The sequence below is a fragment of the Pseudomonas sp. NPDC087185 genome (assembly GCF_044744955.1).
In the GTDB taxonomy this organism is placed as follows: Bacteria; Pseudomonadota; Gammaproteobacteria; order Pseudomonadales; family Pseudomonadaceae; genus Aquipseudomonas.
This window is the reverse complement of sequence record NZ_JBIUZK010000009.1, coordinates 26,522-136,375: the sequence shown is the minus strand read 5'-3', so window position 1 is coordinate 136,375 and position 109,854 is coordinate 26,522. Positions and strand designations below refer to the sequence as shown.

At 63.5% G+C, this 109,854-nt stretch carries 117 protein-coding genes, 1 tRNA gene and 1 riboswitch (1 of these 119 running past the window's edge); of the genes, 50 read left to right on the top strand and 68 right to left on the bottom strand.

What is annotated here, in order from left to right:
- From ACIPIJ_RS25920 to ACIPIJ_RS25905, 4 genes are all read left to right on the top strand, one after another.
- Positions 1–258 carry the final stretch of a hydroxymethylpyrimidine/phosphomethylpyrimidine kinase gene (locus ACIPIJ_RS25920; protein ID WP_401082309.1) on the top strand. It extends 540 nt beyond the left edge of the window, so 258 of the gene's 798 nt are visible here — the last part of the coding sequence; its start codon lies beyond the left edge, outside the window; the stop codon is at positions 256–258.
- A gap of 14 nt (positions 259–272) precedes the next feature.
- On the top strand, positions 273–896 hold the full coding sequence (thiE, locus tag ACIPIJ_RS25915; RefSeq protein ID WP_401082307.1) for a thiamine phosphate synthase: 624 nt from the start codon (positions 273–275) through the stop codon (positions 894–896).
- A gap of 17 nt (positions 897–913) precedes the next feature.
- Positions 914–2,197, top strand: coding sequence for a glutamate-1-semialdehyde 2,1-aminomutase (gene hemL, locus ACIPIJ_RS25910; RefSeq protein WP_401082304.1), 1,284 nt, complete (start codon positions 914–916; stop codon positions 2,195–2,197).
- A gap of 195 nt (positions 2,198–2,392) precedes the next feature.
- The gene (locus ACIPIJ_RS25905; RefSeq protein WP_401082302.1) at positions 2,393–2,938 is read left to right on the top strand and encodes a tetratricopeptide repeat protein; all 546 of its coding nucleotides are present in this window, start codon (positions 2,393–2,395) and stop codon (positions 2,936–2,938) included.
- On the opposite strand, the gene ACIPIJ_RS25900 is transcribed toward ACIPIJ_RS25905, so the two are convergent.
- A complete protein-coding gene (locus ACIPIJ_RS25900) occupies positions 2,939–3,265 on the bottom strand; it encodes a DUF1820 family protein (protein WP_401082299.1) in 327 nt (108 codons plus the stop codon).
- Between the two features lie 168 nt (positions 3,266–3,433).
- Here ACIPIJ_RS25900 and ACIPIJ_RS25895 point away from each other — a divergent pair, with 168 nt between their 5' ends.
- From ACIPIJ_RS25895 to lnt, 4 genes are read left to right on the top strand one after another with little or no spacing between them, the layout of a single operon-like run.
- On the top strand, positions 3,434–4,432 hold the full coding sequence (locus ACIPIJ_RS25895) for a PhoH family protein (protein WP_401082296.1): 999 nt from the start codon (positions 3,434–3,436) through the stop codon (positions 4,430–4,432).
- Entirely contained in the window at positions 4,425–4,898 is a 474-nt protein-coding gene (ybeY, locus tag ACIPIJ_RS25890) for an rRNA maturation RNase YbeY (RefSeq protein WP_401082293.1), read from the top strand. The genes ACIPIJ_RS25895 and ybeY overlap by 8 nt, the downstream gene beginning before the upstream one ends.
- Positions 4,899–4,923: 25 nt before the next feature.
- Complete coding sequence (locus ACIPIJ_RS25885) at positions 4,924–5,763, top strand: HlyC/CorC family transporter (RefSeq protein WP_401082290.1); 840 nt, start codon at positions 4,924–4,926, stop codon at positions 5,761–5,763.
- Between the two features lie 8 nt (positions 5,764–5,771).
- The gene (lnt, locus tag ACIPIJ_RS25880) at positions 5,772–7,289 is read left to right on the top strand and encodes an apolipoprotein N-acyltransferase (RefSeq protein WP_401082287.1); all 1,518 of its coding nucleotides are present in this window, start codon (positions 5,772–5,774) and stop codon (positions 7,287–7,289) included.
- A gap of 114 nt (positions 7,290–7,403) precedes the next feature.
- Here lnt and ACIPIJ_RS25875 read toward each other — a convergent pair whose 3' ends face one another.
- Together ACIPIJ_RS25875 and ACIPIJ_RS25870 are read right to left on the bottom strand one after the other, a co-directional pair.
- Positions 7,404–8,165, bottom strand: coding sequence for a YdcF family protein (locus tag ACIPIJ_RS25875; protein WP_401082284.1), 762 nt, complete (start codon positions 8,163–8,165; stop codon positions 7,404–7,406).
- A 135-nt stretch (positions 8,166–8,300) separates the two neighbouring features.
- Positions 8,301–8,615, bottom strand: coding sequence for a hypothetical protein (locus tag ACIPIJ_RS25870; RefSeq protein WP_401082281.1), 315 nt, complete (start codon positions 8,613–8,615; stop codon positions 8,301–8,303).
- Positions 8,616–8,842: 227 nt separating this feature from the next.
- On the opposite strand from ACIPIJ_RS25870, the gene leuS reads away from it, so the two are divergent.
- The 5 genes from leuS (at position 8,843) to ACIPIJ_RS25845 (ending at position 14,824) form a co-directional block, all read left to right on the top strand.
- A complete protein-coding gene (leuS, locus tag ACIPIJ_RS25865) occupies positions 8,843–11,449 on the top strand; it encodes a leucine--tRNA ligase (RefSeq protein WP_401082278.1) in 2,607 nt (868 codons plus the stop codon).
- A gap of 61 nt (positions 11,450–11,510) precedes the next feature.
- On the top strand, positions 11,511–12,116 hold the full coding sequence (gene lptE, locus ACIPIJ_RS25860; RefSeq protein WP_401082275.1) for an LPS assembly lipoprotein LptE: 606 nt from the start codon (positions 11,511–11,513) through the stop codon (positions 12,114–12,116).
- Between the two features lie 37 nt (positions 12,117–12,153).
- Positions 12,154–13,191, top strand: coding sequence for a DNA polymerase III subunit delta (gene holA, locus ACIPIJ_RS25855; protein ID WP_401082272.1), 1,038 nt, complete (start codon positions 12,154–12,156; stop codon positions 13,189–13,191).
- A gap of 91 nt (positions 13,192–13,282) precedes the next feature.
- Positions 13,283–13,447 (top strand): alternative ribosome rescue factor ArfA, encoded by a 165-nt coding sequence (gene arfA / locus ACIPIJ_RS25850; RefSeq protein ID WP_016501800.1) that lies wholly within the window; start codon positions 13,283–13,285, stop codon positions 13,445–13,447.
- Positions 13,448–13,507: 60 nt separating this feature from the next.
- Positions 13,508–14,824, top strand: coding sequence for a lytic murein transglycosylase (locus ACIPIJ_RS25845; RefSeq protein WP_401082268.1), 1,317 nt, complete (start codon positions 13,508–13,510; stop codon positions 14,822–14,824).
- Between the two features lie 33 nt (positions 14,825–14,857).
- Here ACIPIJ_RS25845 and ACIPIJ_RS25840 read toward each other — a convergent pair whose 3' ends face one another.
- The 13 genes from ACIPIJ_RS25840 to ACIPIJ_RS25780 all read right to left on the bottom strand — a co-directional run bounded on the left by ACIPIJ_RS25840 (position 14,858) and on the right by ACIPIJ_RS25780 (position 27,252).
- Positions 14,858–15,796: an LD-carboxypeptidase gene (locus tag ACIPIJ_RS25840; RefSeq protein ID WP_401082265.1), complete on the bottom strand. Its 939-nt coding sequence runs from the start codon at positions 15,794–15,796 to the stop codon at positions 14,858–14,860.
- Positions 15,797–15,929: 133 nt separating this feature from the next.
- On the bottom strand, positions 15,930–16,946 hold the full coding sequence (gene lipA, locus ACIPIJ_RS25835; protein ID WP_401082262.1) for a lipoyl synthase: 1,017 nt from the start codon (positions 16,944–16,946) through the stop codon (positions 15,930–15,932).
- A gap of 2 nt (positions 16,947–16,948) precedes the next feature.
- On the bottom strand, positions 16,949–17,596 hold the full coding sequence (gene lipB, locus ACIPIJ_RS25830) for a lipoyl(octanoyl) transferase LipB (RefSeq protein WP_401082259.1): 648 nt from the start codon (positions 17,594–17,596) through the stop codon (positions 16,949–16,951).
- Positions 17,596–17,871: a DUF493 domain-containing protein gene (locus tag ACIPIJ_RS25825; RefSeq protein ID WP_009685832.1), complete on the bottom strand. Its 276-nt coding sequence runs from the start codon at positions 17,869–17,871 to the stop codon at positions 17,596–17,598. Before ACIPIJ_RS25825 ends, lipB begins: the two co-directional genes overlap by 1 nt.
- Before the next feature lie 75 nt (positions 17,872–17,946).
- Positions 17,947–19,107, bottom strand: a complete 1,161-nt coding sequence (locus ACIPIJ_RS25820) for a D-alanyl-D-alanine carboxypeptidase family protein (protein ID WP_401082255.1) — start codon at positions 19,105–19,107, stop codon at positions 17,947–17,949.
- Positions 19,108–19,288: 181 nt separating this feature from the next.
- Complete coding sequence (locus ACIPIJ_RS25815; protein WP_401082252.1) at positions 19,289–20,290, bottom strand: septal ring lytic transglycosylase RlpA family protein; 1,002 nt, start codon at positions 20,288–20,290, stop codon at positions 19,289–19,291.
- Positions 20,290–21,300 (bottom strand): lytic murein transglycosylase B, encoded by a 1,011-nt coding sequence (gene mltB, locus ACIPIJ_RS25810; protein ID WP_401082249.1) that lies wholly within the window; start codon positions 21,298–21,300, stop codon positions 20,290–20,292. The genes ACIPIJ_RS25815 and mltB overlap by 1 nt, the downstream gene beginning before the upstream one ends.
- Positions 21,301–21,317: 17 nt before the next feature.
- On the bottom strand, positions 21,318–22,421 hold the full coding sequence (rodA, locus tag ACIPIJ_RS25805; RefSeq protein WP_258657774.1) for a rod shape-determining protein RodA: 1,104 nt from the start codon (positions 22,419–22,421) through the stop codon (positions 21,318–21,320).
- A 38-nt stretch (positions 22,422–22,459) separates the two neighbouring features.
- Positions 22,460–24,349 carry a penicillin-binding protein 2 gene (gene mrdA / locus ACIPIJ_RS25800; protein ID WP_401082246.1) on the bottom strand — a complete coding sequence of 630 codons (1,890 nt, stop codon included), beginning with the start codon at positions 24,347–24,349 and terminating at the stop codon, positions 22,460–22,462.
- A gap of 16 nt (positions 24,350–24,365) precedes the next feature.
- Positions 24,366–24,833 carry a 23S rRNA (pseudouridine(1915)-N(3))-methyltransferase RlmH gene (gene rlmH, locus ACIPIJ_RS25795; RefSeq protein ID WP_008090421.1) on the bottom strand — a complete coding sequence of 156 codons (468 nt, stop codon included), beginning with the start codon at positions 24,831–24,833 and terminating at the stop codon, positions 24,366–24,368.
- Positions 24,834–24,842: 9 nt separating this feature from the next.
- Positions 24,843–25,274, bottom strand: a complete 432-nt coding sequence (gene rsfS, locus ACIPIJ_RS25790) for a ribosome silencing factor (protein ID WP_401082243.1) — start codon at positions 25,272–25,274, stop codon at positions 24,843–24,845.
- A 45-nt stretch (positions 25,275–25,319) separates the two neighbouring features.
- The gene (nadD, locus tag ACIPIJ_RS25785) at positions 25,320–25,979 is read right to left on the bottom strand and encodes a nicotinate-nucleotide adenylyltransferase (protein ID WP_401082240.1); all 660 of its coding nucleotides are present in this window, start codon (positions 25,977–25,979) and stop codon (positions 25,320–25,322) included.
- Between the two features lies 1 nt (position 25,980).
- The gene (locus ACIPIJ_RS25780) at positions 25,981–27,252 is read right to left on the bottom strand and encodes a glutamate-5-semialdehyde dehydrogenase (RefSeq protein WP_401082237.1); all 1,272 of its coding nucleotides are present in this window, start codon (positions 27,250–27,252) and stop codon (positions 25,981–25,983) included.
- Positions 27,253–27,456: 204 nt separating this feature from the next.
- Here ACIPIJ_RS25780 and ACIPIJ_RS25775 point away from each other — a divergent pair, with 204 nt between their 5' ends.
- Positions 27,457–28,149: a DNA-3-methyladenine glycosylase gene (locus ACIPIJ_RS25775; RefSeq protein WP_401082234.1), complete on the top strand. Its 693-nt coding sequence runs from the start codon at positions 27,457–27,459 to the stop codon at positions 28,147–28,149.
- A 2-nt stretch (positions 28,150–28,151) separates the two neighbouring features.
- Positions 28,152–29,468, top strand: coding sequence for a bifunctional DedA family/phosphatase PAP2 family protein (locus ACIPIJ_RS25770; RefSeq protein WP_401082231.1), 1,317 nt, complete (start codon positions 28,152–28,154; stop codon positions 29,466–29,468).
- Between the two features lie 54 nt (positions 29,469–29,522).
- On the opposite strand, the gene ACIPIJ_RS25765 is transcribed toward ACIPIJ_RS25770, so the two are convergent.
- The 3 genes from ACIPIJ_RS25765 to ACIPIJ_RS25755 are packed head-to-tail and all read right to left on the bottom strand — an operon-like array spanning position 29,523 to position 31,198.
- The gene (locus ACIPIJ_RS25765; RefSeq protein WP_401082228.1) at positions 29,523–30,113 is read right to left on the bottom strand and encodes an LON peptidase substrate-binding domain-containing protein; all 591 of its coding nucleotides are present in this window, start codon (positions 30,111–30,113) and stop codon (positions 29,523–29,525) included.
- A 9-nt stretch (positions 30,114–30,122) separates the two neighbouring features.
- A complete protein-coding gene (locus tag ACIPIJ_RS25760) occupies positions 30,123–30,839 on the bottom strand; it encodes an LrgB family protein (RefSeq protein ID WP_401082225.1) in 717 nt (238 codons plus the stop codon).
- Positions 30,836–31,198, bottom strand: a complete 363-nt coding sequence (locus tag ACIPIJ_RS25755; protein WP_401082222.1) for a CidA/LrgA family protein — start codon at positions 31,196–31,198, stop codon at positions 30,836–30,838. The genes ACIPIJ_RS25760 and ACIPIJ_RS25755 overlap by 4 nt, the downstream gene beginning before the upstream one ends.
- Before the next feature lie 146 nt (positions 31,199–31,344).
- Here ACIPIJ_RS25755 and ACIPIJ_RS25750 point away from each other — a divergent pair, with 146 nt between their 5' ends.
- From ACIPIJ_RS25750 to ACIPIJ_RS25740, 3 genes are all read left to right on the top strand, one after another.
- On the top strand, positions 31,345–31,800 hold the full coding sequence (locus tag ACIPIJ_RS25750) for a MaoC family dehydratase (RefSeq protein WP_401082219.1): 456 nt from the start codon (positions 31,345–31,347) through the stop codon (positions 31,798–31,800).
- Positions 31,801–31,894: 94 nt separating this feature from the next.
- Entirely contained in the window at positions 31,895–33,628 is a 1,734-nt protein-coding gene (locus ACIPIJ_RS25745; RefSeq protein WP_401082216.1) for a C13 family peptidase, read from the top strand.
- Between the two features lie 27 nt (positions 33,629–33,655).
- Positions 33,656–34,300: an oxidoreductase gene (locus tag ACIPIJ_RS25740; protein WP_401082213.1), complete on the top strand. Its 645-nt coding sequence runs from the start codon at positions 33,656–33,658 to the stop codon at positions 34,298–34,300.
- Between the two features lie 35 nt (positions 34,301–34,335).
- On the opposite strand, the gene ACIPIJ_RS25735 is transcribed toward ACIPIJ_RS25740, so the two are convergent.
- The 4 genes from ACIPIJ_RS25735 to ACIPIJ_RS25720 all read right to left on the bottom strand — a co-directional run bounded on the left by ACIPIJ_RS25735 (position 34,336) and on the right by ACIPIJ_RS25720 (position 38,659).
- Positions 34,336–34,623, bottom strand: a complete 288-nt coding sequence (locus tag ACIPIJ_RS25735; protein ID WP_401082210.1) for a YceK/YidQ family lipoprotein — start codon at positions 34,621–34,623, stop codon at positions 34,336–34,338.
- The gene (gene ubiX, locus ACIPIJ_RS25730) at positions 34,620–35,249 is read right to left on the bottom strand and encodes a flavin prenyltransferase UbiX (protein ID WP_401082207.1); all 630 of its coding nucleotides are present in this window, start codon (positions 35,247–35,249) and stop codon (positions 34,620–34,622) included. Before ubiX ends, ACIPIJ_RS25735 begins: the two co-directional genes overlap by 4 nt.
- Positions 35,246–36,595 carry a UDP-N-acetylmuramate:L-alanyl-gamma-D-glutamyl-meso-diaminopimelate ligase gene (gene mpl, locus ACIPIJ_RS25725; RefSeq protein WP_401082204.1) on the bottom strand — a complete coding sequence of 450 codons (1,350 nt, stop codon included), beginning with the start codon at positions 36,593–36,595 and terminating at the stop codon, positions 35,246–35,248. Before mpl ends, ubiX begins: the two co-directional genes overlap by 4 nt.
- Positions 36,596–36,661: 66 nt before the next feature.
- On the bottom strand, positions 36,662–38,659 hold the full coding sequence (locus tag ACIPIJ_RS25720) for a sigma-54-dependent Fis family transcriptional regulator (RefSeq protein WP_401082201.1): 1,998 nt from the start codon (positions 38,657–38,659) through the stop codon (positions 36,662–36,664).
- A gap of 256 nt (positions 38,660–38,915) precedes the next feature.
- On the opposite strand from ACIPIJ_RS25720, the gene ACIPIJ_RS25715 reads away from it, so the two are divergent.
- The 9 genes from ACIPIJ_RS25715 to ACIPIJ_RS25675 all read left to right on the top strand — a co-directional run bounded on the left by ACIPIJ_RS25715 (position 38,916) and on the right by ACIPIJ_RS25675 (position 47,976).
- The gene (locus ACIPIJ_RS25715; protein WP_401082198.1) at positions 38,916–40,436 is read left to right on the top strand and encodes an aldehyde dehydrogenase family protein; all 1,521 of its coding nucleotides are present in this window, start codon (positions 38,916–38,918) and stop codon (positions 40,434–40,436) included.
- A 112-nt stretch (positions 40,437–40,548) separates the two neighbouring features.
- Positions 40,549–41,997, top strand: a complete 1,449-nt coding sequence (gene eat, locus ACIPIJ_RS25710) for an ethanolamine permease (protein WP_401082195.1) — start codon at positions 40,549–40,551, stop codon at positions 41,995–41,997.
- A gap of 49 nt (positions 41,998–42,046) precedes the next feature.
- Entirely contained in the window at positions 42,047–43,441 is a 1,395-nt protein-coding gene (locus tag ACIPIJ_RS25705) for an ethanolamine ammonia-lyase subunit EutB (RefSeq protein ID WP_401082192.1), read from the top strand.
- A gap of 8 nt (positions 43,442–43,449) precedes the next feature.
- Positions 43,450–44,268: an ethanolamine ammonia-lyase subunit EutC gene (gene eutC / locus ACIPIJ_RS25700; protein WP_401082189.1), complete on the top strand. Its 819-nt coding sequence runs from the start codon at positions 43,450–43,452 to the stop codon at positions 44,266–44,268.
- A gap of 109 nt (positions 44,269–44,377) precedes the next feature.
- Entirely contained in the window at positions 44,378–44,836 is a 459-nt protein-coding gene (locus tag ACIPIJ_RS25695) for a GNAT family N-acetyltransferase (RefSeq protein WP_401082186.1), read from the top strand.
- 174 nt (positions 44,837–45,010) lie between these two features.
- Positions 45,011–45,658, top strand: coding sequence for a DedA family protein (locus tag ACIPIJ_RS25690; RefSeq protein WP_033703417.1), 648 nt, complete (start codon positions 45,011–45,013; stop codon positions 45,656–45,658).
- 8 nt (positions 45,659–45,666) lie between these two features.
- Complete coding sequence (locus tag ACIPIJ_RS25685; RefSeq protein WP_401082182.1) at positions 45,667–46,482, top strand: zinc-dependent peptidase; 816 nt, start codon at positions 45,667–45,669, stop codon at positions 46,480–46,482.
- Between the two features lie 92 nt (positions 46,483–46,574).
- Positions 46,575–47,102 (top strand): inorganic diphosphatase, encoded by a 528-nt coding sequence (gene ppa, locus ACIPIJ_RS25680; RefSeq protein ID WP_016497835.1) that lies wholly within the window; start codon positions 46,575–46,577, stop codon positions 47,100–47,102.
- A gap of 172 nt (positions 47,103–47,274) precedes the next feature.
- Entirely contained in the window at positions 47,275–47,976 is a 702-nt protein-coding gene (locus tag ACIPIJ_RS25675; protein ID WP_401082179.1) for a helix-turn-helix transcriptional regulator, read from the top strand.
- 343 nt (positions 47,977–48,319) lie between these two features.
- On the opposite strand, the gene ACIPIJ_RS25670 is transcribed toward ACIPIJ_RS25675, so the two are convergent.
- Positions 48,320–50,494, bottom strand: coding sequence for a TonB-dependent siderophore receptor (locus ACIPIJ_RS25670; RefSeq protein WP_401082176.1), 2,175 nt, complete (start codon positions 50,492–50,494; stop codon positions 48,320–48,322).
- A gap of 193 nt (positions 50,495–50,687) precedes the next feature.
- On the opposite strand from ACIPIJ_RS25670, the gene ACIPIJ_RS25665 reads away from it, so the two are divergent.
- From ACIPIJ_RS25665 to ACIPIJ_RS25655, 3 genes are all read left to right on the top strand, one after another.
- Positions 50,688–51,380 carry a response regulator transcription factor gene (locus ACIPIJ_RS25665; protein WP_401082173.1) on the top strand — a complete coding sequence of 231 codons (693 nt, stop codon included), beginning with the start codon at positions 50,688–50,690 and terminating at the stop codon, positions 51,378–51,380.
- Positions 51,380–52,726 carry a histidine kinase sensor domain-containing protein gene (locus ACIPIJ_RS25660; RefSeq protein WP_401082170.1) on the top strand — a complete coding sequence of 449 codons (1,347 nt, stop codon included), beginning with the start codon at positions 51,380–51,382 and terminating at the stop codon, positions 52,724–52,726. The genes ACIPIJ_RS25665 and ACIPIJ_RS25660 overlap by 1 nt, the downstream gene beginning before the upstream one ends.
- Positions 52,727–52,808: 82 nt before the next feature.
- Positions 52,809–53,696, top strand: a complete 888-nt coding sequence (locus ACIPIJ_RS25655) for an alpha/beta hydrolase (RefSeq protein WP_401082167.1) — start codon at positions 52,809–52,811, stop codon at positions 53,694–53,696.
- A 4-nt stretch (positions 53,697–53,700) separates the two neighbouring features.
- Here ACIPIJ_RS25655 and ACIPIJ_RS25650 read toward each other — a convergent pair whose 3' ends face one another.
- Positions 53,701–54,687: a zeta toxin family protein gene (locus tag ACIPIJ_RS25650; RefSeq protein WP_401082164.1), complete on the bottom strand. Its 987-nt coding sequence runs from the start codon at positions 54,685–54,687 to the stop codon at positions 53,701–53,703.
- 139 nt (positions 54,688–54,826) lie between these two features.
- A riboswitch (FMN riboswitch) is annotated at positions 54,827–54,968 on the top strand.
- 80 nt (positions 54,969–55,048) lie between these two features.
- On the opposite strand from ACIPIJ_RS25650, the gene ribB reads away from it, so the two are divergent.
- From ribB to ACIPIJ_RS25625, 5 genes are all read left to right on the top strand, one after another.
- Complete coding sequence (ribB, locus tag ACIPIJ_RS25645; RefSeq protein WP_401082161.1) at positions 55,049–55,699, top strand: 3,4-dihydroxy-2-butanone-4-phosphate synthase; 651 nt, start codon at positions 55,049–55,051, stop codon at positions 55,697–55,699.
- Positions 55,700–55,846: 147 nt separating this feature from the next.
- Positions 55,847–56,089: an exodeoxyribonuclease VII small subunit gene (locus ACIPIJ_RS25640; protein WP_401082158.1), complete on the top strand. Its 243-nt coding sequence runs from the start codon at positions 55,847–55,849 to the stop codon at positions 56,087–56,089.
- A complete protein-coding gene (gene ispA, locus ACIPIJ_RS25635) occupies positions 56,086–56,973 on the top strand; it encodes a (2E,6E)-farnesyl diphosphate synthase (protein ID WP_401082155.1) in 888 nt (295 codons plus the stop codon). The genes ACIPIJ_RS25640 and ispA overlap by 4 nt, the downstream gene beginning before the upstream one ends.
- 101 nt (positions 56,974–57,074) lie before the next feature.
- Entirely contained in the window at positions 57,075–58,970 is a 1,896-nt protein-coding gene (gene dxs / locus ACIPIJ_RS25630) for a 1-deoxy-D-xylulose-5-phosphate synthase (RefSeq protein WP_401082152.1), read from the top strand.
- Positions 58,971–59,074: 104 nt separating this feature from the next.
- The gene (locus tag ACIPIJ_RS25625; RefSeq protein ID WP_401082149.1) at positions 59,075–60,952 is read left to right on the top strand and encodes a TonB-dependent receptor domain-containing protein; all 1,878 of its coding nucleotides are present in this window, start codon (positions 59,075–59,077) and stop codon (positions 60,950–60,952) included.
- On the opposite strand, the gene ACIPIJ_RS25620 is transcribed toward ACIPIJ_RS25625, so the two are convergent.
- The 12 genes from ACIPIJ_RS25620 to nrdR all read right to left on the bottom strand — a co-directional run bounded on the left by ACIPIJ_RS25620 (position 60,930) and on the right by nrdR (position 69,615).
- A complete protein-coding gene (locus ACIPIJ_RS25620; RefSeq protein WP_401082146.1) occupies positions 60,930–61,742 on the bottom strand; it encodes a cobalamin-binding protein in 813 nt (270 codons plus the stop codon). The genes ACIPIJ_RS25625 and ACIPIJ_RS25620 overlap by 23 nt on opposite strands.
- Positions 61,742–62,161 (bottom strand): MFS transporter, encoded by a 420-nt coding sequence (locus ACIPIJ_RS25615; RefSeq protein WP_401082143.1) that lies wholly within the window; start codon positions 62,159–62,161, stop codon positions 61,742–61,744. The genes ACIPIJ_RS25620 and ACIPIJ_RS25615 overlap by 1 nt, the downstream gene beginning before the upstream one ends.
- Positions 62,158–62,775, bottom strand: a complete 618-nt coding sequence (ribA, locus tag ACIPIJ_RS25610; protein ID WP_401082140.1) for a GTP cyclohydrolase II — start codon at positions 62,773–62,775, stop codon at positions 62,158–62,160. The genes ACIPIJ_RS25615 and ribA overlap by 4 nt, the downstream gene beginning before the upstream one ends.
- 121 nt (positions 62,776–62,896) lie before the next feature.
- Positions 62,897–63,640 carry a substrate-binding periplasmic protein gene (locus ACIPIJ_RS25605; protein ID WP_401082137.1) on the bottom strand — a complete coding sequence of 248 codons (744 nt, stop codon included), beginning with the start codon at positions 63,638–63,640 and terminating at the stop codon, positions 62,897–62,899.
- Between the two features lie 16 nt (positions 63,641–63,656).
- A complete protein-coding gene (locus ACIPIJ_RS25600) occupies positions 63,657–64,160 on the bottom strand; it encodes a phosphatidylglycerophosphatase A (protein WP_313714135.1) in 504 nt (167 codons plus the stop codon).
- On the bottom strand, positions 64,157–65,116 hold the full coding sequence (gene thiL / locus ACIPIJ_RS25595; RefSeq protein WP_401082134.1) for a thiamine-phosphate kinase: 960 nt from the start codon (positions 65,114–65,116) through the stop codon (positions 64,157–64,159). Before thiL ends, ACIPIJ_RS25600 begins: the two co-directional genes overlap by 4 nt.
- Before the next feature lie 18 nt (positions 65,117–65,134).
- On the bottom strand, positions 65,135–65,635 hold the full coding sequence (nusB, locus tag ACIPIJ_RS25590; protein ID WP_401082131.1) for a transcription antitermination factor NusB: 501 nt from the start codon (positions 65,633–65,635) through the stop codon (positions 65,135–65,137).
- Entirely contained in the window at positions 65,632–66,108 is a 477-nt protein-coding gene (gene ribE, locus ACIPIJ_RS25585) for a 6,7-dimethyl-8-ribityllumazine synthase (protein WP_008092356.1), read from the bottom strand. The genes nusB and ribE overlap by 4 nt, the downstream gene beginning before the upstream one ends.
- 91 nt (positions 66,109–66,199) lie before the next feature.
- Positions 66,200–67,291: a bifunctional 3,4-dihydroxy-2-butanone-4-phosphate synthase/GTP cyclohydrolase II gene (gene ribBA, locus ACIPIJ_RS25580; RefSeq protein WP_401082128.1), complete on the bottom strand. Its 1,092-nt coding sequence runs from the start codon at positions 67,289–67,291 to the stop codon at positions 66,200–66,202.
- Positions 67,292–67,309: 18 nt separating this feature from the next.
- Positions 67,310–67,975, bottom strand: a complete 666-nt coding sequence (locus ACIPIJ_RS25575) for a riboflavin synthase (RefSeq protein ID WP_008092354.1) — start codon at positions 67,973–67,975, stop codon at positions 67,310–67,312.
- Positions 67,976–68,017: 42 nt separating this feature from the next.
- The gene (ribD, locus tag ACIPIJ_RS25570) at positions 68,018–69,148 is read right to left on the bottom strand and encodes a bifunctional diaminohydroxyphosphoribosylaminopyrimidine deaminase/5-amino-6-(5-phosphoribosylamino)uracil reductase RibD (RefSeq protein ID WP_401082125.1); all 1,131 of its coding nucleotides are present in this window, start codon (positions 69,146–69,148) and stop codon (positions 68,018–68,020) included.
- A gap of 2 nt (positions 69,149–69,150) precedes the next feature.
- Positions 69,151–69,615 carry a transcriptional regulator NrdR gene (nrdR, locus tag ACIPIJ_RS25565; protein ID WP_016393425.1) on the bottom strand — a complete coding sequence of 155 codons (465 nt, stop codon included), beginning with the start codon at positions 69,613–69,615 and terminating at the stop codon, positions 69,151–69,153.
- A gap of 105 nt (positions 69,616–69,720) precedes the next feature.
- Here nrdR and ACIPIJ_RS25560 point away from each other — a divergent pair, with 105 nt between their 5' ends.
- From ACIPIJ_RS25560 to trxA, 3 genes are read left to right on the top strand one after another with little or no spacing between them, the layout of a single operon-like run.
- Positions 69,721–70,173: a YbaY family lipoprotein gene (locus tag ACIPIJ_RS25560; protein ID WP_401082122.1), complete on the top strand. Its 453-nt coding sequence runs from the start codon at positions 69,721–69,723 to the stop codon at positions 70,171–70,173.
- The gene (locus ACIPIJ_RS25555; protein WP_401082119.1) at positions 70,174–70,833 is read left to right on the top strand and encodes a class I SAM-dependent methyltransferase; all 660 of its coding nucleotides are present in this window, start codon (positions 70,174–70,176) and stop codon (positions 70,831–70,833) included.
- A 31-nt stretch (positions 70,834–70,864) separates the two neighbouring features.
- Positions 70,865–71,749 (top strand): thioredoxin, encoded by an 885-nt coding sequence (gene trxA, locus ACIPIJ_RS25550; RefSeq protein ID WP_401082116.1) that lies wholly within the window; start codon positions 70,865–70,867, stop codon positions 71,747–71,749.
- A gap of 73 nt (positions 71,750–71,822) precedes the next feature.
- Here the strand turns inward: trxA and ACIPIJ_RS25545 are convergent, their stop codons facing one another.
- Positions 71,823–72,167, bottom strand: coding sequence for a hypothetical protein (locus tag ACIPIJ_RS25545; RefSeq protein WP_401082113.1), 345 nt, complete (start codon positions 72,165–72,167; stop codon positions 71,823–71,825).
- A 133-nt stretch (positions 72,168–72,300) separates the two neighbouring features.
- On the opposite strand from ACIPIJ_RS25545, the gene ACIPIJ_RS25540 reads away from it, so the two are divergent.
- From ACIPIJ_RS25540 to ACIPIJ_RS25520, 5 genes are all read left to right on the top strand, one after another.
- Positions 72,301–72,867: a DUF2796 domain-containing protein gene (locus ACIPIJ_RS25540; RefSeq protein ID WP_401082111.1), complete on the top strand. Its 567-nt coding sequence runs from the start codon at positions 72,301–72,303 to the stop codon at positions 72,865–72,867.
- Positions 72,868–73,578 (top strand): ATP-binding cassette domain-containing protein, encoded by a 711-nt coding sequence (locus tag ACIPIJ_RS25535; RefSeq protein WP_401082108.1) that lies wholly within the window; start codon positions 72,868–72,870, stop codon positions 73,576–73,578.
- Positions 73,578–74,843 carry an ABC transporter permease gene (locus ACIPIJ_RS25530; RefSeq protein WP_401082105.1) on the top strand — a complete coding sequence of 422 codons (1,266 nt, stop codon included), beginning with the start codon at positions 73,578–73,580 and terminating at the stop codon, positions 74,841–74,843. Before ACIPIJ_RS25535 ends, ACIPIJ_RS25530 begins: the two co-directional genes overlap by 1 nt.
- 9 nt (positions 74,844–74,852) lie before the next feature.
- Positions 74,853–75,380 carry a DUF3299 domain-containing protein gene (locus ACIPIJ_RS25525; protein ID WP_401082102.1) on the top strand — a complete coding sequence of 176 codons (528 nt, stop codon included), beginning with the start codon at positions 74,853–74,855 and terminating at the stop codon, positions 75,378–75,380.
- Positions 75,381–75,489: 109 nt separating this feature from the next.
- Positions 75,490–76,173, top strand: a complete 684-nt coding sequence (locus ACIPIJ_RS25520; RefSeq protein WP_401082099.1) for an OmpW family protein — start codon at positions 75,490–75,492, stop codon at positions 76,171–76,173.
- Here ACIPIJ_RS25520 and ACIPIJ_RS25515 read toward each other — a convergent pair.
- Positions 76,161–77,366 (bottom strand): MFS transporter, encoded by a 1,206-nt coding sequence (locus tag ACIPIJ_RS25515; RefSeq protein WP_401082096.1) that lies wholly within the window; start codon positions 77,364–77,366, stop codon positions 76,161–76,163. The genes ACIPIJ_RS25520 and ACIPIJ_RS25515 overlap by 13 nt on opposite strands.
- A gap of 105 nt (positions 77,367–77,471) precedes the next feature.
- Here ACIPIJ_RS25515 and ACIPIJ_RS25510 point away from each other — a divergent pair, with 105 nt between their 5' ends.
- A complete protein-coding gene (locus ACIPIJ_RS25510; protein ID WP_401082093.1) occupies positions 77,472–77,915 on the top strand; it encodes a winged helix-turn-helix transcriptional regulator in 444 nt (147 codons plus the stop codon).
- A 42-nt stretch (positions 77,916–77,957) separates the two neighbouring features.
- Here the strand turns inward: ACIPIJ_RS25510 and ACIPIJ_RS25505 are convergent, their stop codons facing one another.
- The 3 genes from ACIPIJ_RS25505 to ACIPIJ_RS25495 form a co-directional block, all read right to left on the bottom strand.
- Positions 77,958–78,890: an NAD-dependent epimerase/dehydratase family protein gene (locus tag ACIPIJ_RS25505; RefSeq protein WP_401082090.1), complete on the bottom strand. Its 933-nt coding sequence runs from the start codon at positions 78,888–78,890 to the stop codon at positions 77,958–77,960.
- Complete coding sequence (locus ACIPIJ_RS25500; protein ID WP_401082599.1) at positions 78,883–79,767, bottom strand: sugar nucleotide-binding protein; 885 nt, start codon at positions 79,765–79,767, stop codon at positions 78,883–78,885. Before ACIPIJ_RS25500 ends, ACIPIJ_RS25505 begins: the two co-directional genes overlap by 8 nt.
- A 215-nt stretch (positions 79,768–79,982) precedes the next feature.
- Positions 79,983–80,792: a helix-turn-helix domain-containing protein gene (locus tag ACIPIJ_RS25495; RefSeq protein WP_401082087.1), complete on the bottom strand. Its 810-nt coding sequence runs from the start codon at positions 80,790–80,792 to the stop codon at positions 79,983–79,985.
- Positions 80,793–80,970: 178 nt separating this feature from the next.
- Here ACIPIJ_RS25495 and ACIPIJ_RS25490 point away from each other — a divergent pair, with 178 nt between their 5' ends.
- Both ACIPIJ_RS25490 and ACIPIJ_RS25485 read left to right on the top strand, forming a co-directional pair.
- Positions 80,971–82,413 carry an alanine/glycine:cation symporter family protein gene (locus ACIPIJ_RS25490; protein ID WP_401082084.1) on the top strand — a complete coding sequence of 481 codons (1,443 nt, stop codon included), beginning with the start codon at positions 80,971–80,973 and terminating at the stop codon, positions 82,411–82,413.
- Positions 82,414–82,485: 72 nt separating this feature from the next.
- Positions 82,486–83,475, top strand: coding sequence for an asparaginase (locus ACIPIJ_RS25485; RefSeq protein ID WP_401082081.1), 990 nt, complete (start codon positions 82,486–82,488; stop codon positions 83,473–83,475).
- Between the two features lie 43 nt (positions 83,476–83,518).
- Here ACIPIJ_RS25485 and ACIPIJ_RS25480 read toward each other — a convergent pair.
- From ACIPIJ_RS25480 to fdnG, 7 genes are all read right to left on the bottom strand, one after another.
- Positions 83,519–83,614: transfer RNA gene (locus tag ACIPIJ_RS25480), tRNA-Sec, on the bottom strand.
- 6 nt (positions 83,615–83,620) lie between these two features.
- Complete coding sequence (gene selB, locus ACIPIJ_RS25475; protein ID WP_401082596.1) at positions 83,621–85,543, bottom strand: selenocysteine-specific translation elongation factor; 1,923 nt, start codon at positions 85,541–85,543, stop codon at positions 83,621–83,623.
- On the bottom strand, positions 85,540–86,967 hold the full coding sequence (gene selA / locus ACIPIJ_RS25470) for an L-seryl-tRNA(Sec) selenium transferase (RefSeq protein ID WP_401082078.1): 1,428 nt from the start codon (positions 86,965–86,967) through the stop codon (positions 85,540–85,542). Before selA ends, selB begins: the two co-directional genes overlap by 4 nt.
- A gap of 147 nt (positions 86,968–87,114) precedes the next feature.
- The gene (fdhE, locus tag ACIPIJ_RS25465; RefSeq protein WP_401082075.1) at positions 87,115–88,041 is read right to left on the bottom strand and encodes a formate dehydrogenase accessory protein FdhE; all 927 of its coding nucleotides are present in this window, start codon (positions 88,039–88,041) and stop codon (positions 87,115–87,117) included.
- Between the two features lie 4 nt (positions 88,042–88,045).
- Entirely contained in the window at positions 88,046–88,702 is a 657-nt protein-coding gene (locus ACIPIJ_RS25460; protein WP_401082072.1) for a formate dehydrogenase subunit gamma, read from the bottom strand.
- On the bottom strand, positions 88,699–89,649 hold the full coding sequence (fdxH, locus tag ACIPIJ_RS25455) for a formate dehydrogenase subunit beta (RefSeq protein WP_401082069.1): 951 nt from the start codon (positions 89,647–89,649) through the stop codon (positions 88,699–88,701). The genes ACIPIJ_RS25460 and fdxH overlap by 4 nt, the downstream gene beginning before the upstream one ends.
- Positions 89,649–92,717, bottom strand: a complete 3,069-nt coding sequence (fdnG, locus tag ACIPIJ_RS25450) for a formate dehydrogenase-N subunit alpha (RefSeq protein WP_401082066.1) — start codon at positions 92,715–92,717, stop codon at positions 89,649–89,651. Before fdnG ends, fdxH begins: the two co-directional genes overlap by 1 nt.
- Before the next feature lie 630 nt (positions 92,718–93,347).
- Here fdnG and ACIPIJ_RS25445 point away from each other — a divergent pair.
- From ACIPIJ_RS25445 to ACIPIJ_RS25435, 3 genes are all read left to right on the top strand, one after another.
- Complete coding sequence (locus ACIPIJ_RS25445; RefSeq protein WP_401082063.1) at positions 93,348–93,617, top strand: hypothetical protein; 270 nt, start codon at positions 93,348–93,350, stop codon at positions 93,615–93,617.
- Positions 93,618–93,621: 4 nt separating this feature from the next.
- Positions 93,622–93,894 (top strand): DUF3077 domain-containing protein, encoded by a 273-nt coding sequence (locus ACIPIJ_RS25440; RefSeq protein ID WP_401082060.1) that lies wholly within the window; start codon positions 93,622–93,624, stop codon positions 93,892–93,894.
- A 143-nt stretch (positions 93,895–94,037) separates the two neighbouring features.
- Positions 94,038–94,526, top strand: a complete 489-nt coding sequence (locus ACIPIJ_RS25435; RefSeq protein ID WP_401082057.1) for a heme-binding protein — start codon at positions 94,038–94,040, stop codon at positions 94,524–94,526.
- Positions 94,527–94,596: 70 nt separating this feature from the next.
- Here the strand turns inward: ACIPIJ_RS25435 and ssb are convergent, their stop codons facing one another.
- Together ssb and ACIPIJ_RS25425 are read right to left on the bottom strand one after the other, a co-directional pair.
- Positions 94,597–95,151, bottom strand: a complete 555-nt coding sequence (gene ssb, locus ACIPIJ_RS25430; protein ID WP_387530035.1) for a single-stranded DNA-binding protein — start codon at positions 95,149–95,151, stop codon at positions 94,597–94,599.
- Positions 95,152–95,160: 9 nt separating this feature from the next.
- Positions 95,161–96,555 (bottom strand): MFS transporter, encoded by a 1,395-nt coding sequence (locus ACIPIJ_RS25425; protein ID WP_401082054.1) that lies wholly within the window; start codon positions 96,553–96,555, stop codon positions 95,161–95,163.
- Positions 96,556–96,684: 129 nt separating this feature from the next.
- Here ACIPIJ_RS25425 and uvrA point away from each other — a divergent pair, with 129 nt between their 5' ends.
- Positions 96,685–99,519: an excinuclease ABC subunit UvrA gene (uvrA, locus tag ACIPIJ_RS25420; protein WP_401082051.1), complete on the top strand. Its 2,835-nt coding sequence runs from the start codon at positions 96,685–96,687 to the stop codon at positions 99,517–99,519.
- A 69-nt stretch (positions 99,520–99,588) separates the two neighbouring features.
- Here uvrA and bfr read toward each other — a convergent pair whose 3' ends face one another.
- The 17 genes from bfr to rplE all read right to left on the bottom strand — a co-directional run bounded on the left by bfr (position 99,589) and on the right by rplE (position 109,781).
- Complete coding sequence (gene bfr / locus ACIPIJ_RS25415) at positions 99,589–100,053, bottom strand: bacterioferritin (protein WP_012316512.1); 465 nt, start codon at positions 100,051–100,053, stop codon at positions 99,589–99,591.
- 165 nt (positions 100,054–100,218) lie between these two features.
- Positions 100,219–101,658, bottom strand: coding sequence for a catalase (locus tag ACIPIJ_RS25410; RefSeq protein WP_401082047.1), 1,440 nt, complete (start codon positions 101,656–101,658; stop codon positions 100,219–100,221).
- Positions 101,659–101,830: 172 nt separating this feature from the next.
- Positions 101,831–102,217 carry a 50S ribosomal protein L17 gene (gene rplQ, locus ACIPIJ_RS25405; RefSeq protein ID WP_003255451.1) on the bottom strand — a complete coding sequence of 129 codons (387 nt, stop codon included), beginning with the start codon at positions 102,215–102,217 and terminating at the stop codon, positions 101,831–101,833.
- A gap of 42 nt (positions 102,218–102,259) precedes the next feature.
- The gene (locus ACIPIJ_RS25400; protein ID WP_003255452.1) at positions 102,260–103,261 is read right to left on the bottom strand and encodes a DNA-directed RNA polymerase subunit alpha; all 1,002 of its coding nucleotides are present in this window, start codon (positions 103,259–103,261) and stop codon (positions 102,260–102,262) included.
- Positions 103,262–103,283: 22 nt separating this feature from the next.
- Positions 103,284–103,904, bottom strand: coding sequence for a 30S ribosomal protein S4 (gene rpsD / locus ACIPIJ_RS25395; protein WP_079226347.1), 621 nt, complete (start codon positions 103,902–103,904; stop codon positions 103,284–103,286).
- Between the two features lie 15 nt (positions 103,905–103,919).
- Complete coding sequence (gene rpsK / locus ACIPIJ_RS25390; RefSeq protein ID WP_003255454.1) at positions 103,920–104,309, bottom strand: 30S ribosomal protein S11; 390 nt, start codon at positions 104,307–104,309, stop codon at positions 103,920–103,922.
- A gap of 18 nt (positions 104,310–104,327) precedes the next feature.
- Entirely contained in the window at positions 104,328–104,684 is a 357-nt protein-coding gene (rpsM, locus tag ACIPIJ_RS25385) for a 30S ribosomal protein S13 (RefSeq protein WP_003255457.1), read from the bottom strand.
- A gap of 131 nt (positions 104,685–104,815) precedes the next feature.
- Positions 104,816–104,932, bottom strand: coding sequence for a 50S ribosomal protein L36 (gene rpmJ, locus ACIPIJ_RS25380; RefSeq protein ID WP_046788135.1), 117 nt, complete (start codon positions 104,930–104,932; stop codon positions 104,816–104,818).
- A 28-nt stretch (positions 104,933–104,960) separates the two neighbouring features.
- On the bottom strand, positions 104,961–106,292 hold the full coding sequence (gene secY / locus ACIPIJ_RS25375) for a preprotein translocase subunit SecY (RefSeq protein ID WP_003255459.1): 1,332 nt from the start codon (positions 106,290–106,292) through the stop codon (positions 104,961–104,963).
- Positions 106,293–106,727 carry a 50S ribosomal protein L15 gene (rplO, locus tag ACIPIJ_RS25370; protein ID WP_003255461.1) on the bottom strand — a complete coding sequence of 145 codons (435 nt, stop codon included), beginning with the start codon at positions 106,725–106,727 and terminating at the stop codon, positions 106,293–106,295.
- A gap of 3 nt (positions 106,728–106,730) precedes the next feature.
- On the bottom strand, positions 106,731–106,907 hold the full coding sequence (gene rpmD, locus ACIPIJ_RS25365; protein WP_008089798.1) for a 50S ribosomal protein L30: 177 nt from the start codon (positions 106,905–106,907) through the stop codon (positions 106,731–106,733).
- A 2-nt stretch (positions 106,908–106,909) separates the two neighbouring features.
- Complete coding sequence (gene rpsE / locus ACIPIJ_RS25360) at positions 106,910–107,410, bottom strand: 30S ribosomal protein S5 (RefSeq protein ID WP_003255465.1); 501 nt, start codon at positions 107,408–107,410, stop codon at positions 106,910–106,912.
- A 3-nt stretch (positions 107,411–107,413) separates the two neighbouring features.
- Positions 107,414–107,764, bottom strand: a complete 351-nt coding sequence (gene rplR, locus ACIPIJ_RS25355) for a 50S ribosomal protein L18 (protein ID WP_008089801.1) — start codon at positions 107,762–107,764, stop codon at positions 107,414–107,416.
- Positions 107,765–107,774: 10 nt separating this feature from the next.
- A complete protein-coding gene (rplF, locus tag ACIPIJ_RS25350; RefSeq protein WP_009681972.1) occupies positions 107,775–108,308 on the bottom strand; it encodes a 50S ribosomal protein L6 in 534 nt (177 codons plus the stop codon).
- 12 nt (positions 108,309–108,320) lie between these two features.
- On the bottom strand, positions 108,321–108,713 hold the full coding sequence (gene rpsH, locus ACIPIJ_RS25345; RefSeq protein WP_008089805.1) for a 30S ribosomal protein S8: 393 nt from the start codon (positions 108,711–108,713) through the stop codon (positions 108,321–108,323).
- 209 nt (positions 108,714–108,922) lie between these two features.
- Positions 108,923–109,228 (bottom strand): 30S ribosomal protein S14, encoded by a 306-nt coding sequence (gene rpsN, locus ACIPIJ_RS25340; RefSeq protein WP_008089807.1) that lies wholly within the window; start codon positions 109,226–109,228, stop codon positions 108,923–108,925.
- A gap of 13 nt (positions 109,229–109,241) precedes the next feature.
- Entirely contained in the window at positions 109,242–109,781 is a 540-nt protein-coding gene (gene rplE / locus ACIPIJ_RS25335; protein ID WP_012316517.1) for a 50S ribosomal protein L5, read from the bottom strand.
- Positions 109,782–109,854 lie beyond the last annotated feature (73 nt).

Sequence of the window (109,854 nt, the reverse complement as noted above, 5' to 3'; positions counted from 1 at the left end):
GAAGACGAAATCCACAACCGCCTGTACAGCCGCGACGGCCAGCGCCACACCTGGACCTGCCAGCGCCTGCCGGGCAGCTACCACGGCTCGGGCTGCACCTTGGCCAGCACCCTCGCCGGCCGCCTGGCCCTGGGCGAAGCACTGCAAAGCGCCGTGCGCAGCGCACTCGACTACACCTGGCGCACCCTGCGTGACGCCGAGCAGTTGGGCAAGGGCCAGTTCGTCCCGCGCCGCCTGCCCCTGGACTTCTGCTCCTGATACGAGGCTTTCCGATGACGCTACGTGGCCTGTATGCAATCACCGACAGCCAGCTGCTTGCCGGCCGTTTCCTTTCCCATGTCGAGGCAGCACTGGAAGGCGGCGTGCGCCTGCTGCAGTACCGCGACAAGAGTGACGATGCCGCCCGTCGCCTGCGCGAAGCCGAAGCACTGATGAAGCTCTGCGAGCGCTATGGCACCCAGCTGCTGATCAACGACGATGCCGAACTGGCGGCGCGCCTGGGCGTCGGTGTGCACCTGGGGCAGACCGACGGCCCGTTGACCCCGGCCCGCGCCTTGCTGGGCCGCCAGGCCATCATCGGCTCCACTTGCCACGCCAGCCTCGAACTGGCCGCGCAGGCCGCCAGCGAGGGCGCCAGTTATGTCGCCTTTGGCCGCTTCTTCAATTCCGTGACCAAGCCCGGTGCGCCCGCCGCCAACGTTGAGTTGCTGCAGCAGGCCCGCGCCAAGGTCAAGCTGCCGATCGCCGTGATCGGCGGCATCACCCTCGACAACGCCGCCCCGCTGGTCGCCCACGGTGCCGACCTGCTGGCGGTGATCCATGGCTTGTTCGGTGCCGACAGCGCGCAGGAAGTCACCCGCCGCGCCCGCGCCTTCAACGCCCTGTTCGCTTCCTGATTTCGAGAGAAGATCCCATGTCCCGTTCCGAATCCCTATTCGCCCAAGCCCAGAAGCACATCCCCGGCGGCGTCAACTCGCCGGTCCGCGCCTTCAAGAGCGTCGGCGGCACCCCGTTGTTCTTCAAGCATGCCGAAGGCGCTTATGTCGTCGACGAAGACGACAAACGCTACGTTGATTACGTGGGCTCGTGGGGCCCGATGATTCTCGGCCACGGCCACCCCGAGGTGCTCGACGCGGTACGCAACCAGTTGCAGCACGGCCTGTCCTACGGCGCACCGACCGCCATGGAAACCGAGATGGCCGACCTGGTCTGCTCGCTGGTGCCGTCGATGGAGATGGTGCGCATGGTCAGCTCCGGCACCGAAGCCACCATGAGCGCAATCCGCCTGGCCCGTGGCTACACCGGCCGCGACGCCATCATCAAGTTCGAAGGCTGCTACCACGGGCACTCCGACAGCCTGCTGGTCAAGGCCGGCTCCGGCCTGCTGACCCAGGGCGTGCCGAGCTCGGCGGGCGTACCGGCGGACTTCGCCAAACACACCTTGACCCTGCCGTTCAACGACATCGCCGCCGTCGAGAAGACCTTGGCCGAAGTCGGCCAGACCGTGGCTTGCATCATCGTCGAGCCGGTGGCCGGCAACATGAACTGCGTACCGCCCGCCCCTGGCTTCCTCGAAGGCCTGCGCGAGCAGTGTGACAAGCACGGCGTGGTGCTGATCTTCGACGAAGTGATGACCGGTTTCCGTGTCTCGCTCGGCGGCGCCCAGGGCCACTACGGCATCACCCCGGACCTGTCGACCTTCGGCAAGATCGTCGGCGGCGGCATGCCGGTGGGCTGCTTCGGCGGCAAGCGCGAGATCATGGGCTGCATCGCCCCACTGGGTCCGGTGTACCAGGCGGGCACGCTGTCGGGCAACCCGCTGGCCATGGCCGCTGGCCTGACCACCTTGAAGCTGATCAGCCGCCCGGGCTTCCATGACGAACTGACCGCCTACACCAGCCGCATGCTCGACGGCCTGCAGCAACTGGCCGATGCCGCTGGTGTGCCGTTCGTCACCACCCAGGCAGGTGCCATGTTCGGCCTGTACTTCAGCGGTGCCGACGACATCGTCACCTTCGATGACGTGATGGCCAGCGATGCGGACCGCTTCAAGCGCTTCTTCCACCTGATGCTCGAAGGCGGCGTGTACCTGGCGCCAAGCGCGTTCGAGGCAGGCTTCACCTCCATCGCGCACGGTGATAAAGAGTTGCAGATCACCCTGGATGCGGCTGAGCGGGCGTTTGCCAAGCTGAAGTAAGCGATAAGCGGTGCCGGCCTCATCGTGGATTCATCCGCGATGAGGCCGGCACAAGCCATAAAAGCCCTTCCTGCATCAGCAAGTTTCACCACCCGCGCAGAAATTCGAGTAAAACTTTGTAAGGTTGGCGCTGCTTATCCCATAATGTGCCACCAGAGACCTTGGCCGTAGCTTTGCAGAGGTATGTCGATCCCCATGAACCGCACCGGCCGCGCCCTGACCCTGGGCTGCCTGTTGCTTCTTCAGCCCCTGCTGGCACTGGCGGAGGGCGGTAACTCGTTGCTCATTCCGGCAACGGGGCGCTGCACGCTCAATGTCCAGCCAGAAGACCAGGTCAACGCCCTTAAGGCTTGCGAGCAGACGGCGGCGACCGGGGACGCCCAGGCGCAGTACGAACTGGGTGAGTACTACTACACGCAAACGCCCAAAGACCTAAAAAAGGCCGTGGACTGGTTCGGCAAAGCCTCGCTGCAAGGCCATGCCGACGCCCAGTACCGCCTCGGTGCCATGTTCTTCCATGGCGAAGGCGTCAAGGCCAACAATGTGCAGGCTTATATCCTGCTGAAGATGGCCGCGGTCAACGGCGCCGAAGATGCGCTGGACATGGCCGACGAAGTGACCGAGCAGATGCCCCGCGACGAACTGGAGCACGCCACCCAGGTGCTTGGCCAGATCTTCCGCAAGTACCTGCTGGAGCTGCAGAACGCCGAAGGGCGTACGCCGTTCTCGCCACTGCCCTGATCACTTCTCCGGCATCGGCATGGGGAATGGCATCACATTGCCGCTAGCCCTGGCCTCGCTGATCTTCGCCGTACCCAGGCGCTCCACCTCATCGATACGCACGATCGAGTGCATCGGCACGAAGCTGCGGATTACCCCTTCGAACTGATTCTTGAGCTTCTCTTCGCTCGGGTCGACGACGATCTGGGCGCGCTCACCGAAGACGAATTCCTCGATTTCCAGAAAACCCCACAGGTCGCTCTGGTAGATCTGCTTGGCATACATCTCGAAGACCTGCCCCTGGTTGAGGAAGATCACTTTATAGATGGCGGGTTCGCGTTTGCTCATGTTGGGTGGGATAACACATGCGTAAGAAAAGGCGCGCATCATAACAGTGCCTACGAAGAGCCTGGCAATGGCACTGCATACCCTTGATCGTTTCAGTGCTTTCGCCCCTGCCCTTCAAGGGTTATTCTTGACTTCACCCTTATTGCCGTCGAGCGGCTTAAAACGACCTTGAACGCACCCATACAACCTCATCGTTTCATCCTCGAACCTTTCGAGGCCCACCGCTTCGCCAACCTGTGCGGCCAGTTCGACGAGCACCTGCGCCTGATCGAACAACGCCTGGCCATCGAGATCCGCAACCGCGGCAATCAATTCGAGCTGATCGGCGAACCCAAGACCACTTCCGCTGCCGAGCAACTGCTGCGCCGCCTCTACCGCGAGGCCAAGGCGACCGAGCTGTCGCCGGAGACCGTGCACCTGTACTTGCAGGAGTCGGCCGTCGAGAACATCGACAACCCTGCCGTCAACGAGGTCAGCGTCTCGCTGCGCACGCGCAAGGGCAACATCCGCCCGCGCGGTGTCAACCAGCAGCGCTACGTCAAGGAAATCCTGGCCAACGACATCAACTTCGGCGTCGGCCCGGCCGGTACTGGCAAGACTTACCTGGCCGTGGCCTGCGCCGTGGATGCCCTGGAACGCGAGCAAGTGCGGCGCATCCTGCTGGTGCGCCCGGCGGTCGAGGCCGGCGAAAAGCTCGGCTTCCTGCCCGGTGACCTGGCCCAGAAGATCGACCCGTACCTGCGCCCGTTGTACGACGCGCTGTACGAAATGCTCGGCTTCGAGCACGTGGCCAAGCTGATCGAGCGCCAGGTGATCGAAATCGCCCCGCTGGCCTACATGCGTGGCCGCACCTTGAACAACAGCTTCATCATCCTCGACGAGAGCCAGAACACCACGCTCGAACAGATGAAGATGTTCCTTACCCGCATCGGCTTCGGCTCCACCGCGGTGATCACCGGTGACATCACCCAGGTCGACCTGCCACGTGGCACCAAGTCGGGTCTGGCCCATGTGATCGAAGTGCTCAAGGACGTCCCGGGTATCAGCTTCACCCACTTCCAACCCAAAGATGTGGTTCGTCACCCACTGGTGCAGCGTATCGTCGAAGCCTATGACCGCTTCGAAGCCCGTCAAGCCAAGCCCGAGGCCAGCAACAAAGATGCTTGAACTTGACCTGCAACGGGCCACGGACGCCGCCGCCCCTGACGATGCCGCCTTCCGTCGCTGGTGCGAACTGGCGTTGCGCCAGCGCACGGCCGATTCGGAAATGACCATACGCCTGGTCGACGAAGCCGAAGGCCGCGAGCTGAACCACACCTACCGGCACAAGGACTACGCGACCAATGTGCTGTCGTTCCCGGCCGACGTGCCGGACGAGTTGCTGGACATTCCACTGCTCGGTGACCTGGTGATCTGCATCCCCGTGGTTGAACGCGAAGCCGCCGAACAAGGCAAAGCGCTTGAGGCACACTGGGCGCACCTGGTCATTCACGGCTGCCTGCACCTGCTCGGCTACGACCACATCGAAGACAATGAGGCCGAGGAAATGGAAGCGCTGGAACGGGAATTGCTGGCAGAACTGGGTCACCCTGACCCGTACGCCGACGATGAAAACGAATCCATCACACACTGATACTGCAAGGATCACGAGAACCGCCATGAGCGAAGATCGATCGAGCAACGGGCAAAAGTCCTGGCTGGGTAAACTGACCCAGGCTTTTGCCCATGAGCCGAAAAACCGCCAGGAGCTCCTCGAGCTGCTTCGCGAAGCCCATCAGAACAAGCTGCTCGACAGCGAAGCGCTGACCATCGTCGAAGGTGCTATCCAGGTCGCCGACCTGCAGGTACGTGACATCATGGTGCCGCGCTCGCAGATGATCAGCATCAAGGCTACCCAGTCGCCTCGCGAGTTCCTGCCGGCGATCATCGACGCCGCGCATTCGCGCTACCCGGTGATCGGCGAAAGCCATGACGATGTGCTCGGGATCCTGCTGGCCAAGGACCTGCTGCCGCTGATCCTCAAGGAGAACGGCGACAGCTTCAACATCAAGGACCTGCTGCGCCCGGCCACCTTCGTGCCGGAGTCCAAGCGCCTGAACGTGCTGTTGCGCGAGTTCCGCGCCAACCACAACCACATGGCCATCGTGATCGACGAATACGGCGGTGTGGCGGGCCTGGTGACCATCGAGGACGTGCTCGAACAGATCGTCGGTGACATCGAGGACGAGCATGACGTCGAGGAAGACAGCTACATCAAGCCACTGCCCAGCGGCGATTTCCTGGTCAAGGCGCTGACACCGATCGACAACTTTAACGAGTTCTTCGACAGCGAATTCTCAGATGATGAGTTCGACACGGTAGGCGGGCTGGTGATGAGCGCCTTCGGCCACCTGCCCAAGCGCAACGAGACCACCGAGATCGGCGCCTACAAGTTCCGTATTCTCAACGCCGATAGCCGGCGGATACACTTGCTGCGCCTGACCCCGATCACCCGTTAAGGACAAACATGCGTTGGATCACCCGCCCCGGCTGGCCCGGTAACCTGCTGGCCTTGGCGGCCGGCGCCTCGACCCTTCTGGCCCTGGCGCCATTCGACATCTGGCCGCTGGCCTTGCTGTCGATCGCCGTGCTCTACCTCGGCCTGCGCGAGCTCACTCCGCGCCAGGCCATGTGGCGCGGCTGGTGCTTCGGCTTCGGCCTGTACGGCGCCGGGACCTGGTGGATCTACGTCAGCATGAACACCTACGGTGGCGCTTCGCCGCTGCTGGCAATCGTGTTGCTGGTGGCGTTCTTCGCCGCGCTGGCCTGGTTCTTCGCCTTGCCCACCTGGCTGTGGGCACGCTGGCTGCGGCGCAACGAAGCGCCACTGGCCGATGCCCTGTGCTTTGCCGCCCTGTGGCTGCTGCAAGAAGCCTTCCGCGGCTGGTTCCTGACCGGCTTCCCTTGGCTATACGCCGGTTACAGCCAACTGGACGGCCCGCTGGCCGGCCTGGCGCCGCTGGGCGGCGTGTGGCTTATCTCCTTTGCCCTGGCGCTGAGCGCCGCGCTGCTGTGCAACCTGCACCGCCTGCGCGCGCGCCCGTCGTTCCTCGCCGTGGGCGCCCTGCTGCTGCTCGCCCCGTGGGTCATCGGCCTGGCGCTTAAAGGCCACGCCTGGACCAAGCCGGCGGGCGACCCGCTCAAGGTCGCGGCCCTGCAGGGCAATGTCGAGCAGGAGCTGAAATGGGACCCAGCGCACATCGATGCGCAACTGGCGCTGTACCGCGACATGAGTTTCAGCTCCAAACCGGTGGACTTGCTGATCTGGCCAGAAACAGCCGTACCGATCCTCAAGGACCAGGCCCAAGGCTACATCGACGTGATGGGCCGCTTTGCCGCGGACCGTCATTCGGCGCTGATCACCGGCGTACCGGTGCGCGAGGTGGTGCATCACCAGCGTCGCTACTACAACGGCGTGACCGTCACCGGTGAAGGCGATGGCACGTACCTTAAGCAGAAGTTGGTGCCCTTCGGCGAATACGTGCCGCTGCAGGACATGCTGCGGGGCCTGATCGAGTTCTTCAACCTGCCGATGTCGGACTTCGCCCGCGGCCCTGAAGACCAGCCACTGCTGCAGGCCAAGGGTTACCAGATTGCCCCGTACATCTGCTACGAGGTGGTCTACCCGGAATTCGCGGCAGGCCTGGCGGCGCGCAGCGACCTGCTGTTGACGATCAGCAACGACACCTGGTTCGGCACCTCGATCGGCCCGCTGCAACACCTGCAGATGGCACAGATGCGGGCGCTTGAAGCCGGGCGCTGGATGATCCGGGCCACCAACAACGGCGTGACCGCGTTGATCGACCCGTTTGGCCGGATTACTGCCGAGGTGCCTCAGTTCCAGCGTGCGGTGCTGTATGGCGAGGTGGTGCCGATGCAGCAGCTGACGCCGTACCTTCAGTGGCGTTCGTGGCCGCTGGCGATTGTCTGCGTGTTGCTGCTGGCGTGGGCGCTGGCGGCTGGGCGTATTGCCAAGACTGTATAGACCTCTTCGCGTGCAAGCCCGCCCCCCATAGCTACCCCACTGCCTTCAAGATCACTGGGGTAGCTATGGGGGGCGGGCTTGCACGCGAAAGGGCCGGCACAGGCAGTGCAAAGCTCAATAGAACAACCGATACCCCAGCAACCCCACCGCTTCATTCAGCAACTGCCCGCTTTGCCACATCGCCCGGCTTTCCGGCAGCAACCCGGCAAACGGCCGGGCATGGTCACGCCCGAGGAACCCCATCGGCGCCGGCACCACCTCGAAGCCGGCCTGCTCGAAGCTCCAGCGCGAGCGCTGCATGTGCCAGGCCTGGGTCACCACCACCACACGGCGAATGCCCAACGGCTGCAGCACCCGGGCCGTGAGCTGGGCATTTTCCCAGGTAGTGCGGCTGGCCTCCTCCTTCCATTTCACGTCGACGGCAAAATCCTCTCGCAGCCGATCCGCCATCAACCGCGCCTCGCTCGGCGGCGTACCGTAGTGCAGGCCGCCGCTGGTCAACACCGGCAGGCCCGAGGCCTTCGCCAGCCGCGCGGCAAAGCGCATGCGCTCCAGCGCCGTGGCGGCGGGTTGGTCTGCCCCGCCCCAGGCAGGGTCACCGCGCTCACGCCCCGCGCCGAGCACGACAATGGCATCTGCCCTGCTCGCCAGGCTCGCCCATTCGCTGACGGCCAACGGCGGCTCGGTCTCCAGCAGCCGTGCGCCGTGCTGCACCACCAGCGGCAGGCTCATCAGCCACAAGCCGCCCAGCCCCAGTACGAAACACAGCGCCGCCAGCCGGGGGCGTCGGGCGCGCAGCCACCAGGCCGCAAGCAACAGCAGAAACAGGACGCCTGGCGGCATCAACCATTGTTTGATGAAGAATCGAAACGGCATCGGCCCACACTCCTTGGCAGGCATGCAGCCTAAGAGGATCGGCGCCGGTCAACAAGTGCGCAGCCGACGCCGATCATGAGAAGTGTGTGTTTGAAGAACCGGCGCGCGATAGCCTGCGCCTGGCGTCCTGAACGGCTAGCGATGCGGCAGCGTCCTGGATCTCACCGTCGTGGCGGGGCGTTTCTTGTCCTTGAGCCAGATGATCTTGGCCGATGTCGGTTCCGCTTGTGGGTATGTACCGGCACTGGCATTGCGGCGTTCCGGGAGGGACTCCAGGTAGGCCTTGATCACTTCGAACTCTGCATGGCTCAAGCCACGCAACTCCAGCTCGGCTGGCATCTCGTCGCGCAATCGTACCGATGTTCTGGCGACTTCCAGTGCCAGGCCAAGACGGTCGATCAGGCGTTCGTAAAGCTCCGGTTTGCTTGCGGGTAGCTGCGTCTCTCCCATCCGTTCACCTCATTGAAGATAAAGAATATCTCCCCCCACACCTGAGCTTAGCGGCGCTATGAAAAGCAGCTGGATGCAGCGACCAGCGGCCATTCTCAATCAGGGTTTCCCACGATGCGCGGCGCTGCTGTATGCTTAGGCGTTCACCCTCATGACACCGGAGTGCCGGACGCAGCGAGGTTCCGCTGCCTGGAACAAGGTCTCTTCTCTCTCAGCCAAAAGTAGCCATGCACGAACAATACACGCCCCGTGATATCGAAGCCGCCGCCCAGAATTTCTGGGACGAGCAACAATCGTTCGCTGTTACCGAACAGCCAGGCAAAGATACCTACTATTGCCTATCGATGTTCCCGTACCCGAGCGGCAAGCTACACATGGGCCACGTTCGCAACTACACCATCGGCGACGTGATTGCCCGCTACCAGCGCATGCTGGGCAAGAATGTCCTGCAGCCGATGGGCTGGGACGCCTTCGGCATGCCCGCGGAAAACGCGGCGATGAAAAACAACGTCGCCCCGGCCAAGTGGACATACGAAAACATCGACTACATGAAGACCCAGCTCAAGAGCCTGGGCCTGGCCATCGACTGGGCGCGTGAAGTCACCACCTGCAAGCCGGACTACTACCGCTGGGAACAGTGGCTGTTCACCCGCCTGTTCGAAAAAGGCATCATCTACCGCAAGAACGGTACCGTGAACTGGGACCCGGCCGACCAGACCGTGCTCGCCAACGAGCAGGTCATCGACGGCCGTGGCTGGCGTTCGGGCGCGCTGATCGAGAAGCGCGAAATCCCGATGTACTACTTCCGCATCACCGATTACGCCGACGAGCTGCTGGAAAGCCTCGACGAGCTGCCGGGCTGGCCTGAGCAGGTCAAGACCATGCAGCGCAACTGGATCGGCAAGTCGCGCGGCATGGAAGTGCAGTTCCCGTTCGATCAGGCCAGCATCGGCCACGAAGGCACCCTGAAAGTCTTCACCACCCGCCCGGACACCCTGATGGGCGCGACCTACGTCGCCGTCGCCGCCGAACACCCGCTGGCCACCCAGGCTGCCCAGGGCAACCCGGCGCTGCAGGCGTTCATCGACGAGTGCAAGAGCGGCAGCGTCGCCGAAGCCGACATGGCCACCCAGGAAAAGAAGGGCATGGCCACTTCCCTGCTGGTCGAGCACCCGCTGACCGGCGAGAAGCTGCCGGTATGGGTCGCCAACTATGTGCTGATGCACTACGGCGACGGCGCCGTGATGGCTGTGCCGGCCCATGACGAGCGCGACTTCGAGTTCGCCCACAAGTACAACCTGCCGGTCAAGGCCGTGGTGCGCACCAGCGCGGGCGATGACGTCGGCAGCGAGTGGCAGGCCGCCTACGGCGAGCATGGCCAACTGATCAACTCCGGCGAGTTCGACGGCCTGGACTTCGCCGGCGCCTTCGACGCCATCGAAGCCGCGCTGCTGCGCAAGGAGCTGGGCAAGTCGCGTACCCAGTTCCGCCTGCGCGACTGGGGCATCAGCCGCCAGCGCTATTGGGGCTGCCCGATCCCGATCATCCACTGCCCGTCCTGCGGCGACGTACCGGTGCCGGAAGACCAGCTGCCGGTCACCCTACCCGAGAACGTGGTACCGGACGGTGCCGGCTCGCCACTGGCGCGCATGCCCGAGTTCTATGAATGCACCTGCCCTAAATGCGGCACCGCGGCCAAGCGCGAAACCGACACCATGGACACCTTCGTCGAGTCGTCCTGGTACTTCGCCCGCTACGCTTCGCCGAACTACGACAAAGGCCTGGTCGACCCGAAAGCGGCCAACCACTGGTTGCCGGTCGATCAGTACATCGGCGGTATCGAACATGCGATCCTGCACCTGCTGTACGCGCGCTTCTTCCACAAGCTGATGCGTGACGAAGGCCTGGTCACCTCCAACGAGCCGTTCAAGAACCTGCTGACCCAAGGCATGGTGGTCGCCGAGACCTACTACCGCGTTGCCAGCAATGGCGGCAAGGACTGGTTCAACCCTGCTGACGTCGAAATCGAACGTGATGCCAAGGCCAAGATCATTGGCGCGCGCCTGAAGACCGACGGCCTGCCGGTGGAAATCGGCGGCACCGAGAAGATGTCCAAGTCGAAGAACAACGGCGTCGACCCGCAGTCGATGATCGAAGCCTACGGTGCCGACACCTGCCGCCTGTTCATGATGTTCGCCTCGCCGCCTGACATGAGCCTGGAGTGGTCCGACTCCGGCGTCGAAGGTGCAAGCCGCTTCCTGCGACGCGTCTGGCGCCTGGCCCAGGCCCACGTCAGCCAAGGCCTGCCGGGCAAGCTGGACACCGCCGCGCTGAGCGACGAACAGAAGGTCATCCGCCGCGCGATCCATGCTGCGATCAAGCAGGCCAGCACCGATGTCGGCCAGCACCACAAGTTCAACACCGCCATCGCCCAGGTGATGACCGTGATGAACGTGCTGGAAAAGGCCCCGCAGGCCACCGCGCAAGACCGTGCCCTGCTGCAGGAAGGCCTGGAAGCCGTGACCCTGCTGCTGGCGCCGATCACCCCGCACATCAGCCACGAGCTGTGGCAGCAGCTGGGCCACGCCGGGTCGGTGATCGATGCCGCCTGGCCGAGCGTCGACGAGCAAGCGCTGGTGCAGGACACCATTACCCTGGTGGTCCAGGTCAACGGTAAACTGCGCGGCCAGGTCGAGATGCCTGCCGCTGCCAGCCGCGAGGAAGTCGAAGCCGCCGCCCGCAGCAACGAGAATGTCCTGCGCTTCATCGATGGCCTGACTATCCGCAAGGTCATCGTGGTACCGGGCAAACTGGTCAACATCGTCGCCAACTGATGGCAACGCCCACCCGCTGCCAGTGCGGGTGGGCGGTATCGGCCCACAAGGGAGCAACAACATGATCAAACGCAATCTGCTGGTAATGGGCCTGGCTGTCATGCTCAGCGCCTGCGGTTTCCAGCTGCGCGGCACCGGCACCAACGCGCTGAGCGTCAAGGAAATGGACGTCGGCGCACGCAACGCCTACGGCCAGACCGTGGTCCAACTGCGCCAGGCACTCGAGCGCAGCGGCGTCAACGTGCACACCGGCGCGCCTTACCGCCTGGAGCTGACCAACGAGCAGGAAAACCAGCGCTCGGCCAGCTACAGCGGCGGCAGCCGTACCGCCGAATACGAACTCACCACCACCCTCAACTACAGCATCCTGGGCCTGAACAACCTGGAGCTGCTGAGCGACAAGGTTGAAGTGCGCAAGATCTACGTGCGCGACGGTGGCAACATCACCGGCTCCGACCAGGAAGCCACGCAGGCCCGCGTGGAAATGCGCCGCGAACTGGTGCAGTCGATGATGGCCCGCCTGCAGAACCTGACCCCGTCTCAGCTCGATGAGCTGCAGCGCAAGGCTGACGAACGCGCCAAAGCCGAAGCCGACGCGCTGGAAGCCGCGCGCCGTCAGCAGGCGGAAACGCCGCAGCAGTCGCCGCTGGAAGTTCCGGGCAACTGAGCCCGTGCGGGGCACTTCGGTGCCCCGCGTGTTTCCGATGAAACTCGCCCCCGCCCAACTCAACAAGCACCTGCAAGGCGCCTTGGCCCCGGTCTACGTGGTCAGCGGCGACGACCCGCTGCTGTGCCAGGAAGCCGCCGACGCCATTCGTACCACGGCGCGCCAGCAAGGCTTCGACGAGCGCCAGGTGTTCAGCGCTGACGCCAACTTCGACTGGGGTACCCTGCTCCAGGCCGGTGCCAGCCTGTCACTGTTCGCCCAGCGCCGCCTGCTTGAACTGCGCCTACCTTCCGGCAAGCCCGGTGACAAAGGCGCTGCCGCCCTGATGGAATACTGCGCCAACCCCGCCGAAGACACCCTGCTGCTGATCAGCCTGCCCAAGCTCGACGGCAGCGCGCAAAAGACCAAGTGGGGCAAAGCGCTGATCGAAGGCGCCCATTGCCAGTTCATCCAGATCTGGCCGGTGGATGCCCAGCAGTTGCCGCAATGGATCAACCAGCGTTTGTCGCAGGCGGGGCTTTCGGCCCAGCGCGATGCAGTCGACCTGATCGCCGCACGGGTCGAGGGCAACCTGCTCGCGGCCGCGCAGGAAATCGAAAAGCTCAAGCTGCTGGCCGAAGGTAACCAGGTTACCGTCGAAACGGTGCAATCGGCCGTTGCCGACAGCGCGCGATTCGATGTCTTCGGCCTGGTCGATGCCATCCTCAATGGCGAAGCCGCGCATGCCCTGCGTATGCTCGAAGGTCTGCGTGGCGAAGGTGTGGAACCACCAGTGATTCTCTGGGCCCTGGCCCGGGAGCTGCGCCTGCTGGCCGGCCTGGCGCAGCAGTTCAGCCAGGGTGTGCCGCTGGACAAGGCATTCAGCCAGGCTCGCCCACCGGTGTGGGACAAACGTCGGCCGCTGGTCAGTAAAGCCCTGCAGCGCCTCTCCGCGCAGCGCTGGGCGCAGCTGCTGCAGGATGCGCAGCGTATCGATGCACAGATCAAGGGCCAGGCCGAGGGTTCGCCGTGGACCGGGCTGTCGCGATTGTCGCTGCTGATGGCTGGGCAGCGGCTGGCGCTGCCTCCCGAGTAGGCCGTCAGGGCGATACACACAATCAATTGGCCCTGCCCGTCCTGCAGGCCTACAGTCCGCCCCGCAATCCATACCCAGCGGGAACCTCGCCATGAGCAAAAAGCCGAAAAAGCACGGCCCCAACAAGGCCAAATCGATTGTCGCCCAGCCACTGTTCCGCTGCCGCCAGGAACAACCGGACAAGGGCAAAGGCAGCTACCGCCGCGAAGCCTTCCAATCGAGAGATTGGGAGGCTTCTTACTTTTTGGCCGCATGAAAGCATCGAAAGCGCAGGCATGGTATGGTCGGCACCTGACCTGAAATTCTGGATCTGTGCATGCTCTTCAGTCTTCTCCCCCGTTGGAAATCCCGCCAGCTGATCGCGGCCTCCAGCTTCATCCTGCTCGTCGCCTGCGCGGAAAAACCCACCGCCGCCGACGCCCTGCCGCTGGCCCCCGCCCAGCCCGCGCCGGTAGTGACCCTGCCCAGCGCCACGCCCGACGTCAGTACTGAAATCCAGCCGCTGCAGACCTTCGCCCAGTGGCAGGCCGGTTTCCGTGAGCAAGCGCTGCAAGCCGGCATTTCGGCCAGTACCTTCGACCGTGCGTTCCTCGGCGTCACGCCGGACATGGACGTGATCAAGGCCGACCGCAGCCAGCCTGAGTTCACCCGCCCGGTGTGGGAATACCTTGAAGGCGCGCTGTCGCCCCTGCGCGTGCGCAACGGCAAGAAACTGCTCGAGCAGAATGCAGAACTGCTGACCCGTCTGGAGCAACGCTATGGCGTTGACCGCCAGGTGCTGGTCTCGGTCTGGGGCATGGAAAGCAACTTCGGCCAGTTTCAGGGCAGCAAGTCGGTGATTCGCTCACTGGCCACGCTGGCCTACGAAGGCCGCCGACCGCAGTTCGCCCAGGACCAGTTGATCGCCGCCCTGCAGATCATCCAGCACGGCGATATCCAGCCTGAAGCCATGCGTGGCTCGTGGGCCGGCGCCATGGGCCAGACCCAGTTCATCCCCACCACCTATAACACCCACGCGGTGGATTTCGACGGCGATGGCCGTCGCGACATCTGGAACAGCACCCCAGATGCCCTGGCATCAACGGCGCACTACCTGCAGAGCTCCGGCTGGAAGCGCGGCCAGCCCTGGGGCTTCGAGGTGCAGGTGCCGGCAGGCTTCGACTACTGGCTGGCTGATGGCGCGCAGCGCAAGCCTGTCAGTGAATGGCTGCAGATGGGCGTGAAGCTGCCGGCCGGTACGCAGTTGCCCCCGAACAGCAACCCGCTGTCCGCGGCCCTGTTGCTGCCAGCCGGCGCCCGCGGCCCGGCATTCCTGGTGCTGGACAACTTCCGCGCCATCCTCAAATACAACAACTCGTCGTCGTATGCTCTGGCCGTGAGCTTGCTCGGTGACCGTTTCTCGGGTTGGGGTTTCATTGCCGGTAGCTGGCCGAAGGAAGACCTGCCTCTGAGCCGCAGCGAGCGCATGGAGCTGCAGAACCTGCTCAATGCCAGCGGCCATGAAGCGGGTAACCCGGACGGCATCATCGGGGCCAATACCCGCAAGGCGATTCGCAATGCCCAGCAAGGGCTAGGATGGCCGGCGGATGGCTACCCGACGCACAAGCTGCTCGATAGCCTGCGCCAGCGTTGAGCGCTTTTGGGCCGCTGTGCGGCCCACGTAACCTCAAGCCCTGAACAGGGTCTGGTCCAGCACCAGCGCCTTGCTCTCGCTGTCCAGCGTCACCCTGGCCCCCAGCGGCAAACACACATTCGGATCACAATGCCCACTGCGCCACCCGGCCAGCACGGGCACACCCAACGGCCCGAAGATGTCCTGCAACAGAGGTGTCAAAGCCGCCACGGTGATCCCGGCAAAATCGCCCACCAGCACACCCTCCACCCCTTCCAGCTTGCCTGCCAGGCGCAACTGGGTCAGCAGCCGGTCCACCCGATAAAGCGGCTCGTTGACGTCCTCGATGAACAGGATGCAGCCACGCGTATCGATCTCCGCAAGCGTTCCCAGGGTTGCTCCCAGCATGGACAGGTTGCCGCCCAGCAAACGCCCACGAGCCACACCAGGCAAAACGGAAGTCAACGCGAACTCGGCCGGGTGAACGATCACATCGCCCTCCCTTATCACTCCACTCAACTGTGCCACCAACGATGTCTCGGTGGGTGCCAGCTTGGCGCCCAGCAAGTCCGCATTGAGCATCGCTCCGTGGAACGTGATCAACCCGGTACGCCGGTTGATGGCCGTGTGCAGCGCGGTGATATCGCTGTAGCCGATCAGCGGCTTGGGATTGCACCGGATCAGCTCGAAATCGAGCTGGTCGAGCAGGCGCATGCTGCCGTAGCCACCGCGCATGCACAGGATCGCGTCGATCGCCGGGTCAGCGAAGGCATCGTGCAGATCCTGCAACCGTTGCTGATCGGAGCCTGCCAGGTAACCCTGAGCCTGCTCCACGCCCGGATAGATACGGCAGCGATAGCCACGCTCGGCGAACCACTGGCTGGCCTTTTGTGCATCCAGCCGTGCCGGCCCGGCCGGGGCCACGATGGCAAAGCAGGCGTCGCCTGGCAGCGCAACCGGTAAGCGTGATTCGATGCGTTCAGAGCAATTCATCGTGCAACTCCTTGCAGGTACAGGGCCGCCCAGTCTGAATGTGCAAGACGTTCCAACACAGCGGGAAAAGGCCCAAACAAAAATGCCGATGCCGCCTTTCGGCGCGCATCGGCATGTGCAGCTCACAGCAGGATCAGAGCTTGATCTTGGCTTCGTGAGCCTGCTGGTCGGCATGGTAAGACGAGCGCACCAGCGGGCCGGATGCGACGTTCTTGAAGCCCATCTTGTAGCCTTCTTCGGCGAACCAGGCGAAGGTGTCCGGGTGCACGAAACGCTGCACCGGCAAGTGGCTGCGCGACGGCTGCAGGTACTGGCCGAGGGTGAGCATGTCGATGTCATGCTCGCGCATGCGGTGCATCACCTCGATCACTTCCTCGTCGGTTTCGCCCAGGCCGAGCATCAGGCCCGACTTGGTTGGCACGTGCGGCACCAGCTGCTTGAACTTCTGCAGCAGGTCCAGCGACCAGTCGTAGTCAGACCCCGGACGCGCGGCCTTGTACAGACGCGGTACGGTCTCGAGGTTGTGGTTGAAGACATCCGGCGGCTCTTGTGCGGTGATCGCCAGGGCCACGTCCATACGGCCGCGGTAGTCCGGCACCAGGGTTTCCAGCTGCACACCCGGCGACAGCGCACGAATTTCGCGGATGCAGTCGGCAAAGTGCTGGGCACCACCGTCACGTAGGTCGTCACGGTCCACCGAGGTGATCACCACGTACTTCAGGCGCAGGTCGGCAATGGCCACGGCCAGGTTCTTTGGCTCGTCCACGTCCAGCGCCTTCGGCCGGCCGTGGCCGACGTCGCAGAACGGGCAGCGACGGGTGCAGATGTCGCCCATGATCATGAAGGTCGCGGTGCCACCGGAGAAGCACTCGCCCAGGTTCGGGCAGGACGCTTCTTCGCACACGCTGTGCAGCTTGTGCTTGCGCAGCAGTTGCTTGATGCGGTCTACCTCGGGCGAAACCGGGATGCGCACGCGGATCCAGTCAGGCTTTTTCGGCAGTTCGTCGGTGGGGATGATTTTTACCGGGATGCGCGCGACCTTGTCGGCGCCACGCAGTTTTACCCCAGCTTCCACCTTCTTCGGCGCGGAGCGCGGGGTGACATCCTGGGTGGCTATCAGGTTCGGCACGGCTTCTTGCACAGTTGTCATATTCAGTCGATTCCGCCCGTCAGGGTCGTCTGCTCAGCATAGTCGAGGTGCTTGACCAGCTGTCCGCGCAGCCTTGTCCTGACCTCGTCGAGTTCGATCGGGCCTGCGAGGTCACGCAGCTGGGTCATGGCCAGCCCCGCATACCCGCAGGGGTTGATTCGGCGGAATGGCGCAAGGTCCATGTCCACGTTCAGAGCAAGGCCGTGGAAGGAACGGCCGTTGCGGATTCGCAGGCCGAGGGAGGCGATTTTCGCTCCATCGACGTAGACACCCGGCGCATCGGGTTTGGCCGCAGCAGTGACGCCGTAGCTGGCAAGCAGCTCGATCAGCGTTTGCTCGATGCGGCTGACCAGTTCACGCACGCCAAAGCCCAGGCGGCGCACGTCCAGCAGCAGGTAGGCCACCAGTTGCCCAGGGCCATGGTACGTCACTTGGCCGCCGCGGTCAGTCTGCACCACCGGAATGTCGCCCGGCACCAGCAGGTGCTCGGCCTTGCCGGCTTGGCCCTGGGTGAAGACCGCGGGGTGCTCGACCAGCCAGATTTCGTCCTGGCTGTCGGGGCTGCGCTGCTCGGTGAAACGACGCATGGCTTGCAGCACCGGTTCATAGGGCTGCAGACCTAGATCGCGCACACCGAGACAAAGCGACATCACAGCACCATTTTCACGATGCCGGTCGCGCGCAGGGCGCTATTGATGTCGTGCAGCTGGTTCTCGCTTTCGGCAACGATGTGCAACTGCACCGTGGTGTACTTGCCTTCCTTGCTCTGGCGCTCGGCCAGGGTGGAAAGGTCGACCTTGGCGTGCTTGCTGAGGATCTCGATCACCGTGTCCTTGAAACCGACAACGGTATCGCCGATGACCTTGATCGGGTAATCGGCGCAGGGGAATTCGATTTTGTGCGACTTGACGTCAGGTTCGCTCATGGCGGAAACGGCCTCGTAAGCCGTGGCAACAACAACGCCCCCGCACGATCGGCGGGGGCGTGGCAGGTCACGTTATCAGTTGAACAACCCGTAGAAGAATAGACGGATGCTATCCCACATACGACGGATGAAACCACCTTCCTCGACGCCATCGAGGGCGATCAGGTCGGCGCTGTGAACCACGTTTTCGTCCAGTTTGACTTCCACTTTGCCGATCACGTCACCTTTGGCGATCGGTGCGGTGAGCTGCGGGTTCATGGTCATCGAAGCCTGCAGGCGCTTCAATTGGCCTTTAGGCATAGTCATGGTCAGGTCGTCGGCCAGGCCAGCCTTGACGATGCTGGTGGCGCCTTTCCAGACCGGCGCCTGAGCCAGCTCGGTGCCCTTCTGGTAGAAGGTCTGGGTTTCGAAGAAGCGGAAGCCGTAGGTCAGCAGCTTCTGGGTTTCGGCGGCGCGCGATTGTTCGCTGTTGGTGCCGAACACCACGGCGATCAGGCGCTGGCCGTCACGTACGGCCGAAGCCACCATGCAGTAGCCGGCTTCGTCGGTGTGGCCGGTTTTCAGGCCATCGACGGTCTTGTCACGCCACAGCAGCAGGTTGCGGTTCGGCTGCTTGATGTTGTTCCAAAAGAACTCTTTCTGCGAGTAGATCGCGTAGTGCGCCGGGTCGACGTTGATGATCGCGCGTGCCAGCGTGGCCATGTCGTGCGCCGAGGAGTAGTGCTCCGGGTTCGGCAGGCCAGTCGGGTTCATGAAGTGGCTGTTGGTCATGCCCAGGTCGGCCGCCGTCTTGTTCATCATGTCGGCAAAGGCGTCTTCGCTGCCGGCGATGTGCTCGGACAGGGCGACCGAGGCATCGTTGCCCGACTGGATGATGATGCCGTGCAGCAGGTCGCTGACGGTGACCTGGCTGCCGACCTTGATGAACATGCGCGAACCGCCGGTACGCCAGGCGTTTTCGCTGACGGTGACCGGGTCGTTCTCGCCGATCTGGCCACGGCGAATGTCCAGGGTGGCAATGTAGGCGGTCATCAGCTTGGTCAGGCTGGCTGGCGGCAGGCGCTCGTCACCGTTGTTCTCGACCAGCACGTTGCCGCTGGACGCGTCCATGAGTACATAGGACTTGGCTGCCAGTTGCGGTGGTGCCGGCATCATCTGCTCTGCCGCGAAGGCGACAGGCGTGATCAGCAGCAGTACGGGCAGGCAAAGTCGTTTGGCAAGGTTGGTGATGTTCATCCGTCTCTCGAAAATCGCTAATGGTCTGAGATGTTCCCTGGGCCACATCGTGTGCCCAGCGCCAGTCAGTCTAGTTTTTGCGGCCTTGGGCCGGGCCCGCAAAGTGCGGCTTTATGTCGCTGCGGGCAAAAGCGGACATTGTACATGCCCGCGCCAGGCAATTCATGACAAAACCGACAGGTCAGTCAGCTGTGACCAGCTTGGCCTGGCCAAGGTTCGCCAGGCGAATGCTGTCCTGCGCCTGCTGGATCTCGCCCTGGCTGTTGATCGGCCCCAGGCGCACACGGTGCAGGGTCTGCTGGTTGCGCACGATGGAGCTGATGAACACCGGTGCACTGACCATGGTGCTCAGCTTTGAACGCAGCAGCTCGGCGGCGTCCGGGTTGGCGAACGCGCCCACCTGCAGGAAGCTGCCACCGTTACCGGCCGGCACATTGTTACCGCCCACCTGCACCGGCACCACCGGCGCCGCGTGTTGCTGCGGCGGCGGCGTCCATTGCTCGACGCGGCCGGTGTTGGCGGCAATCGCCTGGGTCTGGGTGGACTGCGGCTCCTTGAGCATCATCGGTGGCTGCTGGCCCTTCTGCGCCCACCATTGCTGCGGGTCGATACCTTCGACACGCACGTGCGCGGTGCCGATCTCGGCGTAGCCGAGTTTTTTCGCTGCGGCGTAGGACAAGTCGATGATGCGGTCGGAATAGAACGGGCCACGGTCATTGACCCGCAAAATCACGCTGCGCCCGTTGGCCAGGTTGGTGACCTTCACGTAGGCCGGCAGCGGCAGGGTCTTGTGCGCCGCGCTCATGCCATACAGGTCGTACAGCTCGCCATTGGCGGTGTTCTGCCCATGGAATTTTGTGCCGTACCACGAAGCCGTGCCCTCGGCGCGGTAGCTGCGTGAGTCCTGCATCGGGTAGTAAGTCTTGCCCAGCACCGTGTACGGGTTGGCCTTGTAGTTGCCGGTGTGCACGGTCGGCGTGGCGTCGGGGATCTTGTTCACATCCACGTCCCACCACGGCGCGCCGTCCTTGTGCGCACGGTTGATGTCCAGGCCGGGCTGTGTGCGCACGGTGTTGCCGCTTTGCGACGTGGTCGGGCGGCTGGAAGAGCAACTGACCAGCAGCATGCCGACGGTCATGCAGGTCAGCAGCTTGAAGGTATTGGCAGAGATGATTGCGCGCATTACTTGACGCCCCGTGCTTGGACCAGCTGTTGCGCAAGCTGATGCACCGCCATGGCATACATCACGCTGCGGTTGTAGCGAGTGATCGCGTAGAAGTTCTTCTGGCCCATCCAGTACTCGGGGCCGTTGTCACCTTCCAGGCGGAAGGCAGTAACCGGCAGATCATCGCGCAGCGCATCATGGCTCGACCAGCCCAGCGCTCGCAACTCCCCGACCGTCTTCACCGGCTCGATACCGGTGGTCAGGCCCTCATCGACGCGTGCACCACTGACCTGGGCACGGCTGACCACGGCCTGGCCGGCCACCCAGCCATGGCGCTGGAAGTAGCTGGCGACACTGCCGATGGCATCGTCGGGGTTGTTCCAGATATTGATGTGGCCGTCGTTGTCGAAGTCCACCGCGTAATTGCGAAAGCTGCTCGGCATGAACTGCGGCAGGCCCATGGCACCGGCATAGGAGCCCTTGAGGGTCAGCGGGTCGAGCTGCTCATCACGCGCCAGCAGCAGGTACTCGCGCAGCTCCTTGCGGAAGAATTCGGCACGCGGTGGGTAATCGAAGCCCAGGGTCGACAGCGCATCGATCACCCGGTAGTTGCCGGTGTTGCGGCCAAAGAAGGTCTCCACGCCGATGATCGCGACGATGTACTGCGCCGGCACCCCATACGCCTGCTCGGCGCGGGCCAGCACCGCTTCGTGCTGGCGCCAGAAGTCCACACCACGGGCGATACGCGCGTCGGTGATGAACATCGGGCGGTATTCCTTCCACGGTTTGACCCGTTCGGCCGGACGCGAGATGGCGTCGAGGATCGATTGCTTGCGCTGTACCTCACGGAACACGCCCATCAACTGCTCGCTGGCGAAGCCGTAGTCGCGGCTCATCTCGCCGACGAACGCGGCCACCTGGGGCGAGCCGTCGTAATCACCGGCGTGAGCCTGCTGGACAGCGCCGAACAGGCCCACCGCACCGATCCACGGCGCACAACGGGCAGCCCAGTTACGCACTGCTTGCATGAAATTCTTCACCTTATTCAAACCTGTGCGATCCATTTGCGGTGCGTGTGGATCGACATCAGAACGCCAAACGCTGACAGCAGCGTCACCAACGAAGTTCCGCCATAGCTAATGAAGGGCAGCGGCACGCCCACCACGGGCAGAAGGCCGCTGACCATACCGATATTGACGAACACATATACAAAGAAAGTCATGGTCAGGCTGCCCGCCAGCAGCTTGCCGAACAGGGTCTGCGCCTGCGCGGTAATCATCAGGCCGCGGCCGATCAGCAGCAGGTAGACGATCAGCAGCAGGCAGATGCCGACCAGGCCGAACTCCTCGCCAAGCACGGCGATGATGAAGTCGGTGTGGCTTTCGGGAAGGAAGTCCAGGTGCGACTGGGTGCCGAGCAGCCAGCCCTTGCCAAACACCCCGCCGGAGCCGATCGCCGCCTTGGACTGGATGATGTTCCAGCCGGTACCCAGCGGGTCGCTTTCCGGGTCGAGAAAGGTCAGAACGCGCTGCTTCTGGTAGTCGTGCATCACGAAGAACCACATCGCCACCGCCACCGGCACCGCCGCCGTCAGCACGCTGAGGATCCAGCGCCAGCGCAGCCCGCCCATGAACAGCACGAAGGCGCCGGAGGCCAGAATCAGCAGCGCCGTACCCAGGTCCGGCTGGCGCACGATGAGGATGAACGGCACGCCGATCAGCACCAGGCTGATCGCCACGTGCTTCAGGTGCGGCGGCAAGGTGCGCTTGGACAGGTACCAGGCGATGGTCGCCGGCATGATGATCTTCATGAATTCCGAGGGCTGGAAGCGAATCACCCCGGGGATATTGATCCAGCGTGTGGCGCCCATGGCGTTGTGGCCCATGACGTCCACCACGACCAGCAGCAATACCCCGGTGAGATACGCAAGGGGCACCCAACGGGCCATGAAGCGCGGTTCTAGCTGGGCGATGACGAACATCGACACCAAGCCGATACCGAACGAGGTGGCCTGCTTGAGCAGCAGGTCCCAGTTCTTGCCGCTGGCCGAATAGAGCACGAACAGGCTGCCGGCCGCGAGGGTCAGCAGGATGATCAGCAAGGGGCCGTCGATGTGGATGCGCTGCAGGAAGCTGGCGCGTCGACGCATCACGTCCTCGCTGGAGAGCATGCGATCGAAATTGTTCATCACGGGGCCGTTTCCTCGGCGACGGTGGCAGGAGCGAACTCGGACTTCAGCCGGCCGTGCTCATCGAGCAGCCAGGCGTCCATGATCTGCCGCACTACGGGCGCGGCGACGCCAGAGCCGGACTCGCCGTTCTCGACCATCACCGAAACGACGATCTTCGGATCGTCGGCCGGCGCGAAGGCGACGAACAACGCGTGGTCGCGGTGGCGCTCCTGAAGTTTGTTGCGGTCGTATTTTTCGCCTTGCTTGATCGCCACCACCTGGGCGGTACCGCTCTTGCCGGCGATGCGGTACTGCGCGCCGGCCGCGGCCTTGCGCGCAGTACCCCGGGCGTTGTGCATCACCTGCTCCATGCCGTGGGTGACCTTGGCCCAATCCGCCTTGTCACGCAGGACGATGTTCTCCATCGGGTTCGGGTCCACCGGCGGCTGGCCTTCGATGGTCTTGGCCAGGTGCGGGCGGTTCCACACGCCTTTGTTGGCAATCAGCGCGGTGGCCTGGGCCAGCTGCAGCGGCGTGGCCTGCATATACCCCTGGCCGATACCGAGAATCAGCGTTTCGCCGGGGAACCAGGCCTGACGGCGGGTGGCGCGTTTCCATTCGCGCGACGGCATCAGCCCGGCCGACTCTTCAAACATATCGAGGGCGACCTTCTGGCCGATGCCGAACTTGTTCATGTAGCTGGACAGCCGATCGATGCCCATCTTGTGGGCAAGATCGTAGAAATAGGTGTCATTGGAACGCATGATCGCGGTATCCAGGTCGACCCAGCCATCGCCGCTGCGGTTCCAGTTACGGTATTTGTGGTCGTAGTTGGGCAACTGGTAATAGCCCGGGTCGAACACCCGGCTGCCAGCATTGACCACGCCACTGTCCAGGCCCGCAATGGCCACGGCCGGCTTGATGGTCGAGCCCGGCGGGTACAGCCCGCGCAGCACACGGTTGAACAACGGCCGGTCGATCGAGTCGCGCAGCTCGGCATAGGCCTTGAAGCTGATACCGGTGACGAACAGGTTGGGGTCGAAGCTCGGCTGGCTGACCATCGCCAGCACCTCGCCAGTACGCGGGTCAAGCGCAACCACTGCGCCTCGTCGGCCACCGAGGGCGGCCTCGGCAGCTTCCTGCAGCTTGATGTCCAGGCTCAGCACAATGTCCTTGCCAGGCTTCGGGTCGGTGCGCTTGAGCACCCGCAACACACGGCCGCGGGCGTTGGTCTCGACTTCCTCGTAGCCGACCTGGCCGTGCAGGTCGTCTTCGTAGAAGCGCTCGATGCCGGTCTTGCCGATGTGGTGGGTGCCGCTGTAGTTCACCGGGTCGAGTGTTTTCAGCTCTTTTTCGTTGATCCGCCCGACATAGCCGACCGAATGGGCGAAATGCGCACCCTGCGGGTAATGCCGAACCAACTGGGCAACCACTTCCACGCCGGGCAGGCGGAACTGGTTGACCGCCACGCGGGCGATCTGCTCCTCGTTCAGCTCGAACAGGATCGGTACCGGCTCGAACGGCCGTCGCCCCTGACGCATTCGCTTTTCGAAGAGCGCGCGATCGTCCGCCGTAAGCTCCAGCACTTCGACGATATTATCCAGCACTTCCTGCCAGTTACCCGCGCGTTCACGGGTCATCGACAGGCTGAAGCTGGGCCGGTTATCGGCGATGATCACCCCGTTACGGTCGAAGATCAGCCCGCGCGTCGGCGGGATCGGCTGCACGTGCACCCGGTTGTTCTCCGACAGCGTCGAGTGATAGTCGTACTGGATGATCTGCAGGTAGTACAGCCGCGCGATCAGTACGCAAATAAGCAGCATGATCGCCACCGCGCCGACCACGACGCGGTTACGCACCAGGCGGGCGTCTTTCTCGTGGTCCTTGAGACGGATCGGCTGCGACATCGGACTGCTTACAGGCTCATTTGTGGTAAGGGTGCCCGGACAATACGGTCCAGGCGCGGTAGATCTGCTCGCCGATGAGTATCCTTACCAACGGGTGCGGCAACGTCAGCGGCGACAGCGACCAGCGTTGCTCGGCGCGCGCACAGACCTCAGGCGCCAGCCCTTCCGGGCCGCCCACCATCAAATTGACCGTGCGCGAATCCAGCCGCCAGCGGTCCAGCTCGGTCGCCAGCTGCTCGGTACTCCAGGGCTTGCCATGGACCTCGAGGGTGACGATGCGTTCCCCAGGCTGAACCTTGCTCAGCATGGCCTCACCCTCCTGACGGATCAGGCGGGCGACGTCGGCATTCTTGCCACGGGTGTTCAGCGGGATTTCCACCAGCTCCAGCGACAGCTCCTGGGGCAGGCGCTTGGCATACTCATGCCAGCCTTCCTCGACCCACTTGGGCATGCGCGAGCCGACCGCGATGAGGCGCAGACGCACGACGCTTCCTTATTCCCGGTCTTTGAGCTTGTCGGTGAAGTAGTCGCTGGCGTTTTCCGGGCTGTGGTGCTTGGCATCGGCGGCACGGCTCTGCTCGGCTCCCAGCCACAGGCGCTCCAGGTCGTAGAACTGGCGGGCAGCGGCGGTCATCATGTGCACGATGACGTCGTTCAGGTCCAGCAGCACCCAGTCGCTGTCGCCCTTGCCTTCTTCACCCAGTGGCTGCGCGCCTTCTTTCTTGACCGCTTCACGGACCTTTTCCAGCATCGCGTTGATCTGGCGGTTGGAGGTACCGGTGGCAATGATCATGTAGTCGGTGAGGCTGTGCTTCTCGCGCACGTCGATGACCTGGATGTCCTGGGCCTTGACGTCTTCCAGCGCGCTGATGGTCAGCTTGACCAGTGCTTCGCCATTGATGCCGTTGGTTTTCTGCTTGCTCATATAAAACTCGTTCAACTCGTTGGATGAGGCGCCCGCAGGGCACCGTCAGTTAGGCACGCGATACAGTTCGTGCGCCTCGATGTAGGCCAGTACGGCGTCCGGCACCAGGAACCTCACCGACCTGCCGCTGGCCAGCAGCTGTCGGATCTGTGTAGCCGACACCGCAAGCGGCGTCTGCCAGACGAACGAAATATTACCCGCCGGGCCGGACATGGCGGTGGGATCGCTCTCGGAGCGCGCAGCCAATAGGTTGCGCAGCTCGTCAGGGGGTTCAACGTCGGCATCCGGGCGTTGCAGCACCAGGATGTGACAGTGTTGCAGCAGTTCTTCCCAGCGGTGCCAGGTTGGCAGGCCGCAGAAGGCATCCCAGCCCAGCACCAGGAACAGCTGGTCGTTGGCGCCCAACTCAGCGCGGACCGACTCCAGCGTGTCGAGGGTGTACGACGGCTTGTCTCGCGCCAGCTCCCGCGCATCCACGCTCAGGCGCTCGACGCCCTGCACGGCTTCACGCACCATGGCCAGACGATCTTCAGCCGCCACCTGCGGGGTATCGCGGTGAGGCGGGCGGGCATTGGGCAGCAGGCGCAGCTCGTCGAGCGCCATGAACTCGGCCACTTCCAGCGCACTGCGCAGGTGGCCGATGTGCACGGGGTCGAAAGTACCGCCAAGAATGCCGATGCGCCGGACTGCCTGGGCATTGCTCAACTCAGCAGGACTCCTGGCCGCGCAGTTGGCCGTCGCCGATCACCACGTACTTTTCGCAGGTCAGGCCTTCCAGTCCGACCGGGCCGCGGGCATGCAGCTTGTCGGTGGAAATGCCGATTTCCGCGCCCAGGCCGTATTCGAAGCCGTCGGCGAAGCAGGTCGGGGTGTTGAGCATCACCGAAGCCGAGTCGACTTCAGCCATGAACTGGCGGGCCTGGCCCTGGTGTTCGGTGATGATCGAATCGGTGTGGTGCGAGCCATAGTGGTTGATGTGCTCGATGGCCTGGTCTAGGCCGTCGACCACGCGAATCGACAGGATGGCGTCGAGGTATTCGGTGTGCCAGTCGTCTTCGGTGGCGGGTTTAGCATCGATCAGCGCTCGGGTACGCTCGCAACCGCGCAGTTCGACGGCTTTTTCCTGGAAGCGACGGGCCATTTCCGGCAAGAAGCTGTCGGCCACGCGTTGGTCGACCAGCAGGGTTTCCATGGCGCCGCAGATGCCATAACGGTAGGTCTTGGCATTGAAGGCCACGCGCCAGGCCTTGTCCAGGTCGGCGTGCTCGGCAACGTAGACGTGGCAGATACCGTCCAGGTGCTTGATCACCGGCACCCGGGCATCGCGGCTGATGCGTTCGATCAGGCCACGGCCACCGCGCGGGACGATGACATCGACGAACTCGGGCATGCTGATCAGCGCACCGACCGCTTCACGGTCAGTGGTCTCGACCACTTGCACCACGGCGGCCGGCAGGCCGGCCTCGGCCAGGCCACGCTGGATGCAGGTGGCAATCGCGCGGTTGGAGTGGATGGCCTCCGAGCCGCCACGCAGGATGGTGGCGTTGCCCGACTTCAGGCACAGGCTGGCAGCATCGATGGTCACGTTCGGGCGCGACTCGTAGATGATCCCGATCACCCCCAGGGGTACGCGCATCTTGCCCACCTGAATGCCCGATGGGCGGTAGCTCATGTCGCGGATGGCGCCGACCGGGTCTGGCAGGCTGGCCACCTGGCGCAGGCCGGTGATCATGCCGTCGATGCGTGCCGGGGTCAGGGCCAGGCGGTCGAGCAGTGCCGGCTCCAGGCCATTGGCCCGGCCGGCGGCTAGGTCCAGTTCGTTGGCTGCGGTAAGCTCGGCACGCGCGGCGTCTAGCGCATTGGCGGCGGCTTGCAGGGCGCGGTTCTTCTGCGCCGTGCTGGCACGCGCGATCACCCGGGAAGCCTGGCGAGCGGCGCGACCCAAGCGGGTCATATAGTCAAGAACGGACTCAGTCATGGGTTCGGTGTCTTGGCGAAGGGGAAATCGGCTGATTATAACTGTCGCGCAGGTATACGCCCAGCGGTGGCTGGCGGATGGTTCAAATTGGTCGACTGGAACTGTAGGAAAGATGTAACCGCGCTTATCGAACGGGCTCGGTTCAGCCTCGATTAAGCCATTCATTGCTATCATCCGCGCCTAGACCACGACGAACCGCCAAGCATGCCAGACAATGCCCCCTGCCCGGCCCGCGCCCTGCCAGACAGCTTCTTCGACCGTGACGCACAGACCCTGGCCAAGGCTTTGCTGGGCAAGGTCATCCGCCATCGCCACGGCAACCTGTGGCTGGCCGCGCGGATCATCGAGACCGAGGCCTACTACCTGACCGACAAGGGCAGCCATGCCTCGCTCGGCTATACCGAGAAGCGCAAGGCACTGTTCCTGGATGGCGGGCACATCTACATGTATTACGCCCGCGGTGGCGATTCGCTGAACTTCAGCGCCCACGGCCCAGGCAATGCCGTATTGATAAAGTCTGCCTACCCCTGGGTCGATGCCATCTCCGACGCCAACAGCCTGGCGCAGATGCAACTCAACAACCCCGACGCCAGTGGCAAGCTGCGCCCCGCCGAACGCTTGTGCGCCGGGCAGACCCTGCTGTGCCGGGCCATGAGCCTGAAAGTGGCGCAGTGGGACGCCCAGCGCTTCGACCCCGACCGCCTGTATGTCGAAGATTGCGCCATCGCCGTGCCTCGCATCGTTCAGGCCGCCCGCCTGGGCATCCCCCATGGCCGTGACGAACACCTGCCCTACCGCTTCGTCGACGCCGAATACGCCCGCTTCTGTACCCGGAACCCGCTGCGCCGGGGGCAAGTCGAAGGGCAAGACTTCTCAATCATTGAACAAGGAAGCTGAACATGGGCCAATGGCTCGACAGCCTGACCGGCTGGCTCAGCGCCAACCCGCAGTGGCTTGGTGTGGCAATTTTCCTGGTGGCCTGCATCGAGTGCTTGGCCATCGCTGGCATCATCGTACCGGGCACCGTCTTGCTGTTCGCGGTGGCGGTGCTGGCCGGCAGCGGCGCCTTCACCCTGGGTGAAACCTTGCTGCTGGGGTTCCTGGGCGGCCTGCTCGGCGATGCCCTGTCGTACACAATCGGCAAATACTTCCACCAGAACATCCGCCGCCTGCCGCTGTTGCGCCATCACCCGGAATGGATCGGCAGCGCCGAAACCTACTTCCAGCGCTACGGCATCGCCAGCCTGCTGGTCGGCCGTTTCATCGGCCCGCTGCGGCCGATGCTGCCGATGGTCGCGGGCATGTTCGACATGCCGCTGCCGCGCTTCATCGCGGTCAGCCTGCTGGCCGGCGCCGGCTGGTCGGTCGCTTACCTGTTGCCCGGCTGGGCCACCGGGGCGGCCATGCGCCTGCCGTTGCCGGAAGGGTTCTGGCTGGACGCCGGCATCATCGCCGGCACCCTGGCGGTGCTGATCGGCCTGAGCCTGAACAGCAGCATCCGTGATCAGCGCCACGGCACACGCCTGATCGCCGGCCTGAGTTTCCTGGCACTGGCTGGGGTGTTTCTGGGCTGGCCGTATCTTCACGAGTTCGACCAGGGCGTGATGACCCTGGTGCAGGAACATCGCAGCCAGGCCATCGACGGCACCGTGGTGCTGGTGACCCGCCTGGGCGATTTCCGCACGCAGTTCTTCCTCGGCGGGTTGCTTACTGGCCTGCTGTTGCTTGCCCGTCAATGGCGGCACGCCCTGTTCGCAGGCGGCGCACTGATGGGCACGGCGATTGCCAACGGATCGTTGAAGTGGCTGTTCGCCCGGGCGCGGCCGGAAGTGCTGACCGACCCGCTGACCAGCTATAGCATGCCCAGCGGGCACAGTTCGGCGTCGTTTGCGTTCTTTCTGGTGATGGCGGTGCTGGCGGGGCGCGGGCAACCGCCGCGCATGCGCCTTACGTGGATACTGCTGGGCTGCATTCCGGCGCTGGCGATCGCCTTGTCGCGGGTTTACCTGGGCGCGCACTGGCCGACCGACATTCTGGCCGGGGCGCTACTGGCCTGCTGCGTGTGCGCGCTCAGCCTGACACTGGTGCAGTATCGCCAGCCGCTCAATGCCTTGCCGCAGCGGGTGTGGTGGCTGGTGGTGCCGGCATGCGTTGCGCTACTGGCGTTTTTTGCCCTGCATGCGCTGCCGCATGCACTGGAGCGTTACCAGTATTGATGCAGCCTGAATTGGCCTCTTCGCGGGCTTGCCCGCGAAGAGGCCGGTAGCCAATCAGGCAAACAGTTCGCCCTGAATCCGCTCCAGCAGCTTCTGGATTTCTGCCAGCCGCTCCGACGGCGAGTCGATCGCCAGCAGGTCAAGCTTGTCCTCCTCCATGAACGGCAGCAGATAGGCCAACTGGTTGGCCAACGCCTGGCGCCCATCGACATCCCGGGGCATATCCAGCGCCTCGACCATCGGGTGTTCGCCCAACGCTACCAGCAATGCCAGCAGATCATCATCCTGATCGCTCAGCGGGCTGTCCGCCTGCTCCGGTAACCAGTGCACCTCGCCCAGCAGCAACTGGTCCTTCTGCACTTCAGTCTGGCTCAGCTCAAAGCGCCGCGCGCCTTCCACGCGGATGCCCAACAAGCCATTGTCCTGCTGGACGAAATCACGGATCAGCGCCTCGCAACCGATCGACGCGACCACCGGCGGCGCCTTGCCGACCTGCTCGCCTTCGACGATGCACACCACGCCAAAGCCGGTGCCCTGCTTCATGCAGCGGCCGATCATGTCCAGGTAGCGCGCCTCGAATATCTGCAAATCCAGCAGGCAACCGGGAAACAGCACGGTATTGAGGGGAAACAGCGGTAGCGTCATCACAACTCCTCAAGCCACCAGGCTGACCGCCAACGGCAGGAACACCGCCGTGGCCACCCCCATCAGGCTCATCGCCAGCGCGGCAAACGCGCCGCACTCGTCACTTTCCTGCAGGGCCACCGAAGTGCCCACGGCATGCGCCGTCACGCCCAACGACATGCCGCGCGCTTCAGGGCTGTGCACACCAAAACGGCTCAACAGCGCCGGCCCGAAAATCGCACCGATCACCCCGGTGATCAGCACGAACACCGCCGCCAGCGCTGCCACACCACCTATCTGCTCGGCCACCAGCATGGCGATCGGTGAGGTCACCGACTTGGGCGCCATGGTCATCAGGATCATATGTTCGGCGCCAAACCACCAGCCCAACAACAGGCAGCAGAGCGTGGCGAACAGGCCTCCGACTACCAGCGTAGTAAATGTCGGCCAGAACAGCTGACGGATACGCCGCAGGTTGAGGTAGAGCGGCACGGCCAGGGCCACCGTGGCGGGGCCCAGGAGAATGTTCATGATCTCGGTGCTCTTGCGGTACTCACGGTAGTCGATACCACCGAGCAGCAGCACACCGATCACCAGCACCATCGACACCAGCACCGGCTGCAGGAAGATCCAGCGGGTTTTCTCGTAGGCTGCCAGCACCACCTGGTAGGCCCCCAGGGTAATGCCGATGCCAAACAGCGGATGGTGGACCACGGCATCGAGCGCGCCTTGCCAGTCGAGCATCATGACTGCTGCTCCCGCTTGCCCTGGCGGTGCATGAGTTTCTGCATCAGCACACCGACGAACACCAGGGTGAGCAGGCAGGAAATCAGCAGCGCGCCGGCGATGGCCCAGAAGTCTGCGGCGATATCCTTGGCATACACCATCACCCCCACCGCGGGCGGCACCAACAGCAGTGGCAGGTAGCGCAACAGGCTGCTGGCCGCCTCGTTCAGCGGTTTGCCCACTTCACCGCGGGCCATGAGGAAGCACAATAAAAGCAATAGGCCGATGATCGGCCCAGGCAGAATCGGCACACACAGGTGATTGATCGCCGTACCCAGCAGCTGAAACAGTACCAGCCAGGTCAAACCACGCAACAGCATAAGGATCTCCTTCGGGCATGCTGGCCATTATAAGCACGCCTCAGGCTATAAGCGGGTATTCGGCCGAATGCTGGCAACTTGACTGCTGCGGTGCTCCCGTGATGACCTTGCACACTCGTACCAAATGACAACCTTGGAGAGTCGCGATGCCCTATGTACCGGTTACCGAGCTTGCGCAGTACGTTGGAAAGGAACTGGGACGTTCCGACTGGCTGAAGATCGATCAGCAACGCATCAACCTGTTCGCCGAGGCCACCGGCGATTTCCAGTTCATCCATGTCGACCCGGAAAAGGCCGCAAAAACGCCATTTGGCAGCACCATCGCCCATGGTTTCCTGACCTTGTCGCTGATCCCCAAGCTGATGGAAGACATCCTGGTATTGCCCGAAGGCTTGAAGATGGTGGTCAATTACGGGCTGGACAGTGTGCGCTTCATTCAACCAGTGAAGGTCGACAGCAAGGTCCGGCTGAAAGTGGACCTGGGCGAGGTGACCGAGAAGAAGCCTGGGCAGTGGCTACTGAAGGCTACCGTGACCCTGGAGATCGAGGGCGAGGAAAAACCTGCCTACATCGCCGAACCGCTTTCGCTCTGCTTCGTCTGATTGTGTTCGGGGCCGCCGCGCGGCCCCCTGCCATGGCTGTCTCATCAGCCCCATTGTGCGGCATACTCGGCAGACTTATTGCCCGGATTCCGCTATGCGTCCTCTGCTGCCCCTCGCCCTGACCCTGATGCTCGCCGCCTGTGGCGATGGCGAAGCACTGTCGCCACCGGACGCGCGCCTGCCCGACGGCGGCCGTTACCGGGGCCAGGTGGTCGATGGCCTGCTGCAGGGCGAGGGACGCATCGATTACCCCAACGGCAGCTGGTACGCCGGCGGCTTCAAGGACGGCCAGTGGCACGGCCAGGGCGAGTGGCACGGCAGCAACGGCGAGGTCTATCGCGGCCAGTTCGCCGCCGGCCTGTTCCAGGGCCTGGGCGACCTGACCACCCCCGGCAGCCATTATGCCGGCACCTTCAGCCACGGCCGCCGCGACGGCGAAGGCACGCTCAAGCAAGCCGACCAGACCTATCGCGGCCAGTTCAAGGACGACCAGTACGAAGGCGCGGGCGAGCTGGAGCTGGCTGACGGCAGCCGTTACCAAGGCCTGTTCGCCAAGGGCAAACCCAACGGTGCCGGCGTGCGCAGCGATGCCAGCGGCAACCAGTTCAGCGGCCGCTTCATCGACGGCCTGCTGCAGGGCAGCGGCACCTACGACAGCGTCGATGGCGAGCAGTACATCGGCGAATTCAAGGACAACCACCTGGAAGGCCGTGGCCGCTACGAAAACGCCGACGGCGATGTGTGGATCGGTGAATTCAAGGACGGCTCGCTGCTCGGCGAAGGCGAGCTGCTGGGCAGCGACGGCAGCCATTACAAGGGCCACTTCGTCGACTGGCGCCTGTCTGGCCAGGGCAGCCTGCAACTGCCCGATGGCAGCAAGTACGTCGGCGGTTTCGAAAACGATGCGTACCATGGCCAGGGCAAGCTGACCTTGGCCAGTGGCAAGGTCGAAAGCGGTTTCTGGGTCAACGGCGTGCGTGTGCGCGACCACAAGGGGACGCTGCTGCCCGACCCACTGGAGCTGGCCCTGCTCAACCAGGGCAGGCTGCTGGAGGAGACGCTGGCCCGCGTGCCACGCTCTGCACCGCCCATTCAACTGTACAGCCTGGTGGTGGCCGGGGACGGCCAGCAAAGCGTGTTCCTGCGCGAAGCCGACTATGTCAGCAACATGCTCAAGGTGCGCTTCGGCGCACGCGGCCAGGTCACCCTGGTCAACCACCGCGACCAGATGACCACCCGGCCCATGGCCACTCGCGAAAGCCTCACCCGCGCCGCGCGCACCCTGGCCGAGCGCAGCGGCCCGGAAGACCTGGTGTTCATCTACCTGACCAGCCACGGTAGCCAGGACCACCAACTGGTGTTCGACCAGCCGCGCCTGCAGCTGGCCGACCTCTCCGCCGACGAGTTGGCCAGCGCACTGGCGCCACTCAAGAATCGCGACAAGGTCATTGTCATCTCCGCCTGCTATTCCGGTGGCTACATCGCCCCGCTGAAGGACGAGCGCACCGTGATCATGACTGCCGCGCGCGCTGACCGAGTCTCCTTCGGCTGCTCGGAAGAGGCCGATTTCACCTACTTTGGCGAGGCCCTGTTCGCCCAGGCCCTGAACCAGACCGATGACCTGAAACAGGCGTTTGAACTGGCGAGCGCGAGCGTTGCCGAACGGGAAGGAAGAGAAGGTTTCGAAGCCTCCGAGCCACAACTGTGGGCACCGCCCGCGGTACTGGCACACTGGCAGCGCCTGCGCCAGCAGCAGGCCGAGGAAGCCTTACGGAATGCCGCACAGGCGACCGCGGGTGAACAGGAAAAAACGCCCGCCAGCCACTAAGCTTGTGTGTAACACAGGAGAGACATCATGTACTTGACGCCTCAGCATGTCCTGCTTGCCGGAGCCACGGGCCTGACGGGTGAACACCTGCTGGACCGCCTGCTCAACGAGCCCACCATCAGCCGTGTACTGGCGCCGACTCGTCGGCCGCTGGCCGAACATCCGCACCTGGAAAACCCGGTCGGCGACCCTGCTGTATTCCTTGCGCAACTGGCCGGGCGGGTCGATATCGCCTACTGCTGCCTCGGTACCACCTTGAAGCAGGCCGGCTCCGAACAGGCATTTCGCGCCGTCGACCTGGACATGGTGGTGGCCTTCAGCAAGCGCGCCCGGGAGATGGGTGCGCGCCACCTGCTGGTGGTGAGTGCAATCGGTGCCGACCCCAAATCGACGATCTTCTACAACCGGGTCAAGGGCGAGATGGAAGAAGCGCTGAAGGCGCAGGACTGGCCGCAGCTCACCATCGCAAGGCCTTCACTGTTGATCGGTGAGCGCATTCAACCGCGGCTGGGTGAGCGGCTGGCTTCGCCGTTTGCCCGGCTGATGCCGGGCAAGTACCGCGGCATCGAGGCGTGCACGCTGGCACGGGCGCTGTGGCGGCTGGCGCTGGAGGAAGAGGACGGGATTCGGGTGGTCGAGTCGGACGAGCTGCGTAGACTAGGCAAGAAGTGAAGGCCCTTTCGCGGGACAAGCCCGCGAAGAGGCCCTTACAACCCGCCGGTGGCCTGAAAGCCAACCCCGGCTGCGGTCAACAACGACAGCGGCAGGAACAAGGTATCGAGCAGCATGCTCCCCGGCAGGTCCAAGCGCGGGTACGCCGGGGCATCAGCACCGAAATGGTCCTTCGGGCAACACCCGCCATTGATCACATATAAATCCAGCCGGGTGCCGGCATACACCACTGGCGCGCCTGGCTTGTTGGCATCCAGCGTGCGCACCGTGGCACAGCCGCTGAGCGTCAGCACCGCCAGCAAGCTGACCAGACTGCGCTTCAATCATCCCCCCCTTGATGATGCTCGCCCCAACGCGGCAGCATGTCTTGCGGGATGTTCAGCAGATTGAGAATGCGTGCCACGACGAAATCGACCAGGTCGTCGATGGTCTGCGGCTGGTGATAGAAGCCGGGCGCGGCCGGCAGCATCACCGCGCCCATCTGCGAGAGCTTGAGCATGTTCTCCAGGTGAATGGTCGACAGCGGTGCCTCGCGCGGCACCAGGATCAGCTGGCGACGCTCCTTGAGGGTGACGTCGGCCGCACGCTCGATCAGGTTGTTGCAGGCACCGCTGGCAATGGCCGACAAAGTGCCCGTGGAACAGGGCACCACCACCATTGCCGCCGGGGCGCCGGAACCCGAGGCCACCGGCGACATCCAGTCCTCTTTGCCGTACACGCGGATCTGCCCGTCGGCAGCACCGGTGTACTCGGTCAGAAACGCCTGCATCGCCTGCGGCTTGGCCGGCAGCACCACGTCGGTCTCGGTCGCCATCACCAGCTGCGCGGCCTTGGAGATGAGAAAGTGCACCTCGCGGTCTTCGCGCACCAAGCAGTCGAGTAACCGCAGGCCATACTGCGCGCCGGAGGCGCCGGTCATGGCCAGGGTAATGCGTTCCGGCCCGCTCACTTCAAGGCCTCGGCCAGCTTGCCGTGCAGGCCGCCGAAGCCGCCGTTGCTCATGATCACGACGTGGGTGCCGGGCCGCGCCTGGCCCTTGACCCGCTCGATGATCGCCTCAAGGCTGTCGGCGACCACGCTCGGCACCTTGCACTGGGCGGCGGTGGCGGCCAGGTCCCAGCCCAGGTTGGCCGGTGCGTACCAGATCACCTGGTCGGCGTCGTTGACGCTTTCCGGCAGGCCATCCCGGTGCGCGCCTAGCTTCATGGAGTTGGAGCGCGGCTCGATGATGGCGATCACCGGCGCCTCGCCCACCCGCTTGCGCAGGCCATCGAGGGTGGTGGCGATGGCGGTCGGGTGGTGCGCGAAGTCATCGTAGAGGGTCACGCCATGCACTTCGGCGACCAATTCCATCCGTCGCTTGACGCTCTTGAAGGCGCTCAGGCCTTCGACAGCCATGGCCGGCACCACGCCCACATGGCGGGCAGCAGCCAAGGTGGCCAGGGCGTTGGCAACGTTGTGCTGACCGGTCAGGGCCCAGTCCACCACACCTTGCACTTCACCCTCGAACAACACTTCGAAGCGCGAGCCATCGGGGCTGAGCAGGCGTGCCTGCCACTGGCCGCCCACACCGGTGGTCTGTACCGGCGTCCAGCAACCCATGCCGATCACCCGCTCCAGCGCCAGTTCGGTGGTCGGGTGGATCACCAGGCCTTCGCTGGGGATGGTGCGCACCAGGTGGTGGAACTGCCGTTCGATGGACGCCAGATCCGGGAAGATGTCCGCATGATCGAACTCAAGGTTGTTGAGGATGGCGGTGCGCGGGTGGTAGTGCACGAATTTTGAGCGCTTGTCGAAGAAGGCGCTGTCGTATTCGTCGGCCTCGACCACGAAGAATGGCGTACCGCCCAGGCGCGCCGACACCGAGAAGTTCTGCGGCACGCCACCGATCAGGAAGCCCGGGCTCATGCCCGCGTGCTCCAGCACCCAGGCCAGCATGCTGCTGGTGGTGGTCTTGCCGTGGGTGCCGGCTACGGCCAGTACCCACCGGCCTTGCAGCACGTGGTCGGCCAGCCACTGTGGGCCGGACACATACGGCAGGCCCTTGTTCAGCACATATTCCACCGCCGGGTTCCCCCGCGACATGGCGTTGCCGATCACCACCAGGTCGGGTGCCGGGTCCAGCTGGGCCGGGTCGTAGCCTTGGGTCAGCTCGATGCCCTGGGCTTCGAGCTGGGTGCTCATCGGCGGGTAGACGTTGGCGTCCGAGCCGGTGACACGGTGGCCGAGCTCTTTGGCCAGCACCGCCAGCGAGCCCATGAAAGTGCCGCAAATACCGAGAATATGAATATGCATGATCGACCTCGCAAAACGTCGAGGCAGGGTAGCCCAAGGCTCGGGAAATCGCACCCGCTGTTTCGCTCAGACGCCCCTGGCGATGCCGTGTTTGCGCAGTTTTCGATACAAGGTATTGCGGCTGATGCCCAAGCGCTCGGCGACCCGGGTCAGGTGCCAGCGGTTTGCCTCCAGTACGGACAACAGGGCCTGGCCCTCCGCCTCCTCTAAGACTGCCGACCTCGTCGCGGGTGAGCCGGCATCCAAGTTTCTGTGGGGGCGGGCTTGCCCGCCAACGAGCGCTAAGCCCTCGCCCTGTAGCGCCTGGCCGGACGCCTTCGCGGGCAAGCCCGCTCCCACAGCATTGACAGCGTTGCGCACGATTGCGGGTAGATCTGCAAACGTGACACGACAACCCTCACACAGCGCCACCAGCGTACGCAGCACATTGCGCAGCTGCCGCACATTGCCCGGCCAGGCAAAATCCAGCAGCGCCTGGCGTGCACGCGGTTCCAGTTCGATCACCTGGCCCTGCGCCTCCTGGCGCAGCACGAAGTCCAGCAACTGCGCCTTGTCACTGCGCTCCCGCACCGCCGGCAAGGCGATCTCCAGGCCATTGAGCCGGTAATACAAATCCTCGCGGAAACCGCCCTGCTCTACCCGCTCCAGCAAATCCCGGTGGGTAGCACTGACGATGCGCACATCCACCGCCTGTGGCTCACCGCCAATCGGCACCACCTGGCGCTCTTCCAGCACCCGCAGCAGGCGGGTCTGCAGCGCCAGCGGCATGTCGCCGATCTCGTCCAGCAACAGTGTGCCGCCATCGGCCTGCAGCAGCTTGCCGCGCATGCCTTCCTTGCGCGCGCCGGTAAAGCTGCCGCCGCGGTAACCGAACAGCTCGCTCTCGATCAGGCTTTCGGGGATCGACGCGCAGTTGACCGCCACGAACGGCTTGCCGCGTCGCTGGCTGGCCTGGTGCACCGCCTGGGCGAAGGCTTCCTTGCCGCAGCCGGTCTCGCCACTGAGCAGCAGCGGCACATCACGCTCGAACACCCGTACGGCACGGTTGAAGTCGCTTTGCAGCGCCGGGTCCAACAGGCAGATGCTGGGCGCCGCCGCTTGCCTGGCCTGCGGCAAACTGGCCGGCACTGCCCACACCGGCGCCCTCGCCTGACCCCGCAGGCTGGCGAACACCTGGCGGCCATCACGGGTATACAACGGCCATGCCGGGCTGCCGTTGGGCATGGCGCGGCTGAACAGTTCGTCATGGTTGCAGGCAAAGAACATCTCCAGCGGCTTGCCCAGCACGCCGCCACGGATCGCCCCCAGCAAGTTGAGGGCACTCTGGTTGGCGGCGCAAATCCGGCCATCGCCATCGAAGGCCAGCAACCCTTCGCTGAACAACCCCACCGATTCGGCCTGGATATGGAAGCGCAACAGCCATTGCTGTTCGAAGTGGCGCAGGAAATAACAGCTCTCGATCATCTTGGCCGACAGGTTGACCAACGCCATGGTGTGAAATTGGCTCTGGCGCGACACATCCGGCCGCGCCGAGGACACGTCGAGCACTGCCAGCAGTTCGCCATGCGGGTCGAACACCGGGCTGGCCGAGCACGTCAGCCCGGTATGGCGACCGCGAAAATGTTCGTTCTGGTGGATGGTCAGGGCCTGGCGTTCGACCAGGCAGGTGCCGATGCCGTTGGTGCCCTCGCGGGCCTCACTCCAGTCCGCGCCCAACCACAGCCCGGCGCGTTCGAAAATGCGCCGCTCGCTGGGCGCGGTTACGCAGTTGAGGATCACCCCGCGCGCGTCAGTCAGCAGCACGGCATGGCCGGCACCGGAAAGCTGCTGATGCAGGCTGTTCATTTCGTTGTCGGCGATTTGCAGCACCTGGCGAAGACGCTCGCGGCTTTCCTGCAGGCGGCCATGTTCAAGCACCACCGGCGCTGCGACCACCGACGGGTCGAGGTGATAGTCCTCCAGGCATCGCAGCCAGGAGCGGGCAATGGACGGGTCGCTGCCGGCTTCGCCGTGGGCCACGTCATGCACCTGCCGGGCATGGCGGCTGAGGTCGTTGCTCTGCATGGGTTGTTGTTCTCCGCAGATGGAACGTCTTGCCAGCATCCTCCTCCCGCCCAGGCTTTGCAATGCACCGTCATGCAACGTGTCGCAAACGGTACAAAGTGTCACCCAAGGCGTACCGTCACTGGCACAGCACTGCATCCAAGCCACCCAAAAACCATTCTAACCCGTTGATTTATATAGGCCAGACCACGCTGGCCCGCCCCTTGCTCTACGCTTCTCAACTCCTCAACAAACACAATTAACCAGGAGACACACCATGCGTTATGCACATCCCGGTACCGAGGGCGCGAAGGTTTCCTTCAAGAGCCGCTACGGCAACTACATCGGTGGTGAGTTCGTAGCTCCGGTCAAGGGGCAGTACTTCGAAAATACCTCCCCGGTGAATGGCAAACTGATCGCAGAATTCCCCCGTTCCACTGCCGAAGACATCGACAAGGCGCTCGACGCCGCCCACGCCGCCGCCGACGCCTGGGGCCGCACGTCAGTGCAGGACCGCTCCAACGTGCTGCTGAAGATTGCCGACCGTATCGAGCAGAACCTCGAAGTCCTGGCCATCACCGAAACCTGGGACAACGGCAAGCCGGTGCGTGAAACCCTCAACGCCGACATCCCGCTGGCAGTCGACCACTTCCGCTACTTCGCAGGCTGCATCCGCGCCCAGGAAGGCGGCGCCGCGGAAATCAACGAAGGCACCGTCGCTTATCACATCCATGAGCCATTGGGCGTGGTCGGGCAGATCATCCCGTGGAACTTCCCGATCTTGATGGCCGCGTGGAAGCTCGCCCCGGCCCTGGCCGCCGGCAACTGCGTAGTGCTCAAGCCGGCCGAGCAAACGCCGCTGGGCATCAGCGTACTGGTCGAATTGATCGGCGACCTGCTGCCGCCAGGCGTGCTTAACGTGGTGCAAGGCTATGGCCGCGAGGCCGGTGAAGCGCTGGCCACCAGCAAGCGCATCGCCAAGATCGCCTTCACCGGTTCCACCCCGGTCGGCTCGCACATCATGAAATGCGCCGCCGAGAACATCATCCCATCCACCGTCGAACTGGGCGGCAAGTCGCCGAACGTGTACTTCGAAGACATCATGCAGGCCGAGCCGAGCTTCATCGAGAAGGCCGCCGAAGGCATGGTGCTGGCGTTCTTCAACCAGGGCGAAGTGTGCACCTGCCCGTCGCGGGCGTTGGTGCAAGAGTCGATCTACCCGCAGTTCATGGAAGTGGTGATGAAGAAGGTGCTGCAGATCAAGCGCGGCGACCCGCTCGACACCGACACCATGGTCGGCGCCCAGGCCTCGCAGCAGCAGTTCGAGAAAATCCTCTCGTACCTGCAGATTGCCCAGGACGAAGGCGCCGAACTGCTGACCGGCGGCAAGGTCGAGAAGCTGGAAGGGTCGCTGGCCACCGGTTACTACATCCAGCCCACCCTGCTCAAGGGCAACAACAAGATGCGCGTGTTCCAGGAAGAAATCTTCGGCCCGGTGGTCAGCGTGACCACCTTCAAGGACGAAGCCGAAGCCCTGGCCATTGCCAACGACACCGAGTTCGGCCTCGGCGCCGGCGTGTGGACCCGCGACATCAACCGCGCCTACCGCATGGGGCGCGGCATCAAGGCAGGCCGCGTGTGGACCAACTGCTACCACCTGTACCCGGCGCACGCCGCGTTCGGCGGGTACAAGAAGTCCGGCGTTGGCCGTGAAACCCACAAGATGATGCTCGACCATTACCAGCAGACCAAGAACCTGCTGGTGAGCTACGACATCAACCCACTGGGCTTCTTCTAAGCCCATCAGCAGAGCGGTTCGCGTGCACGAACCGCTCTGGCTCGCTTCCTGCAGTACCCATCACCATCGGCCGGAAGCCTTCCGGCCACCAAGAAAAAGAACAGGTGAATCTATGCCAAGCGATCAATCCGCCGGCACGCCGGCAGGTGCTTCCGTCGACTTTGAAAAGGTCGGCTCGGACTATTTCCAGCAACGTGAACTGAAAAAAGGAGCCGCCGGCTGGGTGCTGCTGGTGGGCCTCGGTGTGGCCTACGTGATTTCCGGCGACTACGCTGGCTGGAACTTCGGGCTGGCCCAGGGCGGCTGGGGCGGGATGTTCCTCGCCACCTTGCTGATGGCCACCATGTACCTGTGCATGTGCTTCTCGCTGGCCGAGCTGTCCTCGATGATCCCTACAGCTGGCGGCGGCTATGGCTTCGCCCGCAGCGCCTTCGGCCCCTGGGGCGGCTTCCTCACCGGCACGGCGATCCTCATCGAATACGCCATCGCCCCGGCGGCCATCGCGGTGTTCATCGGCGCCTATTGCCAGTCGTTGTTCGGCATTGGCGGCTGGATGATCTACCTGGCGTTCTACATCGTCTTCATCGGCATCCACATCTTCGGTGTCGGTGAAGCGCTGAAGCTGATGTTCATCATCACCGCCATCGCCGCCATCGCCCTGGCGGTGTTTCTGGTGAGCATGGTGCCCCATTTTGATGCAGCGAACCTGTTTGACATCGCCCAGACCGACGCGGTTGGCGCCAGCAGCTTCCTGCCGTTCGGCTACGTAGGCGTGTGGGCGGCCATCCCCTACGCGATCTGGTTCTTCCTGGCCGTCGAAGGCGTGCCACTGGCGGCCGAAGAAACCAAGAACCCGAAACGCGACCTGCCCCGCGGCCTGATCGGCGCCATGCTGGTGCTGCTGGCCTTTGCCTTGCTGATTCTGGTGGTCGGCCCCGGCGGCGCTGGCTCGGAAGCCCTCAAAGCCTCCGGCAACCCGCTGGTCGAGGCGCTGTCCAAGGCATACGGCGGCTCGACCTGGATGGGCGGTTTCGTCAACCTGGTTGGCCTGGCTGGCCTGATCGCCAGCTTTTTCTCGATCATCTATGCCTATTCCCGGCAGATCTTCGCGCTTTCCCGCGCTGGCTACCTGCCGCGCAAGCTCTCTGAAACCAACAAGAGCAAGGCCCCGGTGCTAGCCCTGATCATTCCCGGCATCATCGGCTTCGCCCTGTCACTGACTGGCCAGGGCGACCTGCTGATCCTGGTCGCGGTGTTCGGTGCGACGTTGTCGTACGTGCTGATGATGGCTGCGCACATCACCCTGCGCATCCGCCGGCCAAAAATGGAACGCCCTTACCGCACACCTGGCGGCATCTTCACCTCGGGCCTGGCCCTGGTACTGGCCTGCATCGCCGTGGTCGCAGGCTTTTTGGTGGACCCTCGGGTGGTGATTGGCGCCGCCGTGATCTATGCCGTATTAATTGCCTACTTTGCGTTCTACAGCCGCCACCATTTGGTGGCGGGCACACCGGAAGAGGAATTCGCCGCGATTCAGAAGGCCGAAGAGGCCTTGCACTGATTGCCGACACCCGCCGCGGGCTGGCCCCGCGGCGCTCTGGAGATTCTGTATGGCAAGTTTCGTACACACGGTAGGCCACCTGGTCTACCGCTTCGACAGCCTCAAGGACGTGATGGCCAAGGCCAGCCCTGCACGCTCGGGGGATTACCTGGCCGGCGTGGCTGCCGCCAACGACGGCGAACGCGTCGCCGCACAAATGGCCTTGGCCAATATCCCGCTCAGCCACTTTCTCACCGAAGCGCTGATCCCGTACGAGCAGGATGAAGTCACCCGGCTGATCATCGACACCCACGACGCCCAGGCCTTTGCCCCGGTCAGCCACCTGACCGTGGGTGGCCTGCGTGACTGGCTGCTCAGCGACGACGCCAACGAGGACAGCCTGCGCGCCCTGGCCCCGGGCCTGACCCCGGAAATGGCCGCCGCCGTGTCGAAGATCATGCGCGTGCAGGACCTGGTGCTGGTGGCGCAGAAGATCCGCGTGGTCACCCGTTTTCGCGGCACCATGGGTTTACGGGGGCGCCTGTCGACCCGCCTGCAGCCCAATCACCCCACCGACGAGCCGGCCGGGATCGCCGCCAGCATCCTCGACGGCCTGCTGTACGGCAACGGCGACGCCATGATCGGCATCAACCCGGCCACTGACAGCATCGCCTCGATCTGCGCCCTGCTGGAAATGCTCGACGCCATCATTCAGCGCTACGACATCCCCACCCAGGCCTGCGTGCTGACCCATGTCACCACCTCGATCGAAGCGATCAACCGCGGCGTGCCGCTGGACCTGGTGTTCCAGTCGATTGCCGGCACCGAAGCGGCCAACGCCGGTTTTGGTATCAACCTCAATGTGCTGCAGGAAGGCTACGAGGCCGGCCTCTCGCTCAAGCGCGGCACCCTCGGGCAAAACCTGATGTATTTCGAAACCGGCCAGGGCAGCGCCTTGTCGGCCAACGCCCACCATGGCGTCGACCAGCAAACTTGCGAAACCCGCGCCTACGCCGTGGCCCGGCATTTCAAACCGTTTCTGGTCAACACCGTGGTCGGTTTCATCGGCCCCGAGTACCTGTACAACGGCAAGCAGATCATCCGCGCCGGCCTTGAAGACCATTTCTGCGGCAAGCTGCTCGGCGTGCCGATGGGTTGCGACATCTGCTACACCAACCACGCCGAGGCCGACCAGGACGACATGGACACCCTGCTGACGCTGCTGGGCGTGGCCGGGATCAACTTCATCATGGGCATCCCCGGCTCCGACGACATCATGCTCAACTACCAGACCACCTCATTCCACGACGCGCTGTATGCGCGCCAGACCCTGGGCCTGAAGCCCGGGCCAGAGTTCGAGGCCTGGCTGCAGCGCACCGGCATCTTCACCCAGGCCGATGGCCGCGTACGCTTCGGCGACAACCTGCCGCCGGCGTTCCGCCAGGCGTTGGCACAGCTGGCATAGAGGTGATCATGGACCATCGCACCCCCACCCCCGAAAACCCCTGGCTGGCCTTGCGCAACCTGACCCCGGCACGCATCGCCCTGGGCCGCAGCGGCATCAGCCTGCCGACCGGCGCGCAGCTGGACTTCCAGTTCGCCCACGCCCAGGCCCGTGATGCCGTGCACCTGGCCTTCGATCACCACACCCTGGCGGAGCAGCTCAAGGACCGCGGGCGCGACAGCCTGGTGCTGCACAGCGCCGCGAGCGACCGCCACCAGTACCTACAGCGCCCCGATCTGGGCCGACGCCTGAGTGATGACTCGGCCGAACAGCTGCGCCAGCACGCCCAGGCCAACCCCGGCGGCGTCGACCTGGCCATTGTGGTCGCCGACGGCCTCTCCGCCCTGGCCGTGCATCGCCATACCCTGCCGTTCCTGGCCCGTTTCGAGGAACAGGCCGCTGCCGATGGCTGGACTAGCGCCCCCGTGGTGCTGGTGGAGCAAGGCCGCGTGGCTGTGGCGGATGAAGTCGGCCAACTGCTCGGCGCACGCATGACCGTCATGCTGATAGGCGAGCGTCCCGGCCTGAGCTCACCTGACAGCTTGGGCCTGTACTTCACCTATGCGCCGAAGGTCGGCCTGACCGACGCCTACCGCAACTGCATCTCCAACGTTCGCCTGGAGGGCTTGAGCTACGGCATGGCGGCCCATCGCCTGCTGTACCTGATGCGTGAGGCCTGCCGTCGACAGTTGTCGGGCGTAAACCTGAAGGATGAAGCGCAGGTCCATACCCTCGAAAGTGATAACCCCCCCGCTCAGAAGGGCAACTTCCTGCTCGGCGAAGGGTAAACAACCTGTCATGGAAGGCGGATTGCGCTCCTGGCCTGCATTGGGGCAGCATGCGTTTGAAAGCTGCAGGCATTCCGCTGTTTCCCCAAATGGACTCTGAGGGCCGCACATGCGCATCATCAAGGCAACCCTGGAACACCTCGACCTGCTCACTCCGCTGTTCGTCCGATACCGTGAGTTCTATGGGCAGCTGCCCTATCCGGACAGCTCGCGCAAATTCCTCGAAACACGTCTCAAGCGTGACGAATCGGTCATCTACCTGGCCTTGCCGGATGACGACGACACCAAGCTGCTGGGCTTCTGCCAGCTGTACCCGAGCTTCTCATCGCTGTCGCTGAAGCGGGTGTGGATTCTCAACGATATCTACGTGGCCGAAGATTCGCGGCGCATGCTGGTCGCGGACCACCTGATGCGCGAGGCCAAGAAGATGGCCAAGGACACCCAGGCGGTGCGCATGCGGGTATCGACCAGCGCCGACAATGAGGCAGCGCGCAAGACGTATGAGTCCATCGGCTTTCGCAAGGATACCGAGTTCGAGAACTACATCCTGCCGATCAGCCAGGACTGATCAGTACTGGCCCATCCTCGGCTTGCCGGCGATGGGCCAGTAACCCCCCGCTACAAACTCCCCGGGCATGATTCCTACATAGCCGTATAATGCTCCCTCCTGACATGTGTGAAAATTTACCCTCCCGCAAGTCCGCGCGCCCGTAGCTGCGGGTCAAGAACACAGGTGCTGTACATGGATTTCAACCCGCTGGACCTTATCCTGCATCTCGATGCCTACCTCGACCTGCTGGTCACCAACTACGGCCCGTGGATCTACGCCATCCTGTTCACCGTGATTTTCTGCGAAACGGGCCTGGTGGTCATGCCGTTCCTGCCGGGCGATTCGCTGCTGTTCATCGCTGGTGCCGTGGCCGCCGGTGGTGGCATGGACCCGGTGCTGCTGGCAGGCCTGCTGATGGCTGCGGCAATCCTGGGCGACAGCACCAACTACGTGATTGGGCGAACGGCGGGCGAACGGTTGTTCAACAACCCCAATTCGAAAATCTTCCGTCGCGACTACCTGCAGCGCACCCACGAATTCTATGAGCGCCACGGCGGCAAGACCGTGACCCTGGCGCGCTTCCTGCCGATCCTGCGCACCTTTGCACCCTTCGTCGCGGGTATCGCCCACATGCACTACCCGCGCTTCCTGGGCTTCAGCGTGGCAGGTTCGCTGCTGTGGGTCGGCGGCCTGGTGACCCTCGGCTACTTCTTCGGCAACGTGCCATTCATCAAGCAGCACCTGTCGTTGATGGTGGTCGGCATCATCTTCCTGTCGCTGGTACCGATGGTGCTCGGCCTGCTGCGCGGGCGCCTGGGCCGCACAGCCAAGGCACACTGACAGCCAGCATGTGGTCTTTCAGCGCCTGGCGGCGCAAGCGCACCCTGGCGCGCTACCCGGTCGACCCGCAGCAATGGCAGGCGGTCCGCGAACGCCTGCCGATGCTCGACGGCATCAGCGACGACGAGGACCTCTGGCTGCGCGACGCCTGCATCCTGTTCCTGCTCGACAAACACCTGACCACCCTGCCTGGGGTCGAGCTGGATGATGAGCAGCGCCTGTTCCTCGCCGCCCAGGCCCAGCTGCCGCTGCTGCACCTGGGCGAGCTCAACTGGTACCAGGGCTTCCACGAGATCATCCTCTACCCCGACGACTTCAAGAGCCCCCAGCGCCACCGTGACGCCAGTGGTGTGGAGCATGTGTGGGATGCCGAACACAGCGGTGAGGCGTGGCAGCAAGGCCCGGTGATCATGGCCTGGGCCGGGGTGCTGGCCAGCGGCGGCTGGGAGGCCTACAACCTGGTGATCCACGAACTGGCGCACAAGCTCGACATGCTCAATGGCGATGCCAATGGCTTGCCGCCGCTGCACAGCGGCATGCACGTGCAAGCCTGGGCCACGGCCATGCAGCAGGCCTATGACGACCTCAACCGCCAGCTCGACGCCGACCCCGACGCCGAGACGGCCATCGACCCTTACGCGGCCGAAAACCCGGCAGAATTCTTCGCCGTCAGCAGCGAGTACTTTTTCAGCGCCCCCGACCTACTGCAGCAGGCTTATCCACAGGTGTACCAGCAGCTGTCGCTGTTCTACCGCCAGGACCCGCTCGCACGCCTGTCACGGCTGCAGGCCGAACACCCGGACTACCGCGAAAGCCACGCCTGATGCGCCCGCGCATCAGGTGGGGCGTGGCATGCATGGGCAGAATGTGCCTATAATCGCCGCCACTTTTTGACCAAACACGGGGGCACTGCCCAATGAGCTACAGCAAGATTCCAGCTGGCAAAGACCTGCCAAACGACATCTACGTCGCCATCGAGATCCCGGCCAACCACGCGCCGATCAAGTACGAAATCGACAAGGACAGCGACACCCTGTTCGTCGACCGTTTCATGGCTACCCCGATGTTCTACCCGGCCAACTACGGTTTCATCCCGAACACCCTGGCCGATGACGGTGATCCGCTGGACGTGCTGGTCGTCACCCCGTACCCGGTCGCCCCAGGCTCGGTCATCCGCGCCCGCCCGGTCGGCATCCTGAACATGACCGACGACGGCGGCGGCGACGCCAAGGTCATCGCGGTTCCGCACGACAAGCTGTCGCAGCTGTACGTTGACGTGAAGGAATACACCGACCTGCCAGCCCTGCTGATCCAGCAGATCGAGCACTTCTTCGCGAACTACAAAGACCTCGAGAAGGGCAAGTGGGTCAAGATCGAAGGCTGGGACGGCGCCGACGCTGCCCGCGCCGCGATCACCAAATCGGTCGCTGCCTACAAGGGCTGATACCGGTTGCACAAAGCCCCGCCTCGGCGGGGCTTTTTTGTGGGCGCGCCGCAAGCAGTAAGAATTCCTACGCTGTCCTAATCCTGCGCCCTACAACCAAGCCGTTTTCACACACATTGCGTCAACACCCGGTTCATATCCCGGCTGGCACACCGCCGCTACACTCGGCCGCATGAACACATCCGGTGACCGCCTCAAGGCCCTCCTCCACGAGTGTGGCCTGACCCCTTCCGACTTCGCCGCCCAGCGCCGTGTCACGCCCCAGCACGTCAACAACTGGTTCAAGCGCGGCATCCCCCTGGCGCGCCTCGACGAACTGGCCGACCTGTTCTGCGTGCACCGTCGCTGGCTACGCAGTGGCGAAGGCCCCAAACATCCCAGTTCGATCCTGCGCCACTTCGCTGTACAGCCAACGCCGAATGATTCGCCGACATCGCTGTCGACCCCCGCTACCCAGCTTCTGCAGGTGCCTTATCACGAAGTGCGTCACGGCCAGCTCGTCGCGCTCGACGACCATTGCCTGCAGCTCCCTGCAAAAGCGCTGCAGGCACTGGGCATTGCGCCCGCCAACGCGGTCTGCGTGGCCATGCCCACCCGCAACATGGCGCCGTGGATGCCGCGTGACGCAGTCCTGGCCATCGACCTCAGCCAGACCCAGGTCATCGACGGGGAAACGTATGCCTTGCTGCACAATGGCACCCTCAGGGTGAATTGCCTGAGCCTTGGCCACAACGACACCCTGTGCCTGCACAACCATGACCGGCACAGCTACACCGTGGAACGCTTCACCGCCGCCCAGCGCCAGGCCCAGCGGCTGCAGATCCTCGGCTGGGTGTTCCACTGGTCGCATTTCCGCCAGCAACGCCTCGACTGAAACACTCTGTGCCATTTTTTGCTGGGCATCCTGTGCAGGCCCTTGTATGCTACGCGGCACATTCAGCCCCGACCGGCGCAAGCCGCGTTCCAGAGGGCTCGGCAGCGTTCCACACGAGCGTTCGCCATCTCTTTCAGGCCCTTGCTGGCCACACAGTTAAGGCGGTTGCGGCTTACCATAAATTAGCCGGAACCGTCCCCGAGAAGCCGGCCACAAGCCGGCTTTTTAATGCCTGCCTGGTACGCCATTTTCAGCGCCCATGAAATCGGAGCGCCGCCCGCGCGATGCATCGCGGGCGGCGCTCGATCTGCGTACTGTCAGAAAACCCGAGCCCTAGCCAGGGCTAGAAGTCGTACCGCGCCCCCACCATCATGCTCCGCGACGGCCCATAGAAGTTGAACGTCGAGGTCGACCCCACCCGAGACAGGTAGTCCCCGTCGAACAGGTTGTTGACGTTCAAGGTTGCCGTCAGCTTCGAGGTCACCGGGTACGAGAGCATCGCATCCACCGTGGCATAGCCCGGTGCGTCGATGCGCACGCCGCCGTTCTCGGAGTAGAAGTTGCTCATCGCCGAGACGCCACCGCCGATGGCCAGCCCGGTCAGCGGACCTTGGCTGATGGTGTATTTGCTCCACAGCGAGGCCTGGTTGCGCGGCATGATGAAGAAGGTGGTTTCGGCGTCACCGTCGACCGTTTCGGTTTCCATCCAGGTGTAGCCCGCCAGCAGCTCCCAGTTTGCCGTCAGCTTGCCGCTGACTTCCACTTCGGCACCCTTGACGCGGGTCTTGCCGGAGGCGACGGAGAAACCGGTATCCACGCCATCGGCATCGTATTCGGTGCTGGCGCGGTTCTTGTCGGTCAGGCGGAAAACCGAGAGGCGGGTGTTGAGATCGCCGCCGAAGTAGCTGCTCTTGAGGCCGAACTCATACTGCTCGCCTTCACGCGGCTTGAGCACCCGGCCATTGCCGTCGGTGTCTGACTGCGGCTTGAACACCTGCGAATAGCTGGCGTACAGCGCATGGTTGTCGGTCAGGTCGTAGACCAGCCCACCGTAGGGCGTGAAGCGGCCATCGACACGCTTGTTGTCGTCGACCGTCGAGCCGCTGCTCAGGGTCGTGGTGTAGAAATCACCGCGGTACCAGCTGAAGCGGCCACCGGCGATCAGCGCCAGGCGCTCGACCGGGCGGAAGGTGACTTTGGAGTACAGGCCGTATTCCTCTTCCTGCATGCCGGTTTCGGTGCTGTAGTTCGGCGACGGCTTGGCGAACCGGGTCGGCGAGTAGCTGTTGACGTTGATCGCCCCCAGGTTCGTGGTGCCGTTGAGGTATTCGGTGTCGTAGTTCTTGTAGTCGGTGCCGACCACGAATTCGCTGACCTGGCCGAACGTTTCGAACGGCTGGCTGTAGCTGGCATCCAGCGAATAGGTGTCCTGGGTGAAGTCACGGGCGCTGGCGCGCTCGGAGTTGGCCCCGGTGGTGGCGTTGGTCGCGGTGAAGGCATACAGGTAGTTGGTGTCGCGGTGCGAGCCACGGGCGGCGATACGGCCATAACCGCCGTTGTCGAAACGGTGGGTCAATTCGGCCACCAGGTCAGTGGTCTTGCCGTCGAAGGCGTTCCAGTCGGCGCCGAGGAAGCGGGAATGGCTGAAGTCGGGTACGTCGCCCGACAGCGTGGCCGGGTAGCCGTTGTGCGGGGTGATGTTCTTCACTTCGTGGATCAGCCCGAACGACAGCTGGGTGTCGTCATCCAGGTCGATGTCCAGCGCGCCGTAATAGCTGTTGCTGGTATTGGCGTTGTAGTCGACTTCACCATTGGTGTCGTCACGCGACGCGATGAAACGCCCGCGCACCTTGCCCGCCTCATCCAGTGGGCCGCTCAGGTCGATTTCTTCGTGGTTTGTGTCCCAGGTGCCATAGCCGGCTTCGACGTGGCCCTGGAACTCGGCGGTCGGACGCTTGCGCACCATGTTGACGATGCCGCCCAACTCGCTGGTGCTGCTGAACAACCCCGCCGGGCCGCGCATGATCTCGACGCGGTCGAAGGCCGCCAGCGAAGGCACGGTGCCAAAGATGCTGGCCATGGGCGCCGGCAGGCCGTCGATGTTGAATTCACTGTACTCGTAGCCACGGGCATAAATCGACGAGCGGCCGCTGTCGTTGGTCAGGGTACGCAGGCCGGCGGTGTACTTGGCCAGGTCATCCAGGTGAACGAACTGGCGGTCCTTGACGTAGTCCTGGGTATAAACGGTGATGGATTGCGGGATGTCCTTGAGCGCTGCGGGGGTCTTGGTGCCCACGGTCGCAGCGTCGACGCTGTAACCACCGGTGTCTTGCGAAGGCAACATGTCGTACAGGCGGTTGCCTTCGATGGTCAGTGCTGGCAAGTCGAGCGAGCTGTCGGCAGCCGTCTCATTCGCCACCGTTTCGGCCAATGCCGACAACGAAAACGGCGCCAACAACCCCAGTACCAGCCATCCCCGAACCCGTCGCGGGCTCCCCACACCTTTGAAACCGCTCATGACACACCCTTCGTCCAAATGATATTTAATCGCAAACGAAACACATTGCTTTTTGCGAACGATACCGGACGAAAACAGGGGGTGCAGCAGGATTAACCTTCTTAACACATGCGGCCGGCACGGCACGATTGCCCTCCACCCGCCCGCAATGGGATGATCAGCAACTGATACGAATTCTTATTCAAGAATCCCCATGCCCACCTCACTCCTGCTTGTCGAAGATGACCCACGCCTGCGTGAGGACCTTCAGCGCCACTTCCTCAACCGCAGCTTCCGGGTCAATGCCTGCGCCAGCGGCACCCAGGCGTTGAACGCGGTGCAGCATGATCGCTTCGATCTGGTGCTGCTGGACATCATGCTGCCGGGCCTCGATGGCCTCAGCCTGCTCGACGAACTGCGTTGCCAGCAGGCAGTGCCGGTTATGCTGATGTCTGCCCTGGGCGCCGAGCAGGATCGCATCAGTGGCTTTACCCGCGGGGCGGACGATTACCTGCCCAAACCCTTCAGCCTGGCTGAACTGGACGCACGGGTCGATGCACTGCTGCGCCGGGTGGCCTTTGACCGCGGCGTTGTACGGCAGGGCGAATCAACCCAGGTGATGCTTGATCAGGGCTGCCAGGATGTCGTCCACCACGGCAAGGCTGCTGGGCTCACAGCCTCCGAATTTCGCCTGTTGGCCACGCTCAGCGCCCACCCTGGCGAGGCCTTGAGCAAAGCATTCCTTTACCAGACCGTATTACACCGGGCTTACACCCGCCTGGACCGCGGCCTCGATGTGCATGTGTGCAACCTGCGCCGCAAGCTGGCCGATATCGGCGCCCAGCATGTGCAGATCCAGGCGGTGCGCGGCCAGGGGTACATCCTGGTCGACAGGGAGCATGCCTGATGCGCCGACACCCCCTGCTGTGGAAGCTGGCGGCACTGCAGGTAAGCTTCTGCCTGCTGCTGACCTGGCTGATCTGGACCTGGGGCTTGTCGGTTGAGCGCAGCACCTATTTTCTGTCCCAGGCCGACCAGGCGTATCTAGGGCGCTACGCGCAGCTGGCTGAAGAAGCCTGGCAGCAAGGTGGCGCGGCCGGTGCCGAGGCCTTGCGCAGGCAACTGCAACACGCCGAAGACACCTGGGCGGCCGTGATCGGGCCGCACCTGCAGAGCCTCGGCACCACGCCGTTGAATGCCGAGGAGGCCAGCCACCTGACTTTCATGCGCAAACTCGACTGGCCGATGAGCCGGCGGCTGCAGGACGAATTGCCGTTCGTCAGTATCGAGTTCCCGCAGCACCCCGAACACGGCCGGCTGGTGCTGCAACTGCCCGAACGCCTACTGCCCACGGGCCTGACGCCCTGGACCCACATCATCACCCACGGCGTCGCACCTACGCTGCTGGCACTGCTGCTGGGCCTGGTGCTCTATCGCCAGTTGGTCGCACCGCTCAACCGCCTGCGCGACCGCGCCGATGCCTTGCGCGCGGACGACTTGGACAACCCCGGCCTGCCCCTGCAGGACCGCCGCGACGAGTTGGGTGAACTGGCGCAGGCCTTCGAACACATGGCCGGGCGCCTGCGCCACAGCCTTGAGCAGCAACGCCTGCTGCTGCGCACGCTGTCCCACGAACTGCGCACCCCCCTGGCGCGGCTGCGCATCGCCCACGACAGTGACTTGCCGCCTGCCCAGTTGCGTGAGCGCCTGGGGCACGAGGTGAATGACATGCAGAAGCTGCTCGAAGACACCCTGGACCTTGCCTGGATGGACACCGAGCAGCCACAGCTAGCGACCGAACCGGTGCTGATGCTGTCCGTGTGGGAAGCGCTGTGCCAGGACGCCTGCTTCGAGAGCGGCTGGGCACTCGCTCGCCTGCCCTGTTCGCTCGGCACCGATTGCCGGGTGCAGGTGCACCTGGACAGCCTGGCCCAGGCGCTGGAAAACCTGATGCGCAATGCCATTCGCCATTCGCCCGCCGAAGGCCGAGTCAGCCTTGACGGCTGGCGTGAGGGCGACTGCTGGCACCTGCGCCTGAGCGACCAGGGCCCTGGCGTACCGCAAGCGGAGCTCGAACGCATATTCCAGCCCTATCAACGCTTGCCCAACAGCGGCGCAGGCTTCGGCCTGGGGCTGGCCATCGCCCGCCGCGCGGTCGAATTGCAAGGCGGCCGCCTTTGGGCCAGCAATGGTCACCCCGGCCTGTGCCTGCACCTGTTGCTGCCTGCCGCCCAGGAATGTTTAGAAAGTTAATGCGCTTTACGCTCAATCAGGACTGATTATCATCTGGGCTCTCCCGCCTTGCGTTCCTTGCAACGCCCTGATGAGACGCCTGATGAGCAAGATCACCCTGGCCTTGGCACTGGCCCTTATGGCACCGGTTGCCCTGGCGCAACCCGAGCGCGAGCAGAAGATGGACACGTCGCTGCTGCAGCGCCAGGACTTGGCCTACCGCTTCAGCCACCTCGACCTGGACTCGGCCGACGGCCAGCGCCACTACCGCCTGTGGGTCGGCAAGCCAGACCGCCCAGCGCCTGCCGCAGGTTATCCGGTGCTGTGGATGCTCGATGGCAATGCCGCGCTGGGCGCCCTGGACAGCGCACAGTTGAACACACTCGCCGCTGGCCAGGCGCCGCTGCTGGTGGCGGTGGGTTATCAGACCGAGCAGCGCATCGAGCGTGCCGGGCGTACCTATGACTACACACCGACCATTCCTGGCCTCTCAGAACAGCGCGACCCGCTGACGGGCCAGCCCAGCGGCGGTGTGGATGCGTTCTTGGACCTGCTGACCCAGCGCATGCGGCCGATGGTGGCCGGCGTGGCGCCGATCAACCAGCATCAGCAGACCCTGTGGGGGCATTCCTATGGTGGGTTGGCCGTGCTGCATGCGCTGTTCACCCGGCCTGGCGCATTCAGCCACTACGCAGCGGCCAGCCCGTCGTTGTGGTGGCATGACGGGGCGATCGTGCGCGAGGCGCAGGGGCTGCAGCAGCGCATGGGTAATAGCCGCCCGACGTTGTTGCTGATGCGCGGTGGCGATGAGCCCGCGCACCCGCGTGCCGAGGTGAAGGGCGATGTGCAACGGCCAGCGCGCGAGCTGGCGGCGGACCTGGCCAAGGTGCCGGGGCTGCAGGTGCGTTTCGAGCGGTTCGAGGGGTTGGGGCATGGCGCAATGTTGCCAGCATCACTGCGCCTGGTCGTGGAGCATCTGACTCACGAGTGAATGTTCAAGGGTAGATGTACTTGAGCACGTAGCTACTCAACTCTCGGAACACGGTTGTCGGCACGCGCGCCATCTCCTGTTGCGCACGGTCGAGGGTCTTGCAGCACAGGCGTACCATCTGCTGACGGGTTTGCGCATCGAGCATACCGGCATGCACGACCTGGGAATACTGGGGGTAGGAACAGGGGGCGTTGGCCTCAAGGCTGCGGCGGATTTGAAATGAAGGATTCAAGTGCGCTGCGGTAACGAAAGGCTGCCCCTGGAAGTCTGGCTGGGGCGCCAGGTTGTCAACGGCTTCGCAGCGGCTGTGGCACAGCACTTTGCTGTCCATGCCTGTCTCTATTCCCCGCCGATAGAGCGTGATTTCGGAATTCGGAACCTGAGTGCAGGCATTTTCAAAGGCATCGAGGATAACCCGCGCATTGGCTTGCGACCCCTCGATGGCTGACAACGACATGAACCGCTCGATCTCATTTGCGGCGATGCTTCTTACGCCCCGGTCGAGGGTCGCCCAATGGCTGAATTCCTTCTGGCAAGCGATCAGATGCACATTGAAACGGTAACCTGCGGCGACGGCTTGCGCTGGGAAACTGGCAAAGCCGGGATCATCGAGGGCGCATTCCATGATGATGTTGTAACGGTTGCCGAAGGCATGAGCGAAAACTTTGCCACACAAGCCCCAGATGAATGACTCGGTGTGTTCGTACACGTGTAGCGTGCCATGCTCCTGCATTGTCGCGTAGTGCGGATGCAGTTCACGGAACATGGGCAGGTACAGTCGCACATAGTGATCATAGTGCCCGCTCGACAACAGCGTGTTATCCAGCAGGTAAGTTTTGCCGGACCCTTGGGCCCCGGCCACGATCAGGATGCTGGGGCTCGGGTTGCTGTCCGGGGCCTGGGCATCGCGTTTCTTGTCAAACAGGGTCGCTTCAAGTGAACCGAAAGCCTCATCGAGGTCGGCGTCGGTAAACGGATAAAGGGTGCTCATGGGTTGCTCCTGGGTGGGCGAAATCAGGATCGAAACTCTAGGGCCCGGTGAAGGCGCGGTGCGGTATATCTCTAAGTGCATGCGCCGAAAGTCGTAAAGCGGCGGGTTGCCAGCTGGGTGCCACTCTGGGGTATGCTTGCCCGGTCTTCAGGGCGGGGTGAAAGTCCCCACCGGCGGTAAATCGAAAGATGAGCCCGCGAGCGCCCCGGCCATGCCGGGGGTCAGCAGATCTGGTGCGACTCCAGAGCCGACGGTCATAGTCCGGATGAAAGAAGGCGTCAGGCAAGGGCCATTCGGGCGCCCTTGCGCGCGCATTTTGTTCGCCCCGAGACGTTCATCGATCAATCACGAGGAGCGTTTCATGTCCCCCCAGCATCACCAGCAATTCCCCAATGTGTCCGCCGCCATCGCGGCCTTCCAGGCCGGCCGCCCCGTGCTGCTGCTCGACGATGACGACCGCGAGGACGAAGCGGACATCGTTGCCGCCGCCGAAAACCTGTCGTTGCAGACCATGGCCATGATGATCCGCGATTGCAGCGGCATCGTCTGCCTGTGCCTGGACGAAGCCACCGTCGATGCCCTGCAGTTGGCGCCGATGGTGCAGAACAACCAGGCCCGCCACGGCACCGGTTTCACCGTCACCATCGAAGCGGCCGAAGGCGTCAGCACCGGGGTTTCGGCCCAGGACCGGATAACCACCATCGAAGCGGCGCTGCGCTCGACGGCCGAGCAACGCCATATCGTCAGCCCTGGCCACGTGTTCCCGCTGCGCGCACGCGAGGGTGGCGTGCTGAGCCGCCGTGGCCATACCGAAGGCTCGGTGGACCTGGCGCGCCTGGCCGGGTTGCGCCCGGCAGCGGTGCTGTGCGAGTTGATGAACCCCGACGGCAGCATGGCCCGGGGCGAGCAGGTGGCGGTGTATGCGCGGCAGTACAATCTGCCAGTGCTGACCATTGCCGAGCTGGCACGCTGCCGCGAGGCAATGGAGGAACAGCAAGCAGCATTCGCCTGATCTGTTGGACAGGGCCGCTGTGCGGCCCATTCGCTCAAACCTGCGAATGGGCCGGCAAATCCACCCTCAACGGCCCCTGCAATTTGCTCCCCCCGCCCCGCTCTGCTAGTGTCGCGCCGTTCTGACACGCTACCGAGACCCGTCGCCATGGCCCGCAAAAAAGCCTCCATCGATTTCGAGCAATCCCTCGCCGACCTGCAAGCCCTGGTCGAGCGCCTGGAGAACGGCGAGTTGTCGCTGGAAGACTCGCTGGCCGCGTTCGAGCAGGGCATCGCCCTGACCCGCGACTGCCAGGGCGCACTGGCCCAGGCCGAGCAGAAAGTTCAGATATTGCTGGAGCGTGACGGCGAGCTCGCCGCGCAGCCCTTCGACCCGGAGCCAGAAGCATGATCAGCGCTTACCAGGCCAGCAGCCAGGCCCGCGTCGACGCCGCTCTCGAACCCCTGTTCATCGCACCCTCCAAAGAGCTTGAGCGGCTGTACGCTGCCATGCGCTACAGCGTGATGAACGGTGGCAAGCGTGTGCGCCCATTGCTCGCCTATGCCGCCTGCGAAGCGCTGGGCGCGCCGGCCGAGCAGGCCAACGGCGCCGCCTGCGCAGTGGAACTGATCCACGCCTATTCGCTGGTGCATGACGACCTGCCGGCGATGGACGACGACGACCTGCGCCGCGGCCAACCGACCACCCATAAAGCCTTCGACGAAGCCTGCGCGATCCTTGCTGGCGACGGTTTGCAGAGCCTGGCCTTCAGCGCCCTGCTCGACCCCCGCCTGAGCCCGCAGCCCGACAGCATCCGCCTGGCCATGGTCCAGGCCCTGGCCAAGGCGGCCGGCCCCGCCGGCATGGTCGGCGGCCAAGCCATCGACCTCGGCTCGGTAGGCCTGAAGCTGGACCAGCAGGCGCTGGAATTCATGCACCGGCACAAGACCGGCGCGCTGATCGAAGCCAGCGTGCGCCTTGGCGCCCTGGCCAGCGGCCGGGCCGAACAGGCCCAGCTGGACGCCTTGCAGACTTATGCACAGGCCATCGGCCTGGCGTTCCAGGTGCAGGACGACATCCTCGACGTGGAAAGCGACACCGCCACCCTGGGCAAACGCCAGGGCGCTGACATAGCCCGTGACAAACCTACCTACCCGGCCCTGCTTGGCCTGGAAACGGCCAAGGCCTATGCGAACGAACTGCGCGACCAGGCGCTGGATGCCGTGCAAGGCCTGGGCGAACACGCAGAACCGCTGCGGGCACTGGCACGTTACATCGTCGAACGCCGCCATTGATCGGGGCCGCTTTGCGGCCCAACAGCACACCCGTCTGAATGGGCAGTCTTTCCCACAATGGGGTAAACTGCCGCGTCTTAACATCTATAACGACTCGCCTGATGCCCACGACGTTTCAAGAGATCCCCCGCGAACGCCCGGTCACGCCGTTGCTCGACCGCGCTGACACGCCTGCCGGCCTGCGCCGGCTGGCCGAAGCCGACTTGGAGCCCCTGGCCGACGAGTTGCGCCAGGAGCTGCTCTACACCGTGGGTCAGACCGGTGGGCACTTTGGCGCCGGCCTGGGCGTGATCGAGCTGACGATCGCCCTGCACTACGTCTTCGACACCCCGGACGACCGGCTGGTGTGGGACGTCGGCCACCAGGCCTACCCGCACAAGATCCTCACCGGCCGCCGCAACCGCATGCTGAGCCTGCGCCAGAAGGACGGCATCGCCGCCTTCCCGCGCCGCAGCGAGAGCGAATACGACACCTTCGGCGTCGGCCACTCCAGCACCTCGATCAGCGCCGCCCTGGGCATGGCCATCGCCGCCCGCCTGCAGAACAGCGCACGCAAGTCGATCGCGGTAATCGGTGATGGCGCCCTCACTGCCGGCATGGCCTTCGAGGCGTTGAACCACGCCCAGGAAGTCAACGCCGACATGCTGGTCATCCTCAACGACAACGACATGTCGATCTCACGTAACGTCGGCGGGCTGTCCAACTACCTGGCCAAGATTCTCTCCAGCCGCACCTACGCGAGCATGCGCGAAGGCAGCAAGAAGGTGCTGTCGCGCCTGCCAGGCGCCTGGGAAATTGCCCGCCGCACCGAGGAATACGCCAAGGGCATGCTGGTGCCCGGCACCCTGTTCGAAGAACTGGGCTGGAACTACATCGGCCCGATCGATGGCCACGACCTGCCGACCATGATCGCCACCCTGCGCAACATGCGTGACCTCAAGGGCCCGCAGTTCCTGCACGTGGTGACCAAGAAGGGTAAAGGCTTCGCCCCGGCCGAGATCGACCCTATCGGCTACCACGCCATCACCAAGCTCGAGCCCGTCGACAAGCCGGCCGCGCCGAAGAAGGCCAGCGGGCCGAAGTATTCTGCGGTGTTCGGCCAGTGGCTGTGTGACATGGCCGCCGCCGACAACCGCTTGGTGGGTATCACGCCGGCGATGAAGGAAGGCTCCGACCTGGTCGACTTCAGCGAACGCTATCCTGAGCGTTACTTCGACGTGGCCATCGCCGAGCAGCACGCCGTTACCCTGGCTGCGGGCATGGCATGCGAAGGCAGCAAGCCGGTGGTGGCGATCTACTCGACCTTCCTGCAGCGCGCCTACGACCAGCTGATCCACGACGTGGCGGTGCAGAACCTCGACGTGCTGTTCGCCATCGACCGCGCCGGCCTGGTCGGCGAAGACGGCCCGACGCACGCGGGCAGCTACGACCTGTCGTACCTGCGCTGCATCCCGGGCATGCTGGTGATGACCCCGAGCGACGAGAACGAACTGCGCAAGATGCTCAGCACCGGGCACCTGTACAACGGCCCGGCGGCAGTGCGTTACCCACGCGGTACGGGCCCCAACGCACCGATCAGCGGCGACCTCGAACCGCTGGAAATCGGCAAGGGTGTGATCCGCCGCCAAGGGCAAACAGTCGCCTTGCTGGTGTTTGGCGTGCAACTGGCCGAAGCCCTGCAGGTTGCCGAGCAAATCAACGCCACCGTGGTCGACATGCGCTTCGTCAAACCGCTGGACGAGGCGCTGGTGCTTGAACTGGCTGCAAGCCACGCGCTGCTGGTGACCGTCGAAGAAAACGCCATCATGGGCGGTGCGGGGGCTGCCGTGGGTGAGTTCCTGGCCAGCCAGGCGGTGATCAAACCGCTGCTGCACCTAGGGCTGCCGGACCTCTATGTCGAGCATGCCAAGCCTGCGCAGATGCTGGCTGAGTGCGGGCTGGATGCGGCTGGGATCGAGGCTTCGGTGAAGGCCCGCATGGCCAAGCTCGGCCTGTAACGCTCACTGGCCAACAGGACGAATTTGCGGGTAAACCCGCTCCCACAGGGTTCAACACAGGGCCTGTGGGGGCGGGTTTACCCGCGAATGCTGTGGAACTACCGATGAAAATTCCGGCCTTTGCCACCCTACTCTGCGTCCCCGCGACAGTGTTCGCCGCCGACCCCGCCCGCGATGACGCCCTGAAACTCCCCGACGTACTGATCAGCGCCAACCGCCAGGTCGAATCGCGCACTGCCACCAGCGCCGCCAACACCGTCTTCACCCGCAACGACATCGACCGCCTGCAACCCACCAGCGTCACCGACCTGCTCACCCGCGTGCCGGGTGTACAAGTTGCACCCACCGGTGGGCGCGGCAGCTTGCCGGGTATCTTCATCCGCGGTACCAAGGCCGCGCAGAGCCTGGTGCTGGTGGACGGCGTGCGCATCGCCAACGCCACCTCCGGCGACAGCGGCCTGCAGTTTCTCGACGTCGACCAGATCGAGCGCGTCGAAGTGCTGCGTGGCTCGCGCTCGGCGGTCTATGGCAGCGATGCCATCGGCGGTGTGATCCAGATCTTCACCCGCCGCAGCAGTGGCCCCGGCCTGCAGCCGCGCCTGCGCCTGGCTGCCGGCAGCAACCAGACCTGGCAGCGCAACCTGGGCCTGTCCGGCGGTGACGGCGCCACACGCTTCAACCTCGGCGCCAGCCTGGACGAGACGGCGGGCATCGACGCCACTGGCCCGTCCTTCGCCAGCGACGGCGACCACGATGCCTACCGCAACAAATCGCTCAACCTGAGCCTGAGCCACACCTTCGGCGAGCGTTTCGAAGCGGGCCTGAACCTGCTCGACAGCCGTGGGCGCAGCGAATACGACAACCCGTTCGGCGGCTTCGACCCGGTCACCTTCGAAAGCTTCGGGCAAAAGCCGTACACCGACTTCAGCGTCAGCAGCCTGGGCACCTACTTCGACGCTCAGCTCAATGACCTGTGGCATTCGCGCCTGGAGCTCGGCCATAGCGAAAACCGCGACGACAAGCAAGACAAGCTCAGCGATGAACGCTTCGTCTTCAACACCTACCGCGACCAGGTCACCTGGCAAAACGACCTGGCCCTTACCGAACAGCACAACCTGTTGATCGGTGGCGACTGGTACGAGGACCGCGTGCACGGCAGCACCGACTTCACCGAGGACAGCCGCTGGAACCGCGCCGCCTTCATCCAGCACCGCTACAGCGGTGAGCACTTTTCCACCGAGCTGGGTGTGCGCCGCGACCAGAACCAGCAGTTCGGCGGCCAGACCACGTGGAGTGGCAGCCTCACGGTGCCACTCAACACCCACAACGATGTGCTGCTGTCGTACAGCGAGGGCTTCCGCGCCCCGACCTTCAACGACCTGTACTACCCGCAGTTCAGCAACCCCGACCTGGACCCGGAGCACTCCAAGAGCTACGAGCTGCAATGGCGCAGCCAGCTCAGCCGCGACAGCCGCCTGGAAGCCTCGCTGTACCGCACCGACCTGCGCGATGCGATCATCTTCGGCCAGGATTCGATTCCGCGTAACGTCGCCTCGGCGCGCATCAACGGCTTTGAAATGGCGCTGGACCAGCAGTGGGGCGAGTGGCGCAGCCAGCTCGGCCTGGCCCTGATCGACCCGCGTGATCGCGACAGCGGCCACACCCTCGCCCGCCGTGCGCGGCGCACCTTGAGCCTGGACCTGGACCGCCAGTTCGAGCGCTTCACGGTGGGCGGCAGCTGGCAAGCGGTGAGCACCAGCTATGACGACGAAGCCAACCGCAACCGCCTGGCTGGCTATGGCCTGCTGGGCCTGCGCGGCAGCTGGGCGGCGACGGATGAACTGAAGCTGGAATTGAAACTGGATAACCTGCTTAACAAGGGCTACAGCCGCGCGCTGTACAGTTACGAAGGCGCCAGTTACGGTTACCGCGAAGACGGTCGCACGGCGCTGTTCAGTGTCACCTGGACACCGGCGCTTTAGCCGCAAGCAGTGCACACAGGCGGGCGGTGGCCTCGATCATTTGCCCGCTGGGCCGTTCCAGGCCTTTGTCCGGCACCACCAACAAGCGGTCTGCCGCCACCGCACTGAGGCGTGGCCAGGCCTTCCAGCTGGCCAGTTGCGCCGCATCACCTGCCAGAATCACCTGCGGGTCGCGCAGCAGCACGGATTCGACACTCACCTGCGGGGCCGGCTGGCTCAGGTCGGCAAACAGGTTGCGCGCGCCGCACACGGCCAAGGCATCGCTGACTACCTGGCGCCCACCCAGGGTGTACATCGGCCGGTCCCAGACTTGATAGAACACCCGCAGCGGCTGCTCGCGCCGGTACTGCTGGCGTAACTGCTGCAGACGCTCGCGCAGGGCTTGCACATAGGCCCGCCCGTGCTCGGCCCGCCCGACACGCACGGCAATGGCCTCGATCTGTTCGAGCAACTGGTCAAGGTTGTGGGGTTCGGCGCTGTAGGTGGCGATGCCCAGGCGCTTGAGCTGATCGCGCTGGGCCGCGGCCACGCTGCCCGGCCAGAGCAGCAGCAGGTCGGGCTTGAGGCTGAGCAGGCGCTCCATGTCCAGTTGCCCCTGGCGCCCCACCGAAGGCAGCGCGCGCAGCGCCGCTGGTCGCTCGCCACCGTCGAGCACACCCACCAGAAGGTCGTCTGCCTGCAGTTCGAGCATGATCTCGCTCATCGAAGGCGCGAGGCTGACCACGCGCAGCGGTTCACCCGCCCGCGCAGTGCAGGCCAGCAGCGCCAACAGGCAGAGGAGGACGCGCATCAGCCCAGCTGACGCGGAATGCGGTAGAGGTAAAGGATGACGACGGTGGACAGCGCCAGGAGGATTTGCGGCACCGCCTCGAGCCCCACCAGCACCGACAATGCGGCAACCCAGGCAGGGAAGCAGGCATACAGCATGGCCAGGCGCCGCACCCGCGCCAATTCGATCCAGGCAGTCGGCTCTTCAGCCGTGCCCATGACCTTGTCGGTGGCGATCAAGGCGCGTTTGAAGGCACCGAAGCGCGGCAGGCTGAGGAACATGGTCGCCGCGCCCGCAATGAACAACGGCATGGCCAGCACCGGGATCAGCGCATCACCACCGCCGAAGGCCCAGGCCATCACCGGTAGCGGCACCAGGCCGACCGCCAGGTATTGCCACCAGGCCAGCGCCAGGCGCCGCTTCACCTCGCCACGGGTCACGCTTGAGGTACCTCGCCCTGATGCTCGTTACCCAGCATGTGGCCAAGCTTGTCGGCCTTGGTCGCCAGGTAGTAACGGTTGTGCGGGTTGTGCCCGGTGTGCAGCGGCACGCGCGCGGCGACCTTGATGTTCATGTCGGTCAGTGCCTTGACCTTGCGTGGGTTGTTGGTCATCAGGCGCAGCGATTTCACGCCCAGGTGCTCCAGCATCGGTAGGCAGATCGCGTAGTCACGCTGGTCGGCGGCGAAGCCCAGGCGCTCGTTGGCCTCGACGGTGTCGGCGCCGCCGTCCTGCAGCTCGTAAGCGCGGATCTTGTTCAACAGGCCAATGCCACGGCCTTCCTGGCGCAGGTACAGCAGCACGCCACGACCTTCACGGGCGATGGCCTGCAGGGCGGCTTCCAGCTGCGAACCGCAGTCGCAACGCTGGCTGAACAGGGCATCGCCGGTCAGGCACTCGGAGTGCAGGCGCCCCAGCACCGGCTCACCGTCGGCAATATCACCCAGGCTGAGCACCACGTGCTCACGGCCGGTGGCTTCTTCGAGGAAACCATGCATGGTGAATGTCGCAAAAGGCGTCGGGAGTTTAGAGGCGGCAACAAAGACGACGGGCACGTTGTGCTCCTGGATAAGTTGGAAATTTCTCGTGGAGCGATTGTATCAGCAGGTTGCCGCCGGCGCGCTCGTTGAATACCGCCGCTTAAGATCGAAAAGTTCGATGCTTAGCAGGGCGGCCTCATTGTGGCTGGCTGTCGGAAGCGAACGGATAGGGCTGCTTCCAGTGCTCGAAGATCGGCCGTAACTCGCCACTGCGCACCAGCTCTGCCATGCGCCGGTCGAACAGGTCGCGCAGGGCCTTGGCCTGGCCGTTGCGGGCGAACGCCAGGTACAGCGGCAGTTCGGCCACGTGGGTGCGACGGAAGCGTCCGGGCTGCGAGCTTTGGCCGAGCACGTAGTCGACTTCGGTCTGCGCATCGATGTAGAAGTCCACACGGTCATGTTCGAGCATCGGCAGGATGCCCTCGCGGCGCTGGATCTCGCGGAAGTTCTTCACATTGGGCAAGTAGCTGCCGTAGTCATAGCCGCGCACCCAGGCCAGGCGGTACTGGCCAACGGTGCTCAGGGTCGGCACTGGCTTGCTGGCGAGGCCCAGGGCATAGATATGGTCCATGTCGAAGTGCCAGCGCGGGTAGAGGTTGTCGTCGTTCTCGTCCTTGTAGGAACCGACCCAGGCATCCGCCTCGCCGCGTTTGACCAGCCCGACTGCACGGCTGTAGGGCGCACTTTGCGTCACCACCTTGACCCCGGCCGGTTCGAACACCTTGCGCAATACGTCCCAGGCGACACCGGAGCCATCGGCATTGGTGTAGTCGAGCCACTCCTCGCTGACCAGATGGACCTGCTTCGGCACACCTTCGGCCGCCGCCACCCAGGGGGCAACGCTCAGCAATATCGCCAGCAGCACAGTCCGTATGGCCATCGAAGCGCTCCCTGTCTCAGCCAACCGCCCACACCAGAACCTGCATGCCCAGCCAGGCAAACACGCCCGCCAGGATATCGTCGAGCATGATGCCAACACCGCCGTGCACGTGGCGATCGATCCAGCGAATCGGCCATGGCTTGAGGATGTCGAAGAAGCGGAACATCAGGAACCCTGCAAGGATCCACTGCCACCCTTCGGGCACCAGCCACAGGGTGATCCACATGCCGACCATCTCATCCCAGACAATGCCTTCATGGTCGTGCACGCGCAAGTCGTTCGCCACCTTGCCGCACAGCCAGAAGCCGAACAGCATGGTGACGCCCAACAGCAGCCAGTAGCCCCAGTCGGGCAGCATCTGCCACAACGGGATGAACGGGATGGCCACCATCGAGCCCCAGGTACCGGGGGCCTTGGGCAAGGTGCCGGAACCGAAGCCGAAAGCGATGAAGTGCCATGGGTTGCGCCAGACCGATGGCGGAACGAACTCCGCAGGCACCTGGTTGGGGTGGTCGGTCACGGTGTCTCCCTAAAGTGTTGATAGCCCCGCTGCACGGGGGTGATGTCCTGGCCCTGCGCGTCACGCAGGGTCACGCCCTGCCCTTCGCGCACGCGGCCGATCACATGCACGCCAGCGTCGGCCAGGGATGAAAGCACCTCGGCCGGCAGGGTGAATGCCAGCACGTAGTCGTCGCCACCGGTGAGCGCCGCCTGCACCGCTGCCTCTGGGCCGAGAAAGGCTTCTAGTGCAGGAGACACTGGCACCTGGGCCAGGTTCACCTCGAGCGCGACACCGGATGCCTTGGCGATATGCCCACAATCGGCGAGCAGGCCGTCGGAAATATCCAGCGCCGCCGTTGCCCGCCCGCGCAGACGCAAGCCAAGGTCGAGCTGCGGCAGCGGAGACCAGTAGTGGGCCAGCAGCGGCTCGGCCTGGTCGGCTGGCGCCTCGCGTTCACCCAGCACCAGCGGCAACGCCCCCGCCGCCTTGCCCAGCGCGCCACCGACGCACAGCAAGTCACCCGGCCTAGCACCGCTGCGGCGCAAGGCCTGGCCGGCCGGTACGTGGCCGAACACAGTGACGGTAATGCTCAAGGGGCCACGGGTGGTGTCGCCGCCAATCAGGCTCATGCGGCACCGCTGGGCCATGCGGCTGAGGCCGTCGGCAAAGGCTGCAAGCCAGTCGGGGCCGACGCCAGGCAGGGTCAGCGCGAGGGTGAAGCCAATGGCTTGGGCCCCCATGGCCGCCAAATCGCTGGCCGCCACGGCCAAGGCACGCTGGCCCAGCAGATGCGGGTCGCAGACCGCCGGAAAGTGCACCCCGGCGACCAGGGTGTCGGTGGACACCGCCAGCTGTTCACCGGGGGGGAGCTCGAGCAAGGCACAGTCGTCACCGATACCCAGGGCCACGCCCTCGCCGCCCTGCGCACAAGGCGCGGCGGCGAAGTAATGGTTGATCAGCTCGAACTCACCCATGGCTCGACAGCGCCAGGATCAGCGCTTGTTCGCCTTGACTTCAGCTTCGCGCAGCGAAGGCGCCAGCTTGTCCAGTACACCGTTGACGAACTTGTGGCCGTCAGTGGCGCCGAAGACCTTGGCCAGTTCCACACCTTCGTTGATCACCACGCGGTACGGTACGTCGACGCGCTTGATGAGCTCCCAGGTGGACAGACGCAGCACAGCCAGTTCGACCGGGTCGAGCTCTTCGAGGGTCATGGTCATGCACGGCTTCAGTGCGTTGTCGATTTCGCCCTTGATTGCCGGGACCCCATGCAGGATCTCGCGGAAATAGGCACCGTCGACATCGGTAAAATCGTTATCGACCCGGAACTGCGCTTCGATCTCGTTCAGCGAGTGCTGAGCCATGTGCCATTGATACAGGGCCTGGGTCGCGAGCTTGCGGGCTTCACGGCGCTTGGCGCTCTTCGATGGCTTGCCGGCATCCGCAGGTTTTGGATCGCGCGGGTTGAAACGATCGCTTTCGTCGCTAATCACTTGGCCTCCAACTGCGCCAGCAGGCTGACCATTTCCAGAGCGGACAGGGCAGCTTCAGCACCTTTGTTACCGGCCTTGGTGCCGGAACGTTCGATGGCTTGCTCGATGGAATCGACGGTCAGGACACCGAAGGCCACCGGCACGCCGAACTCCATGGACACCTGGGCCAGGCCCTTGGTGCATTCGCCCGCCACGTATTCGAAGTGCGGGGTACCGCCACGGATCACTGCGCCCAGGGCGATGATCGCGTCGTACTCGCCTTGCTGGGCGACTTTCTGTGCCACCAGCGGAATTTCGAACGCGCCTGGGGCACGGATGATGGTGATGTCGCTTTCGCTGACACCGTGGCGTACCAGGGCATCAACGGCACCGCTTACCAGGCTTTCGACGACGAAGCTGTTGAAGCGGCCAACCACCAAAGCATAGCGACCTTTGGGGGCGATGAAGGTACCTTCGATGGTCTTCAGGGTCATTCCGATGTTCTCATCTTCAAGAGCGAGGCCGCGCACTGGCGGCCTCGGGAGGGTTTGGACTCGAGCGTGGGGGCGCATGCGCCGCCTCAAGTCACTCGGAGGGCACGTATTCTACAACTTCCAGATCGAATCCGGATATCGCATTGAACTTCATCGGCGAACTCATCAGGCGCATCTTGCGCACACCGAGGTCGCGCAGGATCTGCGAACCGGCACCGACGGTGCTGTAGGTGGTCGGGGCCTTGGCCGGGGCATCGCCCGCGCTTTCGCGGATGTGCGCCAGCAGCACGTCGCCGTCCAGCGGGTGGCCCAGCAGCAGCACCACGCCGCTGCCGGCTTCGGCCACGGCGGCCATGGCCGCGCGCAGGCTCCAGCGGCCTGGCTGCTTGACCATCAGCAAGTCGCGCAGCGGGTCCATGTTGTGCACGCGCACCAGGGTCGGCTCTTCGGCGCAGATTTTGCCCAGGGTCAGGGCCATGTGCACGTCGCCTTCCACCGCGTCGCGGTAGGTGACCAGGTTGAACTCGCCCAGCTCGCTTTCGATCGGCTGCTCGGACACGCGCTGCACGGTGCGCTCGTGGATCATGCGGTAGTGGATCAGGTCGGCGATGGTACCGATCTTCAGGCCGTGCTCGGCGGCGAACACTTCCAGCTCGGCGCGGCGCGACATGGTGCCGTCGTCGTTCATCACTTCGCAGATCACGCCGCTCGGCTCGAAGCCGGCCATGCGCGCCAGGTCACAGGCGGCTTCGGTGTGGCCGGCGCGGGCCAGGGTACCGCCGGGCTGGGCCATCAGCGGGAAGATGTGGCCCGGGCTGACGATGTCCTCGGCCTTGGCGTCCTTGGCGGCGGCCGCCTGCACGGTACGCGCGCGGTCGGCAGCGGAAATGCCGGTGGTGACGCCTTCGGCGGCTTCGATCGACACGGTGAACTTGGTGCCGAAGCCCGAGCCGTTGCGCGGCGCCATCAGCGGCAGCTTCAGCGTTTCGCAGCGCTCGCGGGTCATCGGCATGCAGATCAGGCCGCGGGCGTGCTTGGCCATGAAGTTGATGTGCTCGGGCAGGCAGCACTCGGCCGCCATGATGATGTCGCCTTCGTTCTCGCGGTCTTCGTCATCCATCAGGATGACCATTTTGCCCTGGCGGATGTCTTCGACCAGTTCTTCGATGCTGTTGAGCGCCACGCGGCACCCCCTTCTCAATCAGGATTTCAAGAAGCCGTTGGCGGCCAGGAAGCTTTCGGTAATGCCACTGCCCTTGCTCGGTTCGGCAGCCTTGTCACCCAGCAGCAGACGCTCCAGGTAACGGGCCAGCAGGTCGACCTCAAGGTTTACCCGACGCCCTGCGCGGTAGTCGGCCATGATGGTTTCGGACAGGGTGTGCGGGACGATGGTCAGCTCGAATTCGGCGCCATTGACCTCATTGACCGTCAGGCTGGTGCCGTCGACGGTGATCGAACCCTTGTGGGCGATGTACTTGGCCAGCTCCTTGGGTGCACGCACACGGAACTGGATGGCGCGGGCGTTATCGCTGCGCGAGATGATTTCGCCGACACCGTCGACGTGGCCGCTGACCAGGTGGCCGCCCAGGCGGGTGGTCGGGGTCAGGGCCTTTTCCAGGTTGACCTTGCTGCCGCTCTTGAGGTCGATGAAGGCGGTGCGCTTGAGGGTCTCGACACTGACGTCGGCCCAGAAACCATCGCCCGGCAACTCGACGGCGGTCAGGCACACGCCGTTGACGGCAATGCTGTCGCCCAGCTTGACGTCACCCAGGTCGAGCTTGCCGGTCTCGACGTAGACGCGCACGTCACCGCCCTTGGGGGTCATGCTGCGAATGGTGCCGATGGATTCGATGATACCGGTGAACATGGGGTCTTCCTCAGAAACGGGTCGCGCGGGGCAAGCCCGGCATTATACGCCGGGTGCCGGCAGAGGGATGGCCGTGACCCGCCAGTCGTCGCCCACCGCACGCATTTCGGTGATTTTCAGCCGTGGCGCTTCGCTCATCTTGCTCAGCGGCCAATCCAGCAACGGGCGGGCCTGGGAGCCGAGGAAGGTGCCGGCGACGAACAGTTGGTACTCGTCGACCAGGCCTTGCTGGGCGAAAGCGCCAACTAGGCCGGCACCGGCTTCCAGCAGGATCTCGTTGACCCCGCGAGCGGCCAGTGCCTGCATCAGGGCCGGCAGATCGACGTGGCCGCCGCTGCCGGGCAGGCTCAGCAGTTCGTGGCCGGCTTCGGCATAACGCGGGGCACTGCCCAGGGCGGTGACCACCAGCGCCGGGCCTGCCTGGAAGAACGGTGCATCCAGCGGCAGGCGCAGTTGGCCATCGATCAGCACACGCAGTGGCGTACGGCTCAGGGCCAGCGCGGTAGTTTCCTCATCCAGCCCCAATTCAGCACCGCGTACGGTCATCCGTGCGTTGTCGGCCAACACGCTGGCGGCGCTGGTCAGCACCACGCTGGCGCGGGCCCGCAGGCGCTGCACGGCAGAACGGGCGGCAGGGCCGGTGATCCACTGGCTTTCGCCGCTGGCCATGGCAGTGCGGCCGTCCAGGCTCATCGCCAGCTTGGCGCGGACGAACGGCAGGCCATGTTCCATGCGTTTGAGGAACCCGGGGTTAAGGGCACGGGCTTCGGCTTCGAGAACGCCACTGGCGACCTCAATGCCGGCATCGGCCAGGCGCTGCAGGCCTTGGCCAGCGACTTGCGGGTTGGGGTCCTGCATGGCGGCCACCACGCGCGCCACGCCCGCCTTGACCAACGCTTCGGCGCAGGGTGGCGTGCGGCCATGGTGGCTGCAAGGCTCCAGGGTCACGTAGGCACAGGCACCACGGGCCCGCTCACCGGCCTGGCGCAGGGCGTGCACCTCGGCATGCGGCTCGCCGGCGCGCACATGCCAGCCTTCGCCGACCACCTCGCCATCACGGACGATCACGCAACCCACGCGCGGGTTGGGGTGGGTGGTGTAGACGCCCTTGCGCGCAAGCTCCAGGGCACGGGCCATGTAATGGGCATCGAGGATCGCGGTCTGGCTCGGCATGCTCACTCTTTAGCCGGCTCGCGGGCCAGGCGGTCGATTTCTTCGCGGAATTCGTCGAGGTCCTGGAAGCGCCGGTACACCGAAGCGAAACGAATGTAGGCGACTTCATCGAGCTTGCGCAGCTCGGCCATCACCAACTCACCCACCACCAGCGACTTGACCTCGCGCTCACCCGTGGCACGCAGGCGGCTCTTGATGTGCGCCAACGCCGCTTCCAGGCGTTCGACGCTGACCGGGCGCTTTTCCAGCGCGCGCTGCATGCCGGCACGCAGTTTGTCTTCGTCGAAGGGCTGGCGGGTGCCGTCCTGCTTGATCAGCCGGGGCAATACCAGTTCGGCGGTTTCGAAGGTGGTGAAGCGCTCGCCACAGGCGACGCATTCGCGGCGGCGGCGCACTTGTTCGCCCTCGGCGACCAGGCGCGAGTCGATGACCTTGGTGTCGTTGGCACCGCAAAAGGGACAGTGCATGGTGGCAGGCAACAAAAAAAGGGAGGGCCATGGTAGCGCATCCCACTGGCAAGACAAGCCAAAGGGGTTAACATCCATTGAATTCTGCCCGTGAAGGACTACCCCATGCATCTTCGAGCGCTCGCCGTGCTGTGCTGCGCCGCCCTGCTCACCGCCTGCGGCAGTGACCGGCCCAAGACCGAACAACCCCCCGCGCCCGCACCTGCCAAGGTGGCGAAAAAGGCCCAGCCGCTTGGCCCCTTGCCGGCCTACCAGCGCGAGCTGAGCGGCACATTGATGGCCATTCCCGCTGGCGCCGACGTGGAGCTGGCGCTGCTGGTCATCGACGAGCGCGGCCGGCCGCAACAGCTGCTGGCCAGCAGCACCCTCACCGGCACCGGCCAGGCCCTGCCCTACCAGCTGCGTTTCAACCCTGAAGTCTTCCCCGCAGGAGGCCGGGTTGAACTGCGCGGCCGTGCCAGCAACTCCGGCCAGTTGATCATGCACCTGCCGCCGGTGCGCATCACCCAGGCCCAAACCCAGGCCACCGGCCCGCTGCAGTTCGAGAAGGCACCCTAATTGGCGCCGCTTGCCCTGCAACAGGCCCTCAGCGGCCTGATCGGTGAGGCGCGCCTGGTCGTCAGCGAGCTGCCGGAATGTGCACTCAAATTGTGGCTGATCGACGACCAGAACATGGACCGTGCCTTCAGCATCGAAGAAACCCGGCGCATTCTCGAAGACCCTCCGTACTGGAGCTTCTGCTGGGCCAGTGGCCTGGCCATGGCCCGCTACCTGGCGGCAAACCCCGAGTGGGTCGCTGGCAAGCGTGTGCTCGACTTTGGCGCAGGCTCCGGCATTGCCGGGATTGCCGCTGCCCGCGCCGGTGCCGCCGAAGTGGTGGCCTGCGACCTCGACCCGCTGGCGCTGCAAGCCTGCCAGGCCAATGCGCTGTTGAACGGCGTGGCGCTCGGCTACAGCAGCGACTTCTTCGCCGAGGCAGACCGCTTCGACCTGATCCTGGTCGCCGATGTGCTTTACGACCGCGCCAACCTGCCGCTGCTCGATGCGTTCCTTGGCCGCGGTCGCCAGGCCCTGGTGGCCGACTCGCGGGTACGCGACTTCTGCCACCCGCTGTACCGCCAATTGGGCGTGCTCGACGCACTGACCCTGCCCGACCTGGCCGAGCCGCACGAATTCCGCCGGGTCAGCCTGTACCACGCCAGCCGCGAGCCTTTATAGTGGTGCCATTCACGGTTTTGCGAGAGTTGCGATGAGCCAAGCGCCTAGTAAAGATTTGCCCTACATCTTCGACGCCACCGATGCCAACTTCCAGCAGCTGGTGATCGAGAACTCCTTCCACAAGCCGGTGCTGGTGGACTTCTGGGCCGAGTGGTGCGCCCCGTGCAAGGCGCTGATGCCCATGCTCGCGAAGATCACCGAGGAATATCAGGGCGAGCTGCTGCTGGCCAAGATCAACTGCGACGTGGAACAGCAGGTCGTTGCCCAGTTCGGCATTCGCAGCCTGCCTACCGTGGTGCTGTTCAAGGATGGGCAGCCGGTCGACGGCTTTGCCGGTGCGCAACCGGAGTCGGCCATTCGTGCCATGCTCGAACCGCATGTGCAGGTACCCGCCGCCCCGGCCGCTTCGCCACTGGAGCAGGCCAAGGCACTGTTCGCCGAAAGCCGTTTCGCCGACGCCGAAGCCCTGCTGCAGGCGCTGCTGGGTGAGGACAACAGCAATGCCGAGGCACTGATCCTGTATGCCCGCTGCCTGGCCGAACGCGGCGAACTGGGTGAAGCCCAGGTGGTGCTGGACGCAGTCAAGACCGACGAGCACAAGGCGGCGCTGGCCGGCGCCAAGGCCCAGCTGACCTTCCTGCGCCAGGCCGCCACCCTGCCGGAAGTCGCCGACCTGAAAAGCCGCCTGGCGCAAAACCCTCAGGATGACGAAGCGGCTTACCAGCTGAGCATCCAGCAATTGGCGCGCCAGCAATACGAGGCGGCGCTGGATGGGCTGTTGAAGCTGTTCCAGCGTAACCGTGCTTATGAGAACGGATTGCCGCAGAAGGCGATGTTGCAGGTGTTCGAGTTGCTGGGTGGCGATCATCCGTTGGTGGGTGTGTATCGCCGCCGCCTGTCTTCGGCCATGTTCTGACCGACGATTGTTGCGAGGGCTTCGCCCTCGCTCGCGGGGCAAGCCCCAAAGAGGCCCGGCGAGGCCAGCAACTTTATCCAATCCAGTGATACACCGGCGCATCCGCGCCACTTTCCACCTTCACTTCACTGCTGTGGCGCAACCGCACCAGCAGCCGCTTGCCCGCTGCGGTACTGCCCGCCAGCCCCTCCAGCCGGTCGAGCAATTCCGGCCCGTTCATCTGCCCCGCCTGGCGCAGCACCTCGCGCGCTGCCGTCCATTGCCCGTCATCATGGCGCGGCGCAGCAGGCGTGGCCGCCGACGCGGCGTCGGCAACCACGGGCACGTCAAGCTGACGCCCCAACTGCGCCCACTCTGCAGGGTCCAACTCGATGGTCAGGTCCACGGGCCACTCACCAATCTGTCCACGAATTCTCACGATGATTTCCTTGCACGCAGGTCAATAGGGCCATGCTACAGCAACATGAAACCTGCGCCACGCAGGCTGGCGGCACAGAGAAAAATTGTTATAACATTACTAAATCTTTCCCAGCCCGCTCCTGGAGTCGTCCATGCGTCGTCTGCTGCTCGCCCTGCCCTTCGCCCTGCTGCCCCTGGCCGTGGCCCATGCCCACGACGCCCCTGATCACGACCACGCCCACGGCACGCTCGGCGCCCACGAGCACGGCGTGGCCAAGCTCAACGCCGTGCTCGACGGCAACACCCTGGAGCTGGAACTGGACAGCCCGGCGATGAACCTGGTCGGCTTCGAGCACAGCGCCACCCGCGATGCTGACAAGGCCAAGGTCGCCGCTGTGCGCCAGCAGCTCGAACAACCGCTGAAACTGATCGCCCTGGCGGCGGCCGCCGGCTGCAAGGAAGACGCCCAGGAACTGGAAAGCCCATTGTTCGGGGATGCGGCAAAAGATGACGATGGCGATGAGCACGGTCACGGTCACAGCGACATCGGCGCCCATTATCAGCTGAACTGCTCGGCGCCAGAGAAGCTCACCCAGCTCGACCTCACCCCGCTGTTCAAGACCTTCCCCGCCACGCAGAAGGTCAATGTGCAGCTGATCGGCCCGAACGGCCAGAAAGGCGTGGAGGCCTCGCCTGCCAAGGCCGTGGTCGCGTTCTGAATGAACCCGCCGCTGATCGAACTGCAAGACCTGGTGTTCGCCTGGCCAGGTCAACCGCCATTGCTGGAGATCCCGGCCTTGCGCCTGGACGCTGGCGAGGCGTTGTTTCTCAAGGGGCCCAGCGGCAGTGGCAAGACCACCCTGCTGGGCCTGCTGGGCGGGGTGAACTTGCCGGGCCAGGGGCGCATCCAGTTGCTCGGCCACGACCTCGCCACACTGGGCCAAGGCGCGCGGGACCGCTTCCGGGTCGACCACACCGGCTACATCTTCCAGCAGTTCAACCTGCTGCCGTTTCTCTCGGTGCGTGAGAACGTCGAGCTGCCCTGCCGCTTCTCGCGTAGCCGGGCAGAACGTGCGCGGCTGCGCCATGGCAGTGTCGACCAGGCCGCCACCGAGCTGCTTGCGCACCTGGGCTTGAACGACCCGACGCTGCTTGCCCGCCGCGCTGGCAGCCTGTCGATCGGCCAGCAGCAGCGCGTGGCCGCCGCCCGCGCCTTGATCGGCCAGCCCGAGCTGGTGATCGCTGACGAACCGACCTCGGCGCTGGACGCCGACACCCGCGAAGCGTTCATCCGCCTGCTGTTCGACGAATGCCGGGCGGCCGGTTCCAGCCTCTTGTTCGTCAGCCATGACCAGAGCCTGGCACCGCTGTTCGACCGTCATTTGTCCCTGGCCGAGCTGAACCGCGCGGCCAAGCCCCGGGAGGCCTGATGTACCTGCTCCGCCTTGCCCTGGCCAGCCTGGCCAACCGCCGTTTCACGGCCTTCCTCACCGCCTTCGCCATCGCCTTGTCGGTGTGCCTGCTGCTGGCCGTCGAGCGCGTGCGCACCGAAGCCCGCGCCAGCTTCGCCAGCACCATCAGCGGCACCGACCTGATCGTCGGCGCCCGCTCAGGTTCGGTGAACCTCCTGCTGTATTCGGTATTTCGTATCGGCAACGCCACCAACAACATCCGTTGGGACAGTTATCAACACTACGCCCAGGACCCGCGGGTGAAGTGGGCGATCCCCATCTCGCTGGGCGATTCGCATCGCGGTTACCGGGTGATGGGCACCACCGGCGACTACTTCAGCCATTACCAGTACGGGCGCCGGCAGCATCTGGAACTGAGCCAGGGCCGTGAATTTGCCGACGACCCCTTCGAGGTGGTGCTCGGCGCCGAAGTAGCCGATGCATTGCACTACAAGCTCGGCGACAAGCTGGTGCTGGCGCATGGCGTGGCGGCGATCAGCCTGGTCAAGCATGACGACAAACCCTTCACCGTGGTCGGCGTGCTCAAACGCACCGGCACGCCAGTCGACCGCACGTTGCACATCAGCCTCGCGGGCATGGAAGCCATCCACGTCGACTGGCACAACGGCGTACCGGCCCGCGGCGCCGGGCGCATCAGTGCCGAACAGGCGCGCGGCATGGACCTGCAGCCGGCGGCGATCACCGCGTTCATGCTCGGTTTGAACAACAAGATCGCCACCTTCAGCCTGCAGCGTGAGATCAACGAATACCGCAACGAGCCGCTGCTGGCGATTTTGCCCGGGGTGGCGCTGCAGGAACTGTGGAGCCTGATGGGCACGGCCGAGCAGGCGTTGTTCGTGGTTTCGGTGTTCGTCGTGCTGACCGGCCTGATCGGCATGCTCACGGCGATTCTCACCAGCCTCAACGAACGCCGCCGGGAGATGGCGATTTTGCGCTCGGTCGGTGCCCGCCCCTGGCACATCGCCGGCTTGCTGGTGCTTGAAGCGCTGGCGCTGGCGACTGCGGGTATCGTTGCCGGGCTAGGGCTTCTCTACGCCGGCATCGCACTCGCCCAGGGTTACGTGCAAGCCAATTACGGCCTGTACCTGCCACTGGCCTGGCCCAGCGCGCACGAATGGACGTTACTGGCTATCATCCTCGGCGCTGCGCTGCTGATGGGTAGCGTGCCGGCCTGGCGTGCCTACCGGCAGTCACTGGCCGATGGCTTGTCGATTCACCTCTGAGTACGGGCAATGATCAGAAACTTCACCGCGCGCTTCGCGCTTCTGCTGCTCGCGCTGGCGTTACCTTGCTGGGCGTCGGAGCCCCGCGAACTCGACTGGCCGGCGCTGATTCCGGAGGGCGCGCCGATGATCCCGCCGCAGCTCGCCCCGCTGCACGACATGGCGCAGCTGAGCAACGCGCTGTCTGCAGAAGCCGCACCGCCGGCGCGCCAGCAAGCGCCCGATGCGCCGGTGGTCAAAGGCCTGGACGGCCAGCAGATCAAGCTGCCGGGCTATATCGTGCCGCTGGAAGTCAGCGAGGAAGGCCGCACCACCGAGTTTCTGCTGGTGCCCTACTACGGCGCCTGCATCCATGTACCGCCACCGCCCTCCAACCAGATCGTGCATATTTTCAGCGAGATGGGCGTACGCGTCGAAGACCTCTACCAGCCCTACTGGATCGAAGGAAAGATGCAGGTTAGAGCCTCCAGCAGCGAACTGGCCGACGCCGGCTACCAGATGGAAGCCGAGAAAATATATGTTTATGAGCTGAAGTGAGAACTGTTTCGAATTCGTGAACGCGGTTCTTTGAGCTGGGTCAAACAATCGGTTTAGACGGCTCCGTACCATTGGACGAGTTGATTAATAACGTCCTTTGGGAGCTTCCATGAACAAGTCCTTGCTCGGCGCCTCGCTTGTGGCCCTTGCGCTCGCCGCCCCTGCCGCCCACGCCTACCAGGCGGGGGATATGATCCTGCGCGCAGGCGCCATCACCACCGCCCCGAACGAAAGCAGCGGCGACCTGAAGTTCGACGGCAACAAGGTGTCGGGCACCAAGGCTACCCTGGACAGCGACACCCAGCTGGGCCTGACCTTCGCCTACATGCTCACCGACCACATCGGCCTTGAGCTGCTGGCCGCCACGCCATTCCAGCACACCGTGGGCGTCAAAGGCCTGGGCGGCGGCCTGGACGGCAAGCTGGCCGACATCAAGCAACTGCCACCGACCCTGTCGCTGCAGTACTACCCGATGGCGCCCAACTCGCGCTTCCAGCCATACGCTGGCATCGGCATCAACTACACCCTGTTCTTCGACGAAGACCTGAGCAGCGAGCGCAAGCAACAAGGCTTCAGCAACCTCAAGCTGCAGGACTCGGTGGGTATCGCCGGCCAGCTGGGCATGGATTACATGCTCACTGACAACCTGCTGGTCAACGCCTCGGTCTGGTACGTTGATATCGACACCAAGGCCAGTGTCGACGGCCCGAGCGCATTGGGCTACAGCAAGACCAAGGTCAACGTGGAAGTCGACCCTTGGGTCTACATGGTCGGCCTTGGCTACAAGTTCTGACCACTGCGTTGCAGGGCGGCCGAGGCCGCCCTTTCTGTTTGCAGCCACAGCCAGTAGCCTAGCGCCAGCGCGCTGATCGCCATGCCCAGCGCGCACACCGCGCCCCAGCCCCAGCGGGTATACACCCAGCTCGCCAACACCGCCCCAAGCCCGCTGCCAATCGAATAGCAGCACATGTAGGCACCGATCAGTCGGCTGGCCATCTCGCCACGCCCGGCCAACAGCAGGCTCTGATTGGTGACGTGCACCGCCTGCACGGCAAAGTCGAGCATCAGTACGCCCAGCGTGAACGCCAGCAGCGATTGAGCGACAAAGGCTGTTGGCAGCCATGACAGCGTCAACAGTGCCAGCGCCAGGCCGGTGGTACGTTCGCCCAACCCCTGATCAGCCAACCGGCCAGCCCGTGACGCGGCCAAGGTACCGGCAATGCCTGCCAGGCCGAACAGGCCTATTTCCGTGTGGCTCAGGGCCAAGGGGGCAGCGCCCAGCGGCAAGACCATGCTGCTCCAGAGCACGCTGAATGCGGCGAAGATCAACAGGCCGAACAAGCCTCGCCGGCGCAGCAAGCTGTCCTGTCGATACAAGCTGAACAACGAGCCGATCAGCGCCACATAACCCGCTGCACGCTCCGGGCGCCGGCCCGCCGGCAAGCGGTAGCACAGCACCAGGGCCATCAGCAGCAGCGCCCCTGCGGCTACGAAGTAGACACTGCGCCAACCGGCCACATCGGCAAGGGCGCCCGACACCAGCCGCGCCAGCAGAATGCCCAGCACCACTCCACTGGTCACCGTGCCCACGGCCTGGCCCTGCCGTGCAGGTGCGGCAAGGGTCGCGGCATGCGCCACCATCACCTGCACCACCACCGCCATCAGCCCGACCAGCGCAAGTGCGGCCAGCAATACCGCCCAGCCCTGCGCCAGGCCAACGGCGATTAGCGCGAGTGCCCCAACCAGCAGTTGGCCGAGCACCAGGCGCTTGCGGTCGATCAGGTCACCCAACGGCACGATCAGGATCAGCCCCAGGGCATAACCCGCCTGGGTGGCGCCGACCACCCAACCGATGCGCGCCTGAGCCACGCCCAACTCTGCCGCTACCGATTCCAGCAACGGCTGAGCGAAATACACAGTGGCCACCGCCATGGCGCAGGTAGCGGCAAGCAACAGGGTTATCCCGCGTGTCAGTGCTTCATTCATTGGCTCAGCCCCGTGACTATCTGGTTTCAAAAAGAAACCACTTACTGGCTATTTAGCAAATGTGGTTTTAATCTGCAACCAGTCAATCAGGTAAGGCCGGCCCCGATGCTCGATGAAGTGAATGCTCAATGCCCTGTAGCGCGTGCCCTCGAAGTATTGGGTGACCGCTGGGCGCTGATGATCCTGCGCGATGCCTTCGATGGCTTGCGCCGCTTCAGCGAATTTCAGAAGAACCTGGGCTTGGCCAAGAACATCCTCGCTTCGCGGTTGAAACTACTGGTGGAAAGCGGCTTGCTGCAGTTGCAGCCGGCGTCGGATGGCAGTGCCTACAAGGAATATGTGCTGACCGACAAAGGGCGCTCGGTGTTTCCGGTCGTGGTGGGACTGCGGCAGTGGGGCGAGCGGTTTATGTTCGACGCGGGGGAAGCGCGGTCGGCGCTACTGGATAGCGCCAGCGGCAAACCGGTCGAGACGTTGCTGGTACGGGCGCAGGATGGCCGGGTCTTGGGCCCGGAAGACTGCCAGAGACGTGTGATCAACCACGATTAAGCGGTGCTCCCTTCGCGGGCAAGCCCGCGAAGGGGCTCTTGATCAGGCTTTGCCGAGCAGGTGGGCCAGGCCTTCGGCCATCGATGTCGGCTGCGGGAAATCGAAGCGCGCCAGCAACCGCTGGTTATCCGCGCGCGAGTGGCGAATGTCGCCGGAACGCGCATCGCCATAGCTGACGGGCGGCAGGCTACCGACCACCGTTTCCAAGGCCTTGAGCAACTGGTTCAGCGAAGTCGCCTGGTTCAGGCCGATATTGACTGCGCCCTCTTCCACCTGCGGCTGCTCCAGCGCCTGCAGCATCACCTGCACCAGGTCGCCCACATAAAGGAAATCCCGGGTCTGCTCGCCATCGCCAAACACTGTGATCGGCAGCCCTTGGGTAGCCCGCTCGCTGAAGATGCTGATTACCCCGGAGTACGGCGAGGAAGGGTCCTGGCGGGGCCCGAAAATATTGAAGAAGCGGAACACCACCGGCTCCAGACCATGCTGGCGGCGGTAGAAGTCCAGGTATTGCTCGCTGGCCAGCTTGTCCACCGCATAAGGGGTCAGCGGCGCCTTGGGCGTATCCTCGGCAATCGACTGGCCTTCCCCGTTGTTGCCGTACACCGCCGCACTCGAGGCGAACAGCACCCGGCGCACGCCCTGCAGGCGCATGGCCTCGCAGACATTGAGCGTGCCGACGAAATTGCTCTGGTGGGTCTTTACCGGATCGTCGACCGAGGCCTGTACCGAAGCCACTGCGGCCAGGTGCACCACGGCGCGGCAACCGGTTGCGGCGCGCTGGACCAGCGCGGCATCGGCCACATCCCCCTCGATCAGCTCAAGGCTCGGGTTACTCAACTGAAGGTTGTCGCGCTTGCCGGTGGAGAGGTCATCAAGCACGCGCACGGCGTAGCCCTTGGCCAGCAACGCATCGCACAGGTGGGAGCCAATGAAGCCGGCGCCGCCGGTGATCAGGATGGGGGCGTCAGCCATGGCGGTAGAATCGGTCCAGTAAGGGCGGCAAGCCGGCGCGCCAGGCACGCGGCTTGATGCCGAAGGTATGAAGGATTTTCTTGCAGGCCAGCACCGCGTGCTGCGGCTCTTCGCTGGCATCCGGGCGGGCGGCATGCGCTTGCGCGGTCGGCGCCTGCACGGCCAGCTGGCGATGCTGCCCGGCCTCGGTGAGGATCGCCTGGCCCAGCGCCAGCGGCGTGGTCGCCTCGTTGCCGGCGTAGTGATAGGTACCCCACAGCGGCGCGCTGCAGTCGAGCTGCTTGAGCACCGACAGGATCACCCGTGCGGCATCGTCGACCGGCGTCGGGTTGCCGCGGCGGTCATCGGCCAGCAGCAACTCCTGCGGTTGCTCGGCGCGGGTCAGGAAGCGGCCCAAGGCACCGTCGATGCTCTCGTCCAGCAACCAGCCGAAGCGCAGCAGCACATGCTGTGGGCACGCCGCACGCACGCTCTGCTCGATGCGCCATAACGCCTGGCCACGCAGGCCCAGAGGCACCGGCTCGTCCTTTTCGCTGTAGGCCGTGGCCCGCGAGCCATCGAACACCCGGTAGCTGGAAGGCTGCACCAGGGTGATCTGGTGGTGCTGGCACAGCTCCGCCAGCCGCTCCACCGCCCGCTCCTGCTGGGCAAGGCGCTGTTCGCTGACCGACTCGGCCTGGAACCAGTCGAAGTAGTAAGCCAAGTTGACCAAGGCATCGGGGCGGTGATCGTCGAGCAGCTGGGTCAGGCTGGCCGGGGCCCAGCCATCTTCCGGCGGGCGCGGCGCCAGGAATGCGATGTCCTCCTCGGCCCCGAGACGAATCAGCGCTTGCCCGAGGGCATTGCCACCACCCAACAGCATCAGGCGCATACGCATAGAGTCAGCAGATCCGAACAGGTTGATGAAGGAATGGGGCATTTTGCGGTTTCCTGCCCGGGAAGTCCAACGCAGGGCCTGGTCAATGCCACGGGCGGTTTCCCTGACCCTGTTTGCAGCTTGCTTGGCCGTCAGCGCAACACGCCCGCGCTTGCCGACCAGGTTGCCAGCGCCGTGGAGACGTTCGTCCTCGACGGCGCGTCATGCGTGGGGCATCACTCGATCTCAAACAGCCCGTTACTGAGCGGCCCTACGCTCAACCGCTCGCGCACATCGTCATCAATGCGTGGATCATCCGGCCGGTACAGTTTCACCTGCCGATAGGCATTGATGCGGTTGATCTCTTCGCCCAAATACTCCCACACCACGCGGGTGCACGCCGGGTTGCGCCGGTCGCCGCTGGAAACGCCGGTCTTCAGGCCGTTCAAGCGGGTGATGCGGCTCTTGAAGCTGGGGATGAGGATGGTCTGGCTCATCTCGTTCAGGGTCAGCGACTCGTAGTCGATGAGAAACATCCGGTCCTGCAACTGAAACGCCGCGCCCAGGTAGCGGCAGCGCACCTCGGCATGTTGGTCGGTGGCGGTCGAGCGCTCCTGCCGTTCCTGGCGCTCGAACAGAAAATGGCCGCGCTCTTCACGCAGGTGCACCAGCGACACCAGGATGGTGCCGGGTACCGACATGCAATTGGAATACTCGAAATAATAGCCGCAGTAGCGCGACAGGTTGCCGGCATGCTCGTGCAGCGGGCGGAACAGGTCGCTGATCGGGTCGCTGGGCTGGTCGGCAACTGCCGAGACGCGCGCACCGATCAGGCGGGCGAACTGTTCGGGCGGCAGGTTCAGCTCGTAATCCTCGACTCCGAAGAAATCGCCGATGCGCTTGAGGTTGAACGCCGTCGGGCGGCTTTGCCCGCTCAGGTACTTGTTGAACTGCGCACGGTTGATCGACAGCTGGCGGCAAACTTCCGAGATAGAGCGGTAGTGGCTGCAGGCCAATTTGAGGTTGGTAGCGAAATGATCGCTCATGATCAGAATCCAGGGTGACGCGAATGGTGCAATTGTAGCATCAAGTCGCATCAAGTCAGAGCAACCCGCGAAATTGTAACCACTCTTGTCATGGCCAACCATGCGCCCCAACGATAGCGGTGCGCCTGCCGTCCGCTGGTCTTTCCACACGAAGAATAAGAATCGAGGTCATTTTCCAATGCTCGAAGTACTCAACGATTTCCTTTCGGGGAAGCTCCTCATCGTGTTGATCGTCGGTCTCGGCGGTTACTTCACCCTCCGCTCGCGCTTCGTCCAGTTCCGCCATTTCGGCCATATGTTCGGTGTGTTCAAGGAATCGCTGCGTGGCCAGGCAGGCCAGCTGAGCTCCTTCCAGGCCCTGATGCTGAGCCTGGCCGGCCGCGTTGGCGCCGGTAACATCGCCGGTGTCGGCATCGCCGTGACGTTGGGCGGCCCGGGCGCTGTGTTCTGGATGTGGGTCACTGCCCTGGTCGGCATGGCCAGCAGCTTCTTCGAATGCACCCTGGCCCAGGTCTACAAGCGCGCCGACGGCGACGGCCTGTACCGTGGCGGCCCGGCGTACTACATCCAGCATGGCCTGAAGCGCAAGGGCATGGCCATCGTGTTCTCGATCCTGCTGCTGGTCACCTACGGCTTCGCCTTCATCGGCCTGCAGTCGTACACCGTCACCCACTCGCTGCAAAACGCCTTTGCCTTCGACCCAAGCCACACCGGTATCGTCCTCGCGGTGCTGCTGGCCATCACCTTCCTCGGCGGCATCAAGCGCATCGCCGCGGTGTCGGACCTGCTGGTACCGGTCAAGACCCTGGCCTACATCGGCGTGACCCTGTACGTGATCGGCACCCAGATCGACCACGTGCCAGCCATGCTGGAAACCATCTTCAAGAGCGCCTTCGGCCTCGACCCGGCGTTCGGCGGCCTGCTCGGCAGCGCCATCGTCATGGGCGTGAAGCGTGGCGTGTTCGCCAACGAAGCGGGCTTGGGCAGTGCGCCCAACGTCGCAGCCGTGGCGGCCGTGAAGCACCCGGGCGCGCAAGGCGTGGTCCAGGCCTTCAGCGTGTTTCTCGACACCTTCGTGATCTGCACCTGCACCGCGCTGCTGATCCTGCTGTCGGGCTTCTACACCCCGGGCTTCGAAGGTGACGGCATCGTCCTGACCCAGAACTCGCTGGCCGCCGTGGTCGGTGACTGGGGCCGCCTGTTCGTCAGCGTCGCGCTGTCGCTGTTCGTCTTCACCTGCATCCTCTACAACTACTATCTGGGCGAAAACAGCCTGCAGTTCCTCACCCGCAACCGCGCCGTGCTGATGGGCTTCCGCGGCCTGGTGCTGGCGCTGGTGGTGTGGGGTTCGATGCAAGACCTGACGACCGTGTTCGCCTTCGCCGACATCACCATGACCTGCCTGGCGTTCGTCAACCTGATCGCCCTGGCCATGCTGTTCAAGGTCGGCCTGCGTGTGATGCGCGACTACGATGACCAGCGCAAGGCGGGCATCAAGCAGCCGGTGTTCGACTCGGCCAAGTTCGCCGACCTGGACCTCGACCGCGCTGCCTGGCCTGCCAACCCACAGGCCGAAACAGCCGCTGACAATACCGTCGGCCAGGCCCAGCCGCAGCGCTGATATCCTGCCCTGCCCAGCCGCCCCGTCCGCGGGCGGCTGCTTACTCTCCGCTCACCGCTACGGATGCTTTCCATGCGTGCAGTCAAGAATCTCCTCGTCCTCTACACCGGGGGCACCATCGGCATGCTCGAAACCGCTGAAGGCCTGGCACCGGCCGGTGGTTTCGACGCGCGGATGCGCGAACACTTCGCCCAAGCAAGCAATGCACCCCAGGTGCCCTGGACGCTGCAGGAACTGAACCCTCTGCTCGACAGCGCCAACATGCAGCAGCACAACTGGCTGGCCATGCGCGATGCCATCGTTGCGGCGGTAGAGGTGGGTGGGCATGACGGTGTGCTGGTGCTGCATGGCACCGACACCCTGGCGTACAGCGCTGCGGCACTGGCGTTTCTGCTGCTCGGCCTGCCGGTGCCGGTGTTGCTGACCGGCTCTATGCTGCCGGCAGGTGCGCCGGGCAGCGACGCCTGGGACAACCTGTGCGGCGCCCTGCGCCAGTTCGAGCACGGCCTGGCGGACGGCGTGCAGTTGTACTTCCACGACCAGTTGCTGCAGGGCTGCCGCGCCTCGAAGCTGCGCAGTGAAGCGTTTGACGCCTTTGCCGCGTTGCCACGCCATCGTGAAGGCGAGCGGGCGAGCGACATACCTGCCGCCCTGGGTTATCGCCACCAGCGCCAGCCGGTCAACCTCGCCGTGATGCCCGTTTTCCCCGGTTTGCAGGCCGAGCACCTGCGCGCAGTGCTCGACACGGGCGTGCAAGGGCTGCTGCTGGAGTGCTATGGCAGTGGTACGGGGCCATCTGATGATCAGGCCTTGCTCGACGTGCTGCGCGCGGCGCGCCAGCGTGGGGTGATGCTGGTTGCCATCAGCCAGTGCCCGGAGGGTTCGGTGGTATTCGATACCTATGCAGCGGGCAACCGTCTGCGCGGTGCCGGCCTGGTCAGTGGCGGCGGCATGACCCGAGAAGCGGCGTTGGCCAAAATGTTTGCGCTGCTGGGTGCCGGGCTGGATGCAGAGGCCGCAGAACAGTGGTTTGCCTTGGACCTGTGCGGCGAGCGGGCCTGAATTCTGCCAGTTGCCGGCGATAGGCCGGCACAGCCACAGAAATTGGCGGAAGGCAGCGGGAGTCGAACCTGCCCGGGAACGGCTGCCGTCCCCAACCGGGTTTGAAGCCCGGCCGCGCCACCGGGCGCGATTGCCTTCCTTGAACTCAGGGCCTGGCCTGCTGTTGGGCCAGGGCGCTGTCGGCGCGGATGTGACGCTGGTCGGCGACCCTGCGGGTCAGGCCGATACGGTCGAAGTATTCGAGAACCTGCACACTGCGCTTGCGACCGATGCCCAACATATCGCGAAACGCTGCCACCTGCACTATCGGCGTTTCACTTGCTTGGGCAAGCAGCAGCTCTGCCATGCGCTGTAGCGTTGCCTCAGGGTAGAACAGGTCGCGCACTACCTGATGCACTACACCGAGCCTGGCCATCTTGCGCAGCAGCAGGCGCACATCCGCTTCGGCACATTGCGCTTCGCTGGCCAGCGTCCTGACCCAGGGTGGGTCGAACTGCCCCTCCAGCAACCGTGGCTGCAGCCGTGCCCATAACGCGCTGTCGGCTTCGCTCAACTGAACCTTGTGATCGGGCAGGTGCAGCCATGGCCCACTGCTGGCAATCGTACCTTCGCCGAGCATCTCATCCAGCAGGCTGACGAACGCTGGGCGCTCCATCGGCAAGGCGGCGAAGCGGCGCAGGCGGTCACGGTCCGGGCCCAGCTGGTCGGGCTCTTGCTGGTGAAACAGTGCCAATTGCTCCAGCACCTGTTGCTTAAGGGCCTGCCATTGGGGTTTGGCGAACAGCAACTGCCCCTGCCGTGTGGCAACCACCAGCATGTCCGCCGGTAACTGCCAGGTATCACGCAGGCGGTTGAACTGCCGCTCCAAACGCTGCGGGTCGAGCCCACCCGGCGCGCTGGCGAGCAATGCCATCAACGCCTGCTCCAGGCTTTGTGTATCGCGCAGTACCTGCAACTGGCGTAGACGCGCCTCACTGCGGCGTTGCCGGCTGGGCGCGAACGGGTCGAGCACCGTGCCGCCGCCGAGGGTGCGCTGGGCACGCTGGTCGCGCAGTACCAGGCGATCGCCATGTACGGTTTGTAGCGGGGCGTTGAGCAACAACTGGGCGAACATGCGCTGGCCTGCCAGCAGGCGTTCGCCTTCGAGCAGGGCCACCCGCGCGGTGACATCCTGGGTACCCAGGTGTACATGGACGGCGCTGAAGTGCTCGAAAGGCCGGTTCTCGCTCGCCAGCAGATGCAGCTCGATATCGACCCGCACGCTGGGCGCATGCAGCCACTCTGGCACCAGCCAATCGCCACGGTGCACCTGCTCCACCGCCAGGCGCTCGGCGGCGATGTTCAGCGCCACTCGTTGCCCTGCCTCAGCCACCAGGGCCGCTTGGTTCTGCGCATGCAGGCCACGCACCCGCACGGGTTTACCGGCCTTGCCCAACCACAGCGTGTCGCCTGCACTGACGCGCCCGGCCAGCGCGGTGCCGGTGACGACGACCCCGGCACCCGTTACTGCGAAAGCGCGATCGACCGCCAGGCGGAAACCGCCGCGCACGCTACGCTGCTGCACACGTGCCTCGGCCTCCAACAGTGCCTGGCGCAGGGCCTCGATCCCTTCGCCAGTGACACTCGACAAGGGTAATTGCCGTGCCCCGGCGTAGGGCCCCGGCGCCAGCAGTGCGGCAACCTGCCCCTGTACTTCGGCAACACGTTCCGGCGCTACACGGTCACATTTGCTGATCGCCACCAGCGCTTGGGGAATGCCCAGCAACTCGATGATCGCCAGGTGCTCGCGGGTCTGTGGCATGACCCCATCGTCCGCCGCCACCACCAGCAACACCAGGTCGATGCCATGGGCGCCCGCCAGCATGTTGTGGATAAATCGCTCGTGGCCTGGCACATCGATAAACCCGGTCAGTGGCGCGCCCTCGGCTAGGGCCGCATAGCGATAACCCAGGTCAATGGTCATGCCGCGCTCGCGTTCTTCCTGGCGATGATCGCCAGCCTGCCCGGTTAATGCTTGGAGCAAGGCGGTCTTGCCGTGGTCGATGTGGCCGGCGGTACCGACGATCACTGCACCGGCCCCAATTGCAGGGCGGGCAACTGCGCCAGCCACTGGGCTTCGTCGTCCAGCTGGCGCAGGTCAAGCCACAGCGCGTCGTCGTCAATGCGGCCAAGCACCGGCACCGGCAAGTCGCGCAAGGCGCGCTCCAGCACATGCAGGCTACGCCCGCGCAGCTTCTTCGACACCTGCGGGCGCAGGCACAGCGCGGCACTGGGCAAGCGCGCGACCGGCTGGCTGCCGCTGCCGATCATGCCCAGCGCCGGTTCCACGCTGACGCTCCACTGTGCATCGAGACGCGCTTTTAGCGCTGGCGCCAGGCGCTCGGCCTGGGCCTGGATCTCGGCCTGGCTGCGAGTCAGCAGGCGCAGGCTGGGCAGGCGCTCGGCCAGCCGGTCCGGGTTGCGGTACAGCGCCAGCACGGCTTCCAGTGCGGCGAGGGTAATCTTGTCCACGCGCAGTGCCCGTTTGAGCGGGTTCTTCTTGATCCTGGCGATCAGGTCCTTGCGCCCGACGATGATCCCCGCCTGCGGCCCCCCCAGCAGCTTGTCACCGCTGAAGGTGACGATATCGGCGCCATCGGCCAGGGCCTGGCGCACGGTCGGCTCGGCGGGCAGGCCCCAGCGGGTCAGGTCTAGCAAACTGCCGCTGCCCAGGTCTTCAAGCAGCGGCAGTTCGTGTTGATGGGCAATACGCGCAAGCTCGGCGGTGGGCACCTGGGTAGTGAACCCCTGGATGCTGTAGTTGCTGCAATGCACACGCATCAACAAGCCGGTGCGCGGGCCGATGGCAGCCTCGTAGTCACGGGCGTGGGTACGGTTGGTGGTGCCGATCTCGTGCAGTTTCACACCCGCACGGGCCATGATGTCGGGGATGCGGAAGGCACCGCCGATCTCGATCAACTCACCGCGGGAGATGATGCCTTCCTTGCGCGCACCCAGGCTGTTGAGCGCCAGCAGCACGGCGGCGGCATTGTTGTTGACCACGGTGACGGCTTCGGCGCCGGTCAGCTCACGGATCAGGCCTTCGATCAGGTCGTCACGGTCGCCGCGCTTGCCGGTGGCCAGGTCGAACTCCAGGTTGAGCGGGTAGCGGGCAGCGGTCTGCATGGCCTCGACAGCCTCTTCCGGCAACAGTGCACGGCCGAGGTTGGTGTGCAAGACAGTGCCGGTGAGGTTGAACACCCGGCGGACCTGGCTGCGTTGCTGGATGGCCAGGCGTTCGCCGCTGCGGCCCAGCAGTACTTCGGCGGCCAGTTCGGCAGCGCTTAGCTGGCCCAGGCGGGTGGGTTCGCGCAGGTCATCGAGGAGTTGACGCAGGGTGGCGAGCACGGCGTCGCGGCCGTGGCGGTCTATCAGCGGAAGGCAGGCCGGGTGGCGCAGGAGGGTGTCGATGGAAGGCAGGCGTGGGGTGTTATCGGCGAGGCTTGAAGACATCAGGTACGACCTTATCCATTGTCTGTTCGGGCCTCATCGCCGGCAAGCCGGCTTCCACAAGGGCTGCACCGGTCGCAGGAACCGTTGAATACCTGTGGGAGCCGGCTTGCCGGCGATGGGGGCAACTCAGTTCTGAAGTGTAGACACTCACCCACCGCCCGGTGCCAGCATCAGGTTAGGCGCCAGGCGATGAAACCCCTCCGCATCTAAACGGATGTCCAGCGCCAGGCTCGCCAGGTCATCGGCCAGCGGCTCGGCCGCGGCATCGTTCTCCTGGTAATTCTGCTTCAGGTAGGTAGTGCACCCAGGGCAGCACTCCGCCCGCAGCGGCGCCTTGCCCGGCGCATGGCGGTCATCCTCCAGGCTGGTATAACGCAGGTCCTTGCTCGACTCGCAGTACACGCACTTGACCCGCACCACGTGCCATTCGCAGGCGCACAAGGAGCAAGCCAGGTAGCGCAAACCATTATGCTTGCCACGGTTACGCACCACCCCGGCCATGGCCGGTGAACCGCAGGCCGGGCACTGCGCCAGGCTGCCGGAAGGTTTGAGCTCGGGTGACGGCAGCGCCAGCAGCCAGCTGAACCAGGCGGCTTGGAGTGCGGCGCCGAGAAACGGCACCAACGCCGCAGGCACTGCGTCGAACTGCCCTGCAACCAATGCGATACCCCACGCCTTTCGCTCAACGTCTTCACTTTTACGCAGGTCATGCAACGCCGCCGCGAGCGGGCCGCCGGCCTCTTCGTCAAACTGATCGATCAACGCCTGCATCCAGACCAGCCAAGGCCCTTCGCGCACCAGGCTATCGGCCGCAAGCGGCGGTAAACCATGACTTATACACAGCCGTTGGCGCTCTTCTGCTACCGGCAAACCACCCGGCGGGTTATCCACAAGCTGCTGCTGGAAGCGACACAGCCACGCGATAAACCGCAGATAATCGCCAAGAGCGTTGCCTTCGGCCAGCTGCTCCAACCGCTCGGCGCGCAAGGCGAACAGGTCTTTGGGGGGCAGGTGCAGAAACGGCGGCATCACCGCCGATGCTTCAATCTGCCCGGGTTCGAGTATCGTGCTCAAGCGCTTATCCTTCTTTCCGTCCGTGATTGCTCGGCGTCTTGTCACCGGTCACTTCGCGGTACCACAGTTCATGGTGCTTGCGCGCCCAGGCGCGGCTAACCCAACCATGCAGCATGGCGCCGATCGAGCCCTTGATCCAGATACCGGCGTAGATGTGCACGATGATGCTGAGGATCAGCACGAAGCCCGCCAATGCATGGGCAAGCGACGCCAGGCGGATCGAACCGATGTCGAAGAAATGGCTGAAGTACGCGCGCCAGATCACCACGCCGCTGAGCAACAGCACCAGCATGCACAGCAACAGCGTCCAGAACAGCAGCTTCTGCCCGGCGTTGTACTTGCCAATCGGTGGCACGCCGTCTTCACGGTTGACCATTACACGGTCGATGCGGCGCAGCCACAGGCGGTCGTTGGCTGTTATGAAGTTGGCGCGCCAGAACCTGATGACCAGGAAGAGGAAAAACACGAACATCGCCACGCCCATGAACGGGTGCAGGATGCGCGTCCACGGGCCACCGCCAAACAGGTGGCTGAGCCAGAACAGCGCCGGGTGAAACAGCGCCAGCCCGGACAGCCCGGCCATGAAGAACAGGATGGCAACCAGCCAGTGGTTGGTCCGTTCGTTGGCGTTGTAGCGCAGGATGGGTTTGTTGTCGTTCATGGCCGCTGCTCCCCTTGCCCACCGGGCTGCTTCGGATCGTAGACATGCACCGCCGGGTCGACCTGGTGCACGCTGTCATCGGGCGGTGCGGGGTGCTCGTCCTCTTCGACCCGCTGCGGGCCGACCCGCACATAGTGGAAGAACCCGGCCAGCACCGCCGCGCCCATGGCCAGCAGCGCCAGTGGTTTGGTGAAGCCTTTCCACAAGCCCACCAGCGGGCTGATCACCGGTTGGTCCGGCAGGCCGGCATACAATCTGGGCGTGTCGGCATGGTGCAGCACGTACATCACGTGGGTGCCGCCGACGCCGTCCGGGTCGTACAGCCCGGCGTTGTCATAGCCGCGCGACTTGAGGTCGACGATGCGCTCGGCAGCATGCACCTTCATCTCGTCCTTGCTGCCGAAAACAATCGCGCCAGTCGGGCAGGTTTTCACGCAGGCAGGCTCCAGGCCCACGCTCACGCGGTCGGAACACAGCGTGCACTTGTAGGCCTTGTGGTCCTTCTGCGAGATGCGCGGGATGTTGAACGGGCAGCCGGTGATGCAGTAGCCGCAACCAATGCAGTGGTCCTGGTTGAAGTCGACGATACCGTTGGCGTGCTTGATGATCGCCCCCGGGCTCGGGCAGGCCTTGAGGCAGCCGGGGTCGGCGCAGTGCATGCAACCGTCCTTGCGGATCAGCCACTCCAGGTTGCCGTCGTCGCGCTCGTGTTCGGTGAAGCGCATGAGGGTCCAGGTCTCGGCGGTGAGGTCCTGGGGGTTGTCGTAGGTACCGTGGTTGTGGCCGACCTCGTCACGCAGTTCGTTCCACTCCGAACACGCCACCTGGCACGCCTTGCAGCCGATGCACTTGGTGGTGTCGATCAGCTTGGCGACTTCCTCCTGCTGGCGTACCGAGGGCGGTACGGTGGTGGTGGCCGAGCGGGCGATGATGTCTTGGCTGGCCATCAGAGTTTCTCCACTTTAACGAGGAACGACTTGGACTCCGGTGTCTGCGTGTTGCCGTCACCCAGGAAGGGCACCAGGGTGTTGGTCAAGTAGCCATGCCGGGTGGCACCGGTGAAGCCCCAGTGCAGCGGGATGCCGATCTGGTGCACGGTCTGGTTGTTGACCTGCAGCGGGCGAATCCGCTTGGTCACCACCGCCACCGCCTCGATATGCCCGCGTTTGCTCGACACCCGCACCCGGTCGCCGGCCTTGATGCCCTTCTCGTTGGCCAGCACCTCGCCGATCTCGACGAACTGTTCGGGCTGGGCGATGGCGTTGAGCCGGCAATGCTTGCTCCAGAAGTGGAAGTGCTCGGTCAGCCGGTACGTGGTCGCCGCATAAGGGAACTCGTCGTGCGTGCCCAAGGTGTCCCACACCGAATCGAAGATTCGCCCCGCCGGGTTGCTGGTGGCCTTCTTGTTCTGCGGATGCAGCGGGTTGATGCCGATGGGCGTTTCGAACGGCTCGTAGTGCTCGGGGAACGGGCCTTCGGCCATCTTGTCGATGGCAAAGAACCGCGCCACGCCTTCGGGGTTCATGATGAACGGGTTCATCCCTGCGTCGGGTGGCGAATCGACCTTGAAGTCGGGCACGTCGGTGCCAGTCCAGGCCTTGCCGTTCCACCACACCAGGCGCTTCTTCTCCGGGTCCCAGGGCTTGCCTTGCGGGTCGCTGGAGGCGCGGTTGTAGAGGATGCGGCGGTTGGCCGGCCAGGCCCAGGCCCAGTTCTGCACCTGGTGCATGCCAAAGGGGTCGCTGTTGTCGCGGCGCGCCATCTGGTTGCCCTGCTCGGTCCAGCTGCCGGCGAAAATCCAGCAGCCGGACGCCGTACTGCCGTCGTCCTTGAGCTGGCCGAAGCCTGCCAACTGTTGCCCGCCCTTGACCACCGTGCCGCTCGGGTCGGTGACGTCAGTCACGGCCCAGCCGTTCATTTCCTTGGCCAGCTCCTCAGGTGAGGGCTCTTCAGGGATCTTGTACGGCCAGCTGATGTTCATCATGGCATCGGGGTACGCGCCGCCCTCGGTCTGGTAGCGTTGGCGCATGCGCAGGAACAACTCGCTCATGATGTGCACATCGGTGCGCGTCTCGCCCGGGCCGTCGGCGCCCTTCCAGTGCCACTGCAGCCAGCGGCTGCTGTTGACCAGCGAGCCGTCCTCTTCGGCGAAGCAGGTGGTGGGCAGGCGGATCACTTCCGTCTGGATGTTGGCCGTGTCGACGTCGTTGTACGGCCCGGCGTTGCGCCAGAACTCCGACGTCTCGGTGGCCAGCGGGTCCATGATCACCAGCCACTTGAGCTTGCCGAGTGCCGCAGTGACACGGTTTTTATCCGGCAACGCGGCAATCGGGTTGAAGCCTTGGCAGATGTAACCGTTAACCTTGCCCTGGCCCATCATCTCGAACATGCGCAGCACGTCGTAGGCCGGCACATCGAGCTTGGGCAGCCAGTCGTAGCCCCAGTTGTTTTCCGCCGTGGCGTTGGCGCCGTACCAGGCCTTCATCAGGCTGACGTGGAACTTGCCGTAGTTCTGCCAATAGGAGAGCTGCCCCGGGCGCAGCGGCTTGGAGGCGCGCTTGTCGATGAAGGCGGCGTAGTCCTGCTCGGCATCACCGGCCAGGGTCAGGTAGCCCGGCAGCGAGTTGGAGAGCAGGCCGAGGTCGGTCAGCCCCTGGATATTGGAGTGCCCACGCAGGGCGTTGACCCCGCCCCCAGGCATGCCGACGTTGCCCAGCAGCAACTGGACCATGGCCGCACTGCGGATGATCTGCGCGCCGATCGAATGCTGCGTCCAGCCCAGCGCATAGAGGATCGTCATGGTCTTGCCCGGTACCGAGCAGGTGGCGATCTCCTCCCAGATCTTCATCATGGCGTCCTGCGGCATACCGCAGGTCATGCTCGCCAGTTCCGGGGTATAGCGGCTGTAGTGCTGCTTCATCAGCTGGAACACGCAACGCGGGTGCTGCAAGGTCGGGTCGACCTTGGCGAAGCCATCTTCACCGAGCTCATAACCCCAGCCGGACTTGTCGGCATATACGCGCTTGGCCGCGTCATAGCCGCTGAACAGCCCGTCTTCGAAGCCATAGTTTTCTTTGACGATGAACGACACGTCGGTGTAGTTGCGCACGTATTCGTGCTGAATCTTGTCGTTGCTCAGCAGGTAGTTGATCAGCCCGCCCATGAAGGCAATGTCGCTGCCGGTACGAATCGGCGCGTAGTAATCCGCCACCGAGGCGGTACGGGTAAACCGCGGGTCGACCACAATCAGCCGCGCCTTGTTGTGCGCTTTGGCCTCGGTCACCCACTTGAAGCCGCACGGGTGCGCTTCTGCTGCGTTGCCACCCATCACCAGGACCAGATTCGCGTTGGCGATATCTGACCAGTGGTTGGTCATGGCGCCACGGCCGTACGTCGGGGCAAGACTTGCCACCGTCGGGCCGTGTCAGACACGAGCCTGGTTATCGAACCCCAGCATGCCGGTTGCGCGTACGACCTTGTGGGTCAGGTAGCCCGCCTCGCTGGAGGCGGCGGAGGCAGCGAGAAAACCGGTGGTGAGCCAGCGGTTGACGGTTTGCCCCTGGGCGTTCTTCTCGATGAAGTTGGCGTCGCGGTCCTGTTTCATCAGGTCGGCGACGCGGTCGAGCGCCTCGTCCCAGCTCACCCGTACCCACTCCTTGCTGCCCGCCTTGCGCACTTCAGGGTATTTGAGGCGGCTGGGGCTGTGGATAAAGTCCAGCAGGCCCGCGCCTTTCGGGCACAGGGTGCCGCGGTTGACCGGATGGTCGGCGTCGCCTTCGATGTGGATGATGTTCTGTTTGACGTTTTTGCCCGCATCGCCCTGGCTGTACATGATCAGGCCGCAGCCGACCGAGCAGTAGGGGCAGGTGTTCCGGGTTTCTTTGGTATGCGCCAGCTTGAAGTGGCGCACCTGCTCGGCGAAGGCCGGCGTCGGGGCCATGCCCAACGCCGCCAGGCTAGAGCCTCCAAGGCCGACGGCGGCGACCTTGAAGAACTGCCGACGGTTGAGATCCATCGTGCACTCCTGATCAGGTGGTGGACGCACGGAACATGGCCGGCGCCTCTTGGTAGTCACGGTGGCGGTTTATTCGTGGCCGCCAAGGGGTAAGACTAGTCAAGAATCGGGAAGGTGTGGTGACTTGGGTCACGTGGGTGGTTGGTGATGAGGGCGTTATGGCCGCCAGGTGCATGGCTTGGGTTTTATGGGGATGCGCAAATCGAGCGCCGCCCGCGCGGCGCGCGATCTCATGGGCGCTGAATGTTTTGAGCCAAACACATCGGGCCCCACCCATTTCCTGCCATGCGACCACACGCAACAAATCCATCTTCCGTAAGACATTTCTGATCCTGAAACCAAATGCTTCAGGATTAGCATGCTTGGGAATTATCCTACGCGCGCTGCTGAAGTGTCGCTGTTGTCGGGGAAACGCCTCAGGGATACCGTTTTCGGGTCGTTTAGGCGACCGGGCGTGAGAACCCGACTGATACAAGGCATTGCCGTTATGGCGGCCGTGCGCGGGCAGGCTTGTCCTGGCCGAGTTTTGCCTTTGTTCCTCGGTTTCTCACCCCGTGCACGGCTGCCACCCATAATCCGTGAGAAAGATTCAGTTGGCAGTTTCCTTAAGTCGAACAAAGGATACATGCCATGAAAAAGATCGTCCCCGACCCACCCCGCCGCAACCCCATCACCACTCCATTCTTCACCGTCCAAGCCGACATGTACCCACCCGACGCCCTGGCCCACGTCAGCGAACTGTTACGCGGCGTCATCGAAACCATCGACGAACACTGCAGAGCTCGGGCGGGCGAACCCGGCCTGAACATGCTGAGCAATGCCATGCATGCCAGCGAGATCGCCCACTCACTGGTGGAGCACGTTCATGATCGGCTCTACAGCCAACGGGTCGAGGATTGACGACATGGCGGACCAACCCAAACCGCTTACAACCGTCGGCGTGGCGACCTTTCTCGATGTGGGTAACCCTCCGATCGACCTCCTACGCATGCAGCCTGGTGTTCCCATCGACGGTGCGTACGAGCAGGTCTCCGTGCTGCTGGGCTACATCAGGCATCTTGTTCGTGAAGGGGATATGGAGGATGACCACAAGTTGCTGGGCGCGGCGGATTATCTGAGCGCGTTGGCAAAGGCGCTGATGAACGATATCGAGATAGCCAAGAACAGGCTGCATTGACCTCAAGGGCCCGATCGCTCGCTTGTCGGCGGTTGGGCCATCAGCTGCCATCCAGTGACCGCACATCAATTTCGGAAACGGACTACATCCAAGAGCGCCAACCCCTTGCTAGGTTCGCGAAAAAACCTAGGGATGGTGCTCACATGAATACGAACTACGGCCGTGTCACACTTTTCATGTTTTCGCTGTTACTCGCAGCACCAGCGCTGGCTGAAGCACTGAAAACCCCATCTGCGTCAGCCATCACTGCCGAGGGTGCTCGAACAATGGCCGCTGCCGCCGAGCGTGCGGCCCGCGCTCAGGGGTTTGCCATCGTCATCAGCATTGTCGACAACCAGGGCAACCTCAAGCACTTCCACCGCATGGACGGCACTAGCAGCGCCAATATAAAAGTCGCACAGCTCAAGGCATTGACCTCCGCCCGCTTCCCGCTTTCGTCCAGTGCCCCCGCAGAACAAAGCGCTGCGCTTCCAGCAAACCCGTACGCGTCCCTGCCAGGCCATACGCTGCTGGGCGGCGGGCTGCCGATCCTGGACGCGAACGGCCAGCATATCGGCGGCATCGGTATCAGTGGCGCAACGCCGGAGCTGGACGCGCAATTTGCACAGGCCGCGCTGGATGGCGATGCCTGAACTCGCGCATAAAAAAACCCAGGGCAACTGCCCTGGGTTTCTGGTGTAGCGCGACGCCTGACCGTTTTTATCAGAACGGAATATCGTCATCAAAGCTATCAAAGTCAGCCGCCGGCTGCGGTGCTGGCTGTTGCGGCGCTGGGCGCTGCTGGGCCTGTTGCGGGCGCGGGGCCTGCTGACGCTGCTGCGGGGCCTGGTTGTACTGTTGCTGCTGGCCACCCTGGTTGTAGTTGTTACCACCACCCTGGTTGTACTGGTCGCCGCCACCTTGCTGGTTCTGCGGACGGCCGCCCAGCAGCTGCATGGTGCCCTGCATGTCGACGATGATCTCAGTGGTGTAACGCTTGATACCGTCTTTTTCCCACTCGCGGGTCTGCAGCTTGCCTTCGATGTACACCTGCGAACCCTTGCGCAGGTATTCGCCAGCGATTTCGGCAACCTTGCCGAACATCGACACACGGTGCCACTCGGTACGCTCGACCTTCTGGCCCGACTGCTTGTCGGTCCACTGCTCACTGGTAGCCAGGCTCAGGTTGGTCACGGCGTTACCGTTGGGCAGGTAGCGGACTTCGGGATCCTGGCCACAGGTGCCGACCAGAATGACTTTGTTAACCCCACGGGCCATAACGTTCTCCTAGGCTTCGCACGCCGAAGAGGCTGGGTTTACCAGACGCTCGAGGGTCGCACGGTCCAAAATTTTCGTATCCAGTTTGATATAGATGGCAGCTTCTTCTGCCACCACAACGGCGTCGGTCACACCCGGCACGGCCATCAGGCGTTCGGTCAGGCCGGCTTCCCGGACTGCCTCAGGCGTCAGCGGCATGCGCAGGCTGGTCACATACGGCGGCTCGTTCATGCGCAAGGCAACGACCAGCCATACGGCACACAGTACTGCACAGCCGAGGAACACCGTGTTCAGCCCGCCGTGCTGGAACAACCAGCCACCGAGGATTCCTCCCAGCGCGGCGCCAAGGAACTGGCTGGTGGAATACACCCCCATCGCCGTCCCTTTGCCACCAGCAGGCGACACCTTGCTCACCAGCGAAGGCAGCGACGCCTCCAGCAGGTTGAATGCAGTAAAGAATACCACGGTGCCAATCACCAGTCCGCGCAAGTTGTCAGCCCACTGCCAGAAGAACACCTCCACCAGCAGCAACACACTGACCGCCCCGGCCAGCACGCGTTTCATCTTGCGCTTCTTTTCGCCGTAGATGATGAACGGGACCATTGCAAAAAATGAGATGAACAGCGCGGTCAGGTACACCCACCAGTGCTCTTCCTTAGGCAGGCCACCACGCTCGACGAACGCCAGCGGCAGCGCGACGAAGCTGGCCATGAGGATGGCATGCAGGATGAAGATACCGATATCCAGGCGCAGAAGGTCCGGATGGCGCAGGGTCGGGCCGAGGGCCTGCCGTGCGACGCCCGATTCGCGGTGCTGCAAGGTGCTGTGGGTGTTGGGCACGACGAAGGCGATCAGCAGAATGCCGACCAGGGCAAGTCCTGCCGTGGCCAGGAACAATCCTGACAGGCCGAAGGCACTGGTGAGCAGCGGGCCGACGACCATCGCCACGGCGAACGACAGGCCGATGCTCATGCCGATCATGGCCATGGCCTTGGTGCGGTGTTGTTCGCGGGTAAGGTCGGACAGCAGCGCCATGACCGCCGCGGAAATCGCCCCCGCGCCCTGCAGGATGCGCCCGGCGATCACGCCCCAGATGGAGTCGGCCTGGGCCGCCAGCACACTGCCAAGGGCAAAGATCACCAGCCCCACATAGATGACCGGACGACGGCCAATGCGGTCGGAGATCACCCCGAACGGGATCTGCAGGAACGCCTGGGTCAGGCCGTAGGCGCCAATGGCCAGGCCGATCAGCGCGGGCGTGGCGCCGGCCAGGTCCATGCCGTAGGTGGCCAGCACCGGCAAGACCATGAACATGCCCAGCATACGAAAGGCAAAGACCAGGGCCAGGCCGCTAGCGGCGCGGGTTTCGCTGCCACTCATGCGCTCGTTGTGGGTGTCGTGCATGGATTAACCTCGTGTGAACCGGCGGCGATTCTATCAGTCCGACAGCTTGACGGCATCTACGCGACGCTTTGCCGCGTACTGGCAGCGCGCCGTATACTTCCTTGTTTATGCCCGCCGAGCGAGGCCGCAGTGGACAAGATCCTGATTCGTGGGGCACGTACCCACAACCTGAAGAACATCGACCTGACCCTGCCGCGGGACAAACTGATCGTGATCACCGGTTTGTCCGGTTCCGGCAAGTCGTCCCTGGCGTTCGACACGTTATACGCCGAGGGCCAGCGTCGCTACGTGGAATCGCTGTCGGCCTATGCCCGGCAATTCCTGTCGATGATGGAAAAGCCCGACGTTGACACCATTGAAGGCTTGTCACCGGCCATTTCCATTGAGCAGAAGTCGACCTCGCACAACCCGCGTTCGACGGTCGGCACCATCACCGAGATCTACGACTACCTGCGCCTGCTGTATGCCCGCGTGGGTACCCCGCGTTGCCCGGACCACGACATCCCGCTGGAAGCGCAAACCATCAGCCAGATGGTCGACCTGGTGCTGGAGCGCCCCGAGGGTAGCAAGCTGATGCTGCTGGCGCCGGTTATCCGCGAGCGCAAGGGTGAGCACCTGGCGGTGTTCGACGAACTGCGCGCTCAAGGCTTCGTCCGCGCACGGGTCAACGGCAAGCTGTACGAGCTCGACGAACTGCCCAAGCTGGACAAGCAGAAGAAGCACAGCATCGATGTGGTGGTGGACCGCTTCAAGGTCCGCGCCGATTTGCAGCAGCGCCTGGCCGAGTCGTTCGAGACCGCGCTCAAGCTCGCCGACGGTATCGCCCTGGTGGCACCGATGGACGACGAGGAAGGTGAGGAGACCATCTTCTCCGCCCGTTTCGCCTGCCCGATCTGTGGCCATGCAATCAGCGAGCTGGAACCCAAGCTGTTCTCCTTCAACAACCCGGCCGGTGCCTGCCCGACCTGTGATGGCCTGGGGGTGAAGCAGTTCTTCGACACCAAGCGCCTGGTCAACAGTGAGCTGACCTTGGCCGAAGGCGCGATCCGCGGCTGGGATCGGCGCAACGTCTATTACTTCCAGATGCTCGGCTCGCTGGCTGCGCACTACGGTTTCAGCCTGGATGAGCCGTTCGGCGAACTGTCGGCCGATCACCAGAAGGTGGTCCTGCAGGGCAGCGGCAAGCAGAGCGTCGACTTCAAGTACCTCAACGACCGTGGCGACATCGTCAAACGCTCGCACCCGTTCGAAGGCATCGTGCCGAACCTGGAGCGACGCTACCGCGAGACCGAGTCGGCCACCGTGCGTGAAGAGCTGGCCAAGTTCCTCGGCACCCAGCCCTGCCCCGACTGCCGCGGCACCCGCCTGCGCCGTGAGGCGCGTCACGTCTGGGTGGGCGAGAAGACCCTGCCGGCGGTAACCAACCTGCCGATTGGTGAAGCCAGCAACTACTTTGGTGATCTGACACTGACCGGTCGCCGGGGCGAAATTGCCTCGAAGATTCTCAAGGAAATCTGCGAACGCCTGCAGTTCCTGGTCAACGTTGGCCTGGATTACCTCACCCTGGACCGCAGTGCCGACACGCTGTCGGGCGGCGAAGCACAGCGGATCCGCCTTGCCAGCCAGATCGGCGCAGGCCTGGTCGGCGTGATGTACATCCTGGATGAACCGTCCATCGGTCTTCATCAACGGGACAACGACCGCCTGCTCGCCACCCTCAACCACCTGCGCGACCTCGGTAACACGGTGATCGTGGTCGAGCACGATGAAGACGCCATTCGCCTGGCTGACTACGTGGTGGACATCGGCCCGGGTGCCGGCGTGCATGGCGGCCAGATCGTTGCCGAAGGCACCCCGCAGGAGGTCATGGACCATCCCGACTCGCTGACCGGCAAGTACCTCTCGGGCCGCAAGAAGATCGCGGTACCGGCCAAACGCACCCCGCGCAATAAAAAACTGTCGCTCAAGCTCAAGGGCGCCCGCGGCAACAACCTGCAGAACGTCGACCTGGAAATCCCGATCGGCCTGCTGACGTGCGTCACGGGTGTGTCGGGCTCGGGTAAGTCGACGCTGATCAACAACACGCTGTACCCTCTCGCCGCCACCGCGCTCAACGGCGCGAGCAGCCTGGAGGCCGCGCCGCACAGCAGCATGGACGGCATGCAGCACCTGGACAAGGTGGTCGATATCGACCAGAGCCCGATCGGCCGTACACCGCGCTCGAACCCGGCGACCTATACCGGCATCTTCACCCCGATCCGCGAACTGTTCTCTGGCGTGCCGGAGTCTCGTTCACGCGGTTACGGCCCAGGGCGCTTCTCGTTCAACGTCAAGGGTGGCCGGTGCGAGGCTTGCCAGGGCGATGGCCTGATCAAGGTCGAGATGCACTTCCTGCCAGACATCTACGTGCCGTGCGATGTGTGCAAGAGCAAGCGCTATAATCGCGAAACCCTGGAGATCAAGTACAAGGGCAAGAACATCCACGAGGTGCTGGAAATGACCATCGAGGATGCCCGCGAGTTCTTCGATGCGGTGCCGGCGCTGGCGCGCAAGCTGCAAACACTGATGGACGTCGGCCTCTCGTACATTAAGCTGGGCCAGTCGGCGACGACCTTGTCCGGCGGTGAGGCGCAGCGGGTCAAGCTGTCCCGCGAGCTGTCCAAACGCGATACCGGCAAGACCCTGTACATCCTCGACGAACCGACCACAGGCCTGCATTTCGCCGATATCCAACAGTTGCTGGATGTATTGCACCGCCTGCGCGATCACGGCAACACCGTCGTGGTGATCGAGCACAACCTGGACGTGATCAAGACCGCCGACTGGCTTGTGGACCTGGGGCCGGAGGGTGGCTCCAAAGGGGGGCAGATCATTGCCAGCGGTACGCCGGAAGAACTGTCCAAGATGAAGCAGTCCTACACCGGGCATTACCTCAAGCCACTGCTGGAGCGTGACCGGGCTTAAACTACCTGTGTACGAAAAAAGCCCCTGGTACCGATGGTGCCAGGGGCTTTTTCGTGGCTTGTGGATAACTTACATCTGCGACTGCAGGTAGTTCTCCAGGCCGATGGCCTTGATCAAGCCCTGCTGCTTCTCAAGCCAGTAGGTGTGATCTTCTTCGGTATCGGCCAACTGCGCGCGCAGGATGTCGCGGCTGATGTAGTCCTTGTGCAGTTCGCACAACTCGATGCCTTTGCAGAGCGCGGCGCGGACCTTGTATTCGAGCTTGAGGTCGGCCTCGATCATTTCCGGCACGGTGCTGCCCACTTCCAGGTCATCCGCGCGCATGTCGGGGGTGCCTTCGAGCATCAGGATACGACGCATCAGCGCATCGGCGTGCTGGGTTTCTTCTTCCATCTCGTGGTTGATGCGTTCGTAGAGCTTGGACAGGCCCCAGTCTTCGTACATGCGCGAGTGGATGAAGTACTGGTCGCGTGCTGCCAGTTCGCCCTTCAGCAACGTGACGAGGTAATTGATTACGTCCGGGTGACCTTGCATCGCCCTGCTTCTCCCTGTGGATACATCGATATGGAACATAGTGTGAACCAGGAATTGCTCGGGGTCACTGAAAAACGCGCAATTAGAAGCAAAAAATCGGTTAAACAGTAGTGATATTCATTGAAAAACCGCCCAAATGAGGGCGGTTCTTCTTATCACTTCGAGTTAGGCGAGATTCACGCCCAACGCTTTGGCAATCCCTTCGCCGTAGGCTGGATCGGCCTTGAAGAAGTACTGCAACTGACGCTGGATCACATCTTCACTGACCCCTGCCATGGTCCCGGCGATGTTGTTGATCAGCAATGCCTTCTGCTCGTCGTTCATGAGGCGGAACAGCGCACCGGCGTGGCTGTAGTAGTCGTTGTCCTCACGGTGATCGTAGCGATCTGCCGAACCGTTCAGCGCGAGCGCAGGCTCAGCGTGGCGTGGCGACTGTTTCGGCGCATCGCCGTAGCTGTTGGGCTCATAGTTAGGCGCAGTGCCGTAGCTGCCAACCGCCATGGAACCATCACGCTGGTAGCTGTTGACCGGGCAGCGAGGCGCGTTGACCGGCAGCTGCTGGTGGTTGGTGCCAACGCGGTAGCGGTGAGCATCGGCGTAGGCGAACACACGGCCTTGCAGCATGCGGTCGGGCGACAGCCCCACGCCTGGGACCATATTGCTCGGGCCAAACGCGGCCTGCTCGACTTCCGCGAAGTAGTTGAGCGGATTGCGGTTGAGCTCCAGCACGCCCACCTCGATCAACGGATAGTCCTTCTGCGACCAGGTCTTGGTCACGTCGAACGGGTTCTCGTCGCGGTTGGCCGCCTCGGCTTCGCTCATCACCTGAATACACACCGTCCAGCGTGGGTAGTCGCCACGCTCGATGGCCTCGAACAGATCACGCTGGGCGTAGTCCGGGTCGGTGCCGGCCAGCCGTGCAGCGTCGGCGGGCGCCAGGTTCTTGATGCCTTGCTGGGTCTTGAAGTGCCATTTGACCCAGGTGCGTTCGCCAGCAGCGTTTATCAGGCTGTACGTGTGGCTGCCGAAGCCGTGCATGTGACGGTAGCCGTCAGGAATGCCACGGTCGGAGAACAGGATGGTGACCTGGTGCAGCGCTTCAGGCGAGTGCGACCAGAAGTCCCACATCATCTGGGCATTCTTCAGGTTGGATTGCGGGTGGCGCTTCTGCGTATGGATGAAGTCCGGGAACTTGAGCGGGTCACGGATGAAGAACACCGGGGTGTTGTTGCCAACGATGTCCCAGTTGCCTTCCTCTGTGTAGAACTTGACCGCAAAACCACGAGGGTCACGTTCGGTGTCAGCCGAACCACGCTCGCCTCCGACGGTGGAGAAACGCAAGAAGGTTTCGGTTTGCTTGCCGATCTGTTCAAACAGCTTGGCGCTGCTGTAGCCGGAGATGTCCCGGGTCACGGTGAAGGTGCCATATGCACCCGACCCTTTGGCGTGCACGCGACGCTCAGGGATGTTCTCGCGGTTGAAGTGGGCGAGCTTCTCGATCAAGTGGAAGTCGTCGAGCAGCAACGGGCCACGCGGGCCGGCAGAGCGGGAATTCTGGTTGTCAGCTACGGGGGCACCGCTGGCGGTGGTGAGAATCTTGCTCATGGGCTCTCCTTATCGGTCTTGAACTGCCGGCTAATCGGCTTGGATAGGAGTATCGACGAGCGGTTGTTTCAGAACAAATTCATTACATGACTTGTATCAATAGAAATTAACAATACCTACAGAAACAAAAAACCGGGCACAAGGCCCGGTTCTTTGTAGCAGACAGAACGTCTTACTCGGCAGCTTCTACAGCACCACCGACCGGACGATCAACCAGCTCGACGTACGCCATAGGCGCGTTGTCGCCAGCGCGGAAACCGCACTTCAGGATGCGCAGGTAGCCGCCCTGACGGGTGGCGTAACGCTTGCCCAGGTCGTTGAACAGTTTGCCAACAGCGGACTTCGAACGGGTACGGTCGAAGGCCAGACGGCGGTTAGCAACGCTGTCTTCCTTGGCCAGGGTGATCAGCGGCTCGGCAACGCGGCGCAGTTCCTTGGCTTTCGGCAGGGTGGTTTTGATCAGCTCGTGCTCGATCAGCGACACAGCCATGTTCTGGAACATAGCTTTGCGGTGAGAGCTGGTACGGCTCAGGTGACGTCCACTTTTACGATGACGCATGATTCATTCCTTACCAAACACTACGTTCGGTGATTACGACGATCAGGCGGTCGCCTTGTCGTCTTTCTTAAGACTTGCAGGCGGCCAGTTGTCGAGGCGCATGCCGAGAGACAGACCACGAGAGGCCAGGACGTCCTTGATTTCAGTCAGGGACTTCTTGCCCAGGTTAGGAGTCTTCAACAACTCTACTTCGGTACGCTGAATCAGGTCGCCGATGTAGTAGATGTTCTCCGCCTTGAGGCAGTTGGCCGAACGTACAGTCAGTTCCAGGTCGTCAACCGGACGCAGCAGGATCGGATCGATCTCGTCTTCCTGCTCGACTACGACAGGCTCGCTGTCACCTTTGAGGTCGACGAACGCGGCCAGCTGCTGTTGCAGGATGGTCGCAGCGCGGCGGATAGCCTCTTCAGGGTCCAGAGTGCCGTTGGTTTCCAGATCAATGACCAGCTTGTCCAAGTTGGTACGCTGTTCAACACGGGCGTTTTCGACCACATAGGCGATACGACGCACGGGGCTGAACGAAGCGTCCAACTGCAGACGGCCAATGCTACGGCTTTCGTCTTCGTCGGTTTGACGGGAGTCAGCCGGCTCGTAACCGCGACCACGAGCTACAGTGAGCTTCATGTTCAGGGCGCCATTCGACGCCAGGTTCGCGATTACGTGATCGGGGTTGACGATCTCGACATCGTGATCCAGCTGAATATCGGCAGCGGTAACCACCCCCGAACCCTTTTTCGACAAGGTCAGCGTAACTTCGTCACGACCGTGCAGTTTGATAGCCAGGCCTTTCAGGTTCAACAGGATTTCAATTACGTCTTCCTGAACACCTTCGATCGCGGAGTACTCATGGAGTACGCCATCGATCTCGGCCTCGACTACTGCACAGCCAGGCATGGAGGACAACAGGATGCGGCGCAGCGCGTTGCCCAGGGTGTGGCCGAAACCACGCTCGAGAGGCTCGAGCGTGATCTTGGCGCGGGTCGGACTGACTACCTGCACATCAATGTGGCGGGGAGTCAGGAACTCATTTACCGAAATCTGCATGGATGCACCTATTTTCTAGCCCTTACTTGGAGTAGAGCTCGACAATCAGGTTTTCGTTGATGTCGGCAGACAGATCGCCACGAGCAGGAACGTTCTTGAAAACGCCCGACTTCTTAGCAGTATCAACGTCTACCCACTCAACGCGGCCACGCTGGGCGCACAGTTCAAGGGCTTGAACAATGCGCAGCTGGCTCAGCGACTTCTCGCGAACCGCGACCACGTCACCCGGACGAACTTGGTAGGATGGAATGTTTACAGTCTTACCGTTGACGCTGATCGCTTTGTGCGAAACCAGCTGACGGGACTCGGAACGAGTCGAGCCGAAGCCCATACGGTAAACGACGTTATCCAGACGGCACTCGAGCAGTTGCAGCAGGTTCTCACCGGTTGCGCCTTTTTTCGAGGCTGCAGCTTGGTAGTAACCGCGGAACTGACGCTCCAGAACACCGTAGATACGACGGACTTTTTGTTTCTCGCGCAGCTGGGTACCGTAGTCGGACTGACGGCCACGGCGCTGGCCGTGGATACCTGGGGCTGCTTCGATGTTGCACTTCGATTCCAGAGCGCGAACGCCGCTCTTCAGGAACAGGTCAGTGCCTTCACGACGAGACAGTTTGCATTTTGGACCAATGTAACGTGCCATTCTTCTGTCTCCTGATTACACGCGGCGCTTCTTCGGCGGACGGCACCCGTTATGCGGGATTGGCGTCACGTCGGTGATGCTGGCGATCTTGTAGCCGCAGCTGTTCAATGCACGAACGGCGGACTCACGACCTGGACCTGGACCCTTGACGTTAACGTCGAGGTTTTTCAGACCGTATTCCAGCGCAGCTTGACCAGCACGCTCAGCAGCGATCTGAGCTGCGAACGGGGTGGATTTGCGCGAACCACGGAAACCCGAACCACCGGAGGTCGCCCAGGACAAAGCATTGCCCTGACGGTCGGTGATGGTCACGATGGTGTTGTTGAAAGAAGCGTGGATGTGGGCGATGCCATCAACCACTGTCTTTTTGACTTTCTTACGAGGACGAGCAGCAGGTTTTGCCATGTCTATATTCCTGGGCGATTACTTGCGGATCGGCTTACGCGGGCCCTTGCGGGTGCGTGCGTTGGTCTTGGTGCGCTGACCGCGAACCGGCAGACCTTTACGATGACGCAGGCCGCGGTAGCAACCCAGGTCCATCAAGCGTTTGATCTTCATGTTGATGTCACGACGCAGGTCACCTTCGGTGGTGAACTTCGCAACTTCGCCACGCAGGGTTTCGATTTGCTCGTCGCTCAGATCCTTGATCTTTGCGGCTGGATTTACGCCAGCGTCTGCACAGATCTTCTGTGCAGTTGTGCGACCGACACCATAGATGTAGGTCAGCGAGATAACAGTATGCTTGTTATCTGGAATGTTGACGCCTGCAATACGGGCCATTCAGTGGGACTCCAATTGACAGCTACCTACGCCCCGGAAGCCAAGAAATAGGGCGCGAGATAATATCGCTGTAGAAACGAATAATCAACCCAGCAGCACACTAGCTGCTGGGTTTGAAACGCAGATCACACTCAGCCTTGGCGCTGTTTGTGACGCGGTTCCGAGCTGCAGATCACTCGTACGACGCCTTCGCGACGGATGATCTTGCAGTTACGGCACAGCTTTTTCACCGATGCACGAACTTTCATTACCGACTCCTCGAACCTTAGGGGCGTATCAGCGCAGCAAACCGCTGCCACCGTAGCCTTTCAGGTTGGCTTTCTTCATCAGGGATTCGTACTGGTGCGAAACGAGGTGCGATTGTACTTGGGACATGAAGTCCATCACAACCACTACCACAATCAGCAACGAGGTCCCGCCAAGGTAGAACGGCACATTTGCTGCCACCACCAGGAACTGGGGCAGAAGGCAGACGGCCATCATGTATAGAGCACCGAACATGGTCAAACGGGTCAGAACGCCATCAATGTAGCGCGCCGACTGCTCACCAGGACGGATACCCGGAATAAAGGCACCGGACTTCTTCAGGTTTTCCGCTACGTCTTTCGGGTTGAACATCAACGCTGTGTAGAAGAAGCAGAAGAAAATGATCCCCGCACTAAACAGCAGAATGTTCAACGGCTGACCAGGAGCGATCGACTGCGAGATGTCCTGCAGCCAGCCCATACCTTCGGACTGACCGAACCAGGCACCCAACGAAGCCGGGAACAGCAGAATGCTGCTCGCGAAAATGGCCGGGATAACCCCCGCCATGTTCACCTTCAGCGGCAAGTGGCTGGTCTGCGCAGCGAAGACCTTGCGGCCCTGCTGACGCTTGGCGTAGTGAACGGCGATACGACGCTGACCACGCTCAATGAACACCACGAAACCGATAATCGCTACTGCCAGCAAACCGATAGCGACCAGGGCGAAAATGTTGATATCGCCTGTGCGCGCAGACTCGAAAGACTGCCCGATTGCTCTCGGAAGACCGGCAACGATACCTGCGAAGATCAACATCGAGATACCATTGCCCACACCGCGCTCGGTGATCTGCTCGCCCAGCCACATCATGAACATCGCGCCTGCCACGAACGTGGAGACGGCGACCACATGGAAGCCCAGACCTGCAGAAAACGCCACGCCCTGGTTGGCCAGGCCAATGGACATGCCAATGGCTTGGACCAGCGCCAGGATAACGGTGCCGTAGCGGGTGTACTGGCTGATCTTGCGACGGCCAGCTTCACCTTCCTTCTTCAACTGCTCCAGTTGCGGGCTGACCGCCGTCATCAGCTGCATGATGATCGATGCCGAAATGTACGGCATGATCCCCAGTGCAAAGATGCTCATGCGTTCGAGCGCGCCACCGGAAAACATGTTGAACAAGCTAAGAATGGTCCCCTCATTCTGCCGAAACAGATCCGCCAGACGGTCCGGATTGATGCCTGGAACCGGGATATGCGCACCTATCCGATAGACGATGATCGCCATGAACAGAAAGCGCAGACGAGCCCAGAGTTCCGACATCCCGCCCTTACCGAGCGAAGAGAGAGCACCTTGCTTAGCCATTTATTCCTCGAATTTGCCGCCAGCTGCTTCGATAGCCGCACGCGCACCCTTGGTGGCTGCGATGCCCTTGATGGTGACTGCGCGAGTAACTTCGCCAGACAGCATGATTTTCACACGCTGAATGTGCTGGTTGATCACGTTGGCATCCTTCAGGGACTGCACGGAGATCACGTCGCCTTCCACTTTAGCCAGCTCGGACAGACGCACTTCTGCGCGGTCCATGGCCTTCAGGGAAACGAAGCCGAACTTCGGCAGGCGACGGTGCAGCGGCTGTTGACCGCCTTCGAAGCCCGGAGCGATCGAACCACCCGAACGGGAAGTCTGACCTTTGTGGCCACGGCCGCCGGTCTTACCCAGACCGCTACCGATACCACGACCCGGACGATGTTTTTCGCGACGGGAACCCGGCGCTGGACTCAGATCATTGAGTTTCATCGATTAACCCTCGACGCGCAGCATGTAGTAAGCCTTGTTGATCATCCCGCGATTCTCGGGAGTATCCTGGACTTCTACAGTGTGACCGATGCGACGCAGACCCAGACCTTTAACGCACAGTTTGTGGTTAGGAATACGGCCCGAGACGCTCTTGATCAGCGTTACTTTTACGGTTGCCATGATCAGAAGATCTCCTCAACGCTCTTGCCGCGCTTGGCAGCAATGGACTCAGGAGATTGCATGGCTTTCAGACCCTTGAAGGTGGCGTAAACCACGTTCACTGGGTTGGTCGAACCGTAGCACTTGGCCAGGACGTTCTGAACACCAGCAACTTCCAGGACAGCACGCATAGCGCCGCCGGCGATGATACCGGTACCTTCCGAAGCAGGCTGCATGTAAACCTTCGAGGCGCCGTGGGCAGCCTTGGTGGCGTACTGCAGGGTGGTGCCCTTCAGGTCAACCTGGATCATGTTGCGACGAGCAGCTTCCATGGCTTTCTGGATCGCGGCAGGTACTTCGCGCGATTTGCCACGGCCGAAGCCGACGCGACCTTTGCCATCACCTACCACGGTCAGCGCGGTGAAGGTGAAGATACGGCCGCCTTTAACGGTTTTAGCTACGCGGTTAACTTGAACCAGCTTCTCGATGTAGCCTTCGTCGCGCTTTTGATCGTTATTTGCCATAACTTAGAACTCCAGCCCGCCTTCACGAGCAGCATCAGCCAGCGCTTTGACGCGGCCATGGTACTTGAAGCCGGAACGGTCAAAGGCAACTTGAGATACACCGGCGGCTTTCGCACGCTCAGCTACCAGCTTGCCAACCTTAGTGGCCGCGTCGATGTTGCCAGTGGCGCCATCACGCAGGTCTTTGTCCAAGGTCGAGGCGCTTGCCAAAACCTTGCTGCCGTCGGCCGAAATGACCTGGGCGTAGATGTGCTGCGAGGAGCGGAACACGCACAGGCGCACGACTTCGAGTTCGTGCATCTTGAGACGTGCTTTGCGAGCGCGACGCAGTCGAGTAACTTTTTTGTCGGTCATTTGCTAGGCCCTACTTCTTCTTGGCTTCTTTACGACGGACTACTTCGTCCGCGTAACGCACACCTTTACCTTTGTAAGGCTCTGGCGGACGGAAGTCGCGGATTTCAGCGGCCACCTGACCTACCAGCTGCTTGTCGATACCCTTGATCAGGATGTCGGTTTGGCTGGGAGTTTCAGCAGTGATGCCGGCTGGCAGTTCGTAGTCCACTGGATGCGAGAAGCCCAGAGCCAGGTTCAGGACGGTGCCTTTGGCCTGTGCCTTGTAACCAACACCGACCAGCTGGAGCTTACGCTCGAAGCCTTGGCTTACGCCTTGGACCATGTTGTTGACCAGAGCACGGGTAGTACCGGCCATGGCGCGAGCTTGCTGATCACCGTTGCGGGCGACGAAACGCAGTTCGCCGGACTCTTCGGTAACTTCAACAGACGAGTGAACGTTCAGTTCGAGAGTGCCTTTGGCACCCTTCACCGAAAGCTGTTGGCCGGCGAATTTGACTTCGACACCAGCTGGCAGCTTAACGGGGTTCTTAGCGACGCGAGACATGCCTATCTCCCCTTAGAACACTGTGCACAGAACTTCGCCGCCGACACCGGCAGCGCGCGCAGCGCGGTCAGTCATCACACCTTTGTTGGTGGAGACGATAGACACGCCCAGGCCGCCACGAACTTTCGGCAGGTCTGTGACGGACTTGTACTGGCGCAGGCCAGGACGGCTGGAACGCTTCAGTTCCTCGATGACCGGACGGCCTTCGAAGTACTTGAGTTCGATCGACAGGGACGGCTTGGCTTCACCAGTAACCTGGTAGCCAGCGATGTAACCTTCGTCTTTCAGAACTTTGGCAACCGCGACCTTCAGCGTGGAGGAAGGCATGCTTACGACGGACTTTTCAGCCATCTGGGCATTACGGATGCGAGTTAGCATGTCCGCTAACGGGTCCTGCATACTCATGGGCTAGATGCTCCTGATACAAGAATTATTAGCCTTGCGGCTATCACAACCACCAAAGCAGGCAGGGTAAAAAACCCAGGCTCGGGTGAGCCGGTCATTCTAGACACAAGGCAGAAACGAAACAAGCCCCATATAGGGGCTTGTTTGTTGGCGAGGTCACCGGCGGTCGGAAGATTGCTCCCCTTCCGCCGGGATCACACCTGCAGTGCTTACCAGGAGGCCTTGACCAGACCTGGTACGTCACCGCGCATTGCCGCTTGACGCAGCATGTTACGGCCCAGGCCGAACTTACGGTATACACCGTGAGGACGACCGGTCAGGCGGCAACGGTTGCGCAGACGCGCAGCGCTGGCATCACGTGGCTGCTTCTGCAGAGCGACAACGGCAGCGAAACGCTCTTCAGGAGAGGCGTTCACGTTGACGATGGTCGCTTTCAGCTCAGCACGCTTTTTGGCGAACTTGGCGACCGTGAGCTGACGCTTCAGCTCGCGGTTTTTCATGCTCTTCTTGGCCATTTTCCTACTCCAATCAGTTGCGGAACGGGAATTTGAATGCACGCAGCAGAGCGCGGCCTTCGTCATCCGAACGAGCAGTGGTGGTCAGGGTGATGTCCAAACCGCGCAGAGCATCGATCTTGTCGTAATCGATTTCCGGGAAGATGATCTGCTCTTTCACGCCCATGCTGTAGTTGCCACGGCCATCGAAGGACTTGGCATTCAGGCCGCGGAAGTCGCGAACCCGAGGCAGGGAGATCGCCAGCAGGCGGTCCAGGAATTCGTACATTTTTTCGCGACGCAGGGTCACCTTGACACCGATCGGCCATCCTTCACGGACTTTGAAGCCCGCGATGGATTTACGAGCGAAAGTCACAACCGGCTTTTGACCGGTGATCTTTTCCAGGTCAGCAACAGCGTGCTCGATGACTTTTTTGTCGCCGATCGCTTCGCCCAGACCCATGTTCAGGGTGATCTTGGTAACGCGCGGAACTTCCATCACGTTCGACAGCTTAAGTTCTTCCTTAAGCTTAGGAGCGATTTCGTTCCGGTAAATCTCTTTCAGTCGTGCCATGGCATACAGGCGGCCGAGGCTGCAACCTGTCCGGCAGCACCGGCGGCACCACGCAGCTCAAAGCTTGAACCGC

Coding starts and splice junctions, on each gene's coding strand:
- thiE (WP_401082307.1), top strand. CDS start 273: ATGACGCTACGTGGCCTGTATGCAATCACCGACAGCCAGCTGCTTGCC.
- hemL (WP_401082304.1), top strand. CDS start 914: ATGTCCCGTTCCGAATCCCTATTCGCCCAAGCCCAGAAGCACATCCCC.
- ACIPIJ_RS25905 (WP_401082302.1), top strand. CDS start 2,393: ATGAACCGCACCGGCCGCGCCCTGACCCTGGGCTGCCTGTTGCTTCTT.
- ACIPIJ_RS25900 (WP_401082299.1), bottom strand. CDS start 3,265: ATGAGCAAACGCGAACCCGCCATCTATAAAGTGATCTTCCTCAACCAG.
- ybeY (WP_401082293.1), top strand. CDS start 4,425: ATGCTTGAACTTGACCTGCAACGGGCCACGGACGCCGCCGCCCCTGAC.
- ACIPIJ_RS25885 (WP_401082290.1), top strand. CDS start 4,924: ATGAGCGAAGATCGATCGAGCAACGGGCAAAAGTCCTGGCTGGGTAAA.
- lnt (WP_401082287.1), top strand. CDS start 5,772: ATGCGTTGGATCACCCGCCCCGGCTGGCCCGGTAACCTGCTGGCCTTG.
- ACIPIJ_RS25875 (WP_401082284.1), bottom strand. CDS start 8,165: ATGCCGTTTCGATTCTTCATCAAACAATGGTTGATGCCGCCAGGCGTC.
- ACIPIJ_RS25870 (WP_401082281.1), bottom strand. CDS start 8,615: ATGGGAGAGACGCAGCTACCCGCAAGCAAACCGGAGCTTTACGAACGC.
- leuS (WP_401082278.1), top strand. CDS start 8,843: ATGCACGAACAATACACGCCCCGTGATATCGAAGCCGCCGCCCAGAAT.
- lptE (WP_401082275.1), top strand. CDS start 11,511: ATGATCAAACGCAATCTGCTGGTAATGGGCCTGGCTGTCATGCTCAGC.
- holA (WP_401082272.1), top strand. CDS start 12,154: ATGAAACTCGCCCCCGCCCAACTCAACAAGCACCTGCAAGGCGCCTTG.
- arfA (WP_016501800.1), top strand. CDS start 13,283: ATGAGCAAAAAGCCGAAAAAGCACGGCCCCAACAAGGCCAAATCGATT.
- ACIPIJ_RS25845 (WP_401082268.1), top strand. CDS start 13,508: ATGCTCTTCAGTCTTCTCCCCCGTTGGAAATCCCGCCAGCTGATCGCG.
- ACIPIJ_RS25840 (WP_401082265.1), bottom strand. CDS start 15,796: ATGAATTGCTCTGAACGCATCGAATCACGCTTACCGGTTGCGCTGCCA.
- lipA (WP_401082262.1), bottom strand. CDS start 16,946: ATGACAACTGTGCAAGAAGCCGTGCCGAACCTGATAGCCACCCAGGAT.
- lipB (WP_401082259.1), bottom strand. CDS start 17,596: ATGTCGCTTTGTCTCGGTGTGCGCGATCTAGGTCTGCAGCCCTATGAA.
- ACIPIJ_RS25825 (WP_009685832.1), bottom strand. CDS start 17,871: ATGAGCGAACCTGACGTCAAGTCGCACAAAATCGAATTCCCCTGCGCC.
- ACIPIJ_RS25820 (WP_401082255.1), bottom strand. CDS start 19,107: ATGAACATCACCAACCTTGCCAAACGACTTTGCCTGCCCGTACTGCTG.
- ACIPIJ_RS25815 (WP_401082252.1), bottom strand. CDS start 20,290: ATGCGCGCAATCATCTCTGCCAATACCTTCAAGCTGCTGACCTGCATG.
- mltB (WP_401082249.1), bottom strand. CDS start 21,300: ATGCAAGCAGTGCGTAACTGGGCTGCCCGTTGTGCGCCGTGGATCGGT.
- rodA (WP_258657774.1), bottom strand. CDS start 22,421: ATGCGTCGACGCGCCAGCTTCCTGCAGCGCATCCACATCGACGGCCCC.
- mrdA (WP_401082246.1), bottom strand. CDS start 24,349: ATGTCGCAGCCGATCCGTCTCAAGGACCACGAGAAAGACGCCCGCCTG.
- rsfS (WP_401082243.1), bottom strand. CDS start 25,274: ATGAGCAAGCAGAAAACCAACGGCATCAATGGCGAAGCACTGGTCAAG.
- ACIPIJ_RS25780 (WP_401082237.1), bottom strand. CDS start 27,252: ATGACTGAGTCCGTTCTTGACTATATGACCCGCTTGGGTCGCGCCGCT.
- ACIPIJ_RS25775 (WP_401082234.1), top strand. CDS start 27,457: ATGCCAGACAATGCCCCCTGCCCGGCCCGCGCCCTGCCAGACAGCTTC.
- ACIPIJ_RS25770 (WP_401082231.1), top strand. CDS start 28,152: ATGGGCCAATGGCTCGACAGCCTGACCGGCTGGCTCAGCGCCAACCCG.
- ACIPIJ_RS25765 (WP_401082228.1), bottom strand. CDS start 30,113: ATGACGCTACCGCTGTTTCCCCTCAATACCGTGCTGTTTCCCGGTTGC.
- ACIPIJ_RS25760 (WP_401082225.1), bottom strand. CDS start 30,839: ATGATGCTCGACTGGCAAGGCGCGCTCGATGCCGTGGTCCACCATCCG.
- ACIPIJ_RS25755 (WP_401082222.1), bottom strand. CDS start 31,198: ATGCTGTTGCGTGGTTTGACCTGGCTGGTACTGTTTCAGCTGCTGGGT.
- ACIPIJ_RS25750 (WP_401082219.1), top strand. CDS start 31,345: ATGCCCTATGTACCGGTTACCGAGCTTGCGCAGTACGTTGGAAAGGAA.
- ACIPIJ_RS25745 (WP_401082216.1), top strand. CDS start 31,895: ATGCGTCCTCTGCTGCCCCTCGCCCTGACCCTGATGCTCGCCGCCTGT.
- ACIPIJ_RS25740 (WP_401082213.1), top strand. CDS start 33,656: ATGTACTTGACGCCTCAGCATGTCCTGCTTGCCGGAGCCACGGGCCTG.
- mpl (WP_401082204.1), bottom strand. CDS start 36,595: ATGCATATTCATATTCTCGGTATTTGCGGCACTTTCATGGGCTCGCTG.
- ACIPIJ_RS25720 (WP_401082201.1), bottom strand. CDS start 38,659: ATGCAGAGCAACGACCTCAGCCGCCATGCCCGGCAGGTGCATGACGTG.
- ACIPIJ_RS25715 (WP_401082198.1), top strand. CDS start 38,916: ATGCGTTATGCACATCCCGGTACCGAGGGCGCGAAGGTTTCCTTCAAG.
- eat (WP_401082195.1), top strand. CDS start 40,549: ATGCCAAGCGATCAATCCGCCGGCACGCCGGCAGGTGCTTCCGTCGAC.
- ACIPIJ_RS25705 (WP_401082192.1), top strand. CDS start 42,047: ATGGCAAGTTTCGTACACACGGTAGGCCACCTGGTCTACCGCTTCGAC.
- eutC (WP_401082189.1), top strand. CDS start 43,450: ATGGACCATCGCACCCCCACCCCCGAAAACCCCTGGCTGGCCTTGCGC.
- ACIPIJ_RS25695 (WP_401082186.1), top strand. CDS start 44,378: ATGCGCATCATCAAGGCAACCCTGGAACACCTCGACCTGCTCACTCCG.
- ACIPIJ_RS25690 (WP_033703417.1), top strand. CDS start 45,011: ATGGATTTCAACCCGCTGGACCTTATCCTGCATCTCGATGCCTACCTC.
- ACIPIJ_RS25685 (WP_401082182.1), top strand. CDS start 45,667: ATGTGGTCTTTCAGCGCCTGGCGGCGCAAGCGCACCCTGGCGCGCTAC.
- ppa (WP_016497835.1), top strand. CDS start 46,575: ATGAGCTACAGCAAGATTCCAGCTGGCAAAGACCTGCCAAACGACATC.
- ACIPIJ_RS25675 (WP_401082179.1), top strand. CDS start 47,275: ATGAACACATCCGGTGACCGCCTCAAGGCCCTCCTCCACGAGTGTGGC.
- ACIPIJ_RS25670 (WP_401082176.1), bottom strand. CDS start 50,494: ATGAGCGGTTTCAAAGGTGTGGGGAGCCCGCGACGGGTTCGGGGATGG.
- ACIPIJ_RS25665 (WP_401082173.1), top strand. CDS start 50,688: ATGCCCACCTCACTCCTGCTTGTCGAAGATGACCCACGCCTGCGTGAG.
- ACIPIJ_RS25660 (WP_401082170.1), top strand. CDS start 51,380: ATGCGCCGACACCCCCTGCTGTGGAAGCTGGCGGCACTGCAGGTAAGC.
- ACIPIJ_RS25655 (WP_401082167.1), top strand. CDS start 52,809: ATGAGCAAGATCACCCTGGCCTTGGCACTGGCCCTTATGGCACCGGTT.
- ACIPIJ_RS25650 (WP_401082164.1), bottom strand. CDS start 54,687: ATGAGCACCCTTTATCCGTTTACCGACGCCGACCTCGATGAGGCTTTC.
- ribB (WP_401082161.1), top strand. CDS start 55,049: ATGTCCCCCCAGCATCACCAGCAATTCCCCAATGTGTCCGCCGCCATC.
- ACIPIJ_RS25640 (WP_401082158.1), top strand. CDS start 55,847: ATGGCCCGCAAAAAAGCCTCCATCGATTTCGAGCAATCCCTCGCCGAC.
- ispA (WP_401082155.1), top strand. CDS start 56,086: ATGATCAGCGCTTACCAGGCCAGCAGCCAGGCCCGCGTCGACGCCGCT.
- dxs (WP_401082152.1), top strand. CDS start 57,075: ATGCCCACGACGTTTCAAGAGATCCCCCGCGAACGCCCGGTCACGCCG.
- ACIPIJ_RS25625 (WP_401082149.1), top strand. CDS start 59,075: ATGAAAATTCCGGCCTTTGCCACCCTACTCTGCGTCCCCGCGACAGTG.
- ACIPIJ_RS25620 (WP_401082146.1), bottom strand. CDS start 61,742: ATGCGCGTCCTCCTCTGCCTGTTGGCGCTGCTGGCCTGCACTGCGCGG.
- ACIPIJ_RS25605 (WP_401082137.1), bottom strand. CDS start 63,640: ATGGCCATACGGACTGTGCTGCTGGCGATATTGCTGAGCGTTGCCCCC.
- thiL (WP_401082134.1), bottom strand. CDS start 65,116: ATGGGTGAGTTCGAGCTGATCAACCATTACTTCGCCGCCGCGCCTTGT.
- ribE (WP_008092356.1), bottom strand. CDS start 66,108: ATGACCCTGAAGACCATCGAAGGTACCTTCATCGCCCCCAAAGGTCGC.
- ACIPIJ_RS25575 (WP_008092354.1), bottom strand. CDS start 67,975: ATGTTCACCGGTATCATCGAATCCATCGGCACCATTCGCAGCATGACC.
- ribD (WP_401082125.1), bottom strand. CDS start 69,148: ATGCCGAGCCAGACCGCGATCCTCGATGCCCATTACATGGCCCGTGCC.
- nrdR (WP_016393425.1), bottom strand. CDS start 69,615: ATGCACTGTCCCTTTTGCGGTGCCAACGACACCAAGGTCATCGACTCG.
- ACIPIJ_RS25560 (WP_401082122.1), top strand. CDS start 69,721: ATGCATCTTCGAGCGCTCGCCGTGCTGTGCTGCGCCGCCCTGCTCACC.
- trxA (WP_401082116.1), top strand. CDS start 70,865: ATGAGCCAAGCGCCTAGTAAAGATTTGCCCTACATCTTCGACGCCACC.
- ACIPIJ_RS25540 (WP_401082111.1), top strand. CDS start 72,301: ATGCGTCGTCTGCTGCTCGCCCTGCCCTTCGCCCTGCTGCCCCTGGCC.
- ACIPIJ_RS25535 (WP_401082108.1), top strand. CDS start 72,868: ATGAACCCGCCGCTGATCGAACTGCAAGACCTGGTGTTCGCCTGGCCA.
- ACIPIJ_RS25530 (WP_401082105.1), top strand. CDS start 73,578: ATGTACCTGCTCCGCCTTGCCCTGGCCAGCCTGGCCAACCGCCGTTTC.
- ACIPIJ_RS25525 (WP_401082102.1), top strand. CDS start 74,853: ATGATCAGAAACTTCACCGCGCGCTTCGCGCTTCTGCTGCTCGCGCTG.
- ACIPIJ_RS25520 (WP_401082099.1), top strand. CDS start 75,490: ATGAACAAGTCCTTGCTCGGCGCCTCGCTTGTGGCCCTTGCGCTCGCC.
- ACIPIJ_RS25515 (WP_401082096.1), bottom strand. CDS start 77,366: ATGAATGAAGCACTGACACGCGGGATAACCCTGTTGCTTGCCGCTACC.
- ACIPIJ_RS25510 (WP_401082093.1), top strand. CDS start 77,472: ATGCTCGATGAAGTGAATGCTCAATGCCCTGTAGCGCGTGCCCTCGAA.
- ACIPIJ_RS25505 (WP_401082090.1), bottom strand. CDS start 78,890: ATGGCTGACGCCCCCATCCTGATCACCGGCGGCGCCGGCTTCATTGGC.
- ACIPIJ_RS25500 (WP_401082599.1), bottom strand. CDS start 79,767: ATGCGTATGCGCCTGATGCTGTTGGGTGGTGGCAATGCCCTCGGGCAA.
- ACIPIJ_RS25495 (WP_401082087.1), bottom strand. CDS start 80,792: ATGAGCGATCATTTCGCTACCAACCTCAAATTGGCCTGCAGCCACTAC.
- ACIPIJ_RS25490 (WP_401082084.1), top strand. CDS start 80,971: ATGCTCGAAGTACTCAACGATTTCCTTTCGGGGAAGCTCCTCATCGTG.
- ACIPIJ_RS25485 (WP_401082081.1), top strand. CDS start 82,486: ATGCGTGCAGTCAAGAATCTCCTCGTCCTCTACACCGGGGGCACCATC.
- selA (WP_401082078.1), bottom strand. CDS start 86,967: ATGTCTTCAAGCCTCGCCGATAACACCCCACGCCTGCCTTCCATCGAC.
- ACIPIJ_RS25460 (WP_401082072.1), bottom strand. CDS start 88,702: ATGAACGACAACAAACCCATCCTGCGCTACAACGCCAACGAACGGACC.
- fdxH (WP_401082069.1), bottom strand. CDS start 89,649: ATGGCCAGCCAAGACATCATCGCCCGCTCGGCCACCACCACCGTACCG.
- ACIPIJ_RS25445 (WP_401082063.1), top strand. CDS start 93,348: ATGAAAAAGATCGTCCCCGACCCACCCCGCCGCAACCCCATCACCACT.
- ACIPIJ_RS25440 (WP_401082060.1), top strand. CDS start 93,622: ATGGCGGACCAACCCAAACCGCTTACAACCGTCGGCGTGGCGACCTTT.
- ACIPIJ_RS25435 (WP_401082057.1), top strand. CDS start 94,038: ATGAATACGAACTACGGCCGTGTCACACTTTTCATGTTTTCGCTGTTA.
- ssb (WP_387530035.1), bottom strand. CDS start 95,151: ATGGCCCGTGGGGTTAACAAAGTCATTCTGGTCGGCACCTGTGGCCAG.
- ACIPIJ_RS25425 (WP_401082054.1), bottom strand. CDS start 96,555: ATGCACGACACCCACAACGAGCGCATGAGTGGCAGCGAAACCCGCGCC.
- bfr (WP_012316512.1), bottom strand. CDS start 100,053: ATGCAAGGTCACCCGGACGTAATCAATTACCTCGTCACGTTGCTGAAG.
- ACIPIJ_RS25410 (WP_401082047.1), bottom strand. CDS start 101,658: ATGAGCAAGATTCTCACCACCGCCAGCGGTGCCCCCGTAGCTGACAAC.
- rplQ (WP_003255451.1), bottom strand. CDS start 102,217: ATGCGTCATCGTAAAAGTGGACGTCACCTGAGCCGTACCAGCTCTCAC.
- ACIPIJ_RS25400 (WP_003255452.1), bottom strand. CDS start 103,261: ATGCAGATTTCGGTAAATGAGTTCCTGACTCCCCGCCACATTGATGTG.
- rpsD (WP_079226347.1), bottom strand. CDS start 103,904: ATGGCACGTTACATTGGTCCAAAATGCAAACTGTCTCGTCGTGAAGGC.
- rpsK (WP_003255454.1), bottom strand. CDS start 104,309: ATGGCAAAACCTGCTGCTCGTCCTCGTAAGAAAGTCAAAAAGACAGTG.
- rpsM (WP_003255457.1), bottom strand. CDS start 104,684: ATGGCCCGTATTGCAGGCGTCAACATTCCAGATAACAAGCATACTGTT.
- rpmJ (WP_046788135.1), bottom strand. CDS start 104,932: ATGAAAGTTCGTGCATCGGTGAAAAAGCTGTGCCGTAACTGCAAGATC.
- secY (WP_003255459.1), bottom strand. CDS start 106,292: ATGGCTAAGCAAGGTGCTCTCTCTTCGCTCGGTAAGGGCGGGATGTCG.
- rplO (WP_003255461.1), bottom strand. CDS start 106,727: ATGAAACTCAATGATCTGAGTCCAGCGCCGGGTTCCCGTCGCGAAAAA.
- rpmD (WP_008089798.1), bottom strand. CDS start 106,907: ATGGCAACCGTAAAAGTAACGCTGATCAAGAGCGTCTCGGGCCGTATT.
- rpsE (WP_003255465.1), bottom strand. CDS start 107,410: ATGGCAAATAACGATCAAAAGCGCGACGAAGGCTACATCGAGAAGCTG.
- rplR (WP_008089801.1), bottom strand. CDS start 107,764: ATGACCGACAAAAAAGTTACTCGACTGCGTCGCGCTCGCAAAGCACGT.
- rplF (WP_009681972.1), bottom strand. CDS start 108,308: ATGTCTCGCGTCGCTAAGAACCCCGTTAAGCTGCCAGCTGGTGTCGAA.
- rpsH (WP_008089805.1), bottom strand. CDS start 108,713: ATGAGTATGCAGGACCCGTTAGCGGACATGCTAACTCGCATCCGTAAT.
- rpsN (WP_008089807.1), bottom strand. CDS start 109,228: ATGGCCAAGAAGAGCATGAAAAACCGCGAGCTGAAGCGTCAGCTCACG.
- rplE (WP_012316517.1), bottom strand. CDS start 109,781: ATGGCACGACTGAAAGAGATTTACCGGAACGAAATCGCTCCTAAGCTT.